81 protein-coding genes and 1 other RNA gene (1 of these 82 cut by a window edge) are annotated in these 102,990 nt (G+C 44.0%); 29 read left to right on the forward strand and 53 right to left on the reverse strand.

Annotation, left to right across the window (positions count from 1 at the left end; genetic code table 11):
* The 5 genes from AC1DLM_RS12015 to AC1DLM_RS12035 all read right to left on the reverse strand — a co-directional run.
* A protein-coding gene (locus AC1DLM_RS12015) for a response regulator transcription factor (RefSeq protein WP_477570043.1) crosses the window boundary here: on the reverse strand, positions 1–419 show its 5' end (the start). 1,171 nt of this gene lie to the left of the window's left edge; only the first 419 of its 1,590 coding nucleotides appear in the window; it begins with the start codon at positions 417–419; its stop codon lies off the left edge, out of view.
* 9 nt (positions 420–428) lie between these two features.
* Positions 429–2,270 carry a sensor histidine kinase gene (locus AC1DLM_RS12020; RefSeq protein ID WP_477570044.1) on the reverse strand — a complete coding sequence of 614 codons (1,842 nt, stop codon included), beginning with the start codon at positions 2,268–2,270 and terminating at the stop codon, positions 429–431.
* Between the two features lie 53 nt (positions 2,271–2,323).
* Positions 2,324–3,136 carry a carbohydrate ABC transporter permease gene (locus tag AC1DLM_RS12025; RefSeq protein ID WP_477570045.1) on the reverse strand — a complete coding sequence of 271 codons (813 nt, stop codon included), beginning with the start codon at positions 3,134–3,136 and terminating at the stop codon, positions 2,324–2,326.
* A gap of 12 nt (positions 3,137–3,148) precedes the next feature.
* A complete protein-coding gene (locus tag AC1DLM_RS12030) occupies positions 3,149–4,069 on the reverse strand; it encodes a carbohydrate ABC transporter permease (protein ID WP_441988121.1) in 921 nt (306 codons plus the stop codon).
* A gap of 85 nt (positions 4,070–4,154) precedes the next feature.
* Positions 4,155–5,471 carry an ABC transporter substrate-binding protein gene (locus tag AC1DLM_RS12035; RefSeq protein ID WP_477570046.1) on the reverse strand — a complete coding sequence of 439 codons (1,317 nt, stop codon included), beginning with the start codon at positions 5,469–5,471 and terminating at the stop codon, positions 4,155–4,157.
* A 644-nt stretch (positions 5,472–6,115) separates the two neighbouring features.
* Between AC1DLM_RS12035 and AC1DLM_RS12040 the strand changes: the two genes are divergently transcribed.
* Positions 6,116–7,099 (forward strand): 2-hydroxyacid dehydrogenase, encoded by a 984-nt coding sequence (locus AC1DLM_RS12040; RefSeq protein ID WP_477570047.1) that lies wholly within the window; start codon positions 6,116–6,118, stop codon positions 7,097–7,099.
* Positions 7,100–7,502: 403 nt separating this feature from the next.
* Here the strand turns inward: AC1DLM_RS12040 and AC1DLM_RS12045 are convergent, their stop codons facing one another.
* Entirely contained in the window at positions 7,503–7,847 is a 345-nt protein-coding gene (locus tag AC1DLM_RS12045) for a hypothetical protein (RefSeq protein ID WP_441988118.1), read from the reverse strand.
* A 224-nt stretch (positions 7,848–8,071) separates the two neighbouring features.
* On the reverse strand, positions 8,072–9,166 hold the full coding sequence (locus AC1DLM_RS12050; RefSeq protein WP_477570048.1) for a threonine aldolase family protein: 1,095 nt from the start codon (positions 9,164–9,166) through the stop codon (positions 8,072–8,074).
* A gap of 105 nt (positions 9,167–9,271) precedes the next feature.
* Here AC1DLM_RS12050 and AC1DLM_RS12055 point away from each other — a divergent pair, with 105 nt between their 5' ends.
* The 3 genes from AC1DLM_RS12055 (at position 9,272) to AC1DLM_RS12065 (ending at position 11,802) form a co-directional block, all read left to right on the forward strand.
* The gene (locus AC1DLM_RS12055; RefSeq protein ID WP_477570049.1) at positions 9,272–9,571 is read left to right on the forward strand and encodes a Rieske (2Fe-2S) protein; all 300 of its coding nucleotides are present in this window, start codon (positions 9,272–9,274) and stop codon (positions 9,569–9,571) included.
* 76 nt (positions 9,572–9,647) lie between these two features.
* The gene (locus AC1DLM_RS12060; protein WP_477570050.1) at positions 9,648–10,991 is read left to right on the forward strand and encodes an amino acid permease; all 1,344 of its coding nucleotides are present in this window, start codon (positions 9,648–9,650) and stop codon (positions 10,989–10,991) included.
* 49 nt (positions 10,992–11,040) lie between these two features.
* Positions 11,041–11,802, forward strand: coding sequence for a MerR family transcriptional regulator (locus AC1DLM_RS12065; protein WP_441988114.1), 762 nt, complete (start codon positions 11,041–11,043; stop codon positions 11,800–11,802).
* Between the two features lie 160 nt (positions 11,803–11,962).
* Here the strand turns inward: AC1DLM_RS12065 and AC1DLM_RS12070 are convergent, their stop codons facing one another.
* Together AC1DLM_RS12070 and AC1DLM_RS12075 are read right to left on the reverse strand one after the other, a co-directional pair.
* A complete protein-coding gene (locus tag AC1DLM_RS12070) occupies positions 11,963–13,345 on the reverse strand; it encodes an MATE family efflux transporter (protein WP_441988113.1) in 1,383 nt (460 codons plus the stop codon).
* 119 nt (positions 13,346–13,464) lie between these two features.
* Positions 13,465–19,233 (reverse strand): heparinase II/III domain-containing protein, encoded by a 5,769-nt coding sequence (locus AC1DLM_RS12075; protein ID WP_477570051.1) that lies wholly within the window; start codon positions 19,231–19,233, stop codon positions 13,465–13,467.
* Between the two features lie 295 nt (positions 19,234–19,528).
* Between AC1DLM_RS12075 and AC1DLM_RS12080 the strand changes: the two genes are divergently transcribed.
* The 7 genes from AC1DLM_RS12080 (at position 19,529) to AC1DLM_RS12110 (ending at position 29,122) form a co-directional block, all read left to right on the forward strand.
* Entirely contained in the window at positions 19,529–21,685 is a 2,157-nt protein-coding gene (locus AC1DLM_RS12080; RefSeq protein WP_477570052.1) for a helix-turn-helix domain-containing protein, read from the forward strand.
* A 172-nt stretch (positions 21,686–21,857) separates the two neighbouring features.
* Positions 21,858–22,784 carry an ABC transporter permease gene (locus AC1DLM_RS12085; protein WP_441988110.1) on the forward strand — a complete coding sequence of 309 codons (927 nt, stop codon included), beginning with the start codon at positions 21,858–21,860 and terminating at the stop codon, positions 22,782–22,784.
* Positions 22,781–23,668 carry a carbohydrate ABC transporter permease gene (locus tag AC1DLM_RS12090; RefSeq protein WP_477570053.1) on the forward strand — a complete coding sequence of 296 codons (888 nt, stop codon included), beginning with the start codon at positions 22,781–22,783 and terminating at the stop codon, positions 23,666–23,668. The genes AC1DLM_RS12085 and AC1DLM_RS12090 overlap by 4 nt, the downstream gene beginning before the upstream one ends.
* Before the next feature lie 115 nt (positions 23,669–23,783).
* On the forward strand, positions 23,784–25,334 hold the full coding sequence (locus AC1DLM_RS12095; protein ID WP_477570054.1) for an extracellular solute-binding protein: 1,551 nt from the start codon (positions 23,784–23,786) through the stop codon (positions 25,332–25,334).
* A 23-nt stretch (positions 25,335–25,357) separates the two neighbouring features.
* Entirely contained in the window at positions 25,358–26,407 is a 1,050-nt protein-coding gene (locus AC1DLM_RS12100; RefSeq protein WP_441988107.1) for an SGNH/GDSL hydrolase family protein, read from the forward strand.
* On the forward strand, positions 26,404–27,249 hold the full coding sequence (locus AC1DLM_RS12105; protein ID WP_441988106.1) for an FAD-dependent oxidoreductase: 846 nt from the start codon (positions 26,404–26,406) through the stop codon (positions 27,247–27,249). The genes AC1DLM_RS12100 and AC1DLM_RS12105 overlap by 4 nt, the downstream gene beginning before the upstream one ends.
* Complete coding sequence (locus AC1DLM_RS12110) at positions 27,224–29,122, forward strand: FAD-dependent oxidoreductase (RefSeq protein ID WP_477570055.1); 1,899 nt, start codon at positions 27,224–27,226, stop codon at positions 29,120–29,122. The genes AC1DLM_RS12105 and AC1DLM_RS12110 overlap by 26 nt, the downstream gene beginning before the upstream one ends.
* Before the next feature lie 420 nt (positions 29,123–29,542).
* On the opposite strand, the gene AC1DLM_RS12115 is transcribed toward AC1DLM_RS12110, so the two are convergent.
* Complete coding sequence (locus AC1DLM_RS12115; protein ID WP_441988104.1) at positions 29,543–30,562, reverse strand: Gfo/Idh/MocA family protein; 1,020 nt, start codon at positions 30,560–30,562, stop codon at positions 29,543–29,545.
* 2 nt (positions 30,563–30,564) lie between these two features.
* Entirely contained in the window at positions 30,565–31,407 is an 843-nt protein-coding gene (locus AC1DLM_RS12120) for a sugar phosphate isomerase/epimerase family protein (protein ID WP_441988103.1), read from the reverse strand.
* A gap of 150 nt (positions 31,408–31,557) precedes the next feature.
* On the opposite strand from AC1DLM_RS12120, the gene AC1DLM_RS12125 reads away from it, so the two are divergent.
* The gene (locus AC1DLM_RS12125; protein ID WP_477570056.1) at positions 31,558–32,466 is read left to right on the forward strand and encodes an AraC family transcriptional regulator; all 909 of its coding nucleotides are present in this window, start codon (positions 31,558–31,560) and stop codon (positions 32,464–32,466) included.
* A gap of 81 nt (positions 32,467–32,547) precedes the next feature.
* Here AC1DLM_RS12125 and AC1DLM_RS12130 read toward each other — a convergent pair whose 3' ends face one another.
* From AC1DLM_RS12130 to AC1DLM_RS12170, 9 genes are all read right to left on the reverse strand, one after another.
* On the reverse strand, positions 32,548–34,257 hold the full coding sequence (locus tag AC1DLM_RS12130; RefSeq protein WP_477570057.1) for a hypothetical protein: 1,710 nt from the start codon (positions 34,255–34,257) through the stop codon (positions 32,548–32,550).
* Between the two features lie 35 nt (positions 34,258–34,292).
* On the reverse strand, positions 34,293–35,591 hold the full coding sequence (locus AC1DLM_RS12135; protein WP_477570058.1) for an efflux RND transporter periplasmic adaptor subunit: 1,299 nt from the start codon (positions 35,589–35,591) through the stop codon (positions 34,293–34,295).
* 12 nt (positions 35,592–35,603) lie between these two features.
* Positions 35,604–38,717 carry an efflux RND transporter permease subunit gene (locus AC1DLM_RS12140; protein ID WP_441988099.1) on the reverse strand — a complete coding sequence of 1,038 codons (3,114 nt, stop codon included), beginning with the start codon at positions 38,715–38,717 and terminating at the stop codon, positions 35,604–35,606.
* A 107-nt stretch (positions 38,718–38,824) separates the two neighbouring features.
* Positions 38,825–40,219, reverse strand: coding sequence for a sensor histidine kinase (locus tag AC1DLM_RS12145; RefSeq protein ID WP_477570059.1), 1,395 nt, complete (start codon positions 40,217–40,219; stop codon positions 38,825–38,827).
* The gene (locus AC1DLM_RS12150; RefSeq protein WP_441988097.1) at positions 40,216–40,893 is read right to left on the reverse strand and encodes a response regulator transcription factor; all 678 of its coding nucleotides are present in this window, start codon (positions 40,891–40,893) and stop codon (positions 40,216–40,218) included. Before AC1DLM_RS12150 ends, AC1DLM_RS12145 begins: the two co-directional genes overlap by 4 nt.
* Before the next feature lie 29 nt (positions 40,894–40,922).
* Positions 40,923–41,618 carry a 7-cyano-7-deazaguanine synthase QueC gene (gene queC, locus AC1DLM_RS12155; protein WP_441988096.1) on the reverse strand — a complete coding sequence of 232 codons (696 nt, stop codon included), beginning with the start codon at positions 41,616–41,618 and terminating at the stop codon, positions 40,923–40,925.
* 64 nt (positions 41,619–41,682) lie between these two features.
* Positions 41,683–42,363, reverse strand: coding sequence for a 7-carboxy-7-deazaguanine synthase QueE (locus AC1DLM_RS12160; RefSeq protein WP_441988095.1), 681 nt, complete (start codon positions 42,361–42,363; stop codon positions 41,683–41,685).
* Positions 42,363–42,836, reverse strand: coding sequence for a 6-carboxytetrahydropterin synthase QueD (gene queD / locus AC1DLM_RS12165; protein WP_056616183.1), 474 nt, complete (start codon positions 42,834–42,836; stop codon positions 42,363–42,365). The genes AC1DLM_RS12160 and queD overlap by 1 nt, the downstream gene beginning before the upstream one ends.
* A gap of 72 nt (positions 42,837–42,908) precedes the next feature.
* Entirely contained in the window at positions 42,909–43,190 is a 282-nt protein-coding gene (locus tag AC1DLM_RS12170) for a hypothetical protein (RefSeq protein WP_056616186.1), read from the reverse strand.
* 212 nt (positions 43,191–43,402) lie between these two features.
* On the opposite strand from AC1DLM_RS12170, the gene AC1DLM_RS12175 reads away from it, so the two are divergent.
* On the forward strand, positions 43,403–44,032 hold the full coding sequence (locus AC1DLM_RS12175) for a nitroreductase family protein (RefSeq protein WP_171634058.1): 630 nt from the start codon (positions 43,403–43,405) through the stop codon (positions 44,030–44,032).
* A gap of 72 nt (positions 44,033–44,104) precedes the next feature.
* Here AC1DLM_RS12175 and AC1DLM_RS12180 read toward each other — a convergent pair whose 3' ends face one another.
* Positions 44,105–45,190, reverse strand: a complete 1,086-nt coding sequence (locus AC1DLM_RS12180) for a hypothetical protein (protein ID WP_477570060.1) — start codon at positions 45,188–45,190, stop codon at positions 44,105–44,107.
* A 154-nt stretch (positions 45,191–45,344) separates the two neighbouring features.
* Between AC1DLM_RS12180 and AC1DLM_RS12185 the strand changes: the two genes are divergently transcribed.
* Positions 45,345–45,428 (forward strand): YjcZ family sporulation protein, encoded by an 84-nt coding sequence (locus tag AC1DLM_RS12185; RefSeq protein ID WP_420794167.1) that lies wholly within the window; start codon positions 45,345–45,347, stop codon positions 45,426–45,428.
* Between the two features lie 60 nt (positions 45,429–45,488).
* Here AC1DLM_RS12185 and AC1DLM_RS12190 read toward each other — a convergent pair whose 3' ends face one another.
* The 7 genes from AC1DLM_RS12190 to AC1DLM_RS12220 all read right to left on the reverse strand — a co-directional run bounded on the left by AC1DLM_RS12190 (position 45,489) and on the right by AC1DLM_RS12220 (position 60,242).
* Positions 45,489–46,799, reverse strand: a complete 1,311-nt coding sequence (locus AC1DLM_RS12190; protein ID WP_477570061.1) for a glycosyltransferase — start codon at positions 46,797–46,799, stop codon at positions 45,489–45,491.
* A gap of 115 nt (positions 46,800–46,914) precedes the next feature.
* Positions 46,915–48,768, reverse strand: a complete 1,854-nt coding sequence (locus AC1DLM_RS12195) for a hypothetical protein (RefSeq protein ID WP_477570062.1) — start codon at positions 48,766–48,768, stop codon at positions 46,915–46,917.
* A gap of 119 nt (positions 48,769–48,887) precedes the next feature.
* Positions 48,888–49,688, reverse strand: a complete 801-nt coding sequence (locus AC1DLM_RS12200) for a Cof-type HAD-IIB family hydrolase (RefSeq protein ID WP_477570063.1) — start codon at positions 49,686–49,688, stop codon at positions 48,888–48,890.
* Positions 49,689–49,794: 106 nt separating this feature from the next.
* A complete protein-coding gene (locus tag AC1DLM_RS12205) occupies positions 49,795–56,418 on the reverse strand; it encodes a PKD domain-containing protein (protein WP_477570064.1) in 6,624 nt (2,207 codons plus the stop codon).
* Between the two features lie 30 nt (positions 56,419–56,448).
* Positions 56,449–57,660: an S-layer homology domain-containing protein gene (locus AC1DLM_RS12210; RefSeq protein WP_477570065.1), complete on the reverse strand. Its 1,212-nt coding sequence runs from the start codon at positions 57,658–57,660 to the stop codon at positions 56,449–56,451.
* A 203-nt stretch (positions 57,661–57,863) separates the two neighbouring features.
* Positions 57,864–58,616, reverse strand: coding sequence for a pseudouridine synthase (locus AC1DLM_RS12215; RefSeq protein ID WP_441988088.1), 753 nt, complete (start codon positions 58,614–58,616; stop codon positions 57,864–57,866).
* Between the two features lie 6 nt (positions 58,617–58,622).
* Entirely contained in the window at positions 58,623–60,242 is a 1,620-nt protein-coding gene (locus AC1DLM_RS12220; protein WP_477570066.1) for an RsmB/NOP family class I SAM-dependent RNA methyltransferase, read from the reverse strand.
* A gap of 126 nt (positions 60,243–60,368) precedes the next feature.
* Here AC1DLM_RS12220 and AC1DLM_RS12225 point away from each other — a divergent pair, with 126 nt between their 5' ends.
* Entirely contained in the window at positions 60,369–60,878 is a 510-nt protein-coding gene (locus AC1DLM_RS12225; RefSeq protein ID WP_056616221.1) for a thioredoxin family protein, read from the forward strand.
* Between the two features lie 63 nt (positions 60,879–60,941).
* Here the strand turns inward: AC1DLM_RS12225 and AC1DLM_RS12230 are convergent, their stop codons facing one another.
* The 15 genes from AC1DLM_RS12230 to AC1DLM_RS12300 form a co-directional block, all read right to left on the reverse strand.
* Positions 60,942–61,361, reverse strand: a complete 420-nt coding sequence (locus AC1DLM_RS12230; protein WP_441988086.1) for a DUF309 domain-containing protein — start codon at positions 61,359–61,361, stop codon at positions 60,942–60,944.
* A gap of 3 nt (positions 61,362–61,364) precedes the next feature.
* Entirely contained in the window at positions 61,365–62,162 is a 798-nt protein-coding gene (gene yjbM, locus AC1DLM_RS12235; RefSeq protein WP_477570067.1) for a GTP diphosphokinase, read from the reverse strand.
* Positions 62,163–62,188: 26 nt separating this feature from the next.
* Positions 62,189–63,286, reverse strand: coding sequence for a quinone-dependent dihydroorotate dehydrogenase (locus AC1DLM_RS12240; protein ID WP_477570068.1), 1,098 nt, complete (start codon positions 63,284–63,286; stop codon positions 62,189–62,191).
* Positions 63,287–63,445: 159 nt separating this feature from the next.
* Complete coding sequence (locus tag AC1DLM_RS12245; RefSeq protein WP_477570069.1) at positions 63,446–64,279, reverse strand: PRD domain-containing protein; 834 nt, start codon at positions 64,277–64,279, stop codon at positions 63,446–63,448.
* Positions 64,280–64,387: 108 nt separating this feature from the next.
* A complete protein-coding gene (locus AC1DLM_RS12250) occupies positions 64,388–65,806 on the reverse strand; it encodes a PTS transporter subunit EIIC (RefSeq protein WP_477570087.1) in 1,419 nt (472 codons plus the stop codon).
* Between the two features lie 146 nt (positions 65,807–65,952).
* A complete protein-coding gene (locus AC1DLM_RS12255) occupies positions 65,953–66,792 on the reverse strand; it encodes a carbohydrate ABC transporter permease (RefSeq protein WP_057310672.1) in 840 nt (279 codons plus the stop codon).
* Positions 66,793–66,833: 41 nt separating this feature from the next.
* Positions 66,834–67,739, reverse strand: coding sequence for a carbohydrate ABC transporter permease (locus AC1DLM_RS12260; RefSeq protein ID WP_477570070.1), 906 nt, complete (start codon positions 67,737–67,739; stop codon positions 66,834–66,836).
* 88 nt (positions 67,740–67,827) lie between these two features.
* On the reverse strand, positions 67,828–69,183 hold the full coding sequence (locus AC1DLM_RS12265) for an ABC transporter substrate-binding protein (protein WP_171634044.1): 1,356 nt from the start codon (positions 69,181–69,183) through the stop codon (positions 67,828–67,830).
* A gap of 656 nt (positions 69,184–69,839) precedes the next feature.
* Positions 69,840–71,381 (reverse strand): L,D-transpeptidase, encoded by a 1,542-nt coding sequence (locus AC1DLM_RS12270; RefSeq protein ID WP_477570071.1) that lies wholly within the window; start codon positions 71,379–71,381, stop codon positions 69,840–69,842.
* Positions 71,382–71,511: 130 nt separating this feature from the next.
* The gene (locus AC1DLM_RS12275) at positions 71,512–73,065 is read right to left on the reverse strand and encodes an NHL domain-containing protein (protein WP_477570072.1); all 1,554 of its coding nucleotides are present in this window, start codon (positions 73,063–73,065) and stop codon (positions 71,512–71,514) included.
* 114 nt (positions 73,066–73,179) lie between these two features.
* Positions 73,180–75,069, reverse strand: a complete 1,890-nt coding sequence (locus tag AC1DLM_RS12280) for a FecR family protein (protein ID WP_477570088.1) — start codon at positions 75,067–75,069, stop codon at positions 73,180–73,182.
* Between the two features lie 27 nt (positions 75,070–75,096).
* A complete protein-coding gene (locus tag AC1DLM_RS12285) occupies positions 75,097–76,947 on the reverse strand; it encodes a CHASE2 domain-containing protein (protein ID WP_477570073.1) in 1,851 nt (616 codons plus the stop codon).
* A gap of 169 nt (positions 76,948–77,116) precedes the next feature.
* On the reverse strand, positions 77,117–77,350 hold the full coding sequence (locus AC1DLM_RS12290; protein WP_068662116.1) for a ferredoxin: 234 nt from the start codon (positions 77,348–77,350) through the stop codon (positions 77,117–77,119).
* A gap of 67 nt (positions 77,351–77,417) precedes the next feature.
* Entirely contained in the window at positions 77,418–77,921 is a 504-nt protein-coding gene (gene mobB, locus AC1DLM_RS12295) for a molybdopterin-guanine dinucleotide biosynthesis protein B (protein ID WP_477570074.1), read from the reverse strand.
* Positions 77,922–77,926: 5 nt separating this feature from the next.
* Entirely contained in the window at positions 77,927–79,228 is a 1,302-nt protein-coding gene (locus AC1DLM_RS12300) for a DNA polymerase IV (protein WP_477570075.1), read from the reverse strand.
* A gap of 236 nt (positions 79,229–79,464) precedes the next feature.
* Between AC1DLM_RS12300 and cimA the strand changes: the two genes are divergently transcribed.
* A complete protein-coding gene (gene cimA, locus AC1DLM_RS12305) occupies positions 79,465–81,084 on the forward strand; it encodes a citramalate synthase (protein WP_477570076.1) in 1,620 nt (539 codons plus the stop codon).
* A gap of 52 nt (positions 81,085–81,136) precedes the next feature.
* Here the strand turns inward: cimA and AC1DLM_RS12310 are convergent, their stop codons facing one another.
* Positions 81,137–81,673: a TlpA disulfide reductase family protein gene (locus tag AC1DLM_RS12310; RefSeq protein ID WP_477570077.1), complete on the reverse strand. Its 537-nt coding sequence runs from the start codon at positions 81,671–81,673 to the stop codon at positions 81,137–81,139.
* Between the two features lie 129 nt (positions 81,674–81,802).
* On the opposite strand from AC1DLM_RS12310, the gene AC1DLM_RS12315 reads away from it, so the two are divergent.
* Positions 81,803–83,113: an MFS transporter gene (locus AC1DLM_RS12315; RefSeq protein WP_477570078.1), complete on the forward strand. Its 1,311-nt coding sequence runs from the start codon at positions 81,803–81,805 to the stop codon at positions 83,111–83,113.
* Between the two features lie 42 nt (positions 83,114–83,155).
* Entirely contained in the window at positions 83,156–83,584 is a 429-nt protein-coding gene (locus AC1DLM_RS12320) for a M67 family metallopeptidase (protein ID WP_477570079.1), read from the forward strand.
* Here AC1DLM_RS12320 and AC1DLM_RS12325 read toward each other — a convergent pair.
* The 3 genes from AC1DLM_RS12325 to AC1DLM_RS12335 are packed head-to-tail and all read right to left on the reverse strand — an operon-like array spanning position 83,578 to position 86,871.
* Positions 83,578–84,312, reverse strand: coding sequence for an exonuclease domain-containing protein (locus AC1DLM_RS12325; RefSeq protein ID WP_477570080.1), 735 nt, complete (start codon positions 84,310–84,312; stop codon positions 83,578–83,580). The two genes, AC1DLM_RS12320 and AC1DLM_RS12325, sit on opposite strands and share 7 nt — an antisense overlap.
* Before the next feature lie 51 nt (positions 84,313–84,363).
* Positions 84,364–85,446, reverse strand: a complete 1,083-nt coding sequence (locus AC1DLM_RS12330) for a DUF294 nucleotidyltransferase-like domain-containing protein (RefSeq protein WP_477570081.1) — start codon at positions 85,444–85,446, stop codon at positions 84,364–84,366.
* Positions 85,447–85,485: 39 nt separating this feature from the next.
* Complete coding sequence (locus AC1DLM_RS12335) at positions 85,486–86,871, reverse strand: ammonium transporter (RefSeq protein WP_477570082.1); 1,386 nt, start codon at positions 86,869–86,871, stop codon at positions 85,486–85,488.
* A 305-nt stretch (positions 86,872–87,176) separates the two neighbouring features.
* Between AC1DLM_RS12335 and AC1DLM_RS12340 the strand changes: the two genes are divergently transcribed.
* Both AC1DLM_RS12340 and AC1DLM_RS12345 read left to right on the forward strand, forming a co-directional pair.
* Positions 87,177–87,617 (forward strand): MerR family transcriptional regulator, encoded by a 441-nt coding sequence (locus AC1DLM_RS12340; RefSeq protein ID WP_171634032.1) that lies wholly within the window; start codon positions 87,177–87,179, stop codon positions 87,615–87,617.
* A gap of 22 nt (positions 87,618–87,639) precedes the next feature.
* Entirely contained in the window at positions 87,640–88,329 is a 690-nt protein-coding gene (locus AC1DLM_RS12345) for a zinc metallopeptidase (protein WP_441988074.1), read from the forward strand.
* Between the two features lie 51 nt (positions 88,330–88,380).
* Here AC1DLM_RS12345 and gltC read toward each other — a convergent pair whose 3' ends face one another.
* On the reverse strand, positions 88,381–89,265 hold the full coding sequence (gltC, locus tag AC1DLM_RS12350) for a glutamate biosynthesis transcriptional regulator GltC (RefSeq protein WP_171634030.1): 885 nt from the start codon (positions 89,263–89,265) through the stop codon (positions 88,381–88,383).
* Between the two features lie 158 nt (positions 89,266–89,423).
* On the opposite strand from gltC, the gene tpx reads away from it, so the two are divergent.
* The gene (tpx, locus tag AC1DLM_RS12355; RefSeq protein ID WP_056616303.1) at positions 89,424–89,942 is read left to right on the forward strand and encodes a thiol peroxidase; all 519 of its coding nucleotides are present in this window, start codon (positions 89,424–89,426) and stop codon (positions 89,940–89,942) included.
* A gap of 69 nt (positions 89,943–90,011) precedes the next feature.
* On the opposite strand, the gene AC1DLM_RS12360 is transcribed toward tpx, so the two are convergent.
* Both AC1DLM_RS12360 and AC1DLM_RS12365 read right to left on the reverse strand, forming a co-directional pair.
* On the reverse strand, positions 90,012–90,401 hold the full coding sequence (locus tag AC1DLM_RS12360) for a DUF1499 domain-containing protein (protein WP_056616306.1): 390 nt from the start codon (positions 90,399–90,401) through the stop codon (positions 90,012–90,014).
* Between the two features lie 147 nt (positions 90,402–90,548).
* Positions 90,549–91,895 (reverse strand): Nramp family divalent metal transporter, encoded by a 1,347-nt coding sequence (locus tag AC1DLM_RS12365; protein WP_477570083.1) that lies wholly within the window; start codon positions 91,893–91,895, stop codon positions 90,549–90,551.
* A gap of 345 nt (positions 91,896–92,240) precedes the next feature.
* Between AC1DLM_RS12365 and xylB the strand changes: the two genes are divergently transcribed.
* Positions 92,241–93,773, forward strand: a complete 1,533-nt coding sequence (gene xylB / locus AC1DLM_RS12370) for a xylulokinase (RefSeq protein WP_477570084.1) — start codon at positions 92,241–92,243, stop codon at positions 93,771–93,773.
* 65 nt (positions 93,774–93,838) lie between these two features.
* On the opposite strand, the gene ssrS is transcribed toward xylB, so the two are convergent.
* From ssrS to cshA, 3 genes are all read right to left on the reverse strand, one after another.
* Positions 93,839–94,020, reverse strand: a non-coding RNA gene (gene ssrS, locus AC1DLM_RS12375) — 6S RNA.
* A 49-nt stretch (positions 94,021–94,069) separates the two neighbouring features.
* Positions 94,070–94,906 carry a YesL family protein gene (locus AC1DLM_RS12380; protein WP_441988071.1) on the reverse strand — a complete coding sequence of 279 codons (837 nt, stop codon included), beginning with the start codon at positions 94,904–94,906 and terminating at the stop codon, positions 94,070–94,072.
* A gap of 356 nt (positions 94,907–95,262) precedes the next feature.
* Positions 95,263–96,888: a degradosome RNA helicase CshA gene (gene cshA / locus AC1DLM_RS12385; RefSeq protein ID WP_173116464.1), complete on the reverse strand. Its 1,626-nt coding sequence runs from the start codon at positions 96,886–96,888 to the stop codon at positions 95,263–95,265.
* 286 nt (positions 96,889–97,174) lie between these two features.
* Between cshA and AC1DLM_RS12390 the strand changes: the two genes are divergently transcribed.
* From AC1DLM_RS12390 to AC1DLM_RS12420, 7 genes are all read left to right on the forward strand, one after another.
* A complete protein-coding gene (locus AC1DLM_RS12390) occupies positions 97,175–97,711 on the forward strand; it encodes a DUF4178 domain-containing protein (RefSeq protein WP_441988070.1) in 537 nt (178 codons plus the stop codon).
* 57 nt (positions 97,712–97,768) lie between these two features.
* Positions 97,769–98,461 carry a DUF4247 domain-containing protein gene (locus tag AC1DLM_RS12395; RefSeq protein WP_441988069.1) on the forward strand — a complete coding sequence of 231 codons (693 nt, stop codon included), beginning with the start codon at positions 97,769–97,771 and terminating at the stop codon, positions 98,459–98,461.
* A gap of 149 nt (positions 98,462–98,610) precedes the next feature.
* A complete protein-coding gene (locus AC1DLM_RS12400; RefSeq protein WP_477570085.1) occupies positions 98,611–99,432 on the forward strand; it encodes a YitT family protein in 822 nt (273 codons plus the stop codon).
* 130 nt (positions 99,433–99,562) lie between these two features.
* Entirely contained in the window at positions 99,563–99,757 is a 195-nt protein-coding gene (locus AC1DLM_RS12405) for a hypothetical protein (RefSeq protein WP_056616326.1), read from the forward strand.
* 124 nt (positions 99,758–99,881) lie between these two features.
* Positions 99,882–100,106, forward strand: a complete 225-nt coding sequence (locus AC1DLM_RS12410) for a Sec-independent protein translocase subunit TatA/TatB (RefSeq protein ID WP_441988067.1) — start codon at positions 99,882–99,884, stop codon at positions 100,104–100,106.
* A gap of 186 nt (positions 100,107–100,292) precedes the next feature.
* Positions 100,293–101,486 (forward strand): putative glycoside hydrolase, encoded by a 1,194-nt coding sequence (locus AC1DLM_RS12415; RefSeq protein WP_477570086.1) that lies wholly within the window; start codon positions 100,293–100,295, stop codon positions 101,484–101,486.
* A 135-nt stretch (positions 101,487–101,621) separates the two neighbouring features.
* Entirely contained in the window at positions 101,622–102,578 is a 957-nt protein-coding gene (locus AC1DLM_RS12420; RefSeq protein WP_441988065.1) for a D-2-hydroxyacid dehydrogenase, read from the forward strand.
* The last annotated feature ends 412 nt before the right edge of the window (positions 102,579–102,990 follow it).

Consider the following 102,990-nt stretch of genomic DNA (forward strand, 5'->3'; position numbering starts at 1 on the left):
AGGTCACTCACCACAGGCTTCTGATCACTTGTTGGAGACGCTGCTAGAATCGACTCCCTGACTCGCAGCAGCGTTTCCTCTAGGTCACGAGGCATCATATCTGATTTGATCATATATTCGGAAACCCCATTACGAATCGCTTCCTTCGCATATTGGAAATCTTCCAAATTGCTAAGAATAACTATTTTCATTTGAGGATAACTTTTACGTACTTCCGTAATTAACGTGATGCCATCCATAACAGGCATTTTGATATCTGTGATGAGAATATCAGGTGGGTTCTCGCGGATCAACGCCAAGGCTTCTTGCCCATTCGCTGCTTCACCGCTCACCGATAAACCAAGCTTATCCCAATCAATCATCGAGCGAATACCGAACCTCACAATATATTCATCTTCCACAATCACAACTCGAAACATGCTCTTCACCTACTTCATTTCTGGAAGTCGGATACGAATATGGGTACCCGCTCCAGGTTCACTTTGAATGTCCAAACCATAAGGCTTACCACAAATGAGTTTAATTCGTTCGTCTACATTCGCTAAGCCAATCCCACTTACTTTATCAACGGAGGGAGCCACATGTCGATTAAGGCTTTGAACAAGACTAGCATCCATGCCACGCCCATTATCCACGACCTCGAAGCGTATTCCACCTTCCGGATGGATGCCGCACCGAATATGAATTTCACCTGTTTCTCTATCTGTAAAAGCATGAAGAATGGCATTCTCTACAATGGGTTGTAGGATCAGCTTTGGCGTACGATACGTACGAACTTCCTCGTCCAAATGAACGAACGTCTCGATATTAAAGTTGAATCGGAACTTTTGAATACCCAGATAGCACTGCACATGTTCGATTTCTTCTTCGATGGTTACCGTCTCTTCACCTTTACCTAAGCTAATCCGCAACAATCGGGATAGAAGACTGACCATTTCAGCCGCATGATTAGCTTTCTGCAGGAGCGCCGTCCATTTAATAATATCCAGTGTATTATACAGGAAATGTGGATTAATTTGCGCTTGCAAAGCCTTCAATTCCGCTACTCGCTTATGGTTTTGTTCCTCATAGACCGTTTCCAAGAGACCATCAATCCGTGTAACCATGTAGTTAAAGTTTTCGCCCAAAATATCGAATTCATCATTACGACGCTTGGCTTTGAAACGGACGGTCAGGTCACCTGACATGACTTGCCGCATCAATCGAATCATTTTCAGAATCGGCTTGGAGATTGAATTAGCTAGTAAGATTGCCGTCAGGATAGAGAATAAGATACATATGAAAGCGATCACCAAAATAATTTGCAGCAATCGATTCGAATCTTTATATAGGGAAGCCTCCGAAATGACATTGACGACGATCCAGTCGTTTGTATGCAGCTTTTTGTAATTCACAATCAATCTTTCACCTTGATATTTCAGTGGAAAAACGGATTCGTCCATCGCCCCACGAAACATTTCTGTGTACCCGTCTTCGCCTAGCACTTCTTTCACACTTTTCCCCAATACACGACTATCTGGGTAAGAGATGATGTGTCCTGAACCATCAATAACGAAACTAGCTATATCCATATCACTCTTGGTCGTTCGAGCACCGATTTCTTTCAGCACATCCTCGCGAATATCCAGTACGGCAATGATTCCTACAGGACTATCGTCCGACATTTTGTATATTTGCTTGGCGAGTGAGAAGACGTGAACATTTTGCGTGTTTAAACTGTCGACATACGTTCCCAAACGCGTGGAAAACCACCGGAAATTACTCCCATCCTCCAAGGTATGCAGGAATGGGGATACTTTATCCAAAGACCGATCATTCCATCTATAAATACCTTTGATAAAATGCTGTGGTGAAAGGAACGAAATCGACTGTATATCCTGATTAATTGCAATAATGGTCGATAGCTTCGTAGTTAAGGATAGACTATCTAGATCATATTGGGTAGGATCTGTGCGATCCAATGTGCGCAGCATCGTGACAATGTCGTTGTTATTGACGACCTGCATCATCATATCTTTGTAAATGCCAAGTCTCGTGTCAATATTCTCCGCGGTCTGCTTCAAGAGTTGTTCCGAGTATTCCGTTACTTTATTGTTAATCGTTGACTTCGATATCGAATACGAAATAAACCCCAAGGCAAGCAGGGGCGTTAGCGAAAAGAGGAACAACAGCAGCATCCACTTATAGCGAATGCTGCTCGTCCATGTATACATCCATGAAGGAATTCGTTTGTGGCGTTGTTGCGTCGCAACATCTGATGCTTGGGTCATCGTTGTAGCAACCCTTTCTGGGAAGAGAATCGAACTGCTAGTTATGCTGCGAATTATCCTTTAATTCCCGACATGGCCACCCCTTGCACAATTTGACGCTGCAGGACAGCAAACACTAGAATCGTTGGAATTGCTGCAATGGCACTTGCTGCCATGATCAGATTTAAGGACATCGTATTATTCGACAAAAATGTCGGTAGTCCTGCTGATAAGATCATGTTCTCTTGCGAGGTAATGGAAAGATACGGCCACAAGAAATTGTTCCAAGATAAAATAAAGTAGAAAATCCCGACAGAGAACATGGCAGATCGAGTAAGCGGGAGACAAATGCGATACCATAAACCGAAATTTCTACAACCGTCGATTTGTGCTGCCTCGATATAATCCTTCGGGACGCCGTCCATGAACTGCTTCAAGAGCAGGATGCCGATTGGATTCGTGAGCCCAGGCAGAATAATCGCCCACATGTTATCAATCAGCTTCAGATGAAGCGTCGTTTCGTAAAGTGGGATTAGAATCGCTTCTGTGGGAATTAACAAGCCAGAAACGATGACCAGATAAAACAAACTTCTGGACTTGAAAGGCAATTTCGAAAAGGAGAAAGCAGCTAGGGAGCTGAAGATGAGTGAAATAATGGTTGTTAGCACACCGATATCTGCGCTATTCCATGTCCATCTTAGGATCTGCGAATCTTTGATCACTTTCGTATAATTATGCAAATGTAAATCCGAGACATTCACCCAATCACTTAGAGCAGAGACATTAACGCCGTCCGGTTTCAGTGAAACAATCAGCATCCAAATCAATGGAAACATAAATAAGAGAGCCAGCATCACGGCGATGATGTTAATTGCGATTCCTTTCATGTTCAACCTCCGTCAATCTTTTCTGTCTGTTAATTTGAACTGTACAAAGGCGAGGATCAGCATGATGACGCAGAATACGATGGATTGAGCCGAAGCAAGCCCGAACATATCCTTTTTGAACCCCGTGACATAAATGTAACGAATCATGGTATTCGTGGAGTCCCCTGGACCTCCGCCGGTCATAATCTGTACTTGCCCAAACAACTTTAAACACGAGATTATTTGATAAAAAACTTGTATTTGCATGACTCTCGACAAGCCTGGGAGCGTAATATGAATGAATTGCTTCCAAGCGCCAGCGCCATCTATTTTCGCAGCTTCATAATGATCTGTAGGAATTTCTTGTAAGCCCGCTAGGAACAGTACCATCACGAAGCCTACACACCACCAATCGGTTGTAAGGGTAATCGCCCACCAAGCGAGATGCTTATCCGTCAGCCAGTGAATATCACCAGAGAAACCAATGAGTTTCAAGAATGCGTTAATCGGGCCATACTTCGAATCGAAAAGTCGGAGCCATATGAAACTGATGACCGAGACCGACAGTACATAAGGCAGGAAAAACATGGAACGAATGAGCGTTCGAAAGCGGAGATTCTGATTAATCAGCAAGGCTAAAATAAGGCCGAGGACGATAATTGTCGGTGTACAGATGATGACAAAGTAAATCGAGTGCCACATATACAGATAGAAATTAGAATCACTGAAAATCTTTTTATAATTCGCAAAACCAACATACTTCTGCATCCCCTGAATGCCCCATACGTGCAAGCTCATCCAAGCCCCTCGCCCTACTGGCCACAGATAGAAGATGGCAAAAGGGATCAGAAACGGCAGCAGATACAGCAGTGCCTTCATTTCCATAACTATTCGTAACGGTTTACGTTCGCGGAGGACCCAAGTCCGATCACGCTCACTTACTTTTGTCTCCATTGGCTCTTCTCCTTGTTTCTTTCTATAAAGTTCGGGTGGAGCCCCGTTAGCGTGCGCGGAGGCTTCACCCGATTCAAACGGACGATTAATTGGTCAAAATATCATTGATTTGCTTATCCAAGCTTTTCAAGCCGTCTTCCGGAGATTGCTTACCGAATAGAATGTTCTGTAAGGACTCTGAAACCGTCGTGATAATCGTTGTGTATTTATCTGTTTTCGGTGCGAATTTCACGGTTTTCTGAGCTTCGATGAAGAAATTACGGTATGGCAGCTTTTTGTACTCATCGCTTGTCGTTACTGCGCTGTTGGCAGGAACGTGTCCGGCTTGACCCCACGTTTTGCCACCTACCTCGGAGAAGTACTTCATGAATTTCGCGGATGCTTCTTGTTTCTCCGTTGTTACATAAGACGGGACGACGAGCAAATGGGAGCTTCCCCAGTGCGTTTGGCTACCGAAGATCGCAGGCAGCGGCATCGCACCAATATTCAAAGCTTTATCGTTAAGCAATAGTCCCGCTTCCCACACGCCTCCGAACCATAGGGCTGCTTTCCCGCTGTGGAAGGAATCCCAAGGCGTTTTATCATTAAGATCGCTGTATTTGTTTTTGTACAAATCCATGTAGAACTTAAGGACATTCAATGCTTTCTCATTGTTAATCGCGGATTTCGTCATATCCCMATTCAAAATATCGCCGCCTGCTTCATAGTACAAATTCAGGAATGGCTCTTGGAAATAAGGTGTATTCACGGCTAACGCCTGCACACCAGGTACTTTCGCTTGAATTTGCGCTAATGTTTTCTTAAAGCCATCTGGCGTCAAATCTCCTAGCTTCGGCGTGCCATCATCGTTCAGCAGCTCCGCTTTCTTAAGCAGATCCTTGTTGTAATAGAACATATGGAAATGTGTATCTAACGGTACGGCGTAAGGCTTTCCGTCATAGGACACGCTTTTGATATTGGAATCTGAGACTTGTTTCAGATCAAAACCAACCTTGCTGGCAAGCCCATCAAGCGGTAAAATTTGCTTCGCTTTGACGAAAGGCGAGATCCGATCCACGTGCGCTACAKCCACATCTGGCCCCTTCGAAGATGAAAGTGCTGTGCTTAGTTTCGCATAGTACTCGTTCGATTCTAGGCGTAGCTGTTTCACGATGACTTYCTTTTGGGAGTCGTTATAGCCTTTGACGATCTGATCTACGAAATCGCCTTCGCCACCGCCGAACATATTCCAGAAAGTAATTTCTACCGGATTCGCTGCTTTGCTTGTCTCTACGGCTTTCGTTGTCTCTGAAGCTGTCGTCGTAGTCGTTTTGGTATCGCTTTCTTTTGTGCTCGAGCAGCCTGTCGCTACCATAGCAAGCGCAATGCTTGCGGTAAGTAAACTTGTTAATTTCTTTTTCATTGTGATGAACAACCCTCTCTCATTCGGTTTATGTTAGTTGCGAAAGCCCTTTCACTCAGATGTAAGGGCTTTCCTTGGTTCTAACTTTACAAGGAATCGCTCCGCGTCTAAACCGATAAAACCGTCAACTTTAGGGAACAAACGTAAGAAATCCTCAGACTGCATTTTAGCTACATGGTGACGATGTTACGATTGGAGGGGTGAATCGTACGTTGGATGCGGATTGATCAAATTAGATATAGGAAATCCATTTATTTCGTCGGAGGGGGCTGCAACCAACTCTAACTACGTCAATATCAACTACTTTATCTACTCCCCTTCATACATCTCCATCTCCATCTACCTCAACCTCAACCTCTACCATAACCTTAACTAACATTATCTACTCAACTGCAAGGTCAATTTATGAAGAAGCAACTCTAGTGAACTAGTAGATTTACATATCTCATTCCGATCAATTTAGCTATAATAGAACAGACTGCCTAAAGACTATTTTGACTTGTCAGATCATCTTTTGGTCAATCGAGAAGAAAAAAAGTGCCTAGTCGGGACTGAAACCCGCTATTCGAATAAACGCGTTATCTCGGCACTTTAATAATCGCATGCAAAGTATATTCAAATGAGATACTCAAGGAGGAATACTCATGTCGACCAAGCCCAAAATACTCGTTACCCACAAATTACCGGAAACCGTTCAGGATTATTTAAATCTCCATGGTGATTGTACGTTCTGGAATGAGGAAGGCAGTATGCCTCGGAGTGTCATCTTAGAAAATGTCTCGGATGCGGAGGGAATTCTGGGAGGAACAATTGACGAGGAGCTGCTAAGTTGCGCACCACGGCTGCGTGTAGCGAGTACCTCTTCAGTCGGGTACAATCATTTTGATCTAGATGCAATGAGAGCCCACGGGGTAATTGGTACGCACACACCATATGTACTGGACAGCACCGTCGCTGATCTCGTTCTCGCGTTGATGCTAAGTGCAGGACGAAGAATCGCAGAATTGGACGCATATGTGAAACAGGGCAAATGGCAAAAGGGTACGATCGGTACCGAATTATTCGGTGTAGATGTTCATCATTCGACGCTCGGGATTATCGGCATGGGACGGATAGGCGAAGCGATTGCCAAGCGAGCTGTGTTTGGCTTCGATATGAACCTGCTGTATCACAGTCGCCGTCCAAAAAAAGAAATAGACGAGCGCTTCAATGCCCGCTTCTGCGAGTTGGATGAGTTACTAAGTGAATCCGACTACATCGTTGTGATGACGCCTTTAACTCCAGAGACGAAACATATGATCGGCGAGGAGCAGTTTAACCTGATGAAGTCATCAGCCATCTTCATAAATGCCTCCCGAGGAGCAACCGTAGACGAGCAAGCGCTGATTAAGGCGCTTCAACAAGGGAAAATTCGAGGAGCTGGTCTCGATGTTTTCGATATCGAGCCCACTCCCGTAGATAATCCATTGTTGCATATGCCGAATGTGGTAACTTTACCTCATATCGGCTCGGCGACGGCACGGACTCGTAATGACATGGCTGAACTTGCAGCCAAGAATCTTGTGGAAGCTCTGAACGGCCGTCAGGCCTACGTTGTGCAGGAGCTAAAGGATTTGGTTCCGAATTAACGGACGTGACAGCCTCTATTATCTGAAAATGAGGCAGTTTTGAATTTTAATGGACACCAGAGGCGTTATTGACTGATTTGCGTGCCAACATGTGTGGCAAGGGACTGAATAGCGGCCGTGGCGGCCGTTACATTTGGACTCTCTGCTTTTCTCATCAAATAACGGCTCTCCTGTCCGTAACGGAGTAAAAATCAAAGCTAACCTTGCCTCACAACTAGTTCCCTCTGCTGCGCTTACCTCAAAGCTTATACTTTTAATCTATTGAAAAAAGAGCCCAAGGGCTCTTTTTTMAATAGATTATTTACAAGCAAGTTAGTTGATCGATATATTGTCGAAACTTACACTATTCCCGAAGCCACCACGGACCCCGATCGTACCATTGGCAAATGTTGTATCGGTAAAGTTAATTTTTGGAGTGGCCATATCGCCTACGTACACCTTGCGTGCCGATACCGCTTGCCCACGTTTTGCCATCACTGCTTTTCTTCGTGAACACATTACAGCTTTGCCTACCACAAACCTCAAAGGTTACGATATACTGGCCATTGTTCATTTTTTGCCATACCGGCATACCAGGCCGCGCTGCTGCATTGCTTGGGTCCCAAGCAACATAAATCTTACTTCCCCAGCTTGCGCCGCCGTTCGTAGAAAGTTTCTCCGAAATAATTTCACTATACGATGGACTCTCCGTCACATGCTTTTCGTTCGCATACATGACAGCCAGCGTGCCGTCGCTCAAAATTTGCATATGCGGCTCGTACACGCCTTTATCAGGATTGCCGAGTGTACTAGGAGCACCTGTTTCTCATCGATGGTGCTTAGATAGCACTGGTCTCCCCACGTGGAGTACAAAGTTACGATTGCTTCAAATCAGCGTTCCTTAGCAGCAAATAGCGCACTGTTGTTCCGCTTCGTCAAACCAAGCAGAACAACAGTGCGCTATTCGTTACACTTTATAGGTAGACCGGCACACTATCCCTCMCGCAACCCTGCAGCCAACCGTTCAAACGTCAACTTCAGCTTGTCCTTCGGAATTTGCGCGATAGCATCGCCAATACTTATCTCGAATGAACAGATCCCCTCGCTGGACTCACGTAGATAGTGGATCAGACCTACATCCGTCTCCGCATACAATCCAACTAGGATCGGCTCGAGCTTCTCTTTCGGCATATCAATATGAACGTGGAACATATTCGTAACGGGTACCCGCGGCAAGGTAGTCACGAGTTGACAGCTATTAAACAGCGCTGCAAGCTCCACTGCTTCTTCATAGTATTGACCCATCTTCGGCTCACGCTGCTTGAAATAGTAGCTCGCACAAAGGTAATACGGATACAGGCTGATCAAATCGCCGCCATGCCGCCTTTTCCACACCTTCGATTTTGCCGTGAAAGCCTCATCACCAGCAAGAATAGCACCTGCTATCCCGCCGATTCCTTTGTAGAAAGAGATATACACACTATCGAAAAGCGCACACAGCTCTGCCGCAGACTTCTGGTAGTAAGGTAGTACCTCGTACAATCTCGCACCATCCAGATGTAGCTTAATTCCATGGGCACGACAATGTGCCGAAATCGCAACGAGCTCCTCGAAAGGCGGCAGATCACCACCAATTTCACGCTGTGGCAATTCAATCAAGAGACATGCGATTTCTTCCTTGAGCTCAAGAATTTCATCCAATCGAATCAAGCGATTCTTCTCGCCGAGCAAAATCGATTCAATCTGGTGCAGCTCCTTCAATCCATCCTCTTCATGGATCTCCAAATGACTTAACGGATGATAAGCAACCTTGCGGATTCCCTTCTCATCACACCAAATTCGTAGGGCAATCTGCTGCGCCATCGTCCCGCTAGGGAAGAATACAGCCTTCTCTTTACCAAGATAAGCGGCCATTTCTGCCTGAAAGCTCTCTATACTTTCGCCAGTTCCATAAATGTCACTTTCAATCTTGCCATCCAGTCCATCTAAGGCCTCTTTTAAAATTTGAATATTTCTGCGACCGTGGCCACCTACGGGATACGAGGTTTGGCGAAAGGCTGCTGCTAGTGGAGATAATGTACTATTCATGTGGATTGTGCTCCTTTGTTTTTGCCATCTGCTTAGAGATCTTTGATGTCGTTTGGATTATAATGAAATGAATGAAGAAATCCCCTTGTGAAAAGGAGCATCCCCATGAATGAAATCCTGATTGGTTCTAAGGAACAGCTTACTGCAAACCCCTACGAAGTGAAAGTAAATGGCAAGCGATTTTTCCTTACGGAAGCGGATGGTGTCTACACGTTGCTCTCTAGTCGTTGCCCTCATGCCGGTTATGCGGTGGAACTTGAGAATGGTGAACTGGAATGTCCGCTGCATGGCTGGACCTTTGAAGTACATACAGGCCGTTGCCACAATGTACCTAATGCAAGGCTTCAACCCTTTGATGTCATCGAAAAAGAAGGTCTTTTATACGCACTCATGGACTTGTCTTAACTGTATATTTTACCAATGGACAAGCTATACTATGGGCTGTTGTTATCCATTTCTCTTTAACAGCTTAGGAGGCGGCATGTCCACAAAATCAACCCCAACCAAGAACAGCACGATGGCGTGGTGGCAGCTATCACTGCTCGGCGTCGCCTGTACGGTCGGAACTGGCTACTTTCTAGGTGTCGGTATCGGCCTCACCATGGGCGGCGCTTCCATGCTTTTCTTGTTCATTTTAGCTGCAGCAGGCACGTATTTCGTACTTGACGCTTTGCTACAAATGACAGGAGAGCATCCCCAACAAGGCTCCTTCCGCTCCTATGCCAAATTAGCTTATGGACGTTGGGCTGGATTTAGCAGCGGTTGGATTTACTGGGGATCTCAGTTGATGATCATGGGGAGTCAATTAGCGGCTCTCTCCCTGTTTACACGATTCTGGTTTCCCACGGTACCGATGTGGTTGTTCGCCTTTTTCTATGCGAGTCTCGGTGTAGGTGTCATCTTGCTCGGTGTCCAAGCCTTCGAGCGGTCGGAGCATATTTTCGCACTCATCAAAGTTTCAGCGCTGCTGATATTTCTCCTCCTTGCCGGTGCCGCGGTACTCGGGTGGATCAGAGGAGGTCTCCATCCTCTTTCATTTCCTATTTCAAAAGACACCTTTCTGCCCTCAGGGCTCAAGGGCTCTTGGTCATCCTTCATCTATGCGTTCTACGCTTTCGGCGGAACGGAAATGATGGGGCTTTTCGCCATGCGTCTAAAGAAATCGAGCGAAGCTCATCGAGCAGGCTCCATCATGATTCTCCTTTTAGCTATCCTCTACATCGTCTCGCTCTTCTTAGTCTTAACCCTCTTACCCTTGCACGCGCTTCATGAACAAAAAAGCCCCTTCCAGGTCAGCTTGGAAAGCTACCCATTGCCTTATGTTCCGCATGTATTCAATGCTATCCTCATTATTGCTGCTTTCTCGACGATGGTGGCTTCCTTATTCGCTGTTACCTCCATACTCGTTGCCCTTGCGAAGGATCATGATGCGCCATTCATGTTCACTCGTACTACAAGTGGAAAGAGGCAGATTCCGTACAATGCTCTAGCCTTAACTTCCGGTGGAATGGCTGCCGCTGTTATTCTTTCCTTGCTTTTACCCGATGAACTTTACACGGTTATGTCAACGGCAGCAGGTCTCACCTTGCTATTCATCTGGTTATTGATTTTGCTGTCCTCCGGACGACTATTAGTTCATACGCCTGCTAAAATGTTCAAACGCTGGGTGGGCTTGCTTCTTATTCTGATTGCCATTTCTGGGGCTGCTTTTCACCCTACCACGCGTCCTGGCTTCTTCGTTAGTCTGTTATTCATCGTGCTGATTGGATTCATCACTTTCGTCGTTCACTTCAGCTGGACTCACAAGATCAAAAAAAGGACTTGACATTCACGCTACGTAAACCTTTACAGTTAAGTTGTCAGGAGGTGAGCAGATGGAATACACGGTACAGCACTTGGGGAAGTTGGCTGGAATCAGCACCCGTACACTTCGCTATTATGATGAGATTGAACTTCTTATACCGGCAAGAATCAACTCATCCGGATATCGCATTTATGGGCAAAATGAGGTGGATCGGCTACAGCAGATCTTATTTTATCGAGAGTTGGGCATTCCTCTGGAGCAAATTAAAGACATCATGTCGTCCCCTACTTATGACGGAACCCGTGCACTGATGGACCATCGAGAGCAGCTTCTCGACAAGCGGCGACAATTGGATATTCTCATTGCCAACGTCGAACAAACCATTGCTTCCAAAGAAGGGAGACTTACCATGTCGAACAAAGAGAAATTTGAAGGCTTCAAACAAAAACTAATTGATGATAACGAGAAGAACTATGGGAAAGAGATACGTGAGAAATACGGCGATGACAAAGTGAATAAGAGCAATCAGAAACTACAAAATATGACGCAAGAGCAGCACGAAGCAGTGACTCGCTTAGCGGAGGAAGTAGCAGATACTTTAGCTGAGGCTTTCAAGCTAGGTGACCCAGGAAGTGAGCTTGCACAAAAAGCGGCTGATTTGCACAAACAATGGCTCATGTCCTATTGGACAGAATACAGTAAAGAAGCGCATGCTGGGCTTGCTCAAATGTATGTGGATGATGAACGGTTCAAAGCCTATTATGATGTGAAGCAACCAGGTACGGCAGCGTTTCTAAGAGATGCGATCCACATCTATACAGGGGTACACTAGCACGTTTTCTATGATTTGATACAAACATCCAATTCTTTTACAAGAAACTGAATATAGTATGATTACCAGCCGCCAGCCTCAACCCTCTTGTCATCTTTTTCATAATACGAAAGAAGCCTAAAACTCTCTCATCAAGAGTTTTAGGCTTCTTCATTTACAATTAGGCCGAATGAGCCAAGGTATCGCCGCTTGGTTTAACCAGTGATTTACTTTGCCATACACGGCTTCGCCAACGCAAATACATCAACAAGCCTCTCACCCACTCATCAACTGTAAAAGCAATCCAGACACCGAGTAGGCCCATCTCTAAATGAATCCCGAGATAGTAGGCTAATGGAACAGCAATCCCCCACATCGAGACAACCCCCATCATCACCGGGAATCTAGCATCTCCAGCAGCACGTAAGGAATTAATGACAACCAAGTTAAAAGTTCTACCGGGTTCTAGAATGATAGAAAGAAGTAGAATTGTCGATCCCATAGCAATGATATCGGGATTATCGGTAAATAGTCCGAGCAGTTCTTTACGGAAGATCGACGTAATGCCCACGATGACGAATGTCAGAACAAACGTAATCTTCAAGCTTCGGATCAATTTATGATAAGCCGCTTGGAAAGCCCCAGCACCCACCATGTGCCCAATAATAATTTCTGTCCCCATGCCAATGGCCATTCCCAGAGCCATGAAATAATTGGTCACATTCATCACATACACATGCGCACTTAGCGCTGTGGCCCCGATAATATTAATAAAGCTGAAAATCATCAAATACTGCGACTGCCATGAAACATGCTCTCCTGCAGAAGGTAAACCAATACTAAGAATTTGCTTCACAATCTTAGACTTGAAGCTCACATAGTGCTTAAGAAGAATAGGAACCTGTAAGCGACGATACAAGATGATCACAAGAACAATGAGTCCAAGAAGTCGACTTACAACCGTTGAAACAGCGGCCCCAGTAACTCCCCATTCAGGGAATCCCAGATTCCCGAAAATCAGGAGACTGTTACCCACAATGTGAATCACATTAACCCCCAACGTAACGAACATCACGTCTCGGGTCTGACCATTGGAGCGCAATACCGAAGAAATCGCATACGACAACGCTTCAATCCAAATAAATCCGGAGATGATCGTTAAGTATTTTTTGGCGATCGCAATTTGCTGAGGATCCAAATGCATCAGATGCATTAACGGCTCACCAAACACAACTAACGCGATACTCACCATAATGCCGAAAATCAAATTAATCGTAATGGCTGTTGCAGAAATTCGACTCGCTTCCTTCACCTTACCTGCTCCCAGATGCTGAGCCACAGCCACACTCGTCCCGATACCCACAAAACCAAACATTAGAATACAGAACACAATGATTTCATTCGCTAAACCCACGGCTCCCGTTACTTCATCCGATATTCGGCTTAACATGAAGACATCCGCAGTACCTAACATCATACGTAAAACAGAGTCAATAAAAATCGGCCAAGTGACTGCGAATAGACGGAGTTTTTGCCAAGATGCTGTTGAATCTATGTCTTTCATTCGTCTTCACCTCAAGTTATTGCAAATGCAATTAGCATAGAATACGAAAGCGATTGCAGTCAAATGAAAATAATTAACTTTTTTTCATGGTTATTTGATTACCTAATACAACTCGTAAGTTACTCACCGAAATAAATGTCATCATACCAGGCTGATCCGCTATCTCCTGTCTTCGTCAGGGTTCTGAGCTGAATTCTGGCTTTCACCGCTCCAATGCCTTGTGGCGGGGCAATTGCGTTAGCTTCCTTCTGAACCCAGCCTGAAGGAGTAGACGAGTTGTAGCTCACATTGTCATCGTATAATAATACGCGCGTTCCAACTTCCTGATTGCCGGAATTGTACCAAATGACATATGCTGCTTGTTTATACAACTTGCCGCTGTGCTGCTCCTGTCCTCTAAAACGGTAGGTGGAGCTCGGGTTAATCGCAAAAATATCGCTGTTCAAATATACGATGGTGTTATCGAGATTCGTTCCACTGAACGTATATTTCTGACTATAATCACCATCTGCCTTAGCAACATCGTCTCTGGAGAAGCTTACGTTAGAATATGCGCCATTGGTATACAAGCCGCTCCAATTGTTAGCTAATCCATTCTGATCTGTGTCTATTTCAAAACTTTGCGTAGCCAGTAACCCTTGACCTAGGGAAGTGACTTCCATATCATCCAGCCACAGGTCTATGGCATTCTTCATGTCTGTCCACAGAAACACGGTTAATTTGCCGCTTACTGCTCCCGCCGGGGCGACAACCTTAGCTTGGGCCTGGAGCCATCCGGTCCATTGTGGAGCGGTGGCATTTCGATCAATAAGAATATCGTTCTGGCCGCCAATCCGATATCCGTCTTTGTCATACCAGTATACTTTGCCTGTGAGCCTGTTCACATTCGTTGCCGTCGCAACCGTCGCAGCAGCGATCTTGTACCAAAACTTCGCCTCATAAAGCCCGTTTTCCTTAATATCGAACCTTGTACTGGTGACGTGCGTGTTCATAAAAGCTCCGCCTGATGCATTGGCGATGGATAACTTCAGGCTCCCAGTTCCTCCATGATAGGTCACGTTATCCATGGAGATCGCTGCGGCATTATAGTTAGCTATGTCCCAATTATTGCTATTAGTGTCAAGCCCGCCGTTAACAATCAGATTCCCGATCACAAATGGAGTTACAGTCACTTTCACACTAACTACCCGCGTAACGCCTGATAAGGTCACTTCAGCGGTGATTTCCGCCGTTCCTTCCGATAAGCCTGTCACCAATCCACTGCTGCTGACGGTAGCAATGTTCACATTGCTGCTCGTGAATGTTTTCGAGGCAGTACTCAGATCTGACGGAGTTCCATCATAGAGTCTTCCCTGCAGTGATATTTGCCGTGTGAAGCCGATCTTCAGCGTTTCGCTTTTCTTGCCGGCGTTCACAGTTCTCAGTGTATTAGAGATGATTTTCTCCCCAGCCTCCGTGAAAGTAAACTGGTATTGAGTCGTTCCGTCATAAGGCGAAATGAGGGTTACAGTCCCCGCGCCATCCGTCTTGATCTTACCGCTCACAGTATGATCCGGCTTCCACTCGACTGATATATCACTGACAACGTTGGCAGATATCAACTGCACTCCTTTATACGCAAGTCTAGATCCTTTCATTAGACCGACAGTAGACACATAGTTATCAGTCTCCTTCTTGTACATCAGGGCGAATTTGGCATCCGTATTCACATGGGTGGTGATCGTATTGCCATATGCAGTCGTATAAGCGCCGCCAGGCACGTTGATCTCGCGAACATCTGCATCGATCTGATTAATGGTCATCCCTTGCTCTCCGGATCGCTTTGGTCGGTAGACTGTGAAGAACTTCTCATTCATTTTGGCTGTGGGTGTGTACATCTGAAAATCGTATAGATTCGTATTGCCGGAGTCTCCCTTGATCTGCTGCTCGGGCATGAGCGAGTAGCTACCGGAAGCCGGAAGTACAATCCCCATTTCAAGACTTGAATTCGTTGCAGGATCAGTGAAGGTAATCATGTTCCCGTTCACCGAGCGAGGTTGACGTGTATGCAGATTATATTGTATGGTCGATGCTGCGGTCGGGGTAACTTCATCTATGATAAAGAAGATGTCCGGCCTAGCATATACGATATTGCGCTTGAAAGAACTCATTTTCTGCACAGCTCCGTTGTTGTAGGCATCTTTGGCTTCGCTCGAATAGAAATCAAAGAGCGGCGATGCGAACTCCCTTTCGACCTGTGCCGCAGACCCTGATTTCTTCCATATTTGATCCTCGCCATTCAGGGAGATCGTATTGTGACTTGCCGTTCTGATGTAATCTGCATAGGAAGGGTCGGAAAATAGCGTTCTGCCGCGATCCTGAACAAACTTGGCGCCGTAGCCTTCCAGAATGAATGAATTCCTGTCTAGATGATAATGACCAGCTGGCCATTGCCCTCCAGCAAATCCGAGCATAATATCGTCGCCTTGCTCCCAGCCGCTTCTCATGAACATGTAACCTGTTCCAGCCTTCGCTGAATTGCCATCAAAGTTAACATACAGAGGCAACTGCGGGTATGAGGCCTCGGTTTGGTTGGAGAAAATCAGGTTGAATACAGGATTGCCGGATACGGAGACGAATAATTCGTTCTCATTCGTACCGATTTGCCACACCCACTTGTCGTATGGATTCTGAAACTGTTGCGATGCATAATAATCGGCTATGTGATTGGCATTCATATACAGGGTATTGCCATCATTAAAATTCAACGTTTGCAGCGGCTTGTCTGAACCGATCGAAATATTATGAAGAACGAACTCAATCGATCGCTTCAGTCCATCGGTCTTTAGACCAGAAGTCCAGCTTGGATTGTAGCGGGACAACACCTCAGCGCCAAATATTGCAGAAGAAGTAGAATAAATCCAATAGTTCATACCTTCATCGGTGTCCCCGTCGGGCTTGTAATAGTTATTGATAACAGTCTCCAGGTTGGTCTTGGCTTTGGCAATCTTTGCGGTGTCGTTAATGACAATCGCGCCCACGGCGAGAGCACCGTTGAAGTCAAGCCCTTGATTATTGGTTTGCCAGAACGTTTGCGTGTTCACGAACGCATCCAGATATTTGACACCTTTGTCCCGGATAGCGTTGCGAATGAGCGTTCTTTCTTCATCTGTCAGTGTATTATAAATCCAGTCGTAGCCAAGACTAGCTGCGACAACCGCCTGYGCTTCATTGAACGGTGACCAGCGCCCGTCGGGGTTCGGCTTTTCCGTTCTGCGGTACATGAAGGATTGCGTCCACTCCGGCGTATCGGCCATGGTCAGCAGAATACGGCGAGCCATATCGGCATAGGCCAGATTGCCTGTCATTACATAAGCGTATGACAGCTTGGTAATTTTATCCGGCCAACCCAACGGTATATCGTTGCCGTCACGTGAATAATTGCCTTTGGCAGTGTCAGCCGGAGGCAGATAACCATCGATATCGTTCTCCGGCACATAGCTGAGATATGCGTCGGCTTGCTTCTGCACCTGATCGAATATATCTTTGTCCACACCTGTCTTGATTCTATTCCTTAAGGTCGCAACATCGGAGCGAGAGAAAAGAAGACCATGGGGAATACCTGTCGTCAATAGGTCGTCAACGGTACTCTTCATCTGGGTTTGGCTATGGTTCGGTTTTGGCTCCGTGCCCGGCTTCTTAAGCATGATCCAATGAAAGTTCGCGCCGGCAATTTCGTCATGGATTTCCACGGCTCCCGCTCGATCTCGTATACCCAGTTCAATGCTCGTCAACATCTTCGGATTTGCCAAATCCAGCGGAACTTCCTTATATTTGCCGTCCGTAATTTCTCTTATGCTTTCGACTGTCTCCGGCATCCCACTCGTATCGATGTAATTCACCCTCATAATGATTTCCTTGCCGCCGGCGCCGCTAGTGTCGATAATGACCCGATCGTAAATACCCTGCACATCCAAATTGAATTCTCGCTGGTAGAGTACCTCGTTGTATGTCCCTGCCGTCTGTTTATACCAAACCATAAGTTCACTGGTTTCCCGAGATATCCCGAAATTCCCAGCTGTGTTGTTGACATTATGCTTCAGCTTCCAGTATTGCTCGCTGTTCATTGTCCTGATCCACATCGGATCCAAAATATCTTCCACACTATTGTTGGCGATGAGAGAATAGGTTTCATTTTTGCCTAAATAAGCATTATCTACATACACCGCTCCCTCATTAGATAAGCTCGATGGCGTATAAACACGAATAGCAATCTGCGCTACTGTTGCGTTTGCAGGGGGGATCACCGTCAGATTTTTATTGAACCAGCCGCTCAACACCACCGAGTCGTAAAGGATCGTTTCGTCCCATATGTCCTTGGCTGCAATCTGCGTGCCGACAGTGTCAAAGAAAAGAATTTGACTTTGTATTCGATGAAGTTTGCCTCTCAAATTGAAGGATAGCTTGGCCAACATGGTTTGGGAGCTATCGATCGACCGTTTGCCGCTTTTCAGCTCCGCGTATGCCTGATCTGTGGCCGGAGAGCCAGCCGGAATGGACAGCTTCCCGCTGGATTTACCGTCTTTGGCATAAGTTGCGTCAACCGTCAGTGACGCCGAGTTCTGATCCAGATCAGCAAATTCCCAACCGTCTATCTTGCCGTCGGGCATATTGGCCATAGTCGCGTTATCAACTACATCCTCGTATTCAAAGGACGGATTCATCAGTTTATTCTTACCGAAGTACATGTTATCCACATAGAAGGTTCCGGCGGCCGTTGTGCTTTTGGAAGTGACGGCTACCTCGAAAATGGCTCTATCGGCCGAAGCAGGTGGAGTCAGATTACTCTCGAACATCTTCCATCCGGCATGGTTCACAGGATCATTGTATACGAGGATCTGCTGATAAATATGGTCTGCCCGAAGCGGATTAACCAGATCGGCCGTACTGTACCAAAGGACCCTTATATCGACTTCGTTATTCATATTCGAGCCCAAGTAGTTCAAATAAGCCCGATATAGGTATGTCTCCGATTCTTGAATTGATTTGACATAAGCAGATTTAATCTTTACGTACGAATTCAAAGCTTTTGTCCCGGACGGAATATTGAATTTCAAGCTCTTATTCCMTTCAAGTACCTGTTCATCAGACAATGCGGCGGTGGCGCTGCCGATGGTTTTGGTCACGGTCCAATTATCCGGTACGGTATCCCCGGCTGCATCCCGTTCGAAATCCGCATTCGGCAGTATATTTCCAAGCCGCTCCTCATTGCCTTCGACCAAATTAACATCATCTATATAGATGATTCCACTATCGGATGCGGCATTTTCAAAGCGCAGCTGAATGCGTGCTGTCGTTGCATTAACCGGGGAGTTGGGAGTGCCCGCCGCTTTATACTTCCAGCCGCTGAATGCGGAACTGTTGTTATTCACTGTCTGATTCCAGATCATCAAGTCGCTGCCCGCTATGTAAGCTCCACTTTCATCGTACCAGACAACCCTTGCATTAACGGCAGATAAAGCTCCGCTGAACCCTGTTTGGAAGGAAACTGTATAGGCGGTACTTTTTTTAACAGGTATCGGAGCGCTAAGCAACTGTGCATAATGAGTTTCTGCAAGAGAATTTGCGGTAAAAGTAACTTTGGCGCTCTTACTCCCCTCAATCGCGTAATAAGTATCGAGGGTAACGCTTGCGCTTGTTACTCCTACATTAGAGAGCACCCAGTTGTCCGGTTGGCCGTTTGCGTCGAGATCATCTTCAAACCCGCTATTCGAAACCAGATTCGACGGAAGGCTGTCTGCAGAAGCAAGGGGAATCCCTCCAAACTTGGCCGGTAAGGGACTTAGGGTAAAAAACATGCATACAAGCAGAATTGAAATCAATGTCTTGTTAATCCTTCTTCTCTTCATGAATTCGCACCCTTTCGCATTTGGTTTGGATCTGCCCAATTCCAGAAGGCTTCATCCTCTTTAAGGGTAAGCGTTTTATTTTAGGGCAACAATCTCACAATTTGAATTTGATGTTTAAATTATGAATCGTTCGAAACAGAAAGATCCCATGATGAGGACGAGAATGCCCGTCTCATCGCAGCCCCCATCTCCGGAATTGGCAGTGAAGTAGGCTATGTGTAACCGCTTTACATTGCCTGTAAATTTAGTTATGATGCAGGAATATCGCAACTGATAGCAGAAAGGGGGAACGCTTATGTGGATATTATTTAAAAAACCTAGTGGTTACTTGCGTAAACTTGTACTATCTTACCTTGCATTAACTGTCGTTATTATCAGTTTATTCGGTGGTTATTTTACGAAACGTACCAATGACCTGCTTGCCAAGGAAATATCCAAGGAAAGCTTATATGAGCTTGAGCGCGTTAAATCCTATGTGGAAGACAATTACCTGGAGCGTTATCATAACGCATTATTGGATAAAGCGATGACAACGATTCGAGAATCCAGTATGGAGGAGGTTCATTTCTTCCTGGATCACCCTATCGACGGGAATTATTTCCGTGCAACTCGTTTAGTTCATGATTTGAAAACGCTATCAATTACTCAACCCGGACTGGACAACGTAACGATTGTGTTTGACAGATCGGGGTTCATTGTAGATACGAATTACTTTTATGCAGATCCGCAGCGTTCTCCGAACGGTCCATTAATCGATCATTTACAAACGATTGAGCCCCATAAATGGTTTGTTCGCGATCAAGTGAATGCCGAAGTATCAGACCATAAGGTTCTGTCATATATCTATACCTTGCCTTATAAATCTGCTGGCCCCAATGTCAAAGGCTATATGATTGTGGATGTTAATGCTGAAGAACTGATGAACAATGTGCGTAACATGCTGCGCCACTCAAAGGAGCAAATCTACCTGTTTACAGATACGGGGATGTTATCCTCCGATCTGACAGATAAAGATCCGGTTCTCGATGATAACCAAATTGTTGCGCCTCTCTTGCAGAGTCAAGTAACATCTATCCCTTACCACAATGGCACCGTGCTTTCCGTACTCCCCCCCGAAAGGTCTCAATTGGGGTGGTCTTACGCAAGCATTCGTCCGGTTACCTCCTATTTGTTATTGACGCAAACGTTGAAAAAAGAAATATGGCTCGTCATTGCAAGCATTCTGCTCATTGGTCTGTTATTGTCTTACTTACTGTCCGTAAGATTGGATAAGCCGATTCAGCTCCTGACGTACCGCATCAATCAATTGCATCGACATGTCCGGGATAAGCATCTGCAGGATATGCTGAGTGGTACGTTATCCGTTGATGAGAAGCAGTTYCCCTTTCCTGAGAAGGGTGCATTCGCTGCCGCTCTCCTCACACCTGTCGAGCCTCATCGCAGGGATGAGCTGAGAGAGAAGCTGGAACAGAAGCAGCAACGATTGTCTCTCATCTCAATCCCATGGGGCAAAGAACACATCGCGATCGTGTATCAGTTAGACGATACGGAAGAAACCGATGAAGTGTCACGGGTGGCCGAAATCCGTAACGAACTGAATGCCCTCCGCCTCAAGATCGGGGAGGAACTCAAATTCTCTGCCGGTATCGGTTGTATCGTGGAGGAGGCTGAGCAATTAATCGTTTCATTCACGGAGGCTCAGGAAGCAGTACAGTATAAATTTCTCCTTGGCGAACAGAGTATCGTAATCTATCAGGAAATCAGGACAAGAAGCTCCGTCCTATTGGATTTAATGCCTGGGGAGATATTCGAGAATCTGATCCACGGAGGAACTCGGGAGCAGATCCAACACTACTTTGCCGACATTCATACCCGTATGCAAGCAGAAAGCTATTCGATCCAGGGAATTGAGCTATACCTGAACCAGCTTACGTTGTGTTTGACCAAGATCATGCTGGAAGCCATGACCGGTGACTACGCCTTCAAGAGTCCGAACGAACTGATGAACAGTCATAAAAAAGAAACTTTTACGGCTACACTTCAGTCCCTGGAAGCGCTTAGTCTGGAGTTGGCGGTTCGGCTACAGTACCGACCTGAATCATTGCATTCCGTATTAGCCMATACCTTGAAGTCTTATATCGAGGAAAATCTTCAGCACGACATTTCCTTGGACGAATTAGCAAATGTCACATCTTATTCCAAGCAATTTATTTGTAAGGTATTCAAAGAGCAGTATTCGCAGACCATTGCCGATTATTTAACGAAGATCAGAATAGAGAAAGCCAAAGAGCTTCTGGCAGACGATCGTTTGTCGATTTCAGATGTGGCCGAACAATCGGGTTATAGGAGTCCCGGGTATTTCGGAACTAAGTTCAAACAGTATACCGGTGTAACCCCCATGCAATACCGTAGCATGCCCCCCATTAACAAAAGTGTGGTTCACTCAGGTTAAGGACAAATTCATATAAGTCACTAAAACGTTGTTTCCGGTAAAAAGCCGGCAGTACAACGTTTTTTTTCTGACTGTTTCATATATTTCAGTCTCGTTTCAGATGTTAACATTGAAGCCTGCCAAGAACGCAATTATGATTTGGCTATCACATCGAATACAAGGAGAGAACATTATGAAAACGATTACGTTCCGTTCTTCGATCTGGAAGGACTATGCTAAGTGCAAGTATTTGTTACTTATGCTTGTACCCGCTTTAGTGTATTATTTGATTTTTGAGTACGGACCACTCTACGGGGTGCAAATTGCATTTAAGGATTTCCGGATTCGAGAAGGCATTTGGGGAAGCTCATGGGTCGGTTTGAAGCATTTCCATTATTTGTTCACAGCATCGCAGGACTTTCCGCGAGTCATGAAAAATACCGTTATTCTCAGCTTCTATCATATCGTTTTTGGTTTTCCGGCGCCGATTGTGCTCGCTCTGCTATTTAATGAAATCCGCATCAATGCCTTCAAACGAATTACACAAACGATCAGCTATCTGCCCCATTTTCTATCGTGGGTCATATTAGGCGGATTACTCATTACTATCTTGTCACCGAGTACAGGCGTCGTGAGCGGCCTGATTCATTTTTTTGGATTTGACCCTGTTTATTTCCTTGGGGATCCCGCATATTTTCGATTTACTCTTGTTGTCTCCTCGATATGGAAGGAAATTGGGTGGGGCACCATTATTTATCTGGCTGCACTCTCAGGCATCGATCCCTCCATGTATGAAGCCGCTGTGATGGATGGTGCTTCACGTTGGAAGCAAACTCTTCATATTACGCTTCCAAGCATTCTTTCGGTGATTTGCATCATGTTCATATTCCGGGTCGGCAACATCTTAAATGCGGGATTTGATCAGGTTCTGAATCTTTATAGTCCGAATACTTACAGTGTTGCCGATATCCTGGACACTTACGTGTACCGTGCGGGTCTTACACAGCTGCAATATAGCTTAACCGCAGCCGTGGGACTGTTCAAGAATGTGGTCGCGTTTATCCTGGTCATGCTGACCAATTATGCCATCAAACGAATGGGACAGGAAGGGATCTTATGAGCATGTTAAGCAGAATGAGCCGAGGAGAAATCATGTTCCAGTTTGCAGCGATGACTGTTATTGTTGCGCTATGCATCAGTGTTTTGTATCCGTTCGTTCACGTACTATCCGTTTCCTTAAGCACACCTGAGGAAGCGCTGCGTCCTGGTATTCATTTGTACCCTAAGCATTTCAGCATGTCCTCCTATAAGCAATCCTTCCAAACCAATGGAATATGGGTCGGCTATTTCAATACCTTATTCCGAACGGTCGTGGGGACCTTCTTGTCCTTAGTCGTTATGACGCTTGGCGCGTATGCGCTGTCGAAGAAATACCTGCCCCACCGTCATTTTTATACGATGTTGATTGTATTGACGATGTTTTTCAGCGGAGGGCTAATCCCAACGTTTTTACTCATTAAGAGCATAGGTCTCTACGATACACGTTGGGCTCTGATCATTCCCGGTCTCATCAACACCTTTTATATGATCATTATGCGCAATTTTTTTATGGAGCTGCCACAGGAATTAGAGGATTCTGCCAAAATCGACGGCGCTAACGATATTCAGATCCTCTGGCGAATTGTTGTGCCGATCTCCAAGCCGATTCTGGCCACAATTGGACTGTGGATGGCTGTGTATCATTGGAACGAATGGTTCCACGCACTCATCTATATCCAGGATCAATCCAAGATCGTGCTGCAAATCCTGCTTCGCCGCCTCATTGTGGAGAATGATGATATGCAGATGCGGGAATTGATGGCGCAGGCCTCCGAGGACGAGGTTGTATCCGAGTCGGTTAAGGCTGCTGTCCTTATGATAGCCACAATCCCCATACTGGTTGTGTATCCATTTATTCAGAAGTATTTTGTCAAAGGCATAATGATCGGTTCACTAAAGGGATGATGCCCATAACTATTGAAGGGAGTGATGCCTAACGCATCTTCTGCATCTTAGCGGTAGATTGAACTCCATGGCTTCATAGCGTTATTCTATAAACTAATAAAAGGGAGGCTTCACCATGAAACATCAAGGTTTGAAAATGACAATCGCATCCGTACTCGCCGCATCTGTTGTCTTGAGCGGCTGCACCAAAACGGAAGTAACGCCGAGTCAAAGCGGCAATCCAACGCCGCAGGTACAGAAACCTGTAGAAATAAGCTGGCTTAGCTTTGACTTTCCCGAGCAAGACGGTTCCTTGGTACAGAATTGGATAGAAAAGAAATTCAATGTCAAAATCAAAAATATGCGTATTGACCGGCAAAACTGGAAAGACCAGCTCAATTTGAGATTAGCCACGAATGAGCTTCCCGATATGTGGTTGCTTTGGGGGACGGCTGATGTAAGCACGTATTCCCAGCAAGGTCTGCTGGCTGAACTGCCCATCGAGGAAATCAAAAAGAAGATGCCAACACTTGCTGAGTTTATTGATAAGAATCAGCCGAGTGCGTGGAACGACGGCCTCATTAACGGCAAAAGCTACGGTATTCCGATTACCAACCTTGAAGGTGTACTCCCCCTTCATCCGTTTTATAACGGGGATTGGCTCAAAGCCATTGGATATAACCAGCCTCCCACAACATTGAAAGAGCTGGAAGATGTCCTGTATAAATTCCGCAATAATGATCCAGACGGCAATGGCAAGAAAGATACCTTTGGCTTGACTGGTTACGGGAAGACTGGGGCGGCGGACTCCTTTCAGTACGTATTCGGCGCCCATCATGTACATCCCAAATCCTGGTCCAAAGATAAATCCGGCAATCTGGTCTATGGGATAACGACAGAAGGTGCTCGCGAATCGTTTAAGCTGCTCAACAAATGGTTTAAAGATGGCGTCCTCGACCCGGAATTCATTACAAATGACGGCAAAAGAAATGACTTCGAGAACAAACGCGTGGGCATTTCAACCGAAAACTGGAGCAACTTTAGAGAAAACGGCAAAATCGGGCAGTTAGCTAAAAAAAATGGCATCAACCTTATGGTTGGCAAAGCGCTTGAAGGTCCATACGGACCCGGCAAATTGGCCATGTGGGGCTTAACGGGCAATTATATAGGCATGAGCGTTGATGCAGGCAAGAATCCGGCTAAGAAAGAAAAAATATATGAAATTCTTAATTCGTTCTACTCCGATAAAGACAGCTACTTGATGTCCCAATTTGGGGAAGATGGGGTACATTACTCGATGGAGAACGGAARACCTGTAATTAAGGACGATTTCAAGGATAGTAAGAAGCGGATCAATATGGGATTCKGCAATTACTATGGCCTGCTTTCACGTAAATCGAAAGCGTTCGAGCCGTTTACTTACTCTGCAGAAGAGATTGCACAGCGGGACCAGCTGGCCCAAGGGGTAGAGCGCGTCGTCAATGAAGCGAAATTCATCATCCCATCAGCTGTCAAATATCCGGATTTGGTCAATATCGAACAGGAATACTTCATTAAGTTTATTACAGGAGAAGTAGATACAGATAAAGGTTTTGACCGTTTTGTGGAAACATGGAACAAGTCGGGAGGCAAAGAAATTACTGAGGAAGTCAATAAGATCTACAAGGAGCTTTCCGTAAAAAAATAAGGCAGCTCGCATAAGAGGAGTACATGATGATCTACAATCAACTTGAATTTCATAATGTTGTGGAATTGGAAGAAAACAAACTATTCCCCGGACTGCGCTTACATCGATATCCAAGAGACGTACGGAATCGATTAAGTACAAGAGGATCCCATATATCCACACAATCCAGCGGTTGCGAGATTCGCTTCGTCACCGATGCCGAGGCCGTGAGGCTGTCGATCTCCTCACTGGAAGAAGACGGAGATCTGATCGTGTTTAAAGGTGATTACTTTCACTCCAACCACCGATTGCAAACAGGTGTCAGACGTACGCTTTTATTAGAAGAGCCCGAACGCTTCAAGAGGGAAAGCCCTGACAGGAAGTTGGCGGAAGAGTCGTCTTTATCGTTCTCGCCCCATGTGTGGAGGATAATGACTTGCCGCTATACAGCGGTATTTCACGAGTTGGATACTTTGGGTCGGAGTGTCCGCCCGCCGCATCAGAACGAAGTGCCTGCGTTAAGATGGCTTGCCTACGGTTCGTCAATCACGCATGGRGGCGCCGCAATCCATTACTACAATTGCTATGCTCAACAGGCCGCAAGACGTCTTGGCGTTGATGTTCTTAATCTCGGTTTGAGTGGCTCGTGTCTCTGCGAGAAAGAAGCTGTGGATTACATTGCAAATCGGAATGACTGGGATATAGCTACGCTGGAGCTAGGAGTCAATATGAGAACGCTCTTTACACCTGAGCAGTTTAAAGAACGGGCATACTATTTAATCCAGACCGTGATTCAGAAGCAGCCTCAGAAGCCTGTGGTCGTCATTACCGTCTATCCGAATGCGGCRACCTATTCGCACATGGATTATCCAGCCAGCAGGAATGAAGCTCAATTTAATCACATATTACGAGAAATCGTCGCCGAACTGGACCACTCTTCGCTTTATCTTATTGAAGGTTACGAGATTATGAAGGAAATGTCATCGCTTGTATTTGATTTGCTTCACCCTTCCGATTACGGCCACATGCTCATGGGTGAGCATATGGCCGCAAAGCTGAGGGAAATTCTTCAAGTTAGGAGTGAGAAATCATGACAGCCTTTCATTCTGATGCTCCTGTATTGATCTATGGAGCCACTTTTGCCGGTCTAGGGATGGCATACAGCTTAGGCAAACAGTCCATTCTTGTTGAGAGGTCCTCACTAGTTGGTCATGAATATGTTAACAGCTATCGTCCGGGACACGGGCTTGCCAACAGACCGACTTCCGGTATCGGACAGGAGTTATATGACGAGCTTGTCAGGCGCAATATTGTGCAAGCGGACGGCGCCGTCCACCTTCCCGGTATTTCACCGGTTCTGTATCATTTCATTCGAAAGCATGACCTGAATATACGTATGATGACGGAAATCACCGAAGTAAGATCATCAGAAGACGGATATGAAGTGATGCTTTACAACACTTCAGGCTCGCAAACGGTGCAAGTCCGAAACATTATTGATACGACTTCAACCTGCGGCTCATCTCATCTGTGGAATCCCCCCATCCTTGCAAAAAGCATTAATGCTATTCTTGATGGTCCTCCACTGGCAGCATCGATAGGCGATTCCGGGCGAAGCTACGAAATGGTACAAGGAGGATTTCCATCGGAGATTTATTTCCAATTTAAGGTAGATAACAAGGACAATTGGATCGTGGCTCGTGACAAATTACATCAATTCTGGATGAACAGGCCGAAGATGCTTCGTCCATGGAAATTGGCGGCAGTTGCCGATACGTTCGATATTAAGGTAAACAAGGGAGCTCAAGTCGCGGCAATGGGCTCGAGCTGGCTGCCCTCTTGCGCTTATGATAATTTCATGGAAGCCTTCGAAGCAGGACTATCCTATGCAAAGCAGGAGGTGAGCCCGAATGATCTTATCAGAGATTGTAAATAAGTCCGTTATTGAAACCCTTGCTCATAATCATTTATTTGATAACGAATATGACATTATTGTTGTAGGACTTGGAACTGMCGGGGCGATAGCTGCTATCACAGCAGCGAAGATGGGGTTGAAGGTGCTGGGTATCGAGCGACTCAATTGTATGGGGGGCGTGGGTACGGCCGGTGGTGTGCTTGCTTATTATTACGGTTCCAAGGGCGGCTTCTACGAAGAAATTGATAAGCAAGTTCTAGAACTGGAACGCGATTCTTACACACCCCAGGTGACGGTGAACGGCGAGTTGAAGAAGTATGTGATGGAACAGAAGGCGCTGGAGGCAGGTGTTGAATTATGCTATGAGGCAACTGCAACTGGCGTCTATCTGGAAGGGTTGACGGTCAAAGGGATACGCTGGATCGACGCTGATGGCGTTCATACCGCTGGAAGCCGCATCGTTATCGACAGCTCGGGAGATGCAGAGGTATGCACGATGGCCGGCTGTCCGACTCGTAAAGGACGCGAGAGCGACGGCCAATCCCAACCTTTTTCTAATGTCATCGTCGCCTTGGAGAAACAAAGAGTTACTTTTGTTTATACCGATTCCGGCTATGTGGATCAGGCAGATGAAGAGGATTTGACTCGGGCGATTGTCGATTCTGCGCTTCTGCATACGCACTTGAAGGATCGATACGACGATCAGCAGCGGTTTCTCCGCCTAGCACCGCTGCTTGGTATCCGCGAAGGAAGGTTTATCGAAGGCGAGTCCAATCTTACCTTTAATGGTTACCTGCACAATCGCCTCACCGATCAGCCCTTATTTTACGCATATGCTAATTTGGATAATCATAGTAAGGACGTTGCATTCGAAAGCGAAACTCAGCAGGATTGGACCGTAGCAGGCAGCATGTGGGGCGTAAACTTCTCAGTCCCTGTCCCGCTCGGGGCACTCATCCCCAAAGGAATGAAAGGCCTAATCGTTGCAGGGCGGTGCCTGGCGCTCGACCATGATCTTGCCCCTTGTGTGCGGATGAAGCGGGATATGCAGAAGTGCGGAGAAGCGGCGGCTATGGCGGCCTATCTGGCTACCCGGCATCAAACAGATCTCTTGAACGTACCTTATGATGAATTAGCGGCACTACTAAGATCAACCGGATGTTTGAATCCGCACAATCATGTGGGAATGAAGGATCGAATCGCCTACGAGGATGAGAAGAATCCGATTATTCATTGGTTGAACGAAACGGTAAACATTCAGAAAGGCTTAAGCAGTGAAAAGCCAGGCCTAGCCATATGGTCAGCAATAAGAAACGGTCCCTCCATGAAACCGCTGCTTCTCGAATGGCTGCAACAGCAGGAGAATGAACATTTGCGCAAGCACAGTTCCTTTGCATTAGCCCTTATGCAGGATGAAGCAGCGCTTCCTATGCTGCGAGCTATGGTCGTGGAACGCGATTCCTTCGTGCCGAAAACGAGCATCAAATATAATAATGCCAGAGGATATACAGCGATCTATTTGCTGGGTAAATTAAAGGACACGGTTATTGTGCCTGAATTGATCGCCTTGTTATCCGATTCTTCCGGAATAAGAAATATAAATGGTTCTACCGAATTTATTGCAGACGATGAAGAGCTATACTTTCAATACTTCACGTTCAGCCTCATGGCATTGTTCAAAATCGGGGACGCACATGCTCATCTGCGCAAGGAAATTGCTGCAGTTATAAGGAAAAGGGTTGAGCAACAGCAGATATCCTTGTCAATTTCGTTTAAACAAACTCGCAGCGACTTTTCGCCTATTCGCTTCTCGATGGAGCATAAAATAAGGCGAATCTCCTCGAATTTCCTTCGCAAGTGGGATGACATTCAAACGCAAAAAATTGCAGACTGATCCGAGAAAAGAAACAGCGGCGGACTAGGAAACGGAAATATGTCCTAGACTGCCGTTTTTGTTGCTGCCACTATTGGCATCGGTGAGCACCTTGAGAGCCGCTGGCCCCGGCATAGTAGAAAGCCCTAACGGCATTTACATCGCCTGGCATGTGTTCGAAGATTATGCTTCCTGCGGTAGTGTGGCAGTGCGGGAAACGGTTCTTTATGCCATTAACCGGTACGTGAACCATCTCCTGTACGTTACGCCTGTCAAAAGGGGGCAAAACATCGAAGTTATCGAAGATGTCATTCCTTTATATGATGTAGAGGTATGCGTTCTACTGCCTACCAGAGCGAGCCGCGTATACTTAGTGCCTCAATTCAAAAAAACCTTAGAAATCAGATACGATTCCCAAGGTTTACATACAGATCTCGCTTACTATTTCACTTCCACCCAAGCCCCTTGCTTGTCTGCCGAAGCCATCTCAGCGACAGCAATTTCAATCGTTTCCCGTGTACTAGCCGGCGTTGCGGTTGTAACCGATTCCCCTGCGAGAAGCGTCTCAATGAAATATTTCAGCTCCAAGTAATAGCCCATCTCTGGTGATAGCTCTGGATTGAATCCAGCCGCATCATTCGGGTTCACTTTCAGGCCGCTCGCGCCAAAAATAATGTTCGCTTTCTCGAAATTGACACGGTACTGCATATCAAAGCCATAATCACCTTCGAGCGTCCAGTCAGCTTGCGCATTGATAACTTTGCCATCCCCGTACAAATAATTCGTAGACACGACATCATAGCCGCTGCCTGGAACTACATTTCGTGCCAAACACGAAACGGATTCAGGTTTTCCGAACAACCAATTAACCATATCGATATCATGAACATGCATATCGAGTAAAGCTCCGCCGCTCTTCTCTTTATCGATTAGCCATGGTCCCCAAGTCGGAGTAGCGCCGCCGCGGTAGAAATAACCGCTTGTTACTTTACCGTAAGTCCCCTTCTCTACAGCTTCTTTCAAATACACATAGGCTGGCCAAAAGCGCAGACACTGTCCAATCATCAATTGCTTGCCATTCGCTTCAGCAGCTGCAATCATCTCTTCACACTCTTGCGGATTCGAAGCCATTGGCTTCTCACATAGCACGTGCAGACCTTTATTTAGACATTCAATCGTAATATCACGGTGCAGGTAAGTCGGGAGAGCTAGATCCACGTAATCCAACTGTTCTTTTTCAATCATTTCGGACACACTAGTGTACTTCGCATAGAGGTTGAAATCGATCGCCGAATCACCTGTATCAATATTTCCAGCAACCGCGTTGCCTTCTAGCTTAACCGGGTCAATATCACATAACGCTACAACTTTAATCGCAACACCTTCTGCTTCTAGGCGTACATAATTCTCCAAATGTGTTCTTCCCATGAAGCCTAGTCCAACTAGTCCGATTCTTAGCATGATTATTTCCTCCCCAGAATAGCATCCATTGCGCCTGATGTGTTATAAACAATTTGCTCACCGTGATGCGTATAGCCTGGGATCATTTCAGCGATCACATAGTCATCATAACCGACGGATTGAAGGGCTTTCATCACTTCCGGATAATTCACATCGCCTGCAAGCAGGTCAACGAAACCATGCAAACCGCCAGCTGCGCGGCGATAATCTTTGAAATGTACTTTTTTAATACGATGGCTCAAAATAGAAATCCAGTGCTCCGGATACCCGGAGAATATAACATTCCCTACATCGAAATATGCACCTACATAAGGTGAATTTACTTTATCAATGAAATCCCGCATTTCCAGCGGTGATAATAAAAATTTGTTCCACACATTTTCAATCCCAATCGAAACCTTCAAAGACTCGGCAACGGCCGAAAGCTCCTGAATGGCTTCAAGGGAGTAGTCATAGGCTTGGTCATATGGAACCACTTCAGAGTCAGGGATGAAATCAACACCTACCGCACCAGGTACGACCAAAATCGTATCAACACCAAGTGCCGCGGCGTGCTCTAGCTGCTTCTTCACAATGTCTTTCGCCTTCTGACGCGTTTGCGGGGCACTGCTTGTCAAGGAATAAGACCAGAATAAGCCTGTCGCTAAGCTGCTTACCTCAATCCCTGTTTCATCAGCATGCTGGCGGTACGCACGAACTTCACTTTCCGTGCTTTCCAGACTAAGTTCACCCGTTTCGTTCAAAGCTAACTCAATGCCGTCGAATCCGGCTTTTTTCGCAGTCGTAATGCAATCTTTCACGCTCATAGAGCCTGGAAATGACCAAATATTTATCCCTTTTTTCATTGATAATCGCCTCCGCTTCTTTCCTTTATTATAAAAGAGTGATGTCCCATTGGATTTATCTATTAAGCCGAATTATTTGCACTTTAGCTAAATTGAATGTGGTAAAATGGCTATATTCGGGAAGAAAATCGCCTAGAGAGGACGGACACCATGGATTTCCCAAGAATCTATTTACAGGAATCACTTTCGATCGAAGCGCTCATTTCCTTTCACTATTTTGAATATGCCAAAGGCTTTGTTTTCGACGGTGAGCAGCATGACTTCTGGGAAATTCTCTACGTGGACAAGGGGGAAGTCGAGGTCCGTGCCGACGATGTCATCCATACCCTCCAGCAGGGGAATATGATTTTCCACAAACCGGAGGAGTTCCATACCGTTCATGTCAGACATGCGCATAAGCCGCCGAATCTCATCGTTATCGCCTTCGTCTGCCATTCTGAGGCTATGTCTCAGCTAGCTAATAAAGTCGTATCGTTAGGCGATCGCGAACGCAATATGCTTTCAATCATCACGCAAGAGGGATTTCATGCGTTCCTCCCTCCCTTCGATTCTCCTTCCGTTCATTTGTTAGAAAGAAACGAAGAGGCATCGTTTGCTAGTGAGCAGCTCATCAAAGCTTATTTAGAAATTCTCCTTATCACCCTTATCCGTAAACTAGRAGCTCGGGGAAACGTTCAGGAAGCTCAGAAATTGAAACAGTCCTCGTTGCAAAAGGAGAAAGCTGAGGTTGGGCTCGTCGGTCAGATTATGGCCTATTTGAGCGATCATCTGGCAGATTCCTTTACCCTTGATGACCTCTGCCAAACCTTTCACCTGGGCAAAAGTCGTATGAAGGAGCTCTTTCAATCCCAGAAGGGTATGGGCATTATGGAAGCCTTCAAATTACTCAAAATCGAGCAAGCCAAAACCTATATGCGTGAAGGCCCTTATAACATAACAGAAATTGCGAGCTTGCTTGGTTACACAAGCATTCATTATTTTTCTAGAGATTTTAAGAAAACCGTCGGGATGTCACCATCGGATTATGCGAAATCTGTGAAAGCTAGGGTACAGCGGTAAACGGAATACTTACACAAGAAACAGCCTGCCAGTAGATTTCTCTACTAGCAGGCTGTTTTTTTCAATATAACGCATATGCAATTATTTCATTACTTTGATTAAACGTTTAGCGATTCCCGTTGGCGTATCAATGGCTTCATAGACATTAATCGTGAATGGGGAGCTGAATTGATCCAAATTAGCCCCTGTCGCATCAAGGATTTGGCTGCCACTAATTAACTTATTAGGCCCATTAAAAGAGGCGTCTTTAGAACCTACAACACGTCCTAAGCTATCCACGATCTCAAATCTTAATTTGGAGAAATTGTTATCAACCACAACATTTGGAGCCTGTGTAATAGTTAGATCCAATTTCACCTTGTAGCTGTATGTCCCCATCGCATATTGCATATTAACGTTTATGTCCTTGAACGTCACATCAATTGGGTACAAGGAAATAATATTATCCGTCGTTTCCTTCTGAAGGTCCGTTTGCAACGCAGCAATCGTCGTCGTATATGGAGCTGCAGCCTGTGCATCTAATATTTTCAAAGCAAAACTTTCACTATCTTCGGATTGTGGAACAATATAGGAATAGCTGACCACATAGCTCAATCCAGGATTCAGCATCGTCGTCACATTCGTTTGACGAACACCTTGGTAGGAGGCACCTAGCTTACTTGTTAGCTCCGTCAAGAATGCTGGTGTTGCTACTGGCGTTGTGCTTGCGTTCGTTAATTTGAACTTCGCTACGGCTGTCTTATAGCCCTCACCTGGATTCTCATGCAAATGCAGCTCCATTAAGGATACTTCCGTCGACTTATCAATCACTTTGGCTTGTGCATTGAAAGTGATCGGTTGACCGATCGTATACGCGGCTGCGGTTGTATTAGCCCCATCTACTGGCCAGTTCATAGCCAACTTAGCTGTTGCCAATTCCGAAGGTTGTCCTCCGTCTTTCGGAACAAACGTATCTGTCGATAGCACGACGACATTCGTTAACGTCACACCGCTTTCCACTGGGATCGCGTAGTGGATGTAGGTCGTTTCTCCTGCTGCCAAGACAACTGGCGCCACTTCTGTACGTTTTCCTTCATAATTCTTCGACTCTGATTGAGCATCTATACGGAATGCGGGTACCGTTTCACGACCTGCTCCCGGATTGTTTACAAGAACAGTCACAACGGCTACACGACCAGCTGCTGTGTTCTGTAGGGAAGATTCCACCGTCTTATACGTAAGTCCTGAATTCACACCAGAAATCGTGAACTCTTGTCCCCACTCTGCACTAGCGATGCTTTCCAGTGCTGCACTGCCCGTACCGCCATACCATACTTGATTAGTTGGCATTGAAAGCAGCGTAGTCTCTACCTTCGGATAAGCATACAAGTCGACGTTCACGAACGAAAGGCTTTCAATCCTACCGATTTCCTTCGAATCAATCGCTGCGAAATAAACAAGCTCTGCAATTTCCTTTGGTTGCAGGGAAGCTTTATTACTTGCACTTGGTTTCAGCGTGTAAGAGATCCCGCTAGATGTTTGCACGCGAAGCTCGTGCTCTGGCACACGATTTTGCGTTGTGCCGCCATTGTACAAGCGAACTGTCACAGCAAGCTGTGAGCCAGTCGCAGTCGGCGTTTCACCTACACTTTTGATAGCAGCGCGAATATCCTCCGTTAACCCATAATTCACAGTTGGTGCGACAACAGTTGGCGTGGAAGGCTCCGCAGCCCATGCTGCGGTACCTCCTTGAACGATCATTGCTCCCAGCATAATGGCTGTTAGACTGGATTTCCATGGTCTTTTTTTCATCTATAACGTCTCCCTTAATATGAATTTCAATGATGCTATTTGGCAGCTGGTGATGCAGTTGGTTGTGCGGATGCTGCAGGGCTTGTCACCTTTTGACCGTCTTTCAAAGTGTTCTGTCCAGTGATGACCAGTTGTTCGCCTTCCTTCACGCCTTCCAGCACTTCTTGGAATTCGCCGTTAATGCGTCCAAGCTTCACTTTCCGTTTCAAGTATTGGTCACCTTGTTGAACGAACACGAAGGTATCGGATTCTTCACGAATGATACTAAGTGTAGGCACGACAGCAACGTTCTCTTCCGTCTCTGTTGTCAATTGGACCAGATAACGTCCACCCGGTTGAATCGTACGATCTGGATTCGGAATATCCAATTCCAGCGTATAAGTTTTGGAAGCAGCACTCATGATTGGCGCTAAGTAGCTAATCTTAGCTGTCCCTTTTTTATCAGGCGTATTCGGGTTATAGTACACGAGCTCCTTCTTGTTTTTCACAAGTTGGTAGTTCGTTTCAGCTAGCTCAGTTTTGATTTTGATAGGATCGATCTGCTGAACTTGACCAACCTTTCCTGCTGCTGCAGATGCTGTTTGACCAACCACGACATTGAAATCTGTCAGAATACCGCTGCCTGGAGCTTTCACTTCGAAATTATCCAAAGAGCGAGTAGCATCCTCCAATGTTAGACGTGCGGATTCTGCTTGTGTTTCAATGCTGGAGATAGAATCCGTATTATCGAATGCGGATAACTTACTATGCGCAGCATCTAAGCTCATTTGAGCATTATCCAACGCTTGCTTAACTTGGTCTACCTGGCGCTGAACCGCAACTCCAGCTTCAAAATCATTTCTGATTTTGTTGTAATCTTGCTGAGCGTTATTCAAAGCCGTTTGTGTACGAGCTACGTTATCAGCTAAATCTTTCCGTGTATTCACTTTATTATCTCGAGCTTGCTGCAAGGAATCCTGTGCACTCTTCACTTGAAGCTCACTCTTCCRTTTAGCAGATAAGGCATCTGTATTATCAATAACGAAAAGGACATCACCTTTCGTCACATATTCGCCTCGTTTCTTCAGAACTTCCGTAACTTCGCCATTCGCTTTCGCCATCACATCGAGTGTTGTTCCGGCTACAACATCTGCCACCTGTTCAATCGGATTACTTATTTTCTGAAGCTTGATCGCTTCCGTTTTGACCGCTTTAGGCGTTAACTGTACGGTTGCCGCATCCTTAGCTCCTGGTGCCGAGCAGGCTGTTGCCAACACCGTCGCAGCGGTTAACAGCGTGATGACCCCCATCCAGCGATATTTGCTATGCCCTCTTCGTGAACCTTCGTTAATCATCGATGTGCCTCCTTATACTTCTAACGAACTCGTTGTCATTTTTTCTTTAGCTTTTTTCCGATTAAACATGTTGCTAATGCGGTTTTTCATACTTTCGATCAACTCGTAAACAATAGGTACAACGACTAGCGTCAAGAGCGTCGAAGTAATCAATCCACCAATAACAACAACCCCAAGACCTTTACCGATCAATCCGCCTTCTGCAGAGATCCCGAGCGCGAGTGGCACTAACGCCATAATGGTTGCTCCGGCTGTCATGATAATAGGACGAAGTCTGATTTTCCCTGCTTCAATAAGCGCATGACGAACGGTATAACCTTCTTCGCGCAACTGTTGTGCACGGTCGATCAGTACGATCGCATTCGTTACGACGATACCAATCAACATGAGGAACCCGATCATGGAAGTTACGGTTAATGGTTCTCTAGCAATGACGAGTCCTAAGAGCCCTCCAATAACAGCTAGAGGAAGTGAGAACAGAATCGCAAATGGTGCACTTGCGTTCCCGAACGCCAATACCATGATCAAGTAGACGACGAAGATCGCAGCAGCCATGGCCACAAATAACTGGGTAAAGCTTTCGTTAACATCTTCGGATACGCCTGTAATTTGCGGTGTAACACCCTCTGGAAGCTCTAGCTCTTTCAAAGCCGAACTTAGCTTGGCACTTACTGCCGTCTTATTGTCTGAATTAATTTTGGCAGAAACTTTCACGAGTTGCGCCTGATTCTCTCTTGCAAGGGAAGCAGCGCCTTTCGTTTCATTGATTTTGGCAACTTCCTTCAATAGAATGGTCGAGCCATTCTGAGCCGTTAACGGGATATTACCCAACTTCTCAAGGGAATCTTTGTCTGTTTTTTCCAATGAAACCGTTGTTGTATATACAATATTATCGAATTTCATATCGCCTAGATTTTGCTTTTGAATCCATGTACGTGCTGAATCTCTTACGGAAGCTGCGCTTAGGCCATAGGCTCTAGCTTTCTTCTGATCAACAGCAATTTCAATTTCTGTTTTGGCATCGCTCAAATTGTCGGCAACTTCGGAAAGCTCAGGGAACGTGTTTAATTTCTCTTTCACCACTCTAGCTGCTTTCTCTAATTGAAGTTGATCATCACCTTGGAGAGTGTAGGCGAAGTCCGTACTTGACACTCCGAAGTCACCTTCCATAGATTTAGGTTCAACTTCAGAACCACTCGGCAATTCAGATAAAATATAAGCTTTCGTTTGATCCTTCACTTGTTCAGGATCCACTTTGTCATTCACTTCAAGGAAGATTTGAGACGCATACGGAATTTGCTCATCATCTTTACCCGCATAACCAACAAGTGCTTCAACAAATTTAAATACCGGTTCGCCTTTTGAATCCTTCAGGTCTAACAACACCGTTTCGATTTCTTTTGTTTTGCTATCCGTCGCATCAAAGGATGTTGAATAAGGCAATTTTAATTGGAAATACATGATGTGCGATGGACCTGATGCAGGTAAAAAGGCAACTGATAAGAACGGAATCGTTCCAGCCATCGTCCCAATGAGCATGACTAAAGCGACTAGAAGCGTTTTAATTTTATTTTTTAAACTCCACGTGAGCACTTTTTCATAAAACATGGTCAACTTCGTTGGCTTAGTTTCATCATGCTGTACTTTACCTGGTTTACTACGCAGCACTAGTAATTTCGAAAGCATCGGAATAACCGTTAAAGCTACAATTAAAGATGAAAGAAGTGCACAAGCAATCGTTAAAGCGAAAGGTCGGAAGAAACCACCTACAACCCCAGTTACCAAAGCAAGTGGAGCAAATACCCCTACAGTAGCCAAGGTAGATGACGTAATCGCCATCGAAACTTGTTTCGTTGCCAAAGCAATAACGGATTCTTTCCGTTCCTGCGCTTTTTCCAAGGAAGCATAAATGTTCTCAATAACAACAATCGAGTCATCGACAACCCGTCCAACCGCGATAAATATACCACCAAGTGTCATCGTGTTGAGCGTGAGGTTTAATTGCGACATTAATAATAATGTGATCAAAATGGAGAGCGGAATCGAGACGAGTACGATCAACGTCATTCGTACATTGCGTAAGAAGACAAGAATCATAAGTGAGGCAAGAACCGCGCCTACAATCCCTTCACGGACAAGTCCAGAGATCGATTCTTTGATTTGATCCGCACTGTCAAAGGTGCTTTTGAACGTAATGTTCGGTAACGTTGTTTTCCATTCTGTAATGTTCTTCTCAATTTCATCGGAGAATTCAACGGCATTCGCACTGCCAGCTTTGTATAAAATCATCCCAATTGCTGGCTTGCCATCTAAACGTCCATTGAAGTCGGATTCGCTAATGGCCTTTATTTTGGAGACTTGATCCAAGGTAACAATGGCACCTTTAGGCGTCGTAATCTCTACTTTTTGCAGATCATACAAACTGGATAAGTTGCCTGTTACTCGGGTCATTTTGCTATTACCATCGATTTCAACAGAACCGATCGGTGTTTTCGTCGCCGCGGTATTAATCGCATTGCTCACCATGCCTGGTGACAAACCGTAGACATCTAAGGCTGATGCATCTAGCTCAATATCGAGTGAGGTGTCTCTAGCCCCGATAATGTCCATATGATCGATCCCTTTAATACCTTCAAGACCTGGTTTAATCGTATCTTTGAACGTTTTATCAAGCTCTGTTTGGCTGACTCCCTCGTTCGCATAAGCGACTAAATAGTTGGATGGGAAGGATGCTGCACCGAAGGTAGATGCTTTAGGAGCACCTGCCGTTGCCGGTAAGGAAACCGTGGAAAGGGCATCCTGTACTGCTAGCTTCTTTTTGTCAACATCGACATTCTGTTTGAACAAAATAATAACCATGGAGAAATTATCACTGGAAGTGGACTGGATGGAATCTAAATCTTCCAGATTCGCCAGCTTCTTCTCAATGGGTACCGTAATTTCATCCATAACGTCTTTAGGTGCGCCCGTGTAGGTCGTTGTAACGGCCACAACAGGGAAGGAAACGTTCGGCATGTTCTCTTCCTTGAGCTGTGTTGCTGAATACAAGCCGCCTACAAAAAGCATGATCATGATGATGAATAACGCGGAAACGTTTTTCATCGAAAACTGTGTGAGTCGATTCATTCCTGTACTCCCCTCAACTAATGATTGTGAGATAAAGAATACAGGTTCAATATGAACTCAATATGAACAAAACAAAAAAACTTGGTGAACAATCCCAAGTTTCTTGTTCAACTCTTTTTATTTGGTGAGTGCGTTGTCGGTAACGTTATAAGAAATCCCGTGCCTTTGCCTACTTCACTTTGCACCTCAATCGATCCATCGTGCATATCAATGATCTTCCTAACAATAGCAAGTCCAAGACCACTGCCGCTATCACGCTGCCTGGCTTGATCCACCTTATAGAAACGGTCAAAAATACGACCTTGTTCATCGATTGGAATACCGATCCCGTTATCTTGAACCCATATTTGAACCCGGTCACGCAGTGGAACAAGCTTAATATAAATATGTCCACCCGTAGCTGTGAATTTAATCGCATTACCAATCACATTTATCCACACTTGACTTAATTGATCGCTGTCTGCAAATATTTTCACACGAGGCAGGGCTAGATCCAGATCCAACTCTTTCAAAGACCATTGAGGTTCATAGAAAACAACAATACGACGCAACTGCTCGTCCAAATCATAGATCGTTGGATGAAACGGATGATGTTCGGATTCCAGCGAAGCTAGCTTCAGTAGATTCTCACTTAGACGAGAAAGACGTTCACTCTCACGTTCTATGATCTCCAAGTATTTGTTCCGATCATTATCATCGATATCCGACTCCCTTAACGCTTTGGAAAAGCCGCGAATTGAGGTCAGTGGAGACTGAATCTCATGTGAAACATTTGAAACGAAATCCTGACGCATCTGTTCCAGCTGCTTAAGCTCGCCAGCCATATGGTTAAAGCTCTCTGCGAGTTTGCCTAATTCGTCCTTATTACTTACATTCACATTGACGTTAAAATTACCTCGAGCCAGCTTCTCTGTCGCTAGGGTCAGCTTCTTCAAAGGATTCACTAAATATCGCGAAGCGATTAGAATAAGAATGCTCCCCACACTGAGGACGATGCCGAGAACTGATACGATCAATGTCTGGAGTTGGCCGCGTGCAGCATCTGTGATGTTCGTATGTATGAATAATGCGTAGCTCTGATCGCCAACGATCAGCGGCACGCCGACTTTAATGCCGTTAATGCCGCGTAAAGGTGCACTGAAATCCAGGCTTTTATAGATATGACCCTTCAATACGTCAGCAACTTCGGACGATTGTATGGGCGGCCTCCCTTTTACATCCACAGGAGTCTGCCCTAATGAAACGCCGCTGGAATCAAATAGTGTGAACAAATAATTTTCATTCAGTCGATTGCTTCCTGCTACAAAGGAATACAGGTTCTTCGGCTGCACTTCATTGCTTAACGTGACAATTTGATTTCCTACGGCTAACATCTCAGATTGAAATTTTGTTGATATCATGTTCGTAAAAAAGTACTCGGCCAAAGGAAATGCGACAAGCACACTGACCACTACAATCGCCAGAAAGGTTAAAACCACTCGCAAATATAGCGATTTGATCATACCTTCACCTCAAGCCTATAACCTAATCCGCGTATCGTTGTAATTTGAAAACCATCCGAATAGGGCTCAAAGCGTTCCCGCAAACGTTTGATATGGACATCAACCGTTCGATCATCACCTTCATAATCCATCCCCCAAATTTGCTCAATCAGCTGGGTACGCGTAAAGATTTGACCCGCATGACTTGCGAACTTGTAGAGAAGTTCAAATTCCTTCAATGGCAACGTAATCCGTTGGTCTTGATAGCGTACTTCAAATGTTGTACGATCGATGGTCATTCCACCAATGAGAATGACTTGTGAGGAATGAATCCGGTATCGCTTTAACAACGCCTTGACTCTCATGACTAACTCTACAGGATCAAAAGGCTTTACTAAATAATCGTCGGTGCCGAGCTGAAAACCTTTTACCTTATGAATAGATTCACTCTTCGCGGTCACCATCAACAACGGAAGTTCCGGGTAATGCGATCGCAATTCTCGGCACAGCTCCCAGCCATCCATCAGCGGCATCATGACATCCAGCACGACTAAGTCAGCAGGAACGGATTCCATAAGACTTAGCGCCTCTTGGCCATTGCTGGCTTGCACAACCGTTAGGCCTTCCCCTGCCAAATAAACGCGGATCAACTCTCGGATATCAGCGTCATCATCAACAACCATAATACGAGTCATGCAGGCACCGCCTTTCTCCAACCATACAACTACAGTAAATAAGCGATCGGATCCTTAGAACCCGCTTCTTCGAAACCTTTCAAACGCAAACGACAGCTATCGCATTCACCACAAGCTTCTGCTTTACCATTGTAGCAGGATGTTGTCAGTTCATAAGGAACACCGATTTTCAATCCTTCTTCTATGATCTTCGCTTTTGTCCAGGAAATCAGAGGTGTTTCAATCGTAATTCCCTTGCCTTCGACTCCAACTTTTGTAGCTAGTGCGATAACTTCTTCTACTTTGTGGATGAATTCAGGCCGACAATCCGGATAACCGCTGTAATCTAGCGCATTCACACCGATATAAATAGCCTGAGAGCCTGTTACTTCTGCGTAAGAGGTTGCAATGGAAAGAAATAAAAGATTCCGTCCAGGTACGTAGGTTACTGGGATTTCTTCAACTTCTGCCCCCTCCATCACATTTGGAACATCTATCGAATCATCTGTGAGTGCACTGCCACCGAAATCACGCAGGAAATCCAATTTAATGATTTTGTGACGCGCTGCAACTCCATAATGCTCAGCAACTTGCTTGGCATTTTCGATTTCAATCTTATGACGCTGTCCATAGTCAAAAGAAATCGGAAACAAGTCATACCCCGCTTCCTTCGCTAGTCCCATACATGTCGTACTATCTAAACCGCCGCTGAGAATAATGACGGCTCTTTTTGTGTTTTCACTCATCGTAAGCACCTCTTTCTTATAATTGGAAAATGGCACTGTACACATGGTGTACAATGCCTGCTGGCTAGACGCCTCGCATCGCTGGATCCCAAATAATCTTATGCAACTGCATGTTCAGCTTCACCTTCGATAATCCTTCGGCCAGCATAAGATCTACCAGCTTGCGCGGCGGCATCGTTTCCCACACGGGACTGAACATCGGCAGCGCCTTCGTCGGATACTCTTGAAGTACATTAACTGCTGTTCCGAAATCGAGATCGCTTCCGATGACGAACTTCAACTCATCTTGCTCGCGCAGCAGCTCGAAATTACTGTAAATCATCTGATCCATTTCACCGGAATCCGGCAGCTTGAAGTCCATCACGTAGCGCACCTTCGGTGATGTGACTTGTGAGATGAATGGCGCTAGATCAATCGCACCGTTCGTCTCGATGTGCAGGTCGTCGACCTGCTCCAGTTCGGCGAGCGCCTCGATCAACGCGAGTGATTTGTTGCCGTACAGGAGCGGCTCGCCGCCTGTCAGGCAAATATGCCGGGAGCGGAACGTCTGAACCTTGCTGATAATTTCAGCAATGGTCATGACGTTCTCGGCTTCCGCCGGCGGGTAGCTGTACGTAGTGTCACACCACGAGCAGCGCAGGTTACAACCAAAAAGACGGACGAAGATGGTTGGGAACCCGGCACGGGTTCCCTCCCCTTCAACCGTCTCGAAGATCTCGACCATGGGAATGCGGATATCTCGCATTACAGATCCTCCTCCATCATCGAGCGAGTGATGGCTGCATAGCTAGTCGGCGTTTCCCATAGGCGAATCTCGTCCAAAGAAATGGCTGGGTACAGCTTCTCATCAAGCAATGCTTGGTGAATTTCTTCATAAATCCAAACCACCATATTCTCAGCCGTCGTGTTCATCGGCGGCAATACGTCGTTCAAATAGCGATGATCTAAGCGATCAATCACACGTTCTTTCGTAATTCTTTTGATATCTCCAAAATCAATTGCGATCCCTCGGCTATCCACTTTTCCCCGCATAATCACTTGCAGTTTGTAAGTATGGCCATGTAGACTTTTACATTTTCCCTCATAACAATGCAGATGATGCGCACTGTCAAACGTAAATTCTTTGGAAATCAAAACGGATTTATGGTGATATTTCAATTGGTTCTCTTGGATGTCACGCCCCAACTCTTGCACATTTCTTGGGATTTCATAGCTCATTACTTATCACCTCATATATTCAAAAAAAACAGTACTCTATATTATATCATAAATAGACAGAATGTCACCTTACTAGGATGGCATGGAAGAATTTCGCTCCTTCTTTTGCATCCAATCTAAGTGTCCGCGTATTTCTTGCATGCGTACATTCTCATCACGCAAGTCTGCTTCAATTAAAGCAGTCAACTGCTCAATCTGGCGGGCAACAGAATCCGGAAGTTCCACTTCTTCAAGTGATTTCACAATATAGAGCAAGCATTGCAGGGTTTCGTCCATAAGGCTCTTCTTTTTCCCCGTCAATACGACCTCGCTCAAAAAAACAAGGTGATTCAACTCTTTTTGCGTTAATTTCAAGAGGAACAACCCCTTTCTTTTTCCATTATCCAACATTTTACGACAACGGGAAAGACTCTCTTGACAATCACAACTATAACATTTATGATTACAGTAAATTGTTACAAAGTTGTTTACAGTTCTTCGATCGATTACCAACGACTTACAGGCATGCTTTTCGAAGGTTGAACAACAATATACAGAACTAATTCTTATCCTTGGAGGGATCCGTAATGAGCACACAAGTACAAAATGAAGTTTTGAAAGTAATTGAAGACCGTCATTCCGTTAAACAATACCAAGCTGGCCACACAATCCCTAAAGCAGATCTTGAACAAATTCTAACTTCCGCTTCTTTGGCACCATCTGCTTGGAATCTGCAACATTGGAAACTTCTTGTTATCGATGACCAAGCACAAAAAGAGAAATTGCTTCCAATCGCTTACGGTCAAAAACAAATCGTTGAAAGCTCCGTTGTTATCGCCGTTCTTGGTGATCTTGAAGCTAACAAAAATGCGCAAGCTGTTTTCGGTCCAGCAGTTGCTGGCGGGTTCCTTCCACAAGCAGTGATGGATACGCTAGTTGCACAAATCGAAGGCGCGTACCAATATCCACAAGTTGCTCGCGATGAAGCGATTCGTAACGCCTCTTTGGCAGCAATGAACTTGATGCTTGCAGCGAAAGCACTTGGCTATGACACTTGTCCAATGGGTGGTTATGATGCAGGTAAATTCGTAGAAGCGTTTAACGTTCCTGCTCGTTATGTACCAGTTATGTTGATCAGCGTTGGTTTGGCAGCTACACCAGCACGCGCGGGTGGTCGCCTTCCATTAGATCAAATCACAGTATCTAACTCTTTCTAATAACAGTCAATGTAATAAAAGGCATGCCTCTCATGTTAGGGTGAGAGATCATGCCTTTTTTGCGCGCTTGGATTAGTGGAACTGTTCGGTTTCAAACATAATTTCATCGATCAGCTTGTTCCGATAGAGCATCGATAAATTGAAGGTTTCGTATTCCTTCTCTTTATCTAACTCGTCTAACAACAATGTAGCGATCAACTCTCGATCATCTGAATCACCGGGCTCACGGAAATCAATAAACCMTGTGAGTTGCCGCGAGCTGATATCCACCGTAGCGGTTCCGATCGGTAAGCCACCATAGGATTGTTGATAAATCTCATAAGATAACGTATCCAAATCGTCTCTAACCAAAATGATGGAATAGTCATCTCTCGTCGGTATCCACATTTCATCTTCAAATTGAATGTCATCCACCAGATCCAGCATATCAATATGCGTTAGTTCCACCGTATCTACGGTCTCCCCATTAAAGATCATATGAAACACGAACGAATCTGTTTGTTCTTCATTGAAATCTGCCACCATAAGTTCAGTGACAATATCCATCTCTTCATCAAATGGATCGAATTTCCATGTAATATCCMCGATCACTTCGGATCCATATATATGCAGGATGGCTTCCGCGATTAACTCGGCGTCCTTATCATACACGTGATATTCGACACTGCTCCTGTTTTCATTCACAATAACAAGCTCATATCCCTGTTCTTTCTTCCGTTCTTCGAGCATATCCAACTGTTCCGAAGACATTTCCGATTCCTGATCATCCAAGCTAATATCTTCCCTTAGCCAAGAATAATCTAACCCATCATCATGTAAGAGATCTACACTCGATATATAATCATCTTGATACGTTATCGGCTCAACGGCATGATCCGTCACAATGACGAAATCATAATCACTGTAACTAACCGTAACTTCACACTGAGCGATTCCAAGCGCATCAATCACATCCTGGATATAGGACTGAGCAAAATCATAGACCGCTTGCTTATTCACAATCGTGATGGATTGTTGCTCCAGATGAATCGCGCCTTTAAGACGATCCGATTCCCTGTAGACTAGCGTTAACGTACCGACAAACTCCCCATTGTACATAATATCGCAGACTTCGCCGCCTGCTGTTTTCAGGTCGGGTCTTAGCATAATATCGGCCACGACTTCGTCGCCTCCTCTACAGATCTTGTGTCATTCTTCTGTAGCATGCCCATTATCGACCAAAATATGAGTAATCAGGATATTCGTCTATACACATCTGTCCCCACTTACATATCTTATCTTATAACACTCATCACGAAAGGAGGGAATGTCCATGTCAGCAGTAGGAACTTCGTCAGCTGCAATTCTCGTGCTTTTTATCCTTCTTGTTATCATCACTAGCGCATTCGTTATTTAATCGATGAGCTAAAAGCAAAAAGACGATTACCAGCCCACTGAGGCATGGTGATCGTCTTTCTCATTTGGGGTGTTGATCGACTTGATTAAGCCGTTGCCGCTCTGATTCAATGGCATCTAATTTAGCTGATAATATCTCCGTTGCACCTGGTTTTTCCTTGAGCTTGGAAAAAATCTGCTTCGCCCTCGCAAGCTTCCCCGAACGCATAGCTAACTCGCCAAGCGACGTCGCTGCCTTCCACTCGCCAATGTGATAATCAGCGCTAACACTGCCGCGGTAATTAGGCAGACTGGATAACGACTGCTTAATACTCATTTCCGCTAATCGCAGCAGCTCATCTGCTTGTCGTATACGCACTTGCGCGAGCAAATAATGCGCATCAGGGAAATCAGGTGAATGCGCCAACGCTTTGTGGCAGTAGGCTTCCGCTTCGGCGTAATTTTTGCGTTGCATCATGATTTGTATGAGGAGTCGGTAGATTTCAGGCATCCGGCCGAATAGGGGCGTTTGTAAACCTAAGCGTTCGGCTTCGGTTAAGGCAGTGAAAGCTTGTTCCTCTAGTCCGAGTCCCAGCGATTCACGTCCATAAAATAACCAGTGACCTGGATTCTCAGGTTCTTCTTCGATCATGAGTTTAAGTAAGCGAAGGTTCCGTTCTAGCTTACCTTTATTCTGAAGGATGGCAGGTTCATACCCAGTATGATCCAATCGGATTTTAACTGCTCTGCGATATTTATCTAGTTGATAAACTCCTTTTTCCGTAGCGATTTGCTCATGGATGCGTCCGTAGTAACGAAGTCCTCGTTGTGCTGGGAACATCCGCACTTGAGAGAAGTCATGCTGGATGGTTCCATTTATTCGATTCAAATGCCAAATAATCAGTACTGGTATGATATCTAACTGGTTATAAATGCTAGCAACGTCCMTTATCGCATGGACATCTTCTGGAATGAGGATCTCATCGGCATCAATCCAGATGACCCAATCCGTTCGCACATGCTGAAGACCGATGTTACGCGCTGCGCCAAAGTTATCCTCCCATTCAATTGGGACAACTCTTACCTTTGGAAATTGCAAAGAAATGTTACGTGTATCATCCGTCGATGAATCAATAAGTAGAATTTCATCTACTGCACCATGTAGCGCAACGATACATTTCGCAATGTTCTCTGCTTCATTATGCGATAAAATCGCAGCAGTTACTGTCACCTTGGGGACAACCAATAGATCCCTAATGTCCTGGCGCGGCTCTCCTTGAGGGAGTTGCTGTATTGACTTGTAGATGTTGTTGACCCATTTGGCTTGTGGATCTAGTAACCAAGCGCGGTCAAATACCAGCTTCGCTGCGCCAGCCTGTTTTTGAAGGAGCAACGTTTCCCCTAACATTACCCAGAGTTGAGCGTCAATTGGTGATTGCTTAATGGCTTGGAACAGCTCACACTCTGCTTCTTGGAGCTTGTTAGATTGGATAAGGGAGATGATGTTATTATAATGGGACATTTTCTAGTCTAACGAATGGAATCTTGAATATGCGACTGCCCCTCTCTTCGCTAGAGTCTGGAATAATCGTTAAAACAGTTCCATTTGAATTCACGTTGTCCAGTGTCAAAGTATAAACCCCTGAGTCGTAAAAGCCATACGTCACTCCAGTTACGTTTGTCATAGAAACAAACTCGTTGAAATTATTGGTGAAATATTCCCAATTATAATTATAATCTCCTAATAATGAGTAAAGGTTAATTGACTGAGACATTCCCGAGAGAGTTGGCTTCATAACTTTAACTACAATATCATTTTGAAACCACACTGTTTTATTAACCTCTTCATTAAGTGCAGAGTATAATTTCAATCGGGATTGGGTATTCGCTAAACTTCCAGCAGTAAATTTAATGTATTCCCGCTCGTTTTCTTCATACATGCTTGGTATTACAGCATGATTAATCTCTGATTGAGGTTGTTGAATATCGAATAAATATAAATCATCATCAAACCAATCTTGTATATCGGTATTTACTGTAAAACTACTTTCTCCTGCACTATTTGAAGCATAAAGCTCCATATTTTGCGGAATATTTTCATTAAATCCCTCGTATTCACTATAATGAAGATTAATAGTAGATGATAAAGAAGGTGAAAACTGATTCAAATTATCCTTTGCTTTCAAGTTTGTTACATGGATGTCTCCGTTTAGATTTGGGTAGGCTGCATTAAGCCGAGATCTGACGCTTTCGTATGACAAGATGTTCGTTGGTTGAGTGAAAGTAATTGGGTAGTTGTTTATTGTTTGACTACCACAACCATAACCATTTTTAAAACTTACCTCAGCTGAATATTGAAGATTTTGAAAAGGTGCATCATAGAAAATTTCATTCAAATCAAGTTCTGAATTTGATGATAAGTTAAGTTCATTACCTTCTGTGGCTAAGTGATTAGCAACTGGGTTATTTTTCATAGTTGGTACCTGATTGTCAAGCACCTCAATTGTGAAAGGTTGGGATGCCACTACGCCACCACGACTATCAAGAGCAACTGCCGTGAATGTGCTTTCACCTACCTGAACACTCTCAACAATCCAACTATTAAATTCTGACTTGTAGACAAACCTAGCTGCTGGTGTAGTTTCTGAATTATCAATATTGTCAAACACGATAACGGAAATATCATCTCCATCAATATCTCTAAAAAATGAGCTTAATTCCTGTGTGGATAAATAAAAAAAGGAACCAAGTTCTAAACTACCATTCTGAAACGGATTGTATTGATTTTGGGGATTCAAGGTAGGCGGATTATTTCCTTCCACATTACCTGTGGAGTTTGCTGGCCCAATTCCGCTAAGTAAACCTTCTACTTCATTTGGGGACGAACTATGTATAGCTTTTGTAGCTGCATCACTAATATCAAAATTTCTTTCATTCGTAATCGACGGATCATTAACAACTGTCACATCAAAAGTATCCTGACTAGTGTTATTATTCCATGAAACGGTGAAAGTCGCAGTCCCTTCCCTGTAAGGGTGAATTTTCAATAAACCTTCAGCGCTGTATCCTGGTTCGTTATAAGCAAAAAGATCCCCACTACCATAACTATTCACACTCGTTACTTCGAAATCATTAATATATGCACCATAAATAGCTTTCAAATTACGAACTGGAATTGTCCCATGCAAAGGAACGATTAAATTGCCAATCTCATCAATGAAGTAAGTATCTGGCTTGGGGGCAGGGTCTGCATAGGCAACATTTKAAACATCCATGATAAAGGGGGCACTTATTAAAGCAGCACTAACCATAATCGCGGCAGTTTTCTCTTTCTTAGAATAAGGCTTGCCTGGTTTTTCCAATTAATATCACACCACCATCATCTATTAGTCTTTCTCTCATTCTATCATACGAAATATGCACTAAAAACCCCATAAACGACAAAAAACCTCGAAAAACGAGGTTTCTGACCGATTTCTATTTAGAAACAGTACTTTCGAATGGCTTCATGAACGCCTTCATTATTATTCGAGGATGTCACAGCATCTGCTGCCTCTTTCACATCATTCGGCGAATTCTCTACTGCAATCCCCAAACCAGCAAAACTCATCATTTCCAAATCATTATAGTAATTGCCAATCGCCATAATTTCTTGGGCTTCAATCTCTAAAGTAGCTGCCAAAGCTTTCAATGCGTTCCCCTTATTCGCAGTCGGATTCATCACATCAATGAACAAATCTCCACTGCGAATCATCCTCAAATTACCATATAGCTTCTGATCTYCCCACTCCAGTTGAACACGATCCAACACATCCGGTTGAGCAAAAAGCGTAAATTTAACGATCGGCACGCCAAGCTCTGAAACAGACGTAACAAGTTTAGGATTGATGAGAAATTTCTGATACATCTTCCTCTCATACTCACCGACACGTTCGATATACATATTAAATGCTGTACACACATCGAAGTGAATCCCTTCACGACGAGCATAAGCCAACATACTTTCGATTTCGCTAATTTCAAAAGAAAACTCATTCACCAGCGACTGCCCTCGCTCATCGGCATGAACGGTTACCGCTCCATTATGAGTGATCATCGTTCCTTCCAACCCCAGTTGCTCTAGGATCGGTAACGTACTAGCCGGCGCTCTCCCCGTGCATAGCACAATATGACAGCCTTGATCATGAACCTCTTGTATAGTTTCAATCGTTTGATCCGTTAATTCGTGATTATCGTTAAGCAGTGTGCCATCAACATCCAGTGCGATTAATCGATAGTTCAAGGTATCCTCTCCMTCGCTCTCTTCATATCGACTAATTGTACCATAGGTGCAATTTCAGTTCACGATTTTACAATAAAAACAACGTCTTCTCAAGATCTCTACTTCGTTATTGAACCCGATGAACACCGACCGATTGCTGGGCATTCCCAATGATTTCGATAGGAATATCTTCCTTTCTCACAACACCATTACTGTACCTAATCTGAAAATGAATCGTCTGTGCGCCTCGAGTCAGTCCCTCCGTTAGCGATTGGAATTTCACATCAAATAATTCGCCACTAAACATAGTACCATCATTTAACTGTGGTGTTAGCTTTTCAGAAACATATAAGGTCTGACCATCCAAACCAATCGTGTCAATCCAAGCGATGACTTCGTCAACCGAGGTAGCTGCGCTCTGACTTTTCACAACAAATATTTCACCAGAATAAAATTGTTTAGGATTTACTTGTATTTGGTGCCCTTTCTGATTATGCAAAATCAACCAATTGTCCGTGTAAGTCACAACAGATCTTATCGTTAATGGCATAGCAGTGATCGATTTAACTGCAATCGATGTTAGAAACCCATCCATCGCGGATAGTGTAACTAAGTAATTACCGGGTTCAGTGAACTTTTGCGTGAAATTTGTAGATGTAAAAGACGTAGTAACCCCATCTGGTCCCTGAACGGTCCATAAGTATGAAAGCACATCGCCATCAGGATCAGTTGAAGTATTGGTGCTCCGTACCTCATCTCCCTCCCATACAGGCTTAGGAGTCCAGTCGAAATTGGCAACAGGAGGTTGATTGATATATAACCAAGTTTGTGGTGAGTAATCTGACCAGATAACGCCATCGAACACCCTAACGCGAACTCTTAATTTTTGACCAGCCGGTAGATCGGTGTTTACTGACCAACTGCCGATTAATGAAGAAGAGCCTTGATAATACTGACCTGAATCCAGAATCATTGTATCGTTTGCTTCATTTGTGATTTGAATTTGAAAATACGTAAATGTTGTACCTGGATCCGGGTCTGCTTGATTCCATTTTAGCGTTGGCCGCAAGGTACTGAATCGTGTTGGTGAAGCTTGTGTGCCACCCGGTTCTATCATTGTTGCTGTTGGTTGACGGTTAGTAATTAGCCACCCTATGTTCGACCATACTGACCAAGCAATTCCATCAAAAACCCTTACTTGAACTTGGTACTTTTGACCTTGTGAAAGTACTATTGTTGTTATCCATTCTTGTGTAGTTGCAGATGTTCCTTGTGGTTTGATACCACTGTCAACAACGACATTTCCAGACTCATCTTTTAGCACAACTTGGAAAGCCGCAAAGGTTGTTCCTGCATCCGGATCGGCTTGATTCCAAGTAATTGTAGGTTGACGTGTATTCACATAACTAGGACTTGTTTGTGTTCCTATCGGAAATGTAAGTACGGCTGTCGGTGGTTGATTTGGCAACGGAATCGTAATCTGAATTGTTTGTTCTACCCAATCGGACCATGCACCATATTCGTCAGCGACTGCTGCTCTAACCGTATACGTACCAGTTTCATTAGGCCGTGTGAGCTTTCCGAGCTGAGTTACGCCACTTGGCGTTGTATAGCTGTATCTGTTGTTAAAAATACCTCTCGTGCTCTGATAATTTTTCTCCGTCGCTTCAGTTGAATAGTTTGCCGCGCTTAGCCATCGATCCGGGTCGTAGCCTGTTTCTGTCCATTGAATTGTATGATCTGGATTCTCTGCAATCGTGAATTGTGCTATGGGCCTTCTATGAACCAGAATTGAATGAGTGGCAGGGTCTGACATTTTCTGAAACATGGCAAAGACAGGTGATGGATACTTGAATCCAGCTGGCGCAGGGTCGTCCGGTTCTTGGAATTCAACCTTGAATACCCCTACCTTTGAAATACTAGGACTTGGCGATTGAATAACGACGCCATTATAGCTGTTAGTTCCTATAGGATCGGAAGCACCATCCCCAGCATTTAGGAATTTATAAGGTTCCATATTCGTAAATTTCCACGTTGCTTTATTAGGAATAGCAGGATCGTTCTCTGGATCAAGATAACTAGTGCTATACGTAATTGGCATATTTACAATCGCTTGATTGGCAACTGCTGTATCACCACTTTCGTAAATCATGGCATTGAAACCTTGAAGCTCTACATACGGGGATTCTGAGAAAAGGCCATAAGATCCTGCAACCGCAAATGTATCATCATAAGCATCAATGATTGGAATTCCTGCTGCGTAGATAATAATGTGATTAGCTCTTACTTTGGCTTTGATATCTGTGTACACCCCGAGCTTCGAATTATAAGTTTTGCTCATAATCGTAGATGAAATACCATTAACAATTTTGGTCAACTTGATGAGATTCGGTGTCATTTCTACTCTGTACATGTTTTTGTTATTTTGTACTCTAAAACCGATGCCTGCTGTGACGCTATCACTATACGTATTAAGATTAAATTTGGTTTTAACACTGATATCACCATTATAAAAACTGGCATCATTGTTAGATAGAAAACCGTAACTAGCATTTCCAGTTGAGTTGTTTACATCTGTTTTCACAGATAGTATCCATTCTCGCCTTGACTGATAGCTTCCGTAATCCGATATTCCTTGATACACGACTTTTATTGTGCCATCCTCTGTCAAGTTAATGCTTTTTATACCCTGTGTGTTAGTACCATTTCCTGAATCGGAGAAATTCGTAAAAGCCAATCCTGTTGGTATATCCACTTCTTTCAAACCTGTACTCATATTATAGACCAAAATGTTCGTTTCACCGTTACCTATAATTAATTTTCCGTCTGCGGATATTGTAGCTTTTGGAATAGGACTTCTATATGAGATGTCGCCATCATCTGGCCAATATTGCACTAAATATCCGTATGTTTTCACTCGATCTACTGTCGTAGTTTGATCTGTTCCTAGATCGTAGAACATCAAATCCCAAAAACCATTCTTACCAATAGTGGTGTAATAACCGTTTTCTACCGTCTGTTTGATATAAGCGATACGATTATTAAATACACCTAAGTAGTAAATTAAATTATTATGGGGATCGGAGGCATTCCCACCACCTATTAGGTCTAGCAAAACTGCACCCGTATTTGCATTTAAAACTATTCTTACGGCACCGTATTTAATAACAATCTTAGACTCATTATCGGAGAAGTAATCTATGCTGATACCTGTCCGATTATATKCCCAAGAAGCTGGGGAAGGCGAATATTCCCACATTACAGATCCACCGCTGTTATATTTAACTAGGCTACACGAATGAGCGTAATTGTCATAATAGCCCCAGTAACACTTATTCTTGTAGATGTTACCACTTGAATCCTTATTGAAAGTCGAACTAAACTGAGTGGTTCCACGCTGAATAACATAACCGTCCCAATCATAACCCCAATTCACCGAGTCCATCAGTACCCCCTCTGTAACTTTAGGGTTTGGACCAGTAAACATTGCTGGATATGTAGTTGGTTCAGGTGGTGGACAAGTAAGAGAATCAGACCACGCAGATCCACATGTTAATGTTTTGGTACCCGTATATGCGGGAGTTACCAACTGGTTGTTAGGGTTTTTAGTAAAATTCAAGATGTCAGTAATTCTGGTCATAAGCTCATTATAAGTACTATTTTGCCAATAGGAGTTATAACCTCCTTGTCTTTGAAAAATCATATCAGAATTAAATTCCATCTTGTTTGAATAATTTAATTTTGGTATTACTTCCTCTCCCCAACCGCCATTGTTTGAAAAATTCGGTCCGTTAGCGAACGTCGATCCATAAGCAATTGAAGGATTGTCTTCATTATAAAAGTAATTGGCATCGCTAGCATTCTGGCCTGATCTCCAGAGATGCTTAGCAAATCTGTTTTCTTTGCTAAAACTAGCATAATAACCCTCTAATTYACCTGTATTACCACAATCGCCACAATAACTTTTTTCCGTCGAAAACCATTTTGTTACCACATTGGAGCTAGTAATTGATTTGTACGGCTCGTAATTCGTTACATTCCTCGTACTAACAGAGTTTTCGCCTGCATTATAATTATATAGTTTTGGTGCTGAAACACTTGTTGAAGAAGAGGCAGTCCAATTTGCCGAATTAACGATTGTATTGGCCGTTGGTGTAACAGTCGTTATGTTGGCGGGTTCAGGTTGAACACCAAAAGCTGAGAAATCAACTTCGGGCATTTGGTTGACCACTTCAAATGAAAAATCCTTTTCCGTTGATTTCTTCAGACCGAGTCCTTCTTTTAGATGAATATGAACATTACATTTCTTCACTACTTGAGTAGGTGTATAGGTAAAGTTTCCATTTGCATCAGGTGTAATAGTAATGACTGTATCATCTGCCAATGATCCATTATTATTTTTGTCGCAAGCTAAAGTAACTGTATGCTCCGATATTGGGTCACTGTCTGGGCTAAAGGACTTGTCTTGAAAAGACATGGAAACATTTCGTACCCCGATATCATTGTAATCTAGTTGTGCGACAGGTGGTAAGTCTTCTAAGGCGTTCAAAGTAGAATGCACTGTATTAAGGGACCGCAGTCCCGCGCTATCTGTTACGTCCAGTTGAATGTCGTAATCACCGAAAGATGGATATATTGGCAGCTTAGTTCCGTGCCAGTCACAATTTGATATTGTCCTAGATTTATACGGACTGTAGCTATTGGTACAGCTAATATCTGGTGTATACGATCTGCCTTCAACTACCTTTGAGGGTAAAGTAATGATAGGGACTGGGTTTGGAGGCACAACACTCATGGTTGCCGAAGTTTGTGACTGATTACCGCATTTATCCGTTGCTGTTACCTTGATACTATGCGTTCCTAGTACATTAGCTAGAAAATTTATAGTCCAACCGTCAGGCTCGTGATCCCATAAACCATAATCGGTTTTAAGCTGTCTAACCCATGCACTAGAGCTACCATCGAAATCCCAAGTTAAAAAATATGGATCTCCGTCAGGGTCATAAGGCTCATCGTGATCGCCCGGAAAGATAGCTGGTTTTTGAATGACTCGCAGCCAAACACGTTCATCTACAGCGAACAAATTCTCGGGAGTAATACTTCCACCGTCATAGGCATGGAACCAACCAACATGTACGACTGGTGGATTATTAGAGCCTACACAAGATGCTGGCGAAACAACTTGAAATGTTTTTGGCCCAGCACTGGCTTCTCCACCACATGTGGACGTGACTTTAAGTGAGACACTGACAGTCCCAATTGTCATCCAGCCTGGGTCTGGCGGTAGTCCACCAACATTGAACGAAAAAGCACTGGAATTAGAATAAACCTTTGAGTTTCCATTTTGTGAGACCGTATAAGCAACCTGTTGAATTCCACAACCGTTGCCACCAGTAATAGAAATGCCTTCGGCTATAATACCGTTGTAACTCCCGAATTCAATTGAGGGTTTTTCGATTTTAAAATTGGCTGTAATTACTTCTGTTGAGGGTGATATGGAGCAGGTAGTTTGGGGAGTGATTGTTATGGTTTTGGTGTTGTCGGAGGTGTTCGATTCACCTGTGATAGGGTCAATGAGAATAGAGATTCCATAGGGGGAAGTTCCTGAGAAGGATTTGGTGAAGGTACCCGTCTTTTTCTCGCCTGCGTTGATACCTGTGTAGTTAAAAGTCTGGAACGCTGTTCCATCGATTAAGACTTTTACGTTGAAGGAAGTTGAAACATCGGTTCCACCTGTATTTGTAAAGGAGAAATGGAAGTTTGTTGATTTGTTTGTCTCAATACATTGTCCATCTTCATCTAAAACAATATTGCCCAAGTTAGGTGGGCCTGTTGCAGTTTGATAAGTGATTTTAATGTGGTCTGGGTAAGTGTAGGTTTTGGATTTGAGATTAACTTTGAAAGCGGTGTAGTAAACCATTACTTTTGCGCCGGGAAGTCCGAGTTGCTTATCATAGTCCGATTCATAGTTTAAATCTTGAGTATAAAATACTTCGTATCTGTCTGAAGTAATACCTTTTGTTTCAATATAATGTGTTTTAGCTGCAACAGTTACACCGTCATCAACACCTGCTGGTCCAGAAACACTTGCGTCTGTAAAGATTTGTGCTGTTGCAGTTATATCAGATGCATTGACCACTGATGAAGGTATAGGAGTTCCACTAACTGTCGTGTAACCTACTTGCCTATTCGCTGTTAGAGATAAACCTGCCCCCACGCAATTTGGACTTTTAGGCATCATAGATCCATTAACATTTTCAGTGTAGTCTCGCCCTGAGTGATCTGAACAGCCAAGTGCACCATCTTGATACCAGTCCAGGGTTTTACCTGAAGTGCCAGGAGCATAGCGATACCAAGCGAAATATCCTTGTGCTGAATCATTGCCGATGGACTCGACAACGACAGGGTCTCCTGTTAAATTTATCCCTACTGTACCCCAACTAGATAAACCTACAGCAGAATCAATTTTCATAACAGGTTGTGTGTCCCCGTTCATATAAAAACCAATTTCCTTGATTACTTTTCCGACAGGTGCAGTTACAGAAAAAGGGTTTGTAGTTGTACTTTTTGCATCACTATATATAGCCTGATAGCCAGCTTGAGAATTTCCAGTGTATGTCATATTTCTTGTTTCATTAGCAGCAGAAGCGTTTGCAAATGGCCAACTAAATTCCAGATAATTAAGAGGTATAATTTGCATTGCGATTATTATAATTAGACAAATACTAATATGCTTTATTTTAGCCGGCAACAGAGATCGCCTCCGTTTCTAGTGAGCGTCTTATTTTTTGGGAATTAAACTGTAAAATATTTTTTTGTTGTAGTTAGGTGTTGGTGGTATTGCAGGGGCGCTAATTGATATACCTGCATAGGAACTCAGAACACTCTTATTTTTAGAGATAATGATTGCGGGCACGTCCCCTAATTTATTAATAAACAAATGTGTAGGAGTATTTAGTTCTCCATCTATCATCGCTTGAGGATCACCATTTTCAAAACCATATAACCCAAATTTGGGGAGCGTAGATGTGTTTTTATATATAGTAGTATCATTGTTGTAATCTACATGCCCCTTAAAATAAAGAACATAGCTATTCATGTATCCATCTTTTACAAACTTACTAGTCTTAACAGTCATGCCGTTATGCCATTTGAGCTCACTTATATCTCCTAAAAGCCCTAAATTGGGATCGTTCGGATCTTCTAAATCTATAGCAACGATTTGATCCATCGTTCCCTTATACAATCCATCACCGGTTTCAAGAGTAAGATTTTCCGGATTCCATTTTTCAATCTGTTCCCCTCCGAAAATATGTGGCATWACCGTAAATATATTAGTATGTTTCAATTCTAGTTCAGCATTCCCAACGGCATACTTATCAATTTCTAACGTACCTCCTTGATTCACTTTGAGAATACGCTCAATTATTGTTACTGATTGAGCTCGTGTAGTCGAGCTCTTTGGCTCTAATGCCCCTTTTGCCATGCCTTGAATAAGTCCTGTTTTGGCTGCGTTATACATGACTGAATCATTATCTATTTGAATTGCTTTGTTCTGTAACGTCACGTCTATTGCACGTAATGAAATACGAGACATCTCTAAGCGAGAAATCGGATCATTGACGTTATCTATCGAGAAATCCGATTCTCTCAGAATACCTTTGTTTATAGCGGCAGCAATGTAGGGAGAAGACCAATCCGACCMTGATGAAACGCTTTTCACAGGCTCCTTTATCGCCGTTATGACCATTTTCACAAACTCAGCACGGGAAACATTATTTTCAGGCTTAAATGTGGAGTCTTCATATCCGTCGACATACCCTTTTTTCACAGCGCCTTCTATGGCAGACATAGCCCAGTGGTCAGAAACGTCTTTTAGTTTTATCGCAGTGACTGCACTCGGAGTTGGTAATGGTGAATCAGCGGCTGAGGTCGAGGATTGACAAGCCGTGAATAATAATACAGTTGAAAGTAGAATAAAAGATTTTTTCAAATAGATCTCCCCCTGTTTGAATATACCCAATTATTGGTAGTATCTCATTTCATAATTGTAAATGTCTACCTATTTTCGACATATTTCCACTAAAAACAGCAAAACCGCCTAGCATTGCTACAAAGCAGCAATAACTAGGCGGTTCTTCCGCACAAATCAATTTCACTACCATGAAAATACCATATTCTAGTATTTTTGTATAGTTAATTTTGATTCTCGTTGGCATTTCGTAGAGCCGAGAGCTCTTCTATACTTAATTCTCTGACTTGACCCAAGGCCAACTCAGGATCAAGTGCTAGCGGGCCCATCGACATCCTTTTCAGAAAAACGACTTGTTTGCCAACAGCTTGGAACATGCGTTTCACCTGATGGAACTTACCTTCCATAATCGTAAGCTCGATTTCTGAAGGGATTCCAGCGGCTTCATTTCCGGTCTGTAAAATCTTCAAATCACCAGGCAACGTCTCATAACCATCATCTAAAGTTACTCCATGGCTAAAAGCTTTCCGATCCGCTTCGTTAACCTCCCACTCAACTTTAGCGTAGTAGGTTTTCGGAACGTGCTTGCGAGGTGAGAGCAGGTTATGTGCCAGTTTGCCATCGTTTGTGAGCAAAAGGAAGCCCTCTGTGTCCTTGTCCAATCGGCCTACTGGGAACACCTCGAACGGAGCATATTCTTCGTCCAAAAGATCCACAACCGTGCGATCCCGATTATCTTCCGTTGCCGAGACCACCCCCTGCGGTTTGTTCATCATAAGATAAACAAACTCGCGATAAGTGACGAGCTCTCCATTCACGGTAATGGTGTCCTTATCAGGATTTACTTGCATACCACTGTCTTTGACCTTCACACCGTTGACGTAAATTGCACCTTCTTTGGCKAGGCGCTTAAGTTCAGAACGGGTGCCAATGCCCACATGGGCGAGTATTTTATCGAGTCGTTGTGTTTGTTTCATGACCGTTTAGGTCCACCTCCAGCCGGGCGGATATTCGTTCTTCAACATCCCGTTGAGCCATTTGCCCCAGCCGACGGGATGGTCGTCAATGCAGACTAGGCAGTAGCCTTTGGCTGCCTTGGTCTCTTCCGGATCGCGGAGTATCTCGCTCTCCGCGACTTCGAGCGTCTCGCCCTTCAGGTATCGAAGGGCTCGCTCGTCGCTCGAAGCCAAGCTCAGAGCTCGCTTGGCCTCGCGCAAACGCAGTCCCATGGCTAGCGCATGGGACGGTTCAAATCGGCCGCGGTGCAGCGCGCCGATGTACCAGCCAGGCCGCACGACTTTCAGTCCGTGCAGCTCAGGCAAGCCCGCCGGCGACGCATACGCGTGCTCGCCGTAACAGACCAGCCGCCTCAGGGCGAAAGGCTCGCTGCGCAGCAGCTCACCGGAGAACGCCTCTAGCGGCTCCAAGCTCACCCCCGTGCTAGGCGGTGCCTCAGCACGGCCCTTCCCGCGTAGCGCGGGACGGCMGCTACGCTTCCCCGCTGCCGCCACAAAGCCGGCAGCCCCCGCACTTTCCCTCGCACTCGCACTCGCACTCTCACTCGCACTCTCACTTGCACTCGCTCCCGCACTCACTCTTTCCTCAACACCCAAACCCAAAACCGCCAAAAAATGCCCCTCACCCCGCAACTTATGCGGCCACAACCTCGCCGTCCCTGCCACAGCATCCCTTGCCCTTGCACTATACGCATCCGCCTCACACCACGGTTCCCTCAACCAATCCGACCGCCMAGGACTGAATCCATCAATAGGCACGACATCAAACGCAGAATGCTTGTCCAGAAACTCCGCAATCTGAGCCTCATTCTCTTCCGGTGAGAACGTACAGGTCGAGTACACGATCCTGCCTTCAGGTGCCAACATCACCGCAGCTTGCGCCAAAAGTTCTCTCTGCATCGCAGCAAATTCCTGAACAGAATGACGCTCCCATTGTCCCATCATTTCTTCTTCCTTGCGGAACATCCCTTCACCTGAACAGGGCGCATCAATCAAAATTTTATCAAAATACCCCTGGAAAGCAATCAACATCCGCTCTGGTTTTTCATTCAAAACTACGGCATTTCGGACACCGAGCAGCTCTAAATTTTTAACCAAGGCTTTGACCCGATCTGAATGAATATCGTTCACAACTAGCACACCTTCACCTTGTAGCTTCGCGGCAATTTGCGTCGATTTCCCACCTGGGGCTGCGCATAAATCCAGAACCCGCTCCCCTGGTTTTATCTCTAACAGCTCCACAGGTGCCATCGCACTCGGCTCTTGGATATAGTAAAGTCCAGCATGGTAATACGGATGCTTACCTGGGCGTTCCCCTTCTTGATAATAAAAACCATCCGAAACCCAAGGTATAGGCGTCAAATGAAATGGACTCTTCTCCAAAAATTCAGCACGCTCCACCTTCCCCGTATTTACCCGCAATCCATAAACGCGTGGTTCATCATAGGAAGCAAGAAACTGCTCAAACTCCTCTTTACCTAATAAATCAATCATTTTCTCCCTAAAAAGGGGTGGTAGCTGCTTCGCCATTCGACATCTTCGCTTTCTATATAAAATCCCATTTGATCCGACAATTTGTGTTTCCATGGTACAGTGTAACGGTATTATAGCTGAGTTGTCACGAAACAGCCAATATTTTTACGAAATCCTACAGGATATGCTATACTTTTTATAGAAGATAGTAGAAAGTAAACATTTTAAAGAGGTGCATACATGAAGAAGTTGCTTATTTATTTAGGCATAGTTGTTATTTTATTCGGTGGTTTATACTTCGTTAATCAGCAATCTACCAAATCTTCGGATAAAGCGAATGCTGGTAATCCTTACGGAGTTGCCGCATCCAAGCTCAATCCAGAGACTGTGAAACAGTTAAACGATCCGAACTACCAGAACTTAATTTTACCAGCAGATTTAGATGCAAGATTGAAGAACAAAGAGACATTCTTCCAGTACTATTATGCGTCAACTTGCCCTCATTGCAAAGTGACAACGCCGGTTCTAGTTCCCATACAGAAAGAGCTTAATCTTGATGTTAAGCAATTCAATTTGGAAGAGTTCAAAGATGGATGGAACAAGTACAAGATTGAATCAACACCTACCTTAGTTTATTACAAAAACGGGGTAGAAGTAGATCGCATTGTTGGCGGGGTTCCTGAGGCTGGATCTACAGTCGGCAATACGCCTGAAGTATTCAAATCCTTCTTCCAAAAATATAAAGGTTAACGCCATTAAATATCGAAACCTACAAAAGGACTTCTTCACCCATTGGTGAGAAGTCCTTTCTTTTCAATGATGCTCACTACCTACCGGTGGGTCCAATCTCAAATCTTCCACAAGATCCTCAAGCTCTTGATCCAAAATCTTAATATCCAAATCATAGGGAAGAAACGGTTCCTCTTTCAATTTCAGCAGCTTCTCCAGATAAACCTTGCTATCCTTCACTAATAAACCTAGATCAATCCCCAGCGTATGAACAGGATAAGGTGCCAACTTGTCCAACCCCGCACTAAACAGTTTAATAGAACCGCTTGGATTGCCATTCAAATGATGATAAAGGCCTACTGCAATTTGCAGCAGACCTTGATATAGCGGATTTCGGCCTTCTTCCAGCCAAAGCTCCTCCATCACTTCATGACATTCGAAATAATCCCGCTGATCGTTAAAATAGTACAGAAAAGCGACATACAATCGGTCATATTCGCTCATGGGTTAGCTATTATCTCCTTTTTTGGCACGCGAGATGGCAGCCTCGATATCGGCAGATAAATCACTAAGTCCTTCTTCTGTTTCCCAAATCTCATTGAACCGCAATTGAAACTGAGCAGCTTCTCGTACGCGATGGTAGAAATACAACTCTTGAATATTATTCAGCACACGATTGATTAAATTAGAGTTATCTTCAAACATCCGTTGGGAAGCAACAATTTCTCCGCGGATACTCGACATTTCTTGATCCAACTGATAGGCAGCTTCTGCCGCCTTACTTAAACGAGCCCGAACCTCAACTGGCAATTGCTCTTTATATTTATAATTCAAAGAATGCTCGATCGTTGCCCAGAAATTCATGGCTAACGTTCTGATTTGCACCTCTGCCAAAATTTTCTTCATTCCAAGTGCGGTTTGCACTGGATATTCTATAATAATATGAAAGCTTCGATATCCGCTTGGCTTTTTATTCGTAATATAATCCTTMTCATAGACAACACTCATATCTTGTCTGCTGCGGATAAGCTCCGCCAGACGTTCCGTATCTTCTACGAACTGGCACATAATACGAATGCCCGCGATATCTTCAATTCCTGATTCTAGCTGGTCCATCGGCACACTCAAACGCTTCGCTTTCTCCAGCACACTTGAAATTTTCTTAACGCGTCCCGTTACAAATTCGATAGGTGCGTACTCTTCACGACTTTTGAGTTCGCCACGTAATGTTTTGAACTTTACTTTCAATTCCTCTACCGCTTGTTCATAAGGCAGTAGAAATTTCTTCCAGTCTCGTCCATCCATCCATGTATCCTCCATTCTGAATGAAGTTAGTGCGAATCTACGCCTATTGCCTGGGAAATATGTGTGAAACCATCCCTCTTTAACAATTCTTGAAGCCCTTTATTTATACGCCCAAGCAGACCTGGTCCCTCATAAATTAATGCCGTATATACTTCAATAAGACTTGCTCCAGCCCGAATTTTGTCATACGCATCTTGCGCAGTGAAAATCCCGCCAGCCCCAATAATCGGCAGCTTGCCATCTGTTAATTGATACACGCGTCGAATAACATCTGTTGAGCGCTTTGTTAATGGCAATCCACTCAACCCGCCCGCTTGCTCGCGATTAGCATGACGTAAACCTTCTCTGCTTAGCGTGGTATTCGTAGCAATGATCCCAGATATTCCGCTTTCCTTAATGATCTGTACAGTGAGATCAAGCTCATCGTCCGTTAGATCAGGCGCTATTTTGACAAGTACCGGTTTAGCCGCGCCACCATGCTTCTTATGTTGCACTTGCATTTCATCCCGCACCGTAGACAACAAGCGTTTCAAATCATCGCCATGTTGTAAATTACGCAAATCAGGTGTGTTTGGTGAGCTTATGTTAACAACAAAGAAATCTCCATATGTATATAACGCTATAATACAAGCTCGATAATCTTCCTCAGCCTGCTCGTTAGGCGTCGATTTATTTTTCCCTATGTTTACGGCAACTGGAATCACACGTTTTCCTGTTTTCTCTAAGTTGTGTGCCATTTCAGCTGTACCTACATTGTTAAACCCCATCCGGTTAATCAGTGCTCTATCTTCTGGAAGACGGAACAAACGAGGCAGCTCATTACCAGGTTGTGGTTTAGGTGTAATCGTACCAACTTCCATAAATCCAAAACCCAATTGTGAAAATCCTTTGACCGCTTTTGCGTTTTTATCAAGCCCTGCAGCAAGGCCGACTGGGTTACCGAAGTGTAATCCCCATAGGTCCTGAGTTAGTTGAGGTGATTCTGGGACCCCATATATGGATTTAAGCAGCTGCTTGCCTCCTGGTAAATTCCCAACAACACTCAGACCGTCAATCGTTAAATGATGCGCTTTTTCCGGATCCATTCGGAACAAAAAAGGCTTAGCTAATTTCTTATACAGCATGTCCTATGCACTCCGTTCTCTCTAAGTACTCTAACAGTCAGTTTAGCTGACAATGTAGAAATATGCAATCCACTTAAGACCTTAAACCTTGTATTCACACAAAAAATCCCTGCTCCACAAAGGTTGCAAGGGAATGCTTTAGCTTATATTTATTTCCACCTACACTTCTGTGCGTTGCAGCAATCGCTCCAAATGCATCGTTAAGTATCCCGTCTCATCATCAGGTACTTCTAATTGCAGGGAATCACTTAACATTAACGATAGAACCTTGGMCTTCACGTAAGTGTCGCCGTATTCTTCTTTAATTTTGGAAAGGAGTGAGTTTTGTAGCGTTTTCTTTGACTTAACCCGTTCAATTACACCTTTTAAATGGGAGATAAAGCGAAGTGTCKAGAACGAATCATCGAAATTAAAGCCAAGTTCCTTCGCAGATTCGATCGTTTGAGAGACCACTCTGACAACAGCTAGAGAATCGGATGCTTGCTCTTTCTTACGCGCACTGTTGAAATGCATCGTCAAGAAAGCAACCTCATCCTCAGGCAATTTCACATCTAGATGTTCATTCAGGAATTCAACAGCTTTCTTAGCAACCTTATATTCCTCCGGGTACATGTATCCAATTTCATAGGCAAATGGATTCGTAATGAAGATTCCGCGCTTCTGCCGCTCAACCGCAAAGTTAATATGATCTACGAGCGATGCATGGATCGTTTCAGAGAAATCGCCTTCCAGCATGCTTTGTGCGTAGGCAATCACCTCTTCGGTGATCCCGATGATTTTCACATCGACGGCATTTAGGATTTGTTCATAGTTTTTCAGTACTTCCGATGTATGTAAAAGGAACTCTTGTGTAATTTCACCTTCACCAATTAGCATACCAGGTGTTTTCTTGAATCCGATCCCCTTACCAAATGCAATGGAATTTTTCCCTKAGCTTAAATGCGCCATCACCACGTTATGGGATAGAACATGTATGATCGTCCGTTCAATCATAAGACACCTCCCAATTTATAGTTTCGGGGTCCCCGCAAAGTAATCGGAATAGACTTCGAAGGCATACGTCACTTTGTGGGGTATATTTAGGCTTGTCCTGATTATTTCTCATTTTGTACCTAGTAAAGGTTTAATGCTTTCACGAATTTGTTCTGATTCTGTCCMAAAAACAACGTGAACGTTGCCTTTTCCTAACCGGATGACACCGATAGCACCTAATTCCTTCAGCTCGTTATCTTGCACGAGTACCTCTTCTTTAACCAGAAGACGCAGTCGTGTAATACAAGCATCAATGGAGATAATATTAGAAGCTCCGCCAATATGATTTAGAATACGTGTTGGGCGATCTACCAGAGAAGGTTTCTCTTCAGCAGCTTCTACCTCAACAAATTGCTCAAAATCATCCTTACTTGTTACTTTCATCGGAAAGAAGTGTAAATAAGCTCGAAAGGTTATAAAATATAAAATGAAGTAAACGGCTCCAATGAGTAAAATCCAATAGGGATTCGTCGCCAAGTGCCAGTTCAACACGAAATCAATAAAGCCTGCCGAGAAACCAAAACCCATTTTCACTTGAAGGATATTCAAAATGAGCATGGAGAAACCTGTAAGAACTGCATGAATCACATAAAGACCAGGGGCTACGAACATAAACGCAAATTCGATTGGCTCTGTAATGCCTGTTAGAAAACTCGTCAGTGCTGCAGTTAACATGACTGGAGCTACAAATTTCCTTGTAGAAGAAGAAGTACTTCTAACGACAGCAAGCGCGGCTGCTGGTAAGCCAAACATAATAACAGGATAAAAACCTGTCATAAACATGCCGGCTGTAGGATCCCCTGCGAAAAAGCGTGAAATATCCCCATGTACCATTTTTCCTGCTGGAGTAACGAAATCCCCTATTTGAAACCAAGCGATATTATTAATGACATGATGGAGACCAGTTGGAATGAGCAAGCGATTCATGACACCGTAAATGAAAACCCCAATGTTTCCGTTATCTACAATCCATAATCCTACTTCACTTATCCCTCGCTGTACGGGTGGCCAGATAAGCCCAACGACTACACCAAGGAAAACCATAACTAGGGATGTCACGATTGGAACAAACCGTTTTCCGCCGAAGAATCCAAGCGACTTAGGTAATTGAATATGACTAAATCGATTGAAGAATGTAGCAGAAAGCATCCCCACCATCATCCCACCTAGCACGCCTGTATCCAATGGCTCTGAGCTGCCTGAAACCATTTGAAAATGTTTAAGAACGTTATCAAAGACCAAATATCCAACCGCAGCTGCTAAAGCAGCAATGCCTTCTCCAGATGTTAAGCCAATCGCAATTCCTATTGCGAAAATGAGTGGCAAATTATCAAAAATTGCGCTTCCACCTAGCTCGAAAATTTGAGCCACATGAACAAGGAATGGATCATTAAAAGACATTTTACCAATTCGAAGAAGAATGGATGCTGCCGGCAGCACCGCAATAGGGATCATCAACGATCTCCCCATCTTCTGAAATGCATACATTACACTCATCAGATTCACCTATAGCCCACAAGTTTGGCCGTTTCTTGTTTGCTTTTACCTATCCCCATTATAGTAGAAAGAACACCCCTCCGAAAGGATAAATTCCTCTAGGTTAAGGTGTTTTTTCTATGCATTGCCATATACAGTTATTTCACAGCTCCTGCCGTAATCCCACTTGCAATCTGGCGTTGATATATCATATATACGATCAAAGTCGGTAATGTTGTGATCAGCAATCCGGCGAATAATGGACCCCATTCTACACGATATTGCATCTCAGCTTGCATAACAGCCAAACCAATTGGAAGCGTGTACTTCGTAGGCTCGTTCGTAAGAACAACCCCTAGGAAGTATTCATTCCAGTTATTCAACATGTTCGTAATCATCACCGTAATCAGACCTGGCTGTGACAATGGTAACATAACCCGGAAGAACGTGCCATAGTGTGAAGTTCCATCAATAATCGCTGCTTCTTCAATTTCTTTGGGTAGCGATTTGTAGAACCCAACAAGCAAGAAGATCCCGAAAGGCAAGTTCAGTGCCGCGTAGACGAGGATTAGCCCCAACCACGTATTGATAAGGTGCAAATCATTCAATAAGAAGAACAATGGGATCAAAGCAAGTGCGAACGGAATCATCATGGAAGAGATATAGATCGTAAGAAGAAATTTGTTCCCTTTAAAATCGTATCTCGCCAAAATATAAGCCGTCATCGCTGCAAGGATCATCCCCAGTAGCGTACTTCCTACCGTCACCACAATGGAGTTCAGGAAGTATGTACTGAAATTGTATTTACTCCATACATACGAGAAGTTGGACCAGAGTAATGGGAATTTAGGCAATGCCCATGGTGCATTTAAGAAAAATTGTTCATTATTTTTGAGCGCATCGAGCAATGTCCACACAAGTGGATAGAGCACGGCTACACTCCATATGATCAGAATGATCCAGACTAACATTTTCGCTAATGGATTTTTGATAGCCATACGATGGTTTCCCTCCCTCAGTATCTTTGTCTATGATGACTTTAGTGCATTTCGATCGTTTCTTGGCGCATGATACGTTGCAAGATCAGTGTTGTAATAAGTGACACGATCAGAATCATGACACCAATGGCTGCTCCATAACCGAAATGATACTGTTGAAAAGCCATCCGATACAGATAAGAACCCATAACTTGCGTCGTATTATCGGGCTGTCCGCCATTGGTCATTAGCTGAACAATTACGAAGGAGCCGTTGAGTGTAGTAATAACGATGTTAACGATGGAAACCTTAATCTGCTCCCAGATGAGCGGCATGGTGATATGGCGGAATTGCGCCCCTTGACCAGCTCCGTCTATATTAGCTGCCTCATAATAGGAAGCAGGAATATTCACGATTGCAGCAATCATTAGGATCATGTAGAAGCCGATACCTGCCCAAATTGTTGGGGGTAGAAGCATCCAGATCGTGTGCTGTGGAAATCCTAGCCAAGTAATATCTACTTTTTTCTCAGTAAAGAGAGACAAGAAAGCATTCAAGAAACCGATTTGCGGATTGTAAATGAAATTCCAAAGTACGCCGATAACAACGACTGAAATGACATTCGGGATAAAGAAGATGGCTCGGAAGAAACCAGAACCCTTCAAGTTGAATCTTGTTAACGCTACGGCGAAGAAAGTCGCCAGAATCATAATTCCAATTACTTTACCCACAACTAGGAAATAGTCATTTCCAATGGCTCTAAGTACAATCGGATCTTTGAAAAGCTCAACGAAGTTATCAAAACCAATAAACTCGCTATTTTCAGACATTCCTGACCAATCATAGAAAGACTTCTGTAACGCCTGTATAACGGGATATATCGTAAATACGCAGAAGAATAGAAAAGTCGGAATGATGAATGAAGCGATGAATAAATTCCGTTTCAGCTTTTTCGAGTTGGTCTTCATTCTATCGTCACCGTCCTATCATTAAAATGGCGGAGAACGCCTTAGGCAGCTAAGCCTTTGTTGTTCCCCGCACTGCTTCATTCAGTTCCTATTTCTTTTGTTTTGCAACAACATCAGATACACGAGTTACCCATTGTTCAGGTGTAATTGTGCCGATTGTCAAAGCAACTGTTGCATCTTGCATAGCTTTGTCTACGTCAGCAGCAAAGGAAACGGTTGGTACAACTACAGTATCAGGGGATGACAAGAATTTCGCAGCATCCTTAACGAAGTTAGGAGCTTTGGAAGAAGAAATATCACCTTTAACGTTGGAAGGAGCACCACTTAGCTCAGCCCATTGGGAAGCTTGTGTTTTGGAGAATACGAATTGCATAAATGCTTTTGCAGCATCTTTGTTTTTCGCTTTTTTCGCGATACCGAAAGTAGCTGTGGACGTGTTAGCTACAACTTTTCCACCTTTATCTTGCGTAATGGATGGAATGAATCCGAAGTCAAAGCCGCCTGGAACGTCTTTCGCCATTTCGTTTGGTAACCATAGACCGTTCGGGATGAATGCGTCTTTATGTTGTAGGAACAAGGATTGGGAATCCGTGTGGTTGATTTGTACGGATGCTTTGTCGATGTAGCCTTTATCACGCATTTGAACGATTTTGTTTAGACCTTTGATGATTGCAGGGTTTTTCCAAGCCTCAAGATTGTTTGTGGACATATCTTGCAGCAATTTGTAGTCATTGTTGTTCGCAGATACAATCGCTGGAAGCAATACGCCACCGTTGATGTAGTACGGATATTTACCAGTGTGGATGAATGGATTAATGCCAGCACCTTTAATTTTCTCACTTACAGCCAAGAACTCTTCGAAATCTTTTGGCTCAGCCCAACCTTTGTCTTTGAAAAGAGCTTTATCATAGAAAATACCCCATGAGCTCATTACGAAAGGAATGTTGTACGTTTTACCGTCAAATTGTTGTGGCTTTTGTGCAAGTAAATCAATGATTTTCTCGCCATCCACGTTTTTAGCGTCTTTGATCCAATCCGTCAAATCTTCCAGTTGTCCGTCTGTAACCATTTGGCGGTCGAACAACTCAGGTCCATCGATGTATACAAAATCAGGTGGGTTACCAGCGATCCAACGGGGTTTCATTTGCTCGTTGATTTTTGGTCCCGCACTTTCTTTAATTTTCAAATCAGGGTTTTTCGCTTGGAAATCAGCGATAACTTTTTTCCACCATTTGTCGCCGTATCCGCCAACAAAGTATTGGATTTCAAAATCACCAGTAAGTTTAGTTGAAGCTGCTGCAGTAGGAGCTGCGGATGCTGCAGCTGTTGGAGCCACAGATGCTGCTGGTTTTGTTGTTTCTACCGGCGTGGATTTACCGCAACCTGCAGCTACGAGTGCCATTGACGTTGCCAAACCAATTGTTGACCATTTTTTCATGTTCATGTGATCATCTTCTCCCTTTTTTAATTCATCTAATAATTTATTGGTGAAGCGTGTACCCGATAGTTAAACTTCGTCTTAGTTTGCACGATCAACCCCTTTCATGATTCAAAATTGGCAAAATAAAAAGGGCATAGTTATAGAAGAAGACTTGCATTTCTTCTAATAACTAATGCCCTTGCGGTAACATGTTATTAAAACTGACATATTCAATTGTTTTATGTGTTCCGTGTGATTAAATCTTACAATATAATGACATGAACGTCAATACTCTTTTTATAAAATTGCTCATTTTTTCTTATTCGTTGAATGCGCTTACTTATGATATGATAGAATCATCTCGTTTAATCCTAATGGAAAAGGTGATTCTTATGGCCAAACGCAAACCAGTAACCGCTTCGCGGAGACAGAAAAACGAAGTTRATATGAAAGCGATTTACTGGACAGGATCGATTTTCTTAGTTGTCATAGTACTAATGACTTTACTGCTCATTTTGAACAAATGAATTCATTAAAGTGATTGAAAACTTCACATTTTGAATTGTAATCGCTTTCCGAATGATTGTCAAGAAGAAACTTGCAGCAACTACATACTGAAAATTTATTGCGTGTTAACCCGAAAAAGGAGGTGCAAGCTTCAAACTTGCACCTCCTTTTTTTCAATCCAGCCATTTATAGACCTTATTTGGATTATTATCTTTCGTCTCCAAAGGCAAACCGATCGCTTGCTGAGGTATTCCACCACCTGCGCCTATTCCTTCACCCGCTTCAGAAATAGGTAACACGCCCTTCCCAATCGTCACTTTCGTTTGCCCTGGAACCATGTTATATAATTCTTCCACATCCTGCTGCAGCATTCGAATACAACCATGAGACTCGTCTTTGCCTATACTCGCTGGTTTATTCGTCCCATGAATCGCGTAAAGCGTATTAGACAACGTCATGCCGCGGCTGCCGAACTCACCATTCGACCTGCCATTCGGGTTACGTACTTTTTCACTGATCATAAACTCACCTTGCGGCGTCTTATCTCCACCAAGACCTACAGGATAACGCCTCAGGATGAAATCTCCACTCACAACTGCCAGTTGATGCTGTTCAGTATCAATGATAATCCTAAGAGGCTCAGTAAACGGTTCTGGCGAGGCCACAGGCTGCGAACTGCTCGCCGCTAATGCCTTCTCTTCATTCGATTGCGGAGATTGTCCTCCAGTAGCAGTCCCTGCTGTTAGATTAGATGCCTGAGCTGCTTTCCCACTCGTAAGTTCAGCGACCTTTTGTAGAGCAACAGGAAAAGACTCCTTCATTTGCGGTGTAAGTCCTGGCAATAGATTATCTGGATACGGCTTCGTTAACTGTTGTGGCTTATCTGGTAAAACACCCGTCTTTTTTTGATAGGCCTGAATCGCACTTTGCAAAATAATCGCTTCTTCACGATCATGCATCCAAGCTTGAATGACGGGCACTAGCTTTGAGCTGTCTACCACCTGGCAAGAGCAAATTTGTGCCTGATAATACTTTAACACCGCTTGATTTCCACCCGTCCCTGCATGCTCTACACTAAGTAAGGGACTAACCGATCGATGCCATTCTTTCCATTTGCCATCTTGACTTGGAGGCGCATCCATGATTACAGATTCTCCCGTCCCTCTGACAGGAGGTTGTAAGATCTGTTGCAGCTTCTTGCCCCAATCCCCATCAGAGAAATACAGCTTTAATCTGGGATTATCCACCTGAATGTCGGTTTGCGCTGGAACCGCGCTCAACACCTCAGACTGCTCTGTTGTATCGACTACACGCTCCACCCCATCCGATTGAGCAAGATCCATCCCTGCAGGTAGCGCTAGTAAAATTAACATCACAAGATATGGCAACCATTTCCGTTTACCACGTGATCGAGCTTGACGATCTCCAGCTGCAACTCCTTCTTTGATTTGCCGCGGAACCGTCAAGTTGGGAGGCAACGGCTCGTCCAACACGATCTTTTGTTGCTCAAAAGCTTCATATATTTCCCCAGCCTGTGCAAAACAGTAAGCCGCCTTACCTGCTTTCCCCTGAGCTGTATACTCTCTGCCTAGTAAATACCACGCCATTTTATGGTCTGGATGCTCTTTGACATATTTCTTGAGATACTGAGGATCCTCGATCGGATTATGTTGGAAGAATTTCGTCAATTGATCGTTTCGATTATTCGGCTTCAAGCGTTCATGCCTCCAGTCCACTTTCCACTATTCTCCGTTTTTATCGGCAATCGAGGCACAAAGCTGAAGTCCAAAAAGAAAAAGGCTTGGTCAGGGGATCTCCCGTTCCAAACCTTTTCAAACTACAAATCTATTTCACAAATGTTTTCACACGTAAAATGGCTGTTTGTACCGCCGCATGCCACTGCACGTCCAATCCAATCTGTTCAGCGAAGAAGCGAATAGGCACATAAGTACGATCTTGCTTCACATAAGGCGCAACATCTGTATCTACTTTCAAATCTGGCAGACCAGTTTGCTTACGAGTAATCCCCTTTTCACCAATGGTTAACTCTACGGTCAAATCACCTTTGGAGAGCTGTACAATTGATTTTCCAGCCCGTTCAGCATAAGTCACCTTATACCCAAATGTTTCACTAATCGCACGAACTGGCACCATGGTGCGCCCATCTTGAATTTCAGGTTGCGCATCAAAGGAAATAAGTTTGTTACCGCTAACTACCTTCACTTGTCCATCATTCGAAACAGCTCCTGGCAATTGATAAGGTGTAATTTTGCGGACTTTGTTATTCGATGCATCCGCTACAATCACATTACCTTGTGTTGTTACCAGTACATCGGAAGGATTATAGAACGCTGCAGATTGCTCAACGCCGTCCGCCTCCCCCGTTTGAGGCGTACCCGTTACCGTAGTGACTTGGCCATTCCACAGATATCGAACCGAATGATTCAAGCTATCCGCGATAAGAAGCCCCCCCTCAGAGGTCACAGTCAGACCCTTCGGGAAGTCAAACTTCGCTTTCAAAGCTTCTCCATCTGCATAATCACCTGCTGCATACAACTCATTCTTCCCATAGATCGCAAAACCACCAACAGTTGGCGTAGATCCAGCTATTGTCGATACACTTCCTGATGCAAAATCAATATAACGGATACGTTGGTTCCCTGTATCACTAACGTAAAGATTCCCTTTGCCATCCAATGCAAGTCCAGAAGGCTCATTAAATGTCGCCGTAGAAAGGCTACCGTCGTGATATTCGCCCGCGAAGGAAGCTTCGCCTGGACGAACCTGAATCACACGTGTGACAGGCGCAGAGAGCGTCGTAACGCGACCATCTGTTGCGATTTTACGAATGGTATGATTAAGTGAGTCCGCCACATATACGGTACCGTCAGCACTAATAGCAATATCACTCGGGTGATTAAAAGTAGCTTCCGAACCCTTACCGTCTTTATTTCCTGGCACGCCATTCCCCGCAACTGTGGAGACAGTCCCATTAACGTCTATTTTACGAATGGCATGATTGCCGGCATCTGCCACATAGACATTGCCTTTAGCATCAAGCGCTAGTCCTGTCGGCTCATTAAAGAAAGCTTCTGAAGCTTTTCCGTCAAGAAGACCTCCTGTCGGGAAACCTTGTGCATTTTTCGTAACAGCAAGAGCAGGACCAGCGAAAGTGGAGACTTTGCCATCCTTCACTTTACGAATCACATGGTTGCGTGTATCCGCGATGAGCAAGCTGCCATCTGGAAGCTGCAGCACGCTGCTTGGGGCACGAAATGCTGCTTGCAGCGCATCCCCATCACGATCTTCAAAATCGCCGATGCCTGCTAGGGTCGATATATCCGATAGAATTTGTCCAGTGCTAGATTTCAAACCGTCCGCTTCTAAGCCAGCGGCCAAAGCAGACGATCCTCCTATCAACGTAGCAGCAATTATACTTGAAACAAATATGTGTTTTAAGGGTTTCATTGGAGTCTCCTTTAATTCAACTGATAAACTTGATAAGTTAGAATACTATACAGGTGGCAGACCAATATTTGGCATAGGTGTCCCAGTACCTACCGACTTTGATTGAATACTTGTTAGTGGAATATCAATAGTTTCAACTCCACCATTCGCCTTCTTGCGAACAATCACAATTTTACCAACACTGATGTCAGTAGCACCAAAAGTTACCATCGGAATACTGACTAGCTTTTTCTTTCCAGTAACCGAAATATTCGCCGCACTTCCAAAATTGGTTACAGCATATATAAGTTCGTTTTGTGTACCTTGTGATTCATAGGCTTTGATATAATCCGCACTTTTAAGTGGATCATTGAAAATAGCTGAATTGGCGCTAAACGGAACCTCTGAATAATAATTATAATGCGCATTGAAACCGTACAGTAAATGGACTTCTACACCATAAATATCTTTACCATATGTGTCGATGAAATCAGTCAAATTGATATTCAAATTAAAACTAGTACGGGTTGCAACCTCTCCAATTGGTATATCAACTTTATCTACAACTTCCATACTTACAACTGGCGTTGGTGCGGGTGTCCCTGTGTCACCACCACTGTTATCATTGCCATTATTATTGTCACCTGAAGCCGGTTGCGTTGGCGGGGTCGTACTAGTACCTTTATTCGCTTCCTCTTTTGCTGTTTCGAACGCCTTCTTCTCTTGCTCTGATAAAGTAGCCTTTAACTTCGCTTCCGCATCAGCTTTCGCCTTAGCTTCCGCAGCTAACTTTTCTTCTGCAATTTTTTTCTTTTCTTCTTCTAGCTTTTTCAATGCCRCAGCAAGCTTCAGCTTAGCTTCTTCAGCTTTTTTATCGTTTTCCAACTTCGCTTTCAACTTTGCTTCTTCAAGCTTCTTAAGCTCTTCTTGCTTCTTCTTCTCTAATTCAGGATCCACACCTGCCGTTTTATCCAGCGGCTTAACTTTGGATAAATCCAGCTTCTTATCCGTTGAATCGATTTTTTTATTGACTTCAGCAATAATCGCGTCTACCGTTTTTTGATCTAGCTTCTTATCAGCAATAGCTTGTTTAGCTACGTTACCGATTAGATTTTCTAAGTTTTGTTTCACTTTATCGAGGTCAGACTGGTTTTTAATACTCAAAGAATTTTTATCACCCGTAAACGTTCCATCTGCAATTTCCTTTTGCTTTTTCGCAATAAACTCATCGTTTTCTTTATCTATTTCTGCTTTATTGAGGATTAATTCTTTAATAATTTCTGGCGAAGCATTTTTAATAAAATCCTCTAAGTCGAAAAATTCCACTTTCAAATCCAGATCATTGGTTTCATCTCTTGAATCCAAGGAAATTTCTTGTGTTGGGTTCACGTATGTAATCGTTGTGGTTTGTGTCTCATCCGAATTGGACGTTACTGTCGAAGCGGATACTCTTCCTGATCCAACAGCCATTTTGGTTTTTCCAGAAACAGGATCAACGGAAACGTAGAATTGCGTTCCGCGTACCCCCATTACCGCCGTTGGTGTTTCAACTTCAAATTCATCATCTGCGCCAGCCAATGATTTAACTTTGACCCACATCGAACCCGCCCAAACTTTCAGCTTGGACTTCTTATTTCCATTCGCAGAGTTGAGGTCTGATACGTTGAGTTCCGCATTGTCACCTAATGTAACATCAGCGTCTCCACTTGCTAAGTTTAGTGTTACCGAGGAGCTATCTCCTGTATAAACGGTATCGCCTTGGTTTAAGCTCATGCTCTCATACGCATCATACGTTTTGGAGCCGCCGCCTTTTTTAATCGTGACGTCTCCAGACAATACTGAAATAATGGCAACCCGGACCGTTTTCGCATCCACGGGGTTCACCAACAGCACAGAAACTAAACTAAACACTAAGCTAAAACTCAATAACACTGATATAAATGATTTCTTTGTCATTCCCACTCCGCATGCCTCCCAGCAATTCTATTTCAAATGCCCCATAACTTCATAAACAGCAACGGGTTTTTCTTTCCCTTTTACTTTAATTTCACCAATGGATTCGATCTCAAATAGACCTTTGACACGTTCATACGTCTGTTCACTAATCAAAATCTGTCCTGGCTTAGCATTAGATTCTAGTCGTGCTGATAAGTTAACGGTGTCTCCAATGGCTGTATAATCCAACCTCAGATCTTCAGAACCGATGTTACCAACGACCGCAGGACCACTATTAATACCTAATCCGAATTTCACACCGATACCATAATTCTTAATCAATTTCTGCTCAAGAATATCTGCTTGAGACTTCATCTCAATCGCAGCACGTACGGCCATTTCAGGATGATTCTCATATTCAATCGGTGCACCAAACATCGCCATAACGCCATCACCAATGAATTTATCTAACGTACCATTGAACTTAAAGATTGCTTTCGTACAGACATCTAGATATTCATTTAACACTTGAATAACCTGCTCAGGCTCTAATCGTTCCGACATCGGTGTAAATCCGCGAATATCCACAAATATCAATGAAATATCCTTACGGCTTCCGCCAAGCTTCACATCTTCACCTGACTGTAATAGTTCGTCCACAACGGTTTTGGAAACGAATCGACCGAAAATACCAGTAACCCGATTCCGTTCTTTTCGTTCTTCTAAATAATGGCTAACCAATGACCAAACATAGATCGTTACGAGTGCAAATTGTGGATACACCAACGGTAAGAACATAGAACCAATACTATAGAATCCTAACCATACAAGACCATAAACCACGAAGATGCCTAGGAAAATAAACAGCGCTGTCTTCCCATTGAACTTTTCAAATAAAAATATAGCCAACAAGGAAATAAGTAGAATAATCGCAATACCAGCCGATTTCGAAGCATCTTTGAAGAAAGTACTTTCTAATAGGGTTTGAATCATATTGGCATGAATTTCAATCCCAAACATCTTGACCGAGGAGATCGGTGTTGGGTATTCATCCTGCATGGCCGTAACAAATGGACCCACAAGCACAATGCTACCCTTCAGCGGCAATGCTTTTGTACTATTCAGTACATCTACAAAAGACAGCAACTCATAACCTGTCGTCGCATCAACCTTTTGTCTCGGCTGTGTGAAGAACTCTGTTGTTACTTGATTTCTTTCGTTCGTTGGTACGACTTCATTCCCGCGTTTCCACTCTCCAGTAGCTGAATCGCGCTTTACCTTTTCATTTTCATCTAAAACTAAATTCGCAAGAGCCACACTGAATGCGGGTATGTAAGCACCTTTCTCATCAGGCAAACCGACGGGAAGTTTACGAGCTTTGCCATCCTTATCAACAAATACATTGATATGGGCCATTTGATCTCTTTTGGTCGTTAGGGTTGAGGAGGGATAATCAATTCGCTCAGGAACTAGTTCGCCTGCTGACTGTTGTTTGGAGGGATAGTTAATTTGTACTGGCAAAATAATATTGGAATACTTCGCTAGCACGTCAGCTAAAGCTTTATCGTCTGCGGKATTCTTCGATGGCTCAGCAAGCACAACGTCGATCCCAATCGCAGCTGCACCTGATTGTTCTAACTTCTCTATGACTTGGGCATATGTACTTCGATCCCACGGAAACTTCCCGATGGCAGAAAGGGATTTTTCATCAATTTTAACAATCTTAATCCGATCATCCGGTTGACGCTCATCCACCGACTTTGCGCCACGCAAAATATCTTGGAGAGGACCCTCGACAAAATAAAATAAACCGCTGGAGTTCACCGTGTAGAAATATGTCGAAAATACCATTAACAAGAGTCCTACTACTAAAGTCTTAAGCCATTTCTTCTTACCCATATAATCCTCCCCGAGTTTACTAGTTTCATTGTAAGATGCTAGCTGTGAATTGGCAATAAATTGTTACAAATTTCACATTTATCCAACAAAAAAAGAGCTCGTTCCCTCTTAGGAAACGAGCTCTTTCGACATTCCGCGGTATCTCCACAAAATGATTTTGTAATTATGATTAGCTAAAAGGTGAATCCGCAACTTTAATGGAGTCAGTTGGGCAGCCATCTTGAGCATCTTGTAGGTCATCAAATAGATCATCAGGAATTTCAGTAACCCCTTTGTTTCCATCACCTTCAAAAATCACTTCCGCCAAACCTTCATCATCATAATCATAGATATCTGGAGCTGTAGCTCCGCAAGCGCCGCAAGCGATGCACGTATCTTTATCAACAAATGTATACTTAGCCATGTTTTCTACTCCTCCTCTAATTATCCTCATTGTAAAATATAATATAAATACGGACAAAGTTCAAACCTTAAAATTGACAATTCATGAAATACTGCTCAATAAAGTCTGCAATTCCACGGATATCATTCAAATTGAACTGCGGAAGTGCGAAATCATCCTCGAGATTACTTAGATCTGTCGCAACTGCAAGTAGGCTTGCCGCCACTCCTTTTAGTAACTCTCTTTGTTCTATAGTACGGTATACTCCAATCTTTGGATGCTTTTCCCTCTTGAACCCTTCAATAAAAATATAATCAAGATGGGCATAGGCTTCTAACTGCTCTTCCAAACTCGGCGTTTCCTTCTTCTCATAAATGTGTACCCCATTTGGAGAAAGTGTAACCACAACATCGGCACCTGTTTCGACAAATACTGTGGAGTCCGCACCTTGCGCTTCCTTATAATGTCCATGAGCATCATGTTTCATTACGGCAACCCGATGGCCGCGATGTTTCATTTCAACGACAAGCTTAGCTATCAACGTCGTTTTCCCGCTATTGGAAAATCCCGCGAAGCCCAAACAATGAGCCATGCTCCTCACTCTCCTGCGTCTTTATGAAGAGGATTATTTCGCAAATGATCCATTTGCAAGGACGTCCCTCTTACTTTGTGATTTCGAATTAACGCAGATGGGTCATCACTCATCATCCCTGCTGTAAGAATCACACCTTCTCCAAACTTATCACGCAGACCATCCATCACGCGATTCAGATTCTCCCTGCGGGGCTGTTTCTCGTAATCGAATAGATCAAGTTGTACGTAGGATTCTTCCTTGGCAATCAGATTCTGCAAAGTGATTCCCAGGAGCCGAACCGGATTGCCATCTTCCCATTGATGATCATACAATTGACAGGAAGTTCGATAAATATCATCCATATGCTCCGTCGGAGTTTGCAAAGTAAGTGATCTCGTAATCGTCCTCATTTCAGGATCCCGGATCGTAATCTGAATTGTCGAAGTCATAAGCTCCTGCTTACGAAGCCTTCTCGCTACTTGATCGGCTAAATTAAGCAGGACACGATGAATTTCGATACGATCCGTATAATCACGCGGCAAAGTCGTTGTATGTCCAATGGACTTGCTTTGCTCCTGCTCCGGATTCACAACCGATGGATCAATCCCGTTGGCTGAACGCTTTAAGTGCGCACCCATGACTCCGAAGTGCTTGCTTAACAGTGCGTCATCCGCAATCGCCAATTGCCCTAACGTTAGGATACCAAGCCTCGTAAGCTTTTCCGCTGTTTTTTTCCCAATTCCATATAAATACTGACACGGCTTATCCCAGAAAACGGACGGCACATCACGAAGCCGCAATACCGTAATCCCATTAGGCTTCTTCATATCTGATCCCATTTTGGCCAGCAGCTTATTCGGCGCGACACCAATGGAACATGGTAATTTCAACTCTTGCAGAATTCTTTTTTGAATACTGTTTGCGATGTCTAGTGGCGTGCCGAACTGTTTGGAACCTGTGATATCTACAAAACATTCATCAATAGACATAGATTCTACCATTGGTGAATATCCATAGACTATCTGCATAAACCGCCTCGAGAAATTTCGATAGAGATCAAAGTCAGGTTTGATTAGTATGAGATCTGGACATATTTTCAACGCTTGCCTAACTTGCATGCCTGTCTTGATCCCTAGCTTGCGCGCTGCATATGATGAAGTAACGACGATCCCCTTACGCAGTTCCACACTGCCAGCAACAGCAAGAGGCTTTCCCTTATATAAGTCAGGCTCTACGGCTTCATGAACGGAACAGTAGAATGCATTCATATCAATATGTAAAATGACTCTGCCTTGCTTGGGATAATGATGCTCTACGGACACCATATTCATTACCTCCCAGTATGATTGAATCAGATTTCAGAGCCGTCTACTTCGAGTGAAACACAACCAACCTGAGATGTCAAAAAAATAATCATTCAAGATAACGCGATTTTACGTTATGATGTCTTTACGTGTACATTTATGTTATAATCGTAAATTATACATTAGCGCTTTAAAGCAAGCGAAACTCACAATTCCATGCACCGAAGTCACTTTGCTAGCTTTTGAAGGAGGAACCCATGCCAACATCAGTCAAAATCTTCGACACAACCCTACGAGACGGAACCCAAGGAGAAGGTATCTCCCTATCCGTTGAGGATAAAATCAAAATTGCCMGTAAGCTCGATGAGCTCGGGGTTCATTATATTGAAGGCGGATGGCCGGGCAGCAACAGCAAAGATATTGAATTCTTTGAGCGGGCACGTACGATGACTTTCACGAATGCCAAAATTACTGCTTTTGGTAGCACCAGACGGAAAGATTCTCTTGCTACAGATGACATTAACCTGAATAGACTCGTGGAATCCGGCGCGCAAGTCGCTACAATTTTCGGTAAGTCATGGGACTTTCATGTAACGACAGCTATTCAAACAACGCTTGAAGAGAATTTAAACATGATTTATGACTCCGTCCTCTTTTTAAAAAGCAGTGGGTTGGAAGTTATTTATGATGCCGAGCATTTCTTCGATGGTTACAAGAATAATCCAGAATATGCGCTGCAAACAATTAAGAAGGCACAAGATGCTGGCGCAGATTGGATTACGCTTTGTGATACGAATGGCGGATCCTTACCTAACGAAATTACGGCTATCGTGACGACAGTTACGCAACATGTCTCCACACCAGTAGGCATACACGCTCATAATGATTGTGAATTAGGCGTTGCGAACTCCTTAGCTGCCGTACAAGCTGGTGCTAGACAAGTGCAAGGGACTATCAATGGTTACGGAGAGCGTTGCGGAAATGCTAACCTAAGCTCAATCATTCCTAACTTACAATTGAAACTGGGTTATGATGTCATCTCTACGGATCAATTGAAGTCACTTACATCCGTTTCGAGATATATAAGCGAAATCGCCAACATGCATATGCCTGTTAACCAGCCTTATGTTGGTAACGCAGCTTTCGCACACAAAGGCGGCATCCACGTCTCCGCGATCCTCAAGGATGCAAGTACGTATGAGCATACGAAACCTGAGTATGTAGGAAACAAACAACGCGTGCTTGTTTCCGAGCTTGCTGGTCAAAGCAACGTATTAGTCAAGGCTCAGGAGCTTAACTTGGATTTCAACAAAGAACACCAGAAGACCAAAGAGATCATCGAGAAAATTAAAGATATGGAACACCAAGGCTATCAATTCGAGGGCGCAGATGCTACGCTCGAACTCTTGTTGCGTGAGGCCTTTGAGGGTCTCGAAGAAATTTTTACCTTAGAATCATTTAAAATGCTCGTTGAGAAGACAGCCAATCATTCTGTTGTTTCAGAAGCTATCGTTAAGGTGAAAGTACATGGGGAAACCATCTATACCGCGGCGGAAGGTAATGGTCCTGTCAATGCACTTGATAACGCCTTGCGGAAAGCGCTAATTCAATACTATCCGGACATTAAGAATGTTCATCTCTCGGATTATAAAGTGCGTGTATTGGACGAGAAAGATGCAACAGCCGGCAAGGTTCGCGTGCTTATGGAATCCACCGATTTTAACACAACATGGAACACACTCGGTGTTTCTAGCAACATTATAGAAGCTAGTTGGTATGCACTTGTTGACAGCTTACGTTATGCCCTCATCAGCAGAAAACGCGTAGAGCCAGTAAACAAAGAGCAACAAGAACGATTAGGTCTAGTGAACCATTGATCCTTATAGGAAAAGCTGCAAGAGCGCAAACGGCTCTCTTGCAGCTTTTTTGTCATTCTTCCTTCAGAAGACTCGCCATCTTCTTGTCAAGCTCCTTCGGGGAAAGCACATGGATGATCTCCCTGATTACGCCATTTTTATCAATAAGAAAGCTCGTAGGAATAGCGATAACGTTATAGGTATCGGCATTCGCCCCTTGTTTGTCGAGCAGCACAGGGAACGGATACTGATAGGTATCCACGAATTTTTTGATATTGTCCATTTTATCCCMAGGCGTCACATTTACCGCATAGAGATCAAATTTCCCCTCATATTTCTTATACAAATTCACCAGATCAGGCGCTTCCTCCTCACAAGGACCACACCAGGATGCCCAGAAATTCACGAACATCGGCTTTTCACGAGGCCCGCCTACGGAATAGTCCTTCCCATCCAACCCTTGTAAGGTAAATGAAGGCGCTAAGAAATTCACTTTTGCCGCTTGCTCACTTGGCATCAGGGTTTGTTTATCTTCATTCCGTACATTTTGATAAATCGCAAAGCCCGCCAATAGAACGACGAAAGCGATCACGATGAGATTCTTTTTCACTGTATCAACCTCCACTCCCTCTATATTATCTCCAAATTAGCGAAAATTCCAACATCACAATCCTGAAGTATGCTTTCACCCTATTAGGGAAAAGTAAAGCTACTCTTTGTTATGAAAGGAACCCGTGAAATGAAACAAGCTGCCGTGAAAACAAGAGGTAAGAATCCGCTCGATAAAATGAGAATTTATGAGCATGAAGAAGATGGCGCACCCAATAATAAAAAGGCAAATACAAACGAGAAAGGAAGCGTTTGGCAATACCTCGCACTTGCTTCCATCCCTTTGGTGCTTGTCCTTGGCAATTCCATGCTGGTCCCGATTCTGCCAGATTTGCAAGAGAAAATGAGCATCTCACGATTCCAAAGTTCACTCATCATCACTTTATTTTCACTGACAGCTGGCCTCATTATTCCGATATCCGGTTATCTATCTGATCGATTCACACGGAAGGCTGTTATCATTCCCTCGCTTATCGTGTACGGTGCTGCAGGGATCCTAGCAGGGCTTGGCGCCGTTTGGAATTCCTATCCTATACTTATAGCTTCCAGAGCCATACAAGGCCTTGGAGCCGCAGGTACAGCCCCTATTGCCATKGCACTTGTTGGCGATATTTACAAGGGACCCAAGGCGAGCAAAGCCCTCGGACTCATCGAAGCCTCCAACGGAATAGGCAAAGTTGTGAGTCCCATTCTCGGTTCTCTTTTAGCGCTAATTATCTGGTTTGCGCCTTTTTTTGCTTTTCCACTTTTTTGTTTACTCGCTCTACTCGCTGTTATATTCATGATTAAAGAACCTGCTAAAGAGAAAGAAGCTGAACCCCTTAAGCTCTATTTGAAGCAAATTATAACCATCCTGAAAAGCAAAGGCCATTGGCTAATTCCCGCCTTCATAGCTGGTTCAATCACCTTATTTATATTATTCGGCGTGCTTTTCTACCTCTCACAGATTCTGGAAGAGAAGCCTTACAACATCGAAGGCGTACGCAAAGGTCTTATCCTAGCAATCCCTTTGCTCTGTCTCGTCATTACCTCTTATACCACTGGGGCGAAAATCAAACAAAATGGCAAACTCATGCGGTGGCTTATGAATATCGGACTTGTAACCATGGTTGTATCCCTTACCTTGGCTACATTCCTAAATGGAAACCTATATGTCTTCATCGGCTTATTGTCGCTCAGTGGAATAGGAACAGGACTTCTGCTTCCATGCCTAAACACGCTCATTACCGGATCGGTAGAGCGCGAGCAACGCGGAATGATTACTTCCCTCTATAATAGCTTACGTTTTATTGGGGTTGCCTTCGGCCCTCCGTTATTCGGTTGGCTCATGAGCATCTCACATAAGACACTCTTTATTACGGTCGCTTCATTATCTCTTATCATGTTAGCTTTGGTGTTCTTCTTCATCAAACCCAAAGCAGAATTGCAAAAACAATCATGATATACTAACCTCATGTCCATGCCATGTGAGGAGCGAGAGCAAGTGAGCCTACATTTATCTAGAAAATTATATGACGAAATGATCTCACACAGTATGCGCTCGCTCCCCAATGAAGCATGTGGCATCCTTATACAGGAAGCTTCTTCCTCATCGACACATGAGATACATATCCACACATTTATCCCTCTTCCTAATCACGCGGCGTATCCAACACAGCAATTCGTCATCCATCCCATCGACATTATTCCTTACCTAACGGATCAACGTCTTACGATCGTCGGGATTTTTCATTCCCACCCCACTGCCGTATCAACCCCTTCTGCCGAGGACCTCTCAACGCTTTGGCACACCATTCCAACTTACTGGATCCTTTCGCTGCAATACGAAGATAAACCTGACCTCCAAGTCTATTCCCTAAAAAAAACCACCACTACCGCATATCACAAACTTTCGTTTGTCATCGGTCAATGATGGCTTAATAAAGCATATAAATCGCCTAATGTGTCTACATTTCTCGCTCTTATTTCTTCCATAAATCTGGACCATAATTGTGCTGTCATAAGTGCATCTTCCAGAGCATGATGTCTCATGGTAACCGGGATGTCGTAAGTATGCAGAAGTGAATCTAAACCCAGATTTTTCCGTTTGGGCATGAGCCATTTCGCAATCATCATAATATCTAAAACCCGATGGGATAAGCTAACTTTTGACGTACGCCACAGGGCCGAGTTCAAAAAACTTTTATCATGTCCTATGGCATGAGCCACTAAAATTTTCTGCTGAACAAATTCTAAAAAGTCACTTAAAACAGCGATTAAATCAGGTGCATCGCCAGCCATTTCGTTCGTAATACCCGTTAATTTAACGATTTCATCTGGAATTTTGCGTTTGGGGTTCACCATTTTATAGAAGGTATCTTGTGTCTGCACTTCACCACCAATAACAGAGACAGCGCCGAACGAGATAATTTCGTCACCATTATATGGAGAGAAGCCCGTCGTTTCAAGATCAAACACCACGATCTCCATCGCGTGCAGAGGAATTTCAAACAAAGAATCTTTTCTTTGCTCTTTCAGCATCGACCGAATAAAGGCCATTTGTTGCGCACTTTGCGCATCAAACATCGAGGTTAACGCTGGCGTTAAACCACCCATCTTATATAAATGCCACATACGACCTGCTGGACGCATATCTTTCACGCGAGTCACCTCTCCCTACACAATGAAACGTGATTTCCGAATCCGATCGTTCTAACCTTTTTCTCTCTCTATGTGTGAATTTATGGACTTACCGACATACTTCTGCAACTGAATTCCCGTTCGTAGACATTGTTTTAATTGCAGGCGAATCTCTTTGTTAAGTTGATCTGCCGTAAGTTTACCTCTTGTCGTATATTTCTCTTCATCTAACTGAAAAGGTGTGCTATCTCTTAGCTTTAAAGCAATCGAAAAAGCCATTTCCCAATCATTGGCTAGTTGCTCGGATACAACACCCTTCACCTTTAACTGCTTAATTCGTTCAATGGTAGAAGTGGCCAAAATTCCCGCTTGAATAGCAAGCAGCCGAATCCCATTTACAATCGGAATATAAGCACCATATTTGATATCAAAACCACCTGCATCTTCACCGTAACGCTCTGTAATTAAATGACTAAATATACCTAACGAAATTTTGTGATGCAATGTGTTTGACAACAAATACTTCAAGAGTCCAGGATGTTCCTGAACATAGTCAAGTAACGATTGTTTCAACTTCGTCACCAATAGCTCTGAACCATAAATACAACGCATATCTGCCAAAATGAGCAGGTAGCGTACATTTTCCCAATCCGGTTCCACGAACCAGCCGATCATCATCTCCGTGTATTCTTGCAGCGACTTACGCCATTGCGGATTACTGGATATGACATCCCCTTCACAAGGAGGATAACCCAACACATCCAAACCACGAATGATATACGAGGCAAGTTTATCGAAATAAAGATCTAATTCATCTTTCGTATGCGTTTCACTATCACTATAAATGAGTCCGTTGTCCTGATCACTCCACAGCGTCTGTTCTCTCCTGCCACCACTGCCTAATAAGATAAAAGCATATGCAACAGGCGGTTTACCGTATCCTTCATCCTCAAGCAAATGTTCAGCAATCTGAGTCGTTCTTTGAATCAACGCATCATGCACTTGATTGATTCGCTGCCCCAATTCAGATGTATAAGGAAAAAGGAGATGTTCCCGAAACATCTCATGCACCTGATCTCTGGTGATTCGCATCTCATCGAATTGCTCCGATTGTTCAATGCGTTCCAAGATCCGTTCCATTGAGAGATGATTCATGTTGCATCCCCTTTGCTCTAGTAGAAAGTATAAGTGTTGTTAAACGGACACGCCGTTTTGAGCTGCTTTTTTCATTTGTTCAGGATATCCGTATGAACCATGCTCGGAAAGATCCAGACCAATGATTTCTTCTTCTTCCGTAACACGAAGACCAATTGTAGCTTTAAGAATACCTAGGATAATGAAGGAAAGAACAAGTACGAATGCCAAAGCCCCAGCAAGACCAAGCGCTTGAATACCTAATTGGTGGAAGCCACCGCCGTAGAATAAACCTGCACCACCGATACCAACCTTCGCTGAAAGCTCAGGCGTTGCGAATAAACCAGTGGAAAGTGTTCCCCAGATACCAGCGATACCGTGTACAGAGAATGCATAGATTGGATCGTCGATTCCAGCTCTTTCAAACCATTGTGCTGTGAAGAATGTCACGATACCCGCTACTGCACCAATAACGATTGCCGCCCAAGCGTCTACGAACGCACATGCCGCAGTGATGGCAACAAGCGCTGCCAGAACACCATTCAACATGCTAGGAATATCCGCTTTACCGAAGTACATCCAAGAGATAATCAATGCAGCTACAGCACCTGCAGCAGCAGCCATATTCGTTGTCAATGCGATATAACCGAAGAATCCGTCACCCATAGCACTAAGCGTACTACCTGGATTGAAACCGAACCAACCGATCCATAGGATGATTACACCAAGAACAGATAATACTTGGTTATGACCTGGAATTAAATTAGGTGTTTTATCTTTATTATATTTGCCAATACGCGGTTTAAGCAAGATTGTTGCTACTAACGCTGCAGTTGCACCTTGTAAGTGAACAACGGTAGAACCCGCGAAATCTTGCATACCCAATTTGCTCAACCAGCCGCCGCCCCATACCCAGTGCGCTACGATTGGATAGATAACAACTGTAAACAGAATTCCGAAGATGAAGTACACCGGCAACTTCGCTCTCTCTGCAAAACCGCCCCATGCGATAGCGAGGGATACACCAGCGAATGCTAATTGGAACAAGAATTTGATACCGATTGGCACGTCAGAGAAGGAAAGAGAGCCGAACGCTGCTGCCGCTTGATCTTCTAAGCCCGTTACGAAGAACCCTGTCGTTCCGAAGAATGCATTACCATCACCGAAGGCGAAACCAAATCCTACAGCCMAGAATGCAAWCGCACATAATCCGAAAGTTAAAATCGTTTTACCGGCTACGTGACCGGCATTTTTCATTCTAGTTGACCCCGCTTCTAAAAGTGCAAAACCAGCTTGCATGAAGATGACTAAGATTGCTGCTAACATTACCCATACTGCATCAATTGCACTCTGTAGTTGTGGTGCTGTCGCCTCATCCGCTGCAAATGCGAGTGTAGGGAACAGTAATGACATAACGCCGAAAGCTAACAACAATTTCTTAACCATACGACCACTTCCTTTAATGTTAGATTAAGTAACATGTAATKAAACTCTTAATGTCATTATATACAGGATATTTGGGTTTGACAATAGGATTTTCGTTAAAATATTGAAAAAAGCGAAAAATAACCTGACATGAAACAGGCATAATTCGTGTTTCGGCTCATAGGCGTACTCAAAACACCTTTTTACGCGATTATCCAATGTCAGCTTTCCGAAGMATCACGTTTGACTGTACGGTTTAATATCAGGTATCATGTTTATATATAGAAGAAAGAAATTCAAACCATTGGAGTAGAGGTGAATTTAGCATGGGGAATGAGAAGCTTTATAAAATCGGAGAGCTCGCCAAGCTTGCTGATGTCAGCCCTCGAACCATTGATTACTACACCAAGCTTAGCTTAATCGAACCTGAAAGAAGATCCGATACGAACTATCGTCTGTACAGTGATGAAACTTTGCACCGACTGAGGCGTATTGAAACAATGAAGAACGAGAAATATACCTTAGAGGAAATCAAAGTAAACTTACAGCAATGGAGTAAAGTGACCTCCGATGACACTGTGACAGATAAGCTCACATCCCTTCAATTGCATCTCGAACAATTAATGAAGGAAGCCAAAGAACTCAGCCCACTTGTTCAGCAATTGAAGCCTAAGCAGTTGAAAAAGCTGTATCATATTCTGACACAACCGACCGCAGCGTGTATCGAAGCACTTATTGTCCTTTTAGGTAAAAATCCGTTCTCATAATTGAAATACGGAGGAATGCCCTATGTTTTTTTTCCCGATGGATTTCCTAATTATCATTGCATTCGGCCTTTCCATGTGGGCCTCATTCCGAGTGCGAGGAACTTTTAACAAATGGTCGGGCGTACCTGTCTACTCACGCATGACTGGCGCCGAAGCCGCAAGAAGAATGTTAGATGCTAATGGCCTTTACGATGTACCCGTTGAAGCTGTACCTGGGACATTAACAGACCACTACGATCCAATGGCTCGAACCGTACGTCTGTCGGAGCCTGTTTACTTCCAGAGCTCCATCTCAGCCGTATCTGTTGCCTGTCACGAAGTAGGTCACGCTATTCAGCACCAAGTCCATTACCCTATGCTCGTCGCAAGACACAAGATGTTCCCTGTCGTTAACTTCGCTTCCGGTGTGGCTCCCATTCTGATCCTAGCGGGTTTCTTCTTCCAGCAGATCCCCTGGCTCTTGGGTGTCGGTATCATCTTCTTCGCAGCAGCCGTAGCTTTTCAATTAGTAACGCTACCTGTTGAATTTAACGCCAGCTCAAGAGCACGCGATGAAATGGTGGCTCAAGGGTTCATCTCTAATGAAGAAGAACGCGGAGTGGCTAAGGTTTTGAATGCTGCCGCACTCACTTATGTAGCTGCTGCTTTGATCTCCGTACTTGAGCTTCTCAAGTACATGATGATTTTCAATGGTCGCAATAACGATGATTAATAAAAGAAAAGCTCTCCCTTACAGGTTCATGACCTGTTGGGAGAGCTTTTCTCATTTAAAATAATCATATAAGAAACGCCGAAACACTTCAGCCACCAGAGGCAGCTTTACATCCTTCCGACAAATCAAACCAACCGTCCTTGTAACTTGAGGATCTGTTACTCTTATTTTGACCGGCTGTGTTTGCCCACTTTCCAATAATGCCATCGCCGGAAGTAAGCTGACACCCATACCCGCGGCAACAAGCCCACGAATCGTATCCGTCTCCTCACCTTCAAACTCAATCTTAGGAACAAAGCCCGCCTTCTGGCACGCATCCATCACGATCGTTCGAAGCGTATACTCTTCACTAAACATAACGAAAGGTTCATTCTTCAACTGCTCAAGGCGAATTGACGTATAGTCTGCCAAAATATGATTGGCAGGAATGATTGCATACAGTTCTTCTGTCAATAAAATTTCACCTGTCACATGCTCATGGGATTTCGGAAAGGGTGAAATAAAAGCGAGATCAATCTCACCTCTCGAAACATCACGAATTAACGATGTGTATGTACCTTGACGAAGTCTAAACTTCACATTCGGATGATTTTTTTTAAATGCCGCAACAACAGCAGGTAGTAAATTGATAACCAGACTATGTGGAAAGCCAATACGAATCTCGCCAGCCTCTGGATCAAGAAACTCATGTATTTCCCCCACCGCACGTTCTAAATCCGTAAGAATACCTTCTACTCGACTTAAAAATAAATGTCCCACCGAGGTTAAATGTAAATTGCGCCCCTTTTGAACAAATAAATCAACGCCAAGTTCCTCTTCCAGCATATGAATTTGCCGGCTAACCGCAGACTGTGCTACATGCAGCTCTTCCGCTGCCTGTGTCACGTGCTGCTTCCTAGCAACCTTCACGAAATATTGCAATTGTCTTAATTCCACTTGAGTAAATCCCCCGACTTGACTACATGATGAAGAAACAAAACTCCTTCTTTGAATCCGATTATAGCTCGATAGCAACGATTGGACAACTTATCTGTAAAAAGCTTATAATAAGTGAGTTGTTATTTAGCATGGATAATAAAGGAGGAAATCATTCAATGGCACAAGAACGTACTGGTGTTGCTACCCTGAAAAGCAATCCTATCACTTTGGTAGGACCCGAAATTAAAGTAGGTGACAAAGCACCTGATTTCAAAGTTAACAAAGATTTGATGACGCAAGTATCACTTGCTGATTACGCAGGTAAGGTGAAATTGATCTCCGTAGTTCCTTCCTTAGATACAGGCGTTTGCGATGCACAAACACGTCGTTTCAATGAAGAAGCAGCTGGCCTAGGCGACAATGTTGCTGTTCTTACAATCAGCGTTGATCTTCCTTTCGCTCAAGCTCGCTGGTGTGGCGCTGCAGGCATCGACAAAGTAATCACATTATCCGATTACAAAACAAAATCCTTTGGCGAAGCTTACGGCGTATTGATCAAAGAAATTCAATTAGATATGCGCGCTATTTTCGTAATCGATGCTAATGACACTGTTCAATACGTTGAGTACCTTGGCGAAATGACAGCTCACCCGAACTATGAAGCAGCTGTAGAAGCTGTTAAAAAATTAGTTTAATCCATATTAAACTAAACGGCTATATTTAAAATAAAACAGCAAGGAGGCCAAGCTTCCCTGCTGTTTTTGTTATCCATCAATTTTATATGAAGCAAGCTTACGATCTAATTGTTTATAAATATCTAATATCGTACGATAATTGGATCCAAGATCCCCCATCGAACCACGTGAAGCCGAATAAATATCAACAGCTGTTTTCACAGGATTAATGGCAAATAAGGTCAACGTTACGTCCTGGGTTCTTCCTGTAACCGTTTTGCGCTCAGCAAGGATTTCTCCTACGTTCGGGACCTCATGTAATAGCTTGTACCCTGGAGTTTTCTTCAATACAGCCGTTACCTCTTCCCAAACTTGCTCCTTCGGCAGCTTAAAATATCTAGTTTTAAGTAAAGGATCTCTAGCTTTTTCCCCTGTCGTTTCATGACTACGTACTAATCCGATTAAAGTTCTCTTTAGCAAAAGCCCTTTCCCCCTTCAATGAAGTGCATGTAGACCACTTGCCATTTCAACACTATTCTCTATAATACCATTGATTAGGCTTTAGAAAAAGAGGTAAATGAAAAATCGAGGGATTTCTCCCCCGATTCTGGTTAAGCATATATTCCATTATCCAAAAAATGTCGTATATAGCAAATATGCGTTTAATGCCGCGATTAAAATGGCAACAAACCAACTCAATACCGCCATCCATTTTGGGATCACGAGCACACCCATTTTTTTACGATCTGAAGTAAAAGTAACTAGCGGTATCACAGCAAAAGATAATTGCAAGGACAAAATAACCTGACTGAGAATGAGTAGATCCGTCGCTCCGCTCTCTCCGTAGATTCCAATCACGATGACCGCAGGTATGATGGCAATTAACCGAGTGATCAACCGGCGCAGCCATGGTGTTAGACGAATGTTCAGAAATCCTTCCATGACAATCTGCCCGGCCAGTGTGCCGGTAAGCGTTGAATTCTKACCCGATGCTAGTAGTGCTACAGCAAACAATATACTTGCTGCCCCTGTGCCCAACATAGGCCCAAGGAGATGATAGGCATCTTGAATCTCAGCAACTTCTTTCCCAGCTGAATGAAAAGCTGCCGCGGAAAGAATGAGAATGGCCGCGTTTACGAATAGTGCTAGCATCAGGGCAACTGTTGTATCAATGGTTGAGAATTTGATCGCTTCGCGTTTCGCTTCAATCGTAGGTTCAATTTTACGCGTCTGAACGATGGATGAGTGCAAGTATAAATTATGCGGCATGACCGTCGCACCTAGAATACCTAGAGCAATATATAACATGGCTGGATTCGTTACAATTTCAGTTGTTGGAATGAAGCCCGCAGCTACAGCTGCAAATTCAGGTCGGGAGAAAATAAGCTCCATAATAAAACAAACCATAATGAGGGCAATTAAGCTAATAACCATCGCTTCAATATAGCGAAAGCCTTTCTTCTGCAGCATAAGCACCAGAATGACATCTAAGGCCGTCAGAATCACCCCATAGATGAGCGGCAACCCGAACAGTAACTGCAAAGCAATCGCGGCACCGATGACTTCAGCTAGATCACAAGCAGCAATCGCAAGCTCACATAGAAACCAAAGCACATAAGAAACGGGCTTACTATAATGATCACGGCACGCTTGCGCCAAATCTCGACCTGTTACAATACCTAATCGACCAGACAAAGCCTGCAAAAGTATGGCCATTAGATTAGAAATTAAAATGACTGAAAGTAGTGTATATCCAAATTGGGAACCCCCGGCCAAATCTGTCGCCCAGTTACCTGGATCCATATAACCGACAGCTACCAGATAGCCAGGTCCCACAAAAGCTAACAGCTTTCTGAAAAAGCCAGCTTTTTTAGGCACTTTCATACTATGATGAACTTCAGGTAGACTCGGCATTGAAGAATCCTTACGCCATCCGATCGGATCTTGAACTGGTTCCTTTTTCGCAATTTCCATAGCTTAACCCTTCTTTCACAAGACCAATAATGTTGTTCTAGGGAAACATTTATATGTAGTATACTACATAACCCCATCTTATGCTACAGGTAAACATTTATGTTCCAATGAAATTATTTTTCCCTGAGGAAAGTTTTGAGACATGTTTTACCACTTTTACAGCTGAGGATGATCTATTCTTTCAAGCATACCCTTCTCCGCAAAAATTCATAGGAATAATCGACTGGAAAAGAAGGATATTTGAAAGCGTGGGCGAATACATTGAATAAGTTATCTTTGTATATTCAATAAACAAACAAAGAATATCGAAGCAATAACCATAATTCATTATAAAAGGGTGATCTCATGGCTTATTTTATGGGTTTAGATTTAGGTACTTCTGCCATTAAATGCATCCTAGTGGATGAAGCCGGTACAGTTATCGGCTCACATTCTGCTCCATATCCGCTGCAACAACCACATCCAGGTTGGGCTGAGCAGCATCCTGAAGATTGGTGGAATGCCACGATTGCAGGCATACAAGGACTCCTATCTAGCACTGGCATATCGGGCGACGCTGTAGCTGGTGTTGGCTTCTCCGGTCAGATGCACGGGTCGGTCTTCCTCGACGAGGCGCAGCAGGTCATCCGGCCTGCGCTGCTCTGGTGCGATCAGCGCACCGCGGAGCAGTGCGCCTATATCGAAGCGACCGTCGGCGAAGCCGAGCTCGGTCGCCTCACAGGCAATCGGGCGCTGACCGGCTTCACCGCGCCCAAGCTCTTATGGCTCCGGCAGTATGAGCCGGAGCACTACGCCTGCGTTCGGCATCTGCTGCTGCCGAAGGACTACGTCAGGCTGCGCCTGACGGGTGCGTTCGGCATGGACATGGCCGACGCCAGCGGCACGCTGCTGCTCGATGTAGCCAATCGCAGCTGGTCTCAAACCGTCGCTGAGCGGTTAGAGATCCCGCTCGAGTGGCTGCCGCCGCTCTATGAGTCCGGCGACATTGCCGGGCACCTGCTGCCGGAGGCAGCAGTGCTCACTGGCTTAGCCCCAGGCACGCCGATCGTTGTCGGCGGCGGCGACCAAGCATGCGGCGCCGTAGGTGTTGGCGTCGTCCGCCAAGGCATCGCCTCGGTGGCGCTCGGCACTTCCGGCGTCGTCTTCGTCCACGACGACACTTATCAAGTAGATGAAGCGTACCGGCTTCATTCCTTCTGTCACGGCGTGCCAGGCAAATGGCACCGCATGGGCGTTATGCTCGCGGCTGGCGGCTCATTCCAGTGGTGGCGCAATCACTTTGCCAGTGAAGAGCTTGCACGCGCTGAGCAAGAAGGCAAAGATGTGTACGAAATACTGACAGCAGAAGCAGCTACAGCACCACTTGGGAGTGAAGGTTTATTGTTCCTTCCTTATTTATCTGGGGAACGTACACCACATCCTGATCCGAAAGCACGCGGTGCTTTCATCGGGCTTAACCTAAGACACGAGAAGGCCCATTTGACCCGCGCTGTACTTGAAGGTATCACCTTCGGGCTTCGCGATTCTATGGAATTGATTCGAGAATCCGGAATCGAAGTTACGGAGCTTCGTGTTAACGGAGGCGGAGCTAGAAGTCCTTTCTGGCGTCAAATGATCGCTGACATCTTTGGAATTCCAGTCGTGACGGTCAATTCAACGGATGGTCCTGCCTATGGCGCAGCGATCATGGCTGCATCCGGCGTTCTCAAAGTCGATATTACGCAATTATGCGAAAATTGGATTGAAATTACAGATCGCGTAGAACCGAATGCGGCTAACCAACTTCAATATGAAGCTTATTATAAAATCTACCGCAGTTTATATCCGACACTTCAAAGCACGTTCCATCAGTTAACGGATCTTGCCGAGCAGCAATGAGAACCGGTAAGAACGCAAAAAAAGGTTGAGCAGGCATGATGCCTGTTCAACCTCTTTTTTGTTCGAAGAAACCCGCCTATGCCGTCCGGTTTCGGTGCTTCAAACCCGCTCTCGCAGGTGGGTGTCCGCAGACGTGTATTTGAGGTCCCCTTTCGAGGGCATGTCAGCCACACTTCAATATAGGTCTCCCTAGAAACAGTCATTGGTTTAAAACAACTTAAAACCGTTACGGGCATCGCAGATTTCTTCTGTTTTCTTATTATAGATCCTACCACGCTGATAATCAACTGGAAGGATTAATCTTTAGTCTTGTCATTCTCAACTTTTTTATGCAAGCTAATTGGAGATTCATTAACTGCGCTCTCACTCGCTTCATCATTGCCTTCTTCAGCCGCTTCGGCTTCTGCGAGTCGCTGCTGTTCCTTCTCTTCCAGTTCCTGTTGTTTCGTCTGAAGTTTCGTAAAGCTTCGGTTAAACTGCCAGAAGGAGAATGTTGCAACAATCGCACCCATGAAGAATACGACTAAGAAGAAATTGAACTTCGTTAAGCAAATATAAACAATAACACCATTACAAATGAGCAAAACAATCGAATTGATCGGATTACCAATGGTAATTAAAATTGAATTTTTGACAATTTGAAAAATCTTCATGTGCAAATGAACGATAATAGAGAAGAAATTAAACAAAGCAATAATCATGATTACGGTGAAAGCAATAAAGAGAACGGCTAGTACCCTTAACGAGCTGCCCTGTTTCAAATAGAAGAAATAATTCACAGCAATAATTACGAAGATTAGTACAAAGAAAATACCGCCAAGCATGCTTTGCATATAGTTTTCTTTGTATCCACGGAAAAATGTTTTTAACAAAGGAACATCTTCTTCTCCGGTCACCCATTTCCTAGCTACTGCAAACATAGCTGTTGTCGCAGGAAATAAAGTAAACGGTGCCAAAACTGCAAGAATCGGCAGCGTAGCTTTCAAAGCGTCCGGCGTTTGACTCACTAACCCCATAAAGAGGAAAAAGAATACCGGAATCGAGCAAAGCATCCAAAGTAAATTAATAACGGATAACCGCATAATCCACTCCGATATTCTGTACAGTCCTCCCATAACTCCCTTAAACTCCAAAACTGCTTCCTCCTTAGCGTTTCCTTCAGGAAACTTTCTACGTTGTTAACTGCTGACATGACGATAGCATGTCTTATTTGTATATGTACTTAATTATAGCCTATTTTTCATCATATAGGTAGCCGTCTAGTCGTTATAGGTACTTTTACATAATATAGTATTGTCTAGACGCATCACCCCCAAATCATTCTTCAGGAGGTTGATATTATGTCTCATCCAGTTGGAACATCCGCAGGTGCTATTTTGGTACTTTTCATCTTGTTAGTTATCATCACTAGCTCATTCGTACTTTAATCCATATACATGGTAAAAAAAAGCGGAGATCCTAAGGATCTCCGCCTTTTACGTGCGACATCTTATTTGTTTACAAGTGTATCTTCACTTTTGCGCGGCGCTCTGGAACGATCACGATTCCCGGAGTTGTTGCTTCCGTATTCGCGATTTCTCGAAGTTGAGCTGCTTCCGCCTTCTCTGTTTGAACCGTAATCTCTGCTATCCTTACGCGGGTAACGTGAACCACCGCTTGAGGAGTTGCCTGATCCTGAACCTGATCCACCGTAACCGCCGCCACCTTGACGACGATCGCTTGAACCTGATCCTGAACCGTATCCACCGCCAACACGTCTACCTGAGCTGCGAACATCGAATTTTTTCTTTCTTGCACGAATCGGATCTTCTGGTGTCAATTCGATATTCAGATCTTTCTTGTCTCCAGTAAGAAGCTTCATCGCTGCTGCAAGCAAGTTAACGGAATCGTATTGCTCAAGCATTTGAATAGCTAGGCCTTTAAATTCGGAATGCTCTTCTTTTTGAAGCATATCCAAAATACGCTCAGCTGTCATTTTTTGTTTACCTTCTACCGCTTCTGCAACGCTTGGCAAAGGTTTTTTGTTAATCTTATGGCGTGTAACCTTCTCAATAAAGTGAAGGTGATCGATTTCTCGTGGCGTTACAAAAGTCCAAGCAGTACCTTCTTTACCTGCACGACCTGTACGGCCGATACGGTGAACGTAGCTCTCTGGATCTTGCGGAAGGTCAAAGTTGATAACATGAGTAACACCTGATACATCTAGTCCACGAGCAGCAACGTCAGTTGCTACAAGAACATCAATACTGCCATCACGGAATTTTCTCATTACGTTATCACGTTGATTTTGGGACAAGTCACCATGAAGTCCCTCAGCAGCATAACCTCTTTTTTGAAGAGCTTCTGCCAACTCATCTACCCGACGCTTCGTGCGTCCGAAGATAATTGCTAGGTCTGGTGCTTCCATGTCGATCAAACGGCTAAGCGCTTCAAACTTTTGTTTCTCATGCAATTCAATGTAAGCTTGCTCGATCAAAGGAGCGCTCACTTGTTTCGGGATTACCGAAACGTGCTCTGGATTAGTCAGGAATTGTTGAGCCAATTTCTGAATGTTAGTCGGCATAGTTGCAGAGAACAACATTGTGTGACGTTCTGCTGGAACTAGTTTAAGAATAGATTGGATATCATCCATGAAACCCATATCAAGCATTTCATCTGCTTCATCCAAAATTACCGTTTGAACATCATCAAGCTTGATTGTTTTGCGGTTAATATGGTCAAGAAGACGTCCTGGTGTTCCGATAATGATTTGTGGTTTCTTTTTCAAAGCGCGGATTTGTTTAACGATATCCTGTCCACCGTAAATTGGCAAAGAACGAATGCCTTTGAAACGACCGAGTTTTTCAATCTCTTCCGCAACCTGAATGGCAAGTTCCCGTGTTGGACACATGATTAAAGCCGAAATGCGCTCTTCTTTAACATTGATTTTATTAACTAATGGAATACCGAATGCTGCCGTTTTACCAGTTCCTGTTTGTGCTTGCCCGATCAAATCACGGCCTTCCATGGCCAATGGTATTGTTTTCTCTTGAATTGGTGTGGACTCTTCAAAGCCCATTTCCGTAATCGCACGTAGTACCGATGCGTCTAAACCAAACTCCTGAAATGTTTTCAAATAAATTCAATCTCCTTTTGTACAGGGCAGGCTAATGCCTTGTATCTTTTTTACCCTTAAGTACGACTTCCTATCCGTCTCTATAGTTTCTTGGTGGAATACACTTTCGATTCGTCATCTTCCATGATCCAACTGGCCGCCCTTAAGAACATCTAAAATATTATAGCACAGGTGATACACAGATTGCCAGTGGCTACTTTTAACGATTCGAACGAAACCGAATGAATAAGTAACTCGTATTAAAGGGGAGAACAATAAAACGGAATCGTACAGAGGAGAGTTTCATATGTCCATATTCAAACGTGTTAGCAGCATTCTTCGCAGTCAGAAGCAACCACCTACAACAGCAGCCGTCGGCAATCCACTTGAAGATGCGCGTGTTGGCGATATTGTAAATGTAGACTTAGAGGAATATGTCATCTCCGGTAAAGTCGTTTATTTTGACCGCGGATTTGCTCCACATCGCTATGCTTATTATCTACAAAGCGGTAAAAATATTCAGTGCTTGATTGTGGAAAAAGGCAGAACCTATGATTGCTTCTTATGCAGTTTTATTGAAGGAGCTTTAGATGACCCCAATGATGTGCCTACCCGGTTAGAGTTAGACGGTGATGTCACTTTCGATTTGGAATTTCATCGCAACGACATCTCACGGACAGAAGGCAACACAGATTTCCGCAGCGGCGATGATATCATCTTCTGGCGATATTTCGGACCGGATCAGCGCTTCTTCTTCCTTCAATGGCAGGATGGCAAATTCGTTGCTCTAGAAGGCGAGCGCACACCCGGCAATCAAATTAAATTTTTGAAATCGACGCCCTAGATATATGTTATCATGAAAGCATGTTTCGGAAACACCTGAAAGGAGGACTACCAGAAAATGAAGAGATGGACTTCATGGCTTTCCTTCATACTAATTATCGCTCTTCTTACCGCATGTGGCGCAGATGCTGGACGTTATATTAAGGACGAATATCCGTTAGTAAGCGTTGATGGCAAGGGAACCACGATGTCTAAGGTTTACTCGGTTGAAGGCAAGAATGTACCCACAGTCGCGAATGAATTGGCTGCCAAAGAAACACCCAAAGAGAAGAGTAAGGAATCTGAGGATCAGATGTTCCTTGTGTATAAGGACAAGGTTATCAATATCCAGAAAGATCCCAGTGATAGCAACAATACAYTAGTCCAGCTCGATAGCATTGAATATGCCAAGAGCCATTATGACTCCTCCTTCCTACAAGGCTATTTAACCGCCTCGCTGCTTCAATCTATATTCGGTGGCGGCTGGAATAACAATAGAGGCTCTTCTTATGACTACCGCGGCTACACGAAGACGCCGAATTACAAAGCAACAACACCGACTACAGGTTCCACCAAGGAGACGAAGCCTACTACGTCAGATCGAACGGGAGGATTCACGAGCGGTGCAGCAAATCCAAGCTCTGGGAGCTCCTCAACGGCGCGTAAGAATGATGGTTCAACTCCTAATAAAGTAACGAAGCCATCAACAAGTAAACCGAGTACAAGCAAGCCAAGTACCACCAAGAAAACCGGCTCMTTCAAGCGCCGATAAATTTTACTCACAAGCTGCTGTCCATCTTTTGGACACAGCTTTTTTTATGTAATTCGAGTTAATTGTCCACCGTCTAAATAATGATTGCAGTTTTATAAGAATGAATTATACTTGCAATATGCTGCATACTATTTTAGAGGTGATTTGTTTTGAAAAAGGCGCTAGATGTTCTAATCATTCTAGTTGGCGCACTGCTTGTCGCGGTCGGCTTCAATATGTTTCTCATTCCCCATCAGCTGCTTAGCGGTGGTGTTTCAGGTATTGCCATGATTATTGGTTATTTTACAGATTATAATATCGGATTTCTTTACTTATTGTTTAACATGCCACTCATGATTTGGGGACTTGTCTCCATTGGTAAACGTTTCATCATGATCAGCGTTGCCTCTGTCGTCTTAACTACATGGATGATGCAAATTATTCCTATGAACTTCGTAGCCAAAGATTCCATGTTAGGAGCTGTTTTTGGGGGTGTACTTATTGGTATTGGCAGCGGAATCACGCTCCGTATCGGGGGATCCAGCGGCGGGTTTGACATTGTCGGACTGATTTTAACTCGGAAATACGACTTCCCTCTTGGCACCATTTTATCCTCGATGAACGGTATTGTTATCGTTGCTCTCGGCTATTTCAAAGATAATTGGGACCTTGCATTATTTTCAATGTTAGCAATATTCATTAGCGGGAAAACTGTTGATATGATACATATCCGCCATATTAAAGTAACCGCGTTCATTGTAACGAAGCATAAGGATGCCATTATTAATAAGCTGCTCATGATCCCGAGAGGGGTAACACTTATTAAAACGGAAGGTGCCTATACGAAGCAGCAGCATGATATGTTGATGACGGTTACGACGCGATATGAACTCGTGGAATTAAAGCGAATTATTAAAGAGATTGACCCGAAAGCGTTCGTGAATATTGTGGAAACGGTCGGTGTTGTAGGGGAATTCCGAAAGCCCAAGTGATAAATAAGCCAACTGCCCCTTTATTCCATTTTGAATTGTGTTATAATGAATATAATTTCATATAGTTCTGGTTTTCATCGATGGTAGGTTCAGGCGTAGTTCTTATTCTAATCTTCTGATTGGAAGGGTGATGCTTGTGGAGACAGTCAAATTATCCAGGATTGTAATGAAATTAACGCCCGAGTTGTATCCCTCTTTAACCAGCAATGAGTTGGAATCCGAGATCGTCCTACGGTTCGGTATAGAGGCACTCGCAGCGGAAGATGTCATGGAAATTATTCAATTTAGCATTTCGGAACATCATAAGGACACCCTGTACCATTGAGGGTGTCTTTTTTTGCATGCCTTTTGCCCATGCTGTTATTAAAATTGTAATAAATAGGCTATATGGGTTATGATAAGACCATGATATAATATAGCTAAGATAAATTTTACTGGAGGTGTCTGGAATGGGAGCTTTATCTCCTTGGCACATCATTCTAATTGCGATTGTTGCCCTGCTTTTATTTGGGCCTAATAAACTGCCTGAGCTTGGTCGAGGTTTTGGCAAAATGTTCCGTGAGTTCAAAGATGCAACAAATGGAAACGGCAGCAACTCAACAACGGATGATCCACCTACGATTGCACGGAAAGAAATTAACCCTGAAGTATCGAACAGCGAATCGAATAAGTAAGTCCAAGCACCTGGAGGCCAAGCTTCTAGGTGTTTTTGTTTACATCCATCCTACTTAAGACTGTACCTCATGTGCCAAATGACTCATACAAGCTTCTACAAAAGCCTACAAATTTCCTCTGTGCGTAGTTTCCCGCTTAGCTTATAATGAAAGCTAGAAACAAGGATTGGAGTGGACTTATACATCATGGAAATATTACTCGCCTCACTTGCCCTTATCTGGGGTAATGTTACGGCCGCAAACCCCGATGCAAGCTTTGAACAGCTTGTGCAAGCTTCGCTTGATGCGAAGAACGCTGTTGCTATCGTTCAACCCATCACGCCTACGACACCTTCGGAAGCTATGGATCCTCTCGCACCTGTCAACAAGGTAGATCCACAGAAAGATGCTCCTGTCGTTAAAGGGATCTACTCCACTGCTCACAGTGCTGGCGGTTCACGACTCAATACGCTTGTAAAATTACTTGATGATACCGATTTGAATGCGATGGTTATCGATGTGAAAGATGACTGGGGCTACATCACTTGGGAGACTKGGAATGCCGAGCTTGATGCAATGGGAACCACGCAGAAAATCATTGGCAATATGCCAGGTCTCATGACAACACTCCAAGAACATAACATTTATCCAATTGCTCGTATTGTTGTCTTCAAAGACACGATTCTTGCTAAAAAGAAACCTGAATTATCTTTCGTTAATCCAGATGGCACGTTGTGGGGGAACGGTAAAAACCCTCCTGATAGCTTCGTGAATCCGTACAGCAAAGAGGTATGGGACTACAATATCGCTGTTGCCAAAGAAGCTGTCAAAGCAGGCTTCAAAGAAATTCAGTTTGATTACGTTCGCTTCCCAGAAGGCTTCGAGAAACGAGCAGACATTCTCAAATATACCAAAGATGAGCGTTCACGAATTGATGCGGTCTCTTCCTTCGTGAAATATGCGAGGGAGCAATTATCTCCACTTGGTGTTCGTGTCTCTGTTGACATTTTCGGATATGCAGCGTCTGTTCCGGCAGCAGAAGGCATCGGTCAAGATTTCGAGAAAATCTCACAAAATGTCGATGTCATTGCTCCAATGATTTATCCAAGTCATTACAGCACAGGTTGGTTTGGCTCCAAAGTACCTGATGCTGCACCATATGCCACAATTAATGGTGCTTCAAAGGATACCAATAAGAAGCTTGAAGCTATTGATAAGAAAGGCTGGAAACCTGTTATCCGCCCTTGGATACAAGACTTCACTGCTTCTTGGGTGCCAGGCTATATTAAATACGGCAAGCATGAATTAGATGAGCAGATTCGAGCCTTGAAGGAAAACGGTGTTAATGAGTATTTACTATGGAATGCCAACAATAATTACACGGCTAACGTAAATTATTAATAGCCAACTATGTTAGTACCTCGAGAGCTATGTAGGCTCTCGGGGTATTTCTGCTTGCGGTCCGTGTTTACATTGGGTTTCCATTTCATTTATCATGGTAGTATTCATTTCAAAAATTAAAAAGGATGTGATGATATGCTGAAAATAGTTGCTGTAACAGGTATGAATCTAACTTCAATGCAAGAGCAAGTCCCTCAAGACTTGAAAGAACGCATCCAGTTTCATTGGTTTTCCTCTTCCAAGGATGCTGGCGATCTGCTCCCTGATGCTGATGTGATCATCTCAGCAGGTCGATTACACCCTGACATCGTCAGACGAGCTCAGAAGTTGAAGTGGGTGCAAACCTTATCTGCAGGCGTTGATAAACTGCCTCTTGCGGAGCTAGATCAACGTCAAGTGATTGTCACGAATGCTAGAGGTGTCCACACCATTCAAATGAGTGAATTCGCGCTGAGTCTCATGCTGCAATGGGTTCGGAAAGCTAATTTACTTCATGATAATCAGCAGCAGCACGTGTGGGACAATCAAGTTCGCTTTGGTGAATTGCACGGTAAAACGATTGGGATAATCGGGGCTGGGGCCATCGGTGAGGCTGTTGCTCGCAAAGCCAAAGCGTTCGATATGTCGGTCATCGGCCTGAATCGTTCGGGGACACCACAAGCTGCCCTCGATACAACCGTTCACGGTGAAGAGGGTCTTCAGCTGCTGCTATCACAAAGCGATTTCATTGTCGTTCTGCTTCCAAGCACAGTGAAAACACGGGGCTTCTTGCAAAAAGAGCATCTAGCGCTTATGAAGCCGAGCGCCTTTTTCATTAACTTAGCTCGCGGTGATGTGCTGGACGAACATGCTTTGATTCAAGCCATGCAGGAAGGCAAACTTGCTGGCGCAGCGTTAGATGTTTTTGAGCAAGAGCCGTTACCTGCGTCTTCCCCCCTGTGGGGCATGAAGAATGTCATCCTAACCCCTCATATTGCTGGGTCATCTGAGCATTACACGGATCGCGTTTCCACCATTTTCTATCACAATTTACGTGCGATGCTGGATGGCGGAGAGATGATCAATGTCGTGGACTTGGCAGAAGGTTATTAATTTGGTTGTCAGGCTCCCCCTGCAAACTCTAACGGACATGATGATCGTTATTTCTACACAAAAAGGATGTTTGTTAATCTAACGGACATGATTGTCGTTATTGTGCCATTTCAACTCGAATAAAGAACTAATTCTGCTGAATAGCATCCACTGTGACCGTTAGAGTTTTTAAGGTTCATATTTAAGCCAAATAGCGTCCTCTATGTCCGTAAGCGGATAAGTTGGTGAGCTGGAGCAGAAGAATTTGGGAGTTTACGGAGTTCAGGTATTCAGGTATTCAAGTATTCAGGTATTCAAGTGTTCTGGTGTTCAAGGGTTCTGGGGTTCTGGGGTTCTGGGGTTCTGGGGTTCTGGGGTTCTGGGGTTCTGGGGTTCTGGGGTTCTGGGGTTCTGGGGTTCTGGGGTTCTGGGG

It is taken from the genome of Paenibacillus sp. 01T442 (assembly GCF_056398345.1).

Bases quoted from the DNA above. Each gene is read 5' to 3' on its own strand.
- AC1DLM_RS12020 (WP_477570044.1), bottom strand. From the start codon at position 2,270: ATGACCCAAGCATCAGATGTTGCGACGCAACAACGCCACAAACGAATT.
- AC1DLM_RS12025 (WP_477570045.1), bottom strand. From the start codon at position 3,136: ATGAAAGGAATCGCAATTAACATCATCGCCGTGATGCTGGCTCTCTTA.
- AC1DLM_RS12030 (WP_441988121.1), bottom strand. From the start codon at position 4,069: ATGGAGACAAAAGTAAGTGAGCGTGATCGGACTTGGGTCCTCCGCGAA.
- AC1DLM_RS12040 (WP_477570047.1), top strand. From the start codon at position 6,116: ATGTCGACCAAGCCCAAAATACTCGTTACCCACAAATTACCGGAAACC.
- AC1DLM_RS12045 (WP_441988118.1), bottom strand. From the start codon at position 7,847: ATGCAAATTTTGAGCGACGGCACGCTGGCTGTCATGTATGCGAACGAA.
- AC1DLM_RS12055 (WP_477570049.1), top strand. From the start codon at position 9,272: ATGAATGAAATCCTGATTGGTTCTAAGGAACAGCTTACTGCAAACCCC.
- AC1DLM_RS12060 (WP_477570050.1), top strand. From the start codon at position 9,648: ATGTCCACAAAATCAACCCCAACCAAGAACAGCACGATGGCGTGGTGG.
- AC1DLM_RS12065 (WP_441988114.1), top strand. From the start codon at position 11,041: ATGGAATACACGGTACAGCACTTGGGGAAGTTGGCTGGAATCAGCACC.
- AC1DLM_RS12070 (WP_441988113.1), bottom strand. From the start codon at position 13,345: ATGAAAGACATAGATTCAACAGCATCTTGGCAAAAACTCCGTCTATTC.
- AC1DLM_RS12085 (WP_441988110.1), top strand. From the start codon at position 21,858: ATGAAAACGATTACGTTCCGTTCTTCGATCTGGAAGGACTATGCTAAG.
- AC1DLM_RS12090 (WP_477570053.1), top strand. From the start codon at position 22,781: ATGAGCATGTTAAGCAGAATGAGCCGAGGAGAAATCATGTTCCAGTTT.
- AC1DLM_RS12105 (WP_441988106.1), top strand. From the start codon at position 26,404: ATGACAGCCTTTCATTCTGATGCTCCTGTATTGATCTATGGAGCCACT.
- AC1DLM_RS12115 (WP_441988104.1), bottom strand. From the start codon at position 30,562: ATGCTAAGAATCGGACTAGTTGGACTAGGCTTCATGGGAAGAACACAT.
- AC1DLM_RS12120 (WP_441988103.1), bottom strand. From the start codon at position 31,407: ATGAAAAAAGGGATAAATATTTGGTCATTTCCAGGCTCTATGAGCGTG.
- AC1DLM_RS12130 (WP_477570057.1), bottom strand. From the start codon at position 34,257: ATGAAAAAAAGACCATGGAAATCCAGTCTAACAGCCATTATGCTGGGA.
- AC1DLM_RS12140 (WP_441988099.1), bottom strand. From the start codon at position 38,717: ATGAATCGACTCACACAGTTTTCGATGAAAAACGTTTCCGCGTTATTC.
- AC1DLM_RS12145 (WP_477570059.1), bottom strand. From the start codon at position 40,219: ATGATCAAATCGCTATATTTGCGAGTGGTTTTAACCTTTCTGGCGATT.
- AC1DLM_RS12150 (WP_441988097.1), bottom strand. From the start codon at position 40,893: ATGACTCGTATTATGGTTGTTGATGATGACGCTGATATCCGAGAGTTG.
- queC (WP_441988096.1), bottom strand. From the start codon at position 41,618: ATGAGTGAAAACACAAAAAGAGCCGTCATTATTCTCAGCGGCGGTTTA.
- AC1DLM_RS12160 (WP_441988095.1), bottom strand. From the start codon at position 42,363: ATGCGAGATATCCGCATTCCCATGGTCGAGATCTTCGAGACGGTTGAA.
- queD (WP_056616183.1), bottom strand. From the start codon at position 42,836: ATGAGCTATGAAATCCCAAGAAATGTGCAAGAGTTGGGGCGTGACATC.
- AC1DLM_RS12175 (WP_171634058.1), top strand. From the start codon at position 43,403: ATGAGCACACAAGTACAAAATGAAGTTTTGAAAGTAATTGAAGACCGT.
- AC1DLM_RS12185 (WP_420794167.1), top strand. From the start codon at position 45,345: ATGTCAGCAGTAGGAACTTCGTCAGCTGCAATTCTCGTGCTTTTTATC.
- AC1DLM_RS12225 (WP_056616221.1), top strand. From the start codon at position 60,369: ATGAAGAAGTTGCTTATTTATTTAGGCATAGTTGTTATTTTATTCGGT.
- AC1DLM_RS12230 (WP_441988086.1), bottom strand. From the start codon at position 61,361: ATGAGCGAATATGACCGATTGTATGTCGCTTTTCTGTACTATTTTAAC.
- AC1DLM_RS12240 (WP_477570068.1), bottom strand. From the start codon at position 63,286: ATGCTGTATAAGAAATTAGCTAAGCCTTTTTTGTTCCGAATGGATCCG.
- AC1DLM_RS12255 (WP_057310672.1), bottom strand. From the start codon at position 66,792: ATGGCTATCAAAAATCCATTAGCGAAAATGTTAGTCTGGATCATTCTG.
- AC1DLM_RS12260 (WP_477570070.1), bottom strand. From the start codon at position 67,739: ATGAAGACCAACTCGAAAAAGCTGAAACGGAATTTATTCATCGCTTCA.
- AC1DLM_RS12265 (WP_171634044.1), bottom strand. From the start codon at position 69,183: ATGAACATGAAAAAATGGTCAACAATTGGTTTGGCAACGTCAATGGCA.
- AC1DLM_RS12290 (WP_068662116.1), bottom strand. From the start codon at position 77,350: ATGGCTAAGTATACATTTGTTGATAAAGATACGTGCATCGCTTGCGGC.
- mobB (WP_477570074.1), bottom strand. From the start codon at position 77,921: ATGGCTCATTGTTTGGGCTTCGCGGGATTTTCCAATAGCGGGAAAACG.
- AC1DLM_RS12300 (WP_477570075.1), bottom strand. From the start codon at position 79,228: ATGGTGTCCGTAGAGCATCATTATCCCAAGCAAGGCAGAGTCATTTTA.
- AC1DLM_RS12330 (WP_477570081.1), bottom strand. From the start codon at position 85,446: ATGAATCATCTCTCAATGGAACGGATCTTGGAACGCATTGAACAATCG.
- AC1DLM_RS12340 (WP_171634032.1), top strand. From the start codon at position 87,177: ATGGGGAATGAGAAGCTTTATAAAATCGGAGAGCTCGCCAAGCTTGCT.
- AC1DLM_RS12345 (WP_441988074.1), top strand. From the start codon at position 87,640: ATGTTTTTTTTCCCGATGGATTTCCTAATTATCATTGCATTCGGCCTT.
- tpx (WP_056616303.1), top strand. From the start codon at position 89,424: ATGGCACAAGAACGTACTGGTGTTGCTACCCTGAAAAGCAATCCTATC.
- xylB (WP_477570084.1), top strand. From the start codon at position 92,241: ATGGCTTATTTTATGGGTTTAGATTTAGGTACTTCTGCCATTAAATGC.
- AC1DLM_RS12390 (WP_441988070.1), top strand. From the start codon at position 97,175: ATGTCCATATTCAAACGTGTTAGCAGCATTCTTCGCAGTCAGAAGCAA.
- AC1DLM_RS12405 (WP_056616326.1), top strand. From the start codon at position 99,563: ATGCTTGTGGAGACAGTCAAATTATCCAGGATTGTAATGAAATTAACG.
- AC1DLM_RS12410 (WP_441988067.1), top strand. From the start codon at position 99,882: ATGGGAGCTTTATCTCCTTGGCACATCATTCTAATTGCGATTGTTGCC.
- AC1DLM_RS12420 (WP_441988065.1), top strand. From the start codon at position 101,622: ATGCTGAAAATAGTTGCTGTAACAGGTATGAATCTAACTTCAATGCAA.